Below are 115,343 nucleotides of genomic sequence, written 5' to 3'. Positions count from 1 at the left end.
TATGGGGAAAGCCCCGGCGGCTGCCGGGGCTTTCGAACACGAGACAAGCAGGGGTGGGTGGGAAGACAACGAGGACGGGAGCCCCCGCGGGTTCACCTGTGTCGGCCACCGGGACGCCCTGCGAGGGGACCTGTTCCTCCACGTCGTCGAGATGGGCTGCACCGACCTGTGCCTGATCGGCGTGAGCGGGGGCCGCTCACGGGGCGCTCACGGGCCGCGTCGTCACCGGCAACGCCGAGCGCATCGCCTCGGCGAGCAGCGCGGCCTTTGGGGCGGAAGCGATCTTGGCGAGCCACTTGTCGAACCGCTCGAGGTCGGCTTCGGGCTCCTCGGCCTCGGCTACGGCATGCTCCGGCGCGCGCGGGGCGAGAACGGCAGCGCCGACGTGGCGGCCGGTCCGGCAGGGCGTTCACGCAGGCGCTGCTGACATCGCCGCCGCCGCAGACCCGGGCAACAGCTACGCGGCCGGGTCGCCCAGCGCGGTGAGGATCTCGCCGACCGTGCGCTCGAAGAGCGGCTCCGCATCGGTGAGGGCGAAGTCGAGGTGCCCGAAGACCTCCACCGCGACCGCCGCGTACAGCCGCGCCCAGCAACTGACGAAGACATAGATCACCTCCAGCGGTACGGGCTCGCCGCCCAGGTGCTCGCGCACCTCATCCAACTGCGTGGTCCAGGCCGGATCGAGGTCGGCGGGGGCCTGGATCGTGCCGCGCTGCCAGAGCCGGACCATCAGTCCGAGGATGACCGAGCCGAAACGCCAGCTGGGGTCGTGGGCGGCGGCCCCCGGCGCGGTGTCGGCGTCCGCGACCGGCTTGGCGAACAGCAGGGCGAACTCCTGCGGGTGGGCCAGCGCCCACCAGCGCAACTCACGGCACACTGCGCGCAGCCGCCGACCGGGCTCGTCGGCCGGCTGCCCCTCGCACGCTGTGGCCAGGGCCGCGGCGAGCTCGTCGTACAGGTGCGAGACCAGGGCCTGCACCAGCTCCCGGTGACCTGCGTAGTACCGGTAGAGACCGGGTGCGGTCAGGCCCATCTCCCGGGCCACCGCCCGTACGGTCACCGCGCCCGGTCCTTCCTCGACCAGCAGTCGCCGCGCGATGCGCATCGAGTCGGCCAGCGCCTCCTCGCGGACGCGGTGGCGACGTCGGGCCGCCGTGGTTCCGGGAGTATCCGTCATGGCCGTGGGCCTGCCCTCCACTTGACAAAGTTAACAGGTATCACTTTAGCTTCCCGTCGGAGTTAACGCTGTAAACAATTGCTCTGGGGGGCTCATGAACCACGGGATCGTGCTGACGTACACGCTCACTCCGCGCTGGCTGGCGCTGACGAGGGCGGAGCGCAACGAGATGCGCGCCACGCACATCGAGCCCGTCTTCGCCCGGTACGCGGACCGGATCACGGCCCGGTTCTACGACGCCGAGGCCTTCAACGGCCGGATCTCGGACTTCGCCGTCCTGGAGACCGAGGACCTGGGCTCGTACTACTTCCTCATCGAGGCCCTGCGCGACACCCCGCTCATCACCGACGGCTACCTCGTCCTCGGCGAGATCCTCATCGGTGTCCGGGACGGCTTCCAGGCGTACGAGCGCACGCTCGGCGCCGCGCCGCAGACCGGGGCCGGCGCGTGAGCGGCTACGGCAGCCGCCGACCGCGGTGGTGGCCGGTGCGCCTGATGCGGGCCACGGCCGTGCTGGTGCTCTTGGACACCCTCGCGCAGGCGGCGCTGGCCGGCCTGTTCGTGACGGGCGACCTCGACCTGCTGGCCTGGCACTCGGCCAACGCCGGCATCCTGGCTGCCCTCACCCTTCTCCAGGCGGGAGCCGCCGCGGCGGTGTGGCGACGGCTCGGCGGGCCCGCTTGGCCGCTCGCCGCGAGCATCGCGCTGGCCGCCCTCGTCGGCGCGCAGCAGGCGCTGGGCGAGGCGCGGGTGCTGGCCGCGCACATGCCGCTGGGGATGGCGATCTTCGGCTGCGCCGCCGCGATGGTCTGCTGGGCCTTCACCTACCGCCCCCGCCCCCGCCCGGCGGAGCAGGAACTGCCGGCGCCGGTGGAGGTGGCCCAGTGAACCCCCGCCTCCGCCCGCCCGCTCCCGGCCGGCGCGCCTTCCTCGGGCTGGCCGCCGCCGGGGCTGCGATGACCCTCGGCGCGGCGGGCTTCTCCCGGCTGGCCGGCGCCTCCACCGGGCAGGTACTGGCGAGCACGGCGCCCCTGCCAGCACCCTTCGCGGCGCCACTGCCCATCCCGCCGACCGCCCGCCCCGCGCGCACCGAAGAGGACGCCGACGTCTACGAACTCGAACAACGCGAAGGCCAGGCCCGGATCCTGCCCGGTCTCACCACCACGGTCTGGGGGTACGACGGCATCTTCCCCGGCCCGACCATCAGCGCCCGCACCGGGCGCCGCACCAAGGTGCGCGTCCACAACAACCTGACCGTGCCCACCGTCACCCACCTGCACGGCGGCATCACCCCGCCGGAATCCGACGGCTACCCCACCGACCTGCTCCTGCCCACCCGCTGCGCGCCCGGCCAGACCCGTCCGCATGCGGGGGATGCTCACGGCGGGCAGACCACGGTCGCCCACCGCACGTACGACCACCCGATGCCGCAGCAGGCGGCCACCCTCTGGTACCACGACCACCGCATGGACCACAGCGCCCCGCAGGTCTGGCGCGGCCTGGCCGGCTTCTTCCTCATCACCGACGACGAGGAGGACGAGCTCCCGCTGCCGCGCGGCGACCGTGACATCCCGCTCATGCTCTGCGACCGTTCCTTCAGCGAAGACGGCTCCTTCCGCTACCCCGACCACGCCCACGACACCTTCCCCGACGGCGTCCTCGGCGACGTGCAGCTCGTCAACGGCGCACCCTGGCCCCTGCTGGAGGTCTCAGGCTGCCGATACCGCCTCCGTCTTCTGAACGGCTCCAACGCCCGCCGCTACCAGCTGCGCCTGGACGTCGAAGGCGGCGGACGCGGACGCTTCGTCCAGATCGGCAGCGACGGCGGCCTGCTGCCCGCCCCCCAGCACCTGGACGCCATCGACATCGCGCCCGGAGAACGCTTCGACGTCATCGTCGACTTCGCCGACCAGCCCGTCGGCAGCCGCATCACCCTGTGCAACACCGCCGCCGAGGGCCGTATGCGCGACGTCATGCGCTTCGACGTCGTACGCACAGCCCGGGACTCCACCCGTGTACCGGCCCGGCTCTCCACCCGCTACGAGGTTCTCACGCCCACCCAGGGCATGCCCCTGCGTGCCTTCGACTTCCGGCGCACCAGCAGCGGCGACGACCAGCAGATGTGGACCATCAACGGCAAGCCGTTCCACCCCGACACCGTCCTGGCCCGCCCCCGCCTGGGCAGCGTGGAACGCTGGCGCTTCAGCAGCGACTTCCACCACCCCGTCCACGTCCACCTCGCCCAGTTCCAGGTCATCGCCCGCGGCGGCCACCCAGCCGGCGCCACGGACGCCGGCTGGAAGGACACCGTCGACGTACGCCCCTACGAGACCGTCGAGGCCCTCGTCCGCTTCACCGGCTACAAGGGCCGCTACATGCTCCACTGCCACAACCTCGAACACGAAGACATGGCCATGATGGGCAACTTCCAGGTCACCTGACCCCTGTCTGTTGGCCGGGGAGTTCAATCCCGGCTCAGCGAATTGATCGGCGGCTGCCGGGAGTCCGGCTCGGCCCCGCAGGCCCGAGCCCGCTCGGCTGTCGAGTGGCCAGCAATCGCTGAGCACCATGGCGCCGGCAGACCGACACCGCCCGCACCGAACGCGACCGCGAGCGACGGAACGCGCTGCTGGACGCCATGCTGGACGGTTCCGGGGCGTCGGCACCGGGCTGCTCTCCGAAGCGGCCGAGCACCTGGCCCTCGCCGAACGGGGCCGCTACGCGGTCGCGGTCCTGCACGGCGGCCCAGGCCACCGCTGCGCACGCTGGCAGTGAGGGAAGCCCTCGGGCTCTGCATCGTGGTCGCTCGGCACGGCCGTGACAAGGCCGCCGACCCCGCTGTTGGACGGAACACGGCACGAGGGAGGTCCGACGAGCAGTGATCATCTGCATCAACGGAGCCTTCGGCAGCGGGAAGGCACCCTGGCAGAGGGGCTGCGCCGCACCCTACCGGTCCGGCCCGGCCACAGCCATATACATTGAGTCGACTCTTGTCAAGTTTATTGCAGCGCGCTATATAGGTGGTGTCGCCATGTGTATCTGTGACGAGTCGGGAGAGGAGTGAACGATGATGCTCATGCGAACTGATCCTTTCCGTGAACTGGACCGGCTCACCGAGCAGGTTCTGGGAACCGCGGCCCGGCCGACGGCCATGCCCATGGATGCCTTCCGCGAGGGTGATGCCTTCGTCGTCGAGCTGGACCTGCCTGGCATGGACCCCGGGTCCATCGATCTGGCTGTCGAACAGAACGTGCTCACCATCAGGGCTGAGCGGCGGACCACCGCCTCCGGAGACGACAGCGACGTGCTGATCACGGAGCGCCCATCCGGCACCTTCAGCCGCCAGCTGTTCCTCGGGGAGACGCTGGACACCGAACGGATCGAGGCCTCCTACGAGGGCGGCGTCCTGCGGCTGAGCATTCCGGTCGCAGAGAAGGCGAAGCCCCGGAAGATCGAGATCCGGGCCGCAGACGGCTCACGCAAGCAGATCAACGCCTGACGGACGCGCGGCAGGAATGCGGAGGGCGGCCCGGCCTTCCCCCGGGCCGCCGTCCATCCTCGGTCCCCCGGCTGCCACGTCAGCCGGTGGAGGAAGACCGGTGGAGGAAGAGAGGCACGCGGTCATGTCCGAAACACCACCTCTCGCGGCCACGATCAGGCAGCGCGCCGACGGGCACCTCAAGGTCGCCGTGTCGGGAGAGATCGACATCCTGAGCGCGCCGCAGCTCCGGGTGACCCTGGATGAGGCGTTGTCCGATGGTGCGCGGATGGTGGAGGTCGACTTCAGCGGAGCCGAGTTCTGCGACTGCTACGGACTCGGCGTCCTGCTGGAAGCCCGGCGTCGGGCATCGGAAAGGGGCACCGTTCTGCGCTTGGTGAGCGTCACCTCACCCCTGGTACGACGCCTCCTGCACCAGACCGGTACAGCCGCGGCCCTGCTGGGGACGTCGGCGCATTGACAAGCCGAAAGGTTCACAGATCCGAGAGGAGCCGATGATGGCACGCGCAGTCGGGATCGACCTGGGCACGACCAACTCCGTCGTCGCAGTCCTGGAGGGCGGCGAGCCCACGGTCATCACCAACACCGAAGGAAACAGGACCACCCCTTCCGTGGTGGCCTTCGGCAAGGGCGGAGACGTCCTGGTCGGAGAGATCGCCAAGCGGCAGGCAGTGACGAACGTCGACCGCACCGCACGGTCCGTGAAGCGCCACATCGGCGAGGCGGACTGGCGTTTCCCGGATGCCGGAGACATCGACGGCAAGCGGTACACGGCTCAGGAGATCTCGGCACGCGTCCTGCAGAAACTCAAGCGGGACGCGGAGGCGTATCTCGGCGAGGACGTCACGGACGCCGTGATCACCGTTCCGGCGTACTTCAACGATTCGCAGCGCACCGCGACGAAGGAGGCCGGTGAGATCGCGGGCCTCAAGGTGCTGCGGATCATCAACGAGCCGACGTCCGCCGCGCTGGCGTACGGACTGGACAAGGAAAACAACCAGACGATCCTCGTCTTCGACCTCGGTGGCGGCACCTTCGACGTGTCGCTGCTGGAGATCGGCGAGGGACTGGTGGAAGTCAAGTCCACCAACGGCGACACCCACCTCGGCGGAGACGACTGGGACCAGAAGATCGTCGACCATCTGGTGAAGAAGTTCCAGAACGCCTACGGCATCGACCTGTCCCAGGACAAGATGGCACTCCAGCGTCTGCGTGAGAGCGCGGAGAAGGCGAAGATCGAACTTTCCGCCGCGACGGAGACGACGATCAACCTGCCCTACATCTCCGCATCCGCCGAGGGCCCGCTGCACCTGGACGAGAAGCTCGCCCGCTCGCAGTTCGAGCAGCTGACCGCAGACCTCCTGGAACGCTCCAAGGCGCCCTTCCACAACGCGGTCAAGGACGCGAAGATCAAGGTCTCGGACATCGACCACGTCATCCTGGTCGGCGGGTCCACCCGCATGCCGGCCGTGACGGAGCTGGTCAAGGAGCTGACCGGGAAGGATCCGCACAAGGGCGTCAACCCGGACGAGGTCGTCGCCATCGGCGCGACCCTCCAGGCCGGTGTCCTCAAGGGTGAGGTCAAGGACGTCCTGCTCCTCGACGTGACCCCGCTGTCCCTCGGCATCGAGACCAAGGGCGGCATCATGACCAAGCTCATCGAGCGCAACACCACGATCCCGACCAAGCGGTCGGAGATCTTCACGACGGCCGAGGACAACCAGCCGTCCGTGCAGATCCAGGTCTACCAGGGTGAGCGCGAGATCGCGGCGTACAACAAGAAGCTCGGCATGTTCGAGCTGACCGGCCTGCCGCCGGCCCCGCGCGGCGTCCCGCAGATCGAGGTCTCCTTCGACATCGACGCGAACGGCATCATGCACGTCACGGCCAAGGACCTCGGCACGGGCAAGGAGCAGAAGATGACCGTCACCGGCGGCTCCTCGCTGCCCCGCCAGGACATCGACCGCATGATCCGCGAGGCCGAGCAGCACGCCGAGGAAGACCGCCGCCGCAAGGAGGAGGCCGAGACCCGCAACAGCGCCGAACAGCTCGTCTACCAGACAGAGAAGCTGCTGCGTGACAACGAGTCCAAGATCCCGGCCGACCTCAAGACCGAGACCGAAACCGCCGTCGCGGACCTGAAGGAGAAGCTCAAGGGCCAGGACACGACAGCCATCCGAACGGCGACAGAGCGCGCCGGCACCGTCGCCCAGAAGATCGGCACCGCCCTCTACGACACGCAACGAGCCGCCGCAAGCGGTGACGGGCCGACATCCGACACCGGGTCGTCCAGCACGGACGAAGAAGTCGTCGACGCGGAGATCGTCGACGACGAGAGCCCGAAGGGAGACGCGCGATGAGCCCGACAAAGGCTTCCGACGGGCCGCGCAAGCAGCCACCCGCCATCGTGATCAAGGACAAACGACGCATCGACCCCGTGACTCTCGAGCTCAGAGCAGCAGACAGCGGCATTCCCGAGCACACCGAGAGCGGCGGCGGACACGAAACGCCTGGAGGGCATATCTATCGCCTCCCTTCGGTTGCGGCTTCTCGCCAGTCGAATACCCAATCAGGGTTACGTTGACAACATCCCCGGCGGGCCTTATCACGGATGGGAGAGGCCGGTCATTCCGGAGGTGAGGAAAATGGGCGCCTCGCGCCCGCCGCGCGACCATTACACCGTCCTCGGGCTCCATGCGCAGGCGTCCCCGGAGCAGATCACAAGCGCCTACCGCGCGCTGATCCGCGCCCTGCACCCGGACGCCCGTCCGAGCGGGCCGACGGCTGCTGCGGAACTGGCCGAGGTCATCGACGCCTACCAAACCCTGCACGATCCACTGCGACGGTCCGCCTACGACGCCGAACGCCGTCAAGAGCCGCAGGCCGCCAGCCATCCGGTACGCATACCCGTGCGGGTGAGGTACACGGCAGACACCGCGGAACAGTCGTTTCAACAAACCACGGCGGACCCTCATCCGGTCGTACACCGAGCTGCCCCACAGCCGTACGAAGACCCGCTCGACCGGCTCATAGCGTGGCTGTTTTACGGCATATAACCCCCGCAATTGCTACTGTTTCCTTATCCCTCGAATTTCAGGTGGTTTTGACATGCGTTGCGCCAGCCTGGAGAAACAGGGAACGGTCGTCCGGCAATCCATTGCCTCCCCGGCTCGGCCGCCGCTTTCCGGATGTGCGAAAGGTCTGTGCACGTGGCAGAGGGCCGACGGCCATGCCGGTGGCGGGCACGGCGGCGACTATTCGCCTTCAGCGAAGTGGCGCACGGCGGTGTCGGGGCCCGGATCCATGAGGGTCTCGTTCCATCCTCGAACCGGACCTGGCACAGCGGGCTGCCGTCGGCCGGCCAGGTGGACTCCCCGTTCACGCCCCGACGGGCATCCGCAGCACTGCCGCCCCTCGGACCCTGCCGGCTGCGAGGTCGTCCAGGGCTGTGTCGGCCTGTGCGAAGTCGTACGCGGTGACCGTCGGGCGGAGGCGGTGTTCGGCGGCCGCTGCGAGGAATGCGCGCCCGTCCTCGCGGGTGTTGGCGGTGACGCTGCGGACGGTGTGCTCGCGGAAGAGGTGGAGCTGGTAGTCCAGCGGGGGGATGTCGGAGAGGTGGATCCCCGCGATGCTCAGCGTTCCGCCGCTGTCCAGGGCCTCGAGGGCCACGGGGACGAGGGCGCCGTCGGGGGCGAAGAGGATCGCGGCGTCCAGCGGCTCCGGCGGGCCTGTCCCGGCGTCGCCTGCCGAGGCGGCGCCGAGCTCCCGGGCGAGGGCCTGGGCGGCGGGGGAGCGGGTGAGTACGTGGACGACGGCGCCCTGGGCGATGGCGAGCTGCGCCGTGAGGTGGGCGGAGGCGCCGAACCCGTAGATGCCGAGGCGACCGCGTTCGGGCAGGTCGGCGCGGCGCAGGGCCCGGTAGCCGATGATGCCCGCGCACAGCAGCGGGGCCAGCTCCTCGGCGCGGTAGCCGGCCGGCAGCTCGTACGCGTAGCGCGAGGGCACGGTGGCGTACTCGGCGTAGCCGCCGTGCGCGTCCCAGCCGGTGTAGCGGGAGGCAGGACACAGGTTCTCCCGGCCCCGCGTGCAGTACCGGCACGCACCGCACGTGCTGCGCAGCCACGGGATGCCGACGCGGGTGCCGAGCTGCGGTCCGGTGATCCCGCTGCCGGTCGCGACGACCTCGCCGACGGCCTCGTGGCCGGGTACGACCCGATCCCGGTGGGGCGGCAGGTCGCCGTCGCGGACGTGCAGATCGGTCCGACACACACCGCACGCGTGCACCTGGACCAGCAGCTCCTCGGGCGCCGGGGCGGGTACGGGAAGCTCGGCGCACTCGACCGTCCCCGGGCGGGCGGCGGGTGCCACCCAGGCCCGCATCGTCTTCGGAATTCGGGCATCCACTTCGGCCCTCCTCGGCTCCGCCGTCGGCTTCGGATGCTCCCATCCTTGAAGCCGAGCGCGCCGCGCGCATGCCGACGCGGCCATTGCCAGGGCATCCTCGGAACATGACCGAGAACGAGATCAAGCTCAAGGCCATCGCCGCCCTGACGGGTCTGCGTGCCGGCGTCGACGAGAGCCTCGTCTCGGATCTGCTGGGCGAGGTCATTCCCGACCAGTTCACCGTTCCCGCCGACGCGACGCCCGAAGAGATCGGCCAGGCGATGCTGAGTCAGCTGTCCGAACCGCTGAGCGCCCTGGTCAGCGGATTCATCACCGCCTTCGAGGCGGTCGCGGACGCCTACGAGGAGACGGGCGCCGAGCCGCACACCGAAGGGATCCTCCAGGAAGTGGCACTCCGGCTGGCCGGCGACGATCTGGGATGAGCGGACTGCTCCGGAGGCCCGGCGGTCCCGTCGGCCCGACGGCTCAGCTCCCGGGCGCCGCCTCGGCCGGAGCCGCCCGCCCCGGGGGCTCGGTGACCGAAACCCGGGGCGGGCGGAGCAGCCGCTGCCCCACCCGGTAGCCAGGACGCAGGACGGCCGTGCAGACCGGCGCGTCCACCTCGTCCGAGACCTGGTGATCAACGGCTTCGTGACGGGCCGGGTCGAACGGCTCGCCTTCCGCGCCCACGCGCTCCAGCCCCAGCTCCGCGAGTCGCTCCTCCAAGGCCTCCACGACAGTCCACAGCCCACCGTCGGCCTCACCGAGCCCGCGGGCCCTGTCGATGGCGTCGAGAACGGGCAGGAGGCTGTCGAGGACCTTGGCGATGGTGATCTCCGCCCGGGTCGCCTGGTCCTGCTGGACCTGCTTGCGGTAGTTCTCGTACTCCGCTTCCACCCGCCGCAGGTCGGCGGTGCGTTCGACGAGCTGGTCCTCCAGGGCGCCGGCCCGGTCCACCGGTTCCAGTACGTGTTCGCCCCCTTCCCGCTCGGGCGTCTCCTCGTCGGGCTCCCTGGGCTGAAGGGTCTCGGGGTCGATCCGCCGCCTGTCGCGGATGACCACTGAGGGCTGCTGTTCCTCTGGTCGGGATTGGTTCGGCTGGTTCACCGTTCTCCTCCCTTCGGCTTGCTCTCCCCGCGTGCGGGTGTGTGGGGGGCGCGGGGCCGGACGGGGCGTCGGCCACCTGGCAGCGCATCCGACCCGCAACCCCTGGTGCTCGGGGCGGTCAGGGCGCGACCGGCCAGTGGGCGGCGTACGACTGGTCCAGGGTGAACAGGGCGCCGTCCGGGTCGCTGACGGCGGCCTCTCGGTCGCCGGTCGGCCAGGGGCCGCCCGGGAGGATGGTGCCACCGTGCTTCAGGTCGCGGACCTGGAAGTGCACCAGCCAGCGTGGCCGCAGCTGCGGTGTCGGGGCGGCTTCCTCGACGGGTCCGCTGTTCAGGCGCGCCACCGCCTCGCCCTCGCGCCGCAGGACAACCTGGTCGTGCTCGTAGGAGACCTCACAGCAGCCGGGGCCGCCGTCGGCGGCCCACTGGAGAGCCTCGCCGTAGAAGACGGCGGCGTCGAACGCGTTCTTGGTGTGGAGCTCCAGCCAGGCGGGGGCGGCGGCCCCGTCGCCGAGCTGCCAGTTGGACAGGACTCCGCCTTCCCAGATCCCGAAGGTCGCCCCCTCTCGGTCGGCGGCCAGGGCTGCCCGTCCCCGCGGCGGGTACGGTACGGGGCCGACCGCCACGGTGCCGCCGCGTTCGCGGATCCGGGCCACCGCGTCGTCGGCGTCGTCAACGGCGAAGTACGGCGTCCATGCGACGGGGACGGCGAACTGACCGGCCACAGCAGCGATGCCGGCCACGGGGACGCCGCCGGCTTCGGCGACGGAGTAGGCCCGGCCCAGGGTGCCGCGCCTGAAGGTCCAGCCGAGCACCGCGTTGTAGAAACGCTCGGATCCCTTCAGGTCACGTGCCGTAAGACTGAGCCAGCAGGGCGCACCCACCAGGTCCGCCGTCACCAGAACCACGGTGTCCACCTCTCACTGGGGGCCGCTGATCCCCGCGCCGCTCAGGACTGCTCGTCCGTGGGCTCGTCGCCGCCGGTGATGGGGATCCTGTGATGCTGCTTGGATTCGGCGGTCTTGGGCACGCGCACCGTCAGGATGCCGTTTGTCGAGGTGTGCCTCGACGTGTTCACGCCGAGGCAGGCCCGGCGCGCGCGATCCTTCACCGGGCGCTTGCCCACCGCCGCCGAGTCCATGCACGGGCGGCGGGTCCATGACGTGATGTGCACGGCCTTCCGGCGGCGCACCACCATCCGCGGCCAGCCGGCGTGCGGTTGCACATGACATGGCGCTGACGCGGATCTTCGACGAGGGCGTCCTGACCATGGTTCTGGACCGTCCGGTCGACATCAGTGAGCGCGCCGACGTGATCACGGCCATGGAAGACCTCCGGCGCAGGTTCCGCCCCTGCCACTTGGTCGTAGTCCTCGCTCCGGCCGCCACCACCGCCAGCCGGTCATGTGCGCCGGTCCTGCGGCGGAGGCCGGCCTGGTGTGGTGCGCGCTGTCCAAGATCGGCACCCGCATCACCCTGTGCGGGCAGCCGGTTCCCGCCGTCGCGGAGGAACCTACGACGGAACGGCACTGCCGGCCCTGTTTGGACGTCGTACGACATCTGATGCGGGCCCACGCTGCCACATGACCCTCAGGGTGTGCCCTGGTGCGTAGTGGCGGCTTGCCCGGGTAGCCGGTCGGTGTACGCATCCGGCTCCGGAAAGAGGAGGGGCCATGACCCAGATCCAGGACGTCATGACCGAGCATCCGGTCACAGCCGGCGAGCTGACCTCGCTCGCCGAGGCAGCCCGGGTGATGAGGGATGGTCGACATCGGAGACGTGCTCGTCGTCGACGACGGCGAACCGTGCGGCATCCTGACCGACCGCGACCTCGTCGTCGTGCGATGGCCGAAGACAAGGACCCCGCTGTTCAGGCCGTATGCAGCACCCCGCCCGTCACAGTCCGGCCCGACGACGAACCCGACCAGGCCGCCGACCTGATGCGCGAGCACGCGCTACGGCGACCGCCCGTCACCGACGGCGACCGACTGGTGGGCACTGTGACGCTGGGCGACGTCGCCATCGAGCAGGAACCCCAGTCGCCTCTCGCGGACATCTCCACGGCAGAGGCCAACACCTGACCTCGCTGACTTAAGGACTGCAGCCATGAGCACCAGCAACGAGACCCGGCGTGTGGTCGTCGGTGTCGACGGCTCCCCCGCCTCGCACGAGGCACTGCGTTGGGCGGTACGGTACGCGCGGCTGATCGGAGCCACGGTGGACGCGGTCGCGGCCTACGACCTGCCGGGAGCGGTCGGCTGGTCCGCTCCGGCCGTGGACGCCGACTTCGACGAGAAGGAGGCACAGCAGAACCTGTCCGACGTGATCAAGACCGTACTGCTCCAGGTGGGAGAGGTCCCGCTGGCAGCGCGGGTGCTCCGGGGCAACCCGGCCCAGGTCCTGGCAGAAGCCTCAGTGGGCGCCGAACTGCTCGTGGTGGGCAGCAGAGGCAGGGGAGGGTTCGCCAGCCTCCTTCTGGGCTCCGTTAGTCAGCAGTGCGCCCTCCACGCCGCCTGCCCGGTCGTCATCGTCCGCCCGGGCACCATCGACGAAGCGCATCGGGTAAAGGACAGCCCTTGACCCATCGCCTGTTCACTGGACCCCGGGCTTGGCGGAGGTCCCGAAACCGACGGGAGCGTCCCAGGCGCCGGGCGGCAGCCGCCTCGATCCCGGCCGGCGGCTCAGGTAGGGCCCGGGCCGCCGCAGAGCACGCGTCGCGGGTCGCGAGCTGGCCTATCGCGCGGTCACCGGATAGGCGGAACCTGTGGCCCTCGCGGAGCAGGGAGGTGCTCCGGCGGGTAGTTCCAGGTCACCCCGGCCACGAAGAAATGAGGACGCAGTGCGAGCGAGCGTAGGCGACAAGCTCCTGGTTCACGGCCGGATCGTGGGCCAGCACGACCGGACGGCGGAGATCGTCGAGGTGCTCGGCGCGGACGGGAGCCCGCCTTACCGGGTGCGCTTCGAGGACGGGCACGAGACGCTCATGTCCCCCGGCCCCGACACCGTTGTCCGTCACATCCCGTACAGCGATCAATAGGCCCGCTTGCCCAGCCACTGAGCCCTTGTCTGTGCCTGCCCCCTCGCGCGGGCGGCCGTCGGCGCGCACTGGCCGGCGGGCGGTTCAGCTGCCGGGCAGTTCGTCCGCTTGGCTTCCTTCGATGCCGTAGACCTTGGTCCACGTAATGCCGCACCGGCAGCGATAGGTTTCGACCAGTTCACCGGCCGCTGATACGTCCATGCCGTCCGGCCGGCGGATGTGCACGTGTTCGCCCATGGCGGGACCGCTTTTCTGTGGAGGGCCAGGTCGGCTCAGTGTGTGCGGCCGCAATGCCTCGCCGCAACGCCCTGTCCGATAGGCGGACAGACGGTGTGCCGTGCCGCAGGACCCATGAGCCGCAGGCGCTGAGCCGTTGGGTCAGCCTGTGGGGTTTCGATCCGTCCCCCGGCGCTCGTGGCCTCCAGGAGGACGCGGGCCACCGGCTCGGGAGCGTCGGCCATGGGGACGTGGCCGCATCCCTGGAGCGTGATCAGCCGGGCACCGGGGATGGCGGCCTTGACCCGTTGCAAGCGGGCGCGACCCGGTTCAGCGCCGCGACAAAACACGAAGCCACGGTCGTCATGCCACCCCTCCGTCGACACGCGGCGGCCGCACACGCGGGGACGAGGCCCTTATCGACAGGTTTAGGGGCTGGTGGCGGGGTAGCCGCCCCCATGAACCGGAAGGTATGCCGGTTTCGTTGAATGTGCATGGAGGTGGATGTGATGGCCCTGATCATGCGACGCCGCGGCGGACTTCCCGCACTGGCGGCAGCGGGTATGGACCCGTTCCGGCAGTTCGAAAGCATGTGGGACGAAATGGGCCAGCTCCTGGAGCGGGCTGCCGTTCCGGCTGCGACCGGTGGGGCGTGGCTGCCGATGGCCGAAGAGGAGGAGACCGACGACTCGTACATCGTGAAGGCGGAGCTGCCCGGCTACCCGCCCGAAAACATCAACATCGAAGTCGAGGGCGATGAGCTCGTCATCAGCGGTGAACTGTCCGAGGAACACCAGGGCAAGGTGCTCACCCGGAGGAGCGGGAAGTTCATGTACCGCACCAGCCTGCCGGCAGGCGCGGACAGCGAGCACTGCGACGCCGACCTGGACCACGGCGTCCTCACCGTGACCGTCCCGAAGATGCAGCAGCAACAGCGCCGCAAGATCGAGATCGGCAAGCGGCACGCCGTCGAAGGACGAACCGCAGAAGCGGGCGGCGGCCCGCAGAGCGCCATCTCATTCGGCGCCGAAGGACAGAGCGCCGAAGGACAGACCAGCGAAGGAGAGAGCCGCAGCGAACCCGGCATCTGAACGTGCCGGGGCGGAGAAGCCTCAACGGGCGTTGCTCGTGCCGCGGCGTCCCGAGGAAGGAAACGACACCATGGCCGACCCATCGCTCGACCGCAGTGCGTGGAGGACCACGCTCGACGAGGTCACCGCTGCCCGTGCAGGGCAGCTCGTCACCATCGAAGTGCTGGACCCTTCGATCGGGCATCAGTACGAGGCCGAGCGGCTGCCCTTCTCCTACATGGCCTACGACCCGAAGGACGACGTGGTCGTCGTCGGCGTCGGCGGTCAGGCGCCGCGCTACCCCGTCGTACTGCGGCACATGGTGCCGCGCCCCCAGGAGATCGACGTCTCGACCGAGAACGTCCCGGAGGCAGCCGTCCAGGTCGTGGATCCGGAGGGCACCGCCACTTTGATCACCTTCTTCCCGTCCGAGCCCGGTGAATCCTGACGCCCATGCAGACACGGCCACGCGTCACGGCCACGCCCGGCCATGCCGGGAGTGGCCGCCGGGCCTGCGCGGCGTCTTCCTCGACCTCGACGTAGGAGATCGCCGTGGAGTGGTTCGCGGACACCGACTACTGGCTGGGCCGACTGGTGTTCCAACGAGGTCTGGCCCTCCTGTACCTCGTGGCCTTCCTGAGCTCGATCCACCAGTACCGGGCGCTCATCGGCGAGCACGGGCTGCTTCCGGTGCCGCGCTTCCTGGCGGACACCACGTTCCGGCGGACACCGAGTGTGTTCCACCTCCACTACTCGGACCGGTTCTTCGCCGTGATCGCCTGGACGGGCGTGGCCGTCTCCGCCGCCTTGGCCGCGGGGGCGGCGGACCGGGTGCCCCTGTGGGCCGCGATGCTGATGTGGGGGTGTCCCTGGGTGCTGTACCTCTCCATCGTCAACGTCGGGCAGACGTGGTACGCGTTCATGTGGGAGTCCCTGTTGCTGGAGGCAGGGTTCCTGGCCATCTTCCTCGGCAACGAGCACACGGCGCCGCCCGTACTGATCCTTTTCCTGCTGCGCTGGCTGGTCTTCCGGCTGGAGTTCGGAGCAGGGCTGATCAAACTGCGGGGCGATCCCTGCTGGCGCGACCTGACCTGCCTGTACTACCACCACGAGACCCAGCCGATGCCGGGACCGCTCAGCCGGCTCTTCCACCACCTGCCCCGGCCGCTGCACCGTGCCGAGGTGGCGGGGAACCACGTGGCCCAGCTGGTGGCTCCCGTCCTGCTGTTCGCGCCTCAACCGGTCGCGAGCGTGGCTGCCGGATTCATCGTCGTCACCCAGCTGTGGCTCGTGGCGTCCGGCAACTTCGCCTGGCTCAACTGGCTGGCGATCCTCCTCGCCCTGTCCGCCGTTGACGGCCGACGCGCCGCACAGGTGCTCCACCTGCCGCAGCCCCCGGCCTTCGCCGCCACGCCGGTGTGGTACGAGGCCCTGGTGATCGCCGTCGCCGCCCTGGTGGTGGTGCTCAGCTACTGGCCGGTGCGCAACATGCTCTCGCGACACCAGCTGATGAACTTCTCCTTCAATCCCTTGCACCTGGTCAACACCTACGGGGCCTTCGGCAGCATCAGCAAGGTACGTCTGGAGGTGGTGATCGAGGGAACCGACGAGCCCGAGATCACGGAGGACACGCGCTGGAAAGAGTACGGCTTCAAGGGCAAGCCGGGTGACCTTCGCCGACGGGCGCCCCAGGTGGCCCCGTACCACCTGCGCCTCGACTGGCTGATGTGGTTCGCCGCGCTGTCGCCCGCGTACGCCCGGAACTGGTTGGCACCGCTCCTCGTCAAACTCCTCGACAACGATCCGGACCTGCTCAAGCTGCTGAGGGACAACCCCTTCCCGACCGCTCCCCCCACCTTCCTGCGCGCCCGGCTCTACCGCTACCGCTTCACCAGCCGGCGCGAACGGTGTGACACCGGCGCCTGGTGGCAGCGCACGCTCGTGGCGGACTACGTCCCACCGGTCACCAGGGCGCACTGAGCGGGCTGAGCGCACTGAGCATGCCGAGCGCGCTGAGCATCGCGTCCGGGCCGGTGACAGCGTGTGAGGCACCGCTCGCGGACCTGGATGTGGCGTTCACCGATCCGTGGAACTGACCGTGGCAGGATGCCGCCCGCGACACTGCGAGAGCACCCAGCGAAACGAGAGATCGCCATGATCAACGGCGCCCATGCCATCCTCTACAGCCAGGACGCGGCGGCCGACCGCGCCTTCATCCGTGACGTCCTCGGCTTCCCCGGCGTCGACGCGGGCGGGGGCTGGCTGATCTTCAAGCTGCCCCCGGCCGAGGTCGCCGTACATCCCACCGACGGCGCGCCGCATCACGAGTTCTTCCTGATGTGCGACGACCTCGACGCTCAGCTCGACGAGCTGCGCGCCCAGGGCGTCGAGATCACCCGCCCGGTCAGCGAGCAGCGTTGGGGCAAGTTGACCGCGATGCGTCTTCCCAGCGGCGCCGAACTGCCGCTGTACGAACCGCTCCACCCGGTGGCCCACAGTCTGTGACGCGGAGACGGGCTTGGGACGTCGCCGGCGACGAGATTGTTGAGGTTGACGGCGAAGGCTCGCCGTTGCGCAGGCCGCAGCCGCTCATGAGGTCGGCGATGAGGAGGAACCGGGCGTCGCCGGCGGTGACGCCCAGGACGGGGTTCTCGGTGTGGATGCCGAGGCGGTAGGCGTCCAGGAGGACGGACTTCACCCGTCGCGCAGCGCACCATGGCGACGCCGGTCAGCAGCCTCGAATGAGCCGGCCTGACCCTGACCCCGGTGGGCACCACTTCGATCGGGTGTCGGAACAGCCCGGCTGGGGCCGTCGGCCGAATGCCATGGGGAAAGCTCGGCACCTGGCTGCGCAACTTCCTGCAGGCCTTCGGTGAATACATCCCCGAATACTGCACGGTCACCGCACAACGCCCCTCGGCCTGATATACCGCCTTGAATTCTCCTTGAGTTCTCCTTGAGGTGCTCTGGGGAACGAAGTCAGAGCTACATCAGCAGCGTGGTCGTCAGGTAACGGTCCTGCTAAATTGCCGGATTCATGAACTGTCTTTTGTGATAGACATGAACGAATATGCGAGGGAAAGGGGCTGAGTCGATCCCCATACAGCCGTCGCATGCATGACACGACCGCTCCGACCCTGCCGCACCCGCGTCTCCTCCGGGACCTGGCCGGACATCCCGAGGCCTCCCGTTGACGTGCATACGCCTGCGCAAGCCGCGACCCACCCGCCGACATCATCGACAGTGAGGGAATCACCGTGCCCGCACACCAGAAGCTCTACCTTCGCCCGTCCGTGGTGGCGCAGCCCCTGCTGCACCGCTGGTACGCGTGGCCCTATCTCCTGGCGCCCCACACCGGCGCACTCAACCTGCGGGACCGTCTGCTGCCCATCGTGGACAGCTACTTGAAGGCACCGCACCTCCACGATGCGGTGATCTCGGACCCGCACCGCTACGGCGCGCCCTTCCTCGACCCCCAAGGCGCCACCCACGATGAAGTCCAGGCGGCGCGCGAGACCATGGTCAAGGACGGCCAGGCCAAGCTCCAGCTCGCCGATGACATAGCCGAACTCCGCGCCCTGCTCCGGGAGAAGGCACTCGGCGGCCCGATGGAGCCGCTCTATCCCTTGGTCCCCCACTCCCTCCGCGGGCGGGTCGAGCTCGTCTACGACACCGCCCACCGGCCCAACTTCCGCTTCTTCGAAGCGCTGATGTACAGCTCGCCGGCGTACGAGCGCCACGGTCAGTGCGTCTCTCTCACCGCCGCACCGAGCCCCCAGCCCTTCGTGTACAGCAGCCCCGTCCTCCCGCGCCCCGACCGCCTGGACATCGATCTGCCCTTCGACTCCCCGCTGTGGGACGAACTGTTCGCGGCGCGCCTCGACCCCGTTGACGTCCCGAACCTCGCGCAGCGCCTCGGGGTCGCCGACGCCGACCTCCCGGCCTTCACCGCGCTGTTCCACGACGTGCCGCCGGCGCAGTACACCCCGCCCGTGCCCGGAGACGTCCGGATCCGGTACTTCAATCACGCAACCGTGCTGATCGAGACCGGCACCACGTCCGTCCTCCTCGACCCGCTCATCGGCTACACCGACGACGGCTACGAGCACTACACCCTCGAAGACCTCCCCCGGCACATCGACGCCGTCGTCATCAGCCACTTCCACTCCGACCACTTCTCGCTCGAGACCCTGCTCCAACTCCGCACCCGCATCGGCACGATCCTCGTTCCCCGCGCCTCCGGCGGATCGCTGCCCGATCCCAGCCTCAAGTCCATGCTCCAGGCCCTCGGCTTCTCCAACGTCCAGGAGCTGGCCGAACTCGAAACCCACCGCGTGGCCGACCAGGTCGAAGTCACCGCCCTCCCCTTCGTGGGCGAGCACGCCGACCTCGACATCCGCACCAAGATGGTGCCCCTCGTCCAAGCCGGCGGCCGCAGGTTCCTCTTCGCCACCGACATCACGCCGCTCGAGCCCGCGCTGTTCAACAACATCCCGGGCCTCACCGAGACTCCTCTCGACGCGCTCTTCATCGGCCTCGAGTGCGTCGGAGCCCCTCTGAAGTGGCTGTACGGGCCGATGCTGGAAGGGAAGCTCTCCCGTGAGCACAACACCGGGCGCCGGCTCAAGGGCAGCAACGCCGCCCAGGCCGACGAGCTCGCCCAGCAGCTCAACGCCCGTCACGTCTACGCCTACGCCATGGGCCTCGAACCCTGGCTCAAGCACCTCACCGGCTCCGAATTCGACCCCGAAGCCGAACAGGTACAGCAGGCCGGCGTCCTGACCCGGCTGAGCGCCGAACGCGGCATCACCGCCGAGCTCCTGCGCGACCGGGCCGAGCGCACCTGGCCCGTCGCCGACCCGGCGAAGCCGTAGGTCCGAGCGGTCGTCCGTCCGTGCTGTGTCCGTCGTAGATCCTCATAGGTGGTGCATACATGCAGAACCGTGCCGAGCGCGGGATCGCGCCTCTGCGCCGCTTCGGCCCGCCGAGCACACGTCCGGCTACGCATCAGGGCCCGGGTGATGCAAGCCGCGCCACCCTGGTCTGCTTTCCGTGCGCGGGCGGCGGAGCGACCGGCTTCGCGCCGTGGCGGCGGCTGCTCCCCGAGTGGCTCGATCTGTACGGCCACGTCGGACCCGGGCGTGAGGAGCGCAGCCGGCAGACGCCTCTGAGTTCCGTGGAGGAGCTGGTCGGCGAAGTGCTGCCGTACGTGCTCGCGCTCCCGGACCCGCTGGTCCTGGTCGGGCACAGCTTCGGCGCAGCCCTGGCCTACGAACTGACGCACCGGCTGACCCTGGCCGGCCGCCCACCGATGCGGCTGGTCGTACTCGCGGCGGTCGCTCCGGGGGCGACGGCGTTGGAGCCGCCCAAAGACGATCACGAGATCGAACTGCTCTGGAGGCAGCTCGGCGCCAACAGCGCCGGTCTCAGCCGCCCCGGGTTCCGCGAGTGGCTCTTCCCGGTGCTGCGCGCCGACTTCACCGCGCAGGCGGCCTACCACCCGGCCCGTCCCTCGCACATCACCACGCCGGTCACGGTGATGTACGGAGATCAGGACCCGGTCGTGACGGCCGAGGAGGCGGCGATCTGGCGGACTCTGTGCTCGGGTCCGTTCGAGGTCGTACCCGTGCCAGGTGGTCACTTCTTTCCGCAGACGGAGCGGGCCGCGGCGACCGGCGCCCTCGTCCGTGCGCTCGAGCGGTAATAAAGGGCCACTCGATCGGTGGCGGCTAGGCTATTCGAATCAAGAATTGACAATAATCCGGCAGGGGACGTTTGTTGATGAACAATAGCGATCCGAAGACCCTGACTTTCCTTTTTGAGGAATGCGCCAGAAGATTTTCGGATCATACTGCCCTGGAATTCGAAGGCGAATCTTTGAGCTACGGCGAGCTGAATCGCCGGGCAAACAGACTGGCGCACTATCTCCGGGACACCGGCGGAGTCCGCCCCGACGACCGGGTGGCGATTCTGGTCCGGCATCCGCCGGACGTCATCGTTGCCATGCTGGCCGCCATCAAGGCCGGCGGCGCCTATGTCCCGCTGGACCCCGACAATCCGCCCGGGGTGACCCAGCGGATCGTCGAGGACGTGGCACCCAGGGCCATGGTGATCGAGTCGTCAGCGGCCGCCGGCGCGATGTACTTCGACGGCGAGCTGTTCGTTCTGGACGTCATGGGCGGCGCCCTGGACACCCCGGATTCCGATCCCGAGCCGGTGGCCGCGCCCTCCGACCTCGCCTATGTGATCTACACGTCGGGGTCGACGGGCAGGCCCAAGGGTGTGGCCGTCGAGCACCGCGCGATCGTCAACACGGTGACGTGGCGTAATTCCTATTACGGTTTCGGACCGGCAGATGTGACGCTGGCCATTCCGCGGCCGTCTTTCGACAGTGCTGTGGCGGACACTTTCTGCGCCCTCACCTCCGGTGCGCGTCTGCTCCTGCCACGCCGGGACCGCATCACCGACCGGAATTATCTGACCGGCCTGATGGAACAGCGGAATGTCACCCATTTCCTGATCACGCCGATGCTGTACAAGCGTCTGCTGGACGGCATGGAAGCCGAGCGGCTGAAATCCCTGCGGTGTGTCACGATCGCCGGTGAATGGTTCACGCCGAATCTGACCCTCGAGCATTTCCTGCGCGTCCCGGACGTGGATCTGTACAACGAGTACGGTCCGTCGGAGAATGCGGTCTGTTCCACGGTGCACCGTCTCTCGGCGACCGATGAGCGCGTCCTTATCGGCAGGCCGATCGATCACACTGAGGCGTTCGTCCTGGACGAGGACGGCCTGCCGGTGGGGCCGGGCGGGATCGGGGAGCTCCACCTGGCCGGGGCGGGCCTGGCCCGCGGCTACCTGGGCGATCCGGAGCTGACCGCGCAGCGGTTCTTCACCCCGGCTGTGCCCCCGGCGGCCGGCAAGCGCGTCTACCGCACCGGGGACATCGTCCGACAGCACGCCGACGGTGACCTCGAGTTCATCGAGCGCCGCGACGGCCAGGTCAAGATCCGGGGCCGGCGGGTCGAGCTGGGCCAGGTGGCCCAGGTCCTGGCGCAGGACGCGGCAGTCGGCCACGTCCACGTGCTGCGCCACGCCACCGACACCGAGACACCGCTGTTGATCGCTTTCGTCCAGGGGCCCGCCGCCGGCGACGTCGACCGGCTGCGCGCCATGGCGCAGGAGAACCTCCCGCCGTACATGGTCCCGTCGGCGATCATCCCCATCGACTCCGTGCCGCTGACCGGTCACGGCAAGGTCGACGACAAGGTCCTGCTGGCCCTGTACGAGGGGAGCATCGGCAGGCCTGCGACGGGTCCGCGGCCGGCGACGGAAGCGGAGGCTGTGCTGCTGGGGATCTGGCAGGAGTTGTTCGCGCCTCTGCACATCGGCCTGGACGACGATTTCCTGGATCTCGGCGGTGACTCTTTGAGCGTGATGGACCTGCTGGCCCGTGTGGAGCAGCAGATCGGGGTCCAGCTCGAGGTCTCGGACCCCTACACGGACCGGACCATCCGGAGCCTGGCCCTGGTCATCGAGGACCGACAGAACGACAAGGTGGGAGCAAAGTGAGCAGGCAAAGCGGTACCGACTCCATGTTCGGCGGTGTCGACTACGACGTGGTCATCGCGGGCGGCGGCTTGGCCGGGCTGTGCCTGGCCAAGCAACTCAAGGACGCGCAGCCCGAGCTGTCCGTCCTGGTCTGCGAGCGCGAGCGCTCCCCGATCCCGCTGTCCGCGTTCAAGGTCGGCGAGTCCTCGGTCGAGGTGGGCGCCTACTACTTCTCCCACGTCATCGGCCTGTATGACTACCTGGAGGAACAGCACCTGGAGAAGCTGGGGCTCCGCTATTTCTACGGCGGCGGTACGGGCCTCCAGGAGGAAGCCGAGTTCGGCGTCAACCGGTTCCTGCCGGCCAAGTCCTACCAGCTCAACCGCGGCTCCCTGGAGGAGCACCTGCGCCTGGTCGTCACCGAGGCCGGGGCTGTGCTGACGCAGGGCGTCAAGGTCCTGGACATCGAGCTCGGCGAGCAGGACGCCCCGCACAAGGTCACCTACCAGGCTGTTGACGACGACGGCGCGAACCCCACCAGCGTCACCTGCCGATGGGTCGTCGACGCCACGGGCCGCCACCGGCTGCTGCAGCGCAAGCTCGACCTCACCAAGCGCTACCCCAAGCCCCACAACTCGGTCTGGTTCCGCCTCGAAGGCAAGCTCGACACCGACGGGGCGGTCGGCGCCGAGCACACCGGCTGGCACGACCGCATCACCGAACCGCGCTGGCAGTCCACCAACCACTTCATGTTCGAGGGCGGCTGGGTGTGGGCCATCCCGCTGGCCCCCGACCACACCAGCGTCGGCATCGTCGTGTCCGACGACCTCCACCCGGTCACCAAGTTCAACCGGATCGAGAAGGCCATCGACTTCGTCGTCGAGCGCGTTCCGGGCTTCGACCCCGCCATCCGCGAGCTGCCGGTCCTGGACTTCCGGGTACTGAAGAACTACAGCCACTCCTCGCAGCAGGTCTTCTCGCAGGACCGCTGGGCGTGCGTCGGCGACGCCGCGGTCTTCGCCGACCCCTACTACTCCGTGGGGTCGAACCTGATCGGCTACGCCAACAGCTTCGTGACCGAGATGGTCGGCCGGGACGTGAAGGAGTCCTTCGACGAGGGCTTCGTGCGGTACGCCAACCGCTGGTTCCTCTCGCTCGCCGAGGGGCTCACCATGAACATCCAGGGCTCCTACGCCTTCCACGACAACGCCGTGATCATGTCGTTGAAGACGATCTGGGACTACTACGTCGGATGGTCCTTCTCCGACCCGCAGTTCTACGGGAAGACCTTCCTGGACGAGTCGGCGAGCACAACGCTCAGCGCGCTCGGCGCGCACGCGGTGGCGACCCAGGGCACCATCATGAACCTCTTCCAGGCCTGGGCGCGCAGCTATCGCGGCGTCTTCGCATTCGACTACATCGACTACTACGACGACGTGCCCACGCTCGCCCGGCTCTTCGAGCAGAACCTGCCGGGTGACGAGATACCCGCCTTCGGCACGGTGCTCACGAGCGTGCGCGACGGTCTGGAGCGCATCGAGGAGCTGGCCCACGTCATCTTCTACCTCGCCCTCGAGGACGCCCTTCCCGAGCGCCTCGAGGAGATCCGCTCGAGGGGCTGGCTCAACGTCTCGGCACTGAGCCTGGACCCGGAACGCTGGGAGCAGGACGGGCTGTTCGCGCCCAAGAGCCGGCCGAGGCTGGAGGAGGTCGACGCGCTGGAGAAGGAGCTGCGGGCCCTTTACCGCACCTCGGCGCCCGCCGGACGGTAGATCACCGCCCACTCACCCGGGCTAGCTCCCGGGTGAGTGGGCGAGCACCGCCTCAGACAGCAGACCTCCCTTTCTCGACCTCGAGTTTCAATCGAGCGGAGCCTGAGCGGTGTTGCGGGCCCCTCAGTGCTGTCGTAGCGTCAAGTTCATTGCATGCTCGGGGCATCGGGGCCAGCCGAGGTGGGCGACCCGCATGTCACCACCGCCGTGGCGGCGCCCGAAGAGCAACCCACCCCCTCCGCCCCTTGTCCAGCAGCCGGTGCAACCCGACTTGCGTGCGCCGGCCGGAAACGCCTCCCGAAGGGCTCATCGCGTTGCGTCACTCATCGACATCGGCCGATTCGGTCTATCCGCGGCCACTGGAGGCCTACGGATGGTCCCCAGAGCTCGACGGCCAGTTCACCTCCGTTGCCGACGCCTCGTGGGTGCCCGGCCGCGTCATCCGGGTCGACCGCGGCCGTTGCGACGTCGTGATCGCCGACGGCGACTCCGAGGTGACCGTCGTCCACGCCGACACCGGTCCGGTCGCCGACCCCGATCCCATGAAGATGCCCTGCACGGGCGACTGGGTGGCGGTCCAGGCCGGCGCGGCCGGCACGTACGTCCAGGCCCTGCTGCCGCGTCGTACGGCGATGGTCCGCTCCAGCGCCTCGCAGCGCTCCGAGGGCCAGGTGCTCGCCGCCAACATCGACACGATCGGCGTCGTCGTGGCCCTGGACACGGAGCCGGACCTCGGCCGGATCGAGCGTTTCCTCGCCCTCGCGTGGGAGAGCGGAGCGCAGCCGGTCATGGTCCTCACCAAGTCCGACCTCGCGCAGGACGCGGATGGCGTCCGTGAGACGGTCGAGCAGGCCTCGCCCGGGGTGGACGTCCTGGTCGTCAGCGCCACCACCGACGACGGCATGGACGTCCTCGCGGCCGTTCTGGCGGGGACGAGCGTCCTGGTCGGACAGTCGGGCGCGGGCAAGTCCACCATCGCCAACGTGCTGATGGGCCGCTCCGTGATGGAGACCCAGCAGACCAGGGGCGACGGCAAGGGCCGCCACACCACGACGACCCGCGAGCTGATGCCCCTGCCCGGCGGCGGGGTGCTGATCGACACTCCCGGTATTCGCGGCGTGGGCCTGTACGACGCCGCCGACGGCCTGCAGCAGACGTTCTCGGAGATCGAGCAGCTCGCCGAGGATTGCCGGTTCCGGGACTGCGAGCACGTCGCGGAACCCGGCTGTGCGGTGCGCGAGGCCATCGAGGACGGCATGCTGCAGCAGCGCCGTCTGGACAGCTACCACAAGCTGCTCCGCGAGAACCAGTGGATCGCCTCGCGGAGCGATGCCCGCCTGCGCCAGGATCGCCTCAAGGCGCTGAAGACGCAGGGCAAGGAAGGCATGGCCAACATGATCGCGAAGCGCGGCTGACGCGAGGCTGCGGCCTGGCCGGAGTACCGGGCGCCCGAGTTGCGGGGCGCCCGGCACTCCGGCCCGACAAGTGCATGGGCACCCTGTGGTGTCAGCGGTGACCCGCGTACCGGCTCGGCCACGGCCCGCCGGTGCGCGGTCCGTTCGCGTCCCACCTCAGTGACGGGTGTGCCCGCACGTGCCCGATGCGGTGTTCGAACCCCACGGCGGCTCACGCGCTGTGGAGAACACCGCTTGGCCGACGGGCAGTTGACTTCATTCGTCCTCGAGCAAGGAAATGTGCCCATGACGTCCGACCCTGTTGTGCCCGCCACCACGATCCGCCCCCGACGCACGGGTGCCGCGCAGTCAGCGCGGGCCCAGGCCAGGCTCGCGCTGACCGCGGCGGCCGTCGACGGCCTGGCCGAGGTCTCCGGCGGGCGCCCCCTGGAGGAACTGGTCGCCCTCACCGCGGCGACGGCAGTGGTGGTCGGTGCGGCGGAGCACACCGACGAGCCGGTGGTGGCCGTGTCCGGCCCGGCCGGGCCGGTACTGGCCGGGATCGGGCCCGCCGCCCGGTCCACTGTCGGCGATCTGGTCCGGGCCGCCGACTCGGCACTGCGGTCGGCGCCCGTGGTGGCCGACGAGGAGGCGGCGCTCGCCGGCGCGGTGCTGGTCCGCTCGGCCCGTGTAGGTGCCGGCCTCGCTGCCCGTGCGTCCCGGCAGGACGTCGTCGAGCTGAGTCTGACCGAACCCGGTGCTGACGGCGTACGCGAACTCGTGGCCGAGGCCGGAGCGGAGCGCGCCGAGGCGTGGTTCCTGGAAGTCCTGCTGCGGTCGGTGTCCCGTGTCCTGTCCGGGTTCGTCGATCCGCACGGCCCCGCCGCCGCGCTGCCGGCGGCCGCGGCGGAGGATGCGGAGGCGGCCACCGCGCTCGGCCGACGCGGTTTCGAACCCCAGAGCGTCATCACGACGTTGACGGCGCCGATCGAGGAGACGGTCCGCGCGCACCCGGACCGTACGGCCGTCGTCGCCGGTGCCGAGACCCTGACGTACCGCGCGTTCTGGCAGGCCGCGCAGGCCGTGGCGGCGCGTCTGCACGCAGCGGGCATCGGACGGGGACACCGGGTGGGGGTGCTCACCGGCAAGACGATCCACGCCGTGCCGGCGATCACCGGCACCCTGCTCGCGGGCGCGGCCTACGTGCCGCTCGACCCCAGGTCACCGGCCGCGAGGCTCGCCGAGATCCTCGACGACGCCGAGTGCGGAGCCGTCCTCGCCGCGCCCGACCTGCTCACCGGGCTGCCCGTCGGCCTCACCACCCCGGTGATCGACATCCAGGCCGCGGCCGGCGGTCCCGCCGTCGAGCCCGAGACCGGCTGGTCCGGGCCGCTCCCGGACGACCTCGCGTACGTGGTGTACACCTCGGGGTCGACCGGCAGGCCCAAGGGCGTGGAGATCCGGCACCGTGCCATCGCGAGCTATGTGCACTGGAAGGTGCGCAACCACGGGCTGGACCTCGACACCAGGCTGCTGCAACTGCCGTCGCTGGCCTTCGACAGCTCGGTCGCCGACCTGTTCCCGGTGCTGGCCTCCGGCGGGCGCCTCGTCCTCGCGGACACGCACCAGCTGCTGCCGCGTCAGCTGGCCGAGCTGGCGGAACAGCACCGCATCACCCACCTCACGACCGTCCCGAGCCTCTACCGGGTCCTGCTGGGCGAACTCCCGCGTGCCGCGTCCTCACTGCGCGCCGTCACGGTCGCCGGCGAGGCCACGACGCCCGATCTGGTGCGCCGCCACCACGAGCTGCTGCCCGCGGTCAGGCTGATCAACGAGTACGGCCCGACGGAGAGCTCGGTGGGCGCGACCGCGTTCGACCACGGCACGGCCGCCGGACCCGGCCTCCCGATCGGGTGGCCCATCGCCAACACCGTCGCCACCGTGACCGGTGCCGACGGCCGGGTCCTGCCGATCGGATTCATCGGAGAGCTCAGGCTGGCGGGACACGGCCTCTCGGACGGATACCGCAACCGGCCGGAGCTGACGGCGGCGGCGTTCGTGGCAGATGCCGAGGCGCCCGGGGGGCGGAGCTACCGCACGGGGGACCTCGTCTGGTGGCGTCCGGACGGAATGCTGGAGTTCACCGGGCGGGCCGACGACCAGGTGAAGATACGCGGCCACCGGGTGGAGCCCGGTGAAGTGGAGAGCGTGCTGGGAACGCTGCCGGGAGTCCGGCAGGCGGCGGTCGCCGTGGTGAGCGGCCCCGACGGCGCTCCGGCGCTCGCGGCCTGGCTGGAAGCCGCGGACACCACGGTGGAGGAGGTCAGGGCGCGGGCCAACGCCGCACTGCCGCCCGCGATGGTGCCGACTTCCATCACGCTGATCGACGAGCTGCCCCGGATGGTGAGCGGCAAGATCGACCGGGGTGCCCTGGTGCGTCTCGCCGAGACCGTTGCCGCCCCGGCAGTGGCGTCCTCCCCGTCGGGGACGGGAGCGGGGGGCGACGAGCTGGAGGCGAAGGTCGGGGCCATCTTCGAGGAGGTCCTCGCCTCAGGCCCGATCGGTCCCGACGGGGACTTCTTCGAGGAGGGCGGGCACAGCCTGCTCGCGATCAACGTGATCGACGCCATCGAGAAGGAGCTGGGCGTGAGCATCGACCTGGGTGACTTCTTCGACACCCCCACGGTCCGCGAGGTCTCCGCGCTGATCCGGAAGACCAAGCCGGACCACGGGGCGTAGCCGCGCCGAGACGGCAACGCACTGTGCCCGGGGCGCTCGCGCCCCGGGCACAGTGCGTTGCGTTGCGGTGTGCGGGTCTTCGGCTAGCCGATCAGGCGGGAGCCGACGGACCGGCGCATGGCACGGGACTTGCGGAGGTCGTGGGTGACGTTGACCCGCTTGAGCCAGCGGTCCGTGCCGTCGTAGCGCGCCTGGAAGGCACTACGGCTGTGCACCACCCGGTGGTTGTTCATCAAGACACAGCTGCCGGCCTCGAGCGGGCAGTCGGTCAGGCTGGCGTCGAGCAGCTCCGCCGCCGCCGCGAAGGCCCGTACGGCCTCGGGGTCCTCCTCGGGCGCCGACATGTGCGTCGCGTCGAAGCACAGCAGGGGGTGGGACCGAGAGCCGGTCAGCACGGGCACCAGGCCGAGCCCGTCGATGAGGCGCGCGATGTTCTCGAAGACCAGCCGGTCCTCGTCGGTGCGCACCGTGTTGTTCTCCGGCAGGTGCGACTTGTCGGGAACGATGCGGAACCGGCTCTGGAACAGGACGTCGAGGACGTCCTGCGGCAGTACCGAGAAGTCCGCCTCCGCGACGGTGACCGGCACGGCGTCCGGGTTGCGCAGCGCCGACAGGATGATGTAGTCGGCGCGGTAGGGGTGGAAGGCGTCCTCGGTGTGCAGGGTCAGCGGTGTCTTGCTGCCCGTGCCGAGCAGCTCGCGCTCGTACTGGCGGATCGGGAACACGTCGTTGACCAGGTGCCCGTCCTGCTGGGTGGCCCAGCCGAACGGTTCGCCGAGCAGCGAACCGTAGAGGAGGACGAGGATCTCCTCGGGCAGTTCGTGGTGTATCCGGGTCTCGTCCTTCCAGTGCGCGGGCGTGGGCCCGATGCGCTCGTCGTCCACGAGATGACCGTTGACCACGCAGAAACCGCCTGCCTGGTCGAGGGAGAAGGCGCGCAGAAAGCGCCGGACCCGGACGGGCAGTCCGCCGGTGAGCAACGGCAGTTCCTGGAGCAGCCGTTCGTCGTCGGCCGCGCGGTACTGCTCGGCCAGGCGCAGTGTCAGCTCGGACACCTGCCTGGCCTCCGCCGCGGTCAGCCGCAGCTCTGTCCCGGTCCGGGGCCTGATGGACGTCGTCATGGTTGATCTCCTCATGTGCAAGGGCAACAGGTCGGGTCAGGCGTCGAACCGGAAGCCGCTGAAGGCCGAGGGCGTCGGCGCCGCTTCGGGTCCGGGCTCCGCGGGGTCCCGCAGGAGGCGCGCCACTTCGTCGCCGAGCCGCCGGGCCATCCGCTCGGCGGTGTCCGCGGCATAACGCTCGGTGTCGTACTGGAGCCACAGCCGCATGCCGTCCGCGTGTTCCACGAACTGGAAGGACAGCTCGAACATGCCGACGCGCTGGGGTATCGGCCCGCCGCGCAGGGCGATCCCGCCCGGCGGACACGGTCCGGTGTCGATGCGGGGATACAGGGCCACCCACACGTCGAAGAACGGCAGCCGTCCGGGGGACCGCGGTGGAGCGAGCGCCGCCACGAGCGTGTCGAAGGACACCCCGCTGTGGTCCACCGCGTCCACCGTGCGCTGCGCGACCTGCTGGACGAGGTCGTCCGCCGACATCTCGTCCCGGACGTCCAGCCGCAGCGGGACGGTCGCGACGTGGAAGCCGACCGCGTCGTTCGCGCCGAGTCGGGCCCGCCGGTCCACGGGGGTGCCCAGACAGATGTCCGTGCTGCCCGTGATCCCCGCCAGGGTACGGGCGACGGCGGCGGCCAGCGTCACGAACGAGCCCGCGTGGTGCCGCCTGCCCAGGTGGGTCAGTTGGCGCAGCACGTCCGGGCCGATCTCCCGTACGGCGATGCCGGTGGCGGTGCCGGCCCGCTGCGTCCGCGGACCGCGCACCGGGAGGGGCAGGGGCGCCGGAGGGGGGAGGAGCACACGACGCCAGTGGTCGAGCGCGGCCTCCTGATCGGTCGGGCGGTGAGCGGGCCGGTCCTCGGGCGGCCCGGCGGCAGCCGGGTCCGCGTAGGCCGCCACGAGTTGCGTGGCGAGGATCTCCAGGCTGCGCCCGTCGCACACGAGGTGGTCCGCGAGCAGCAGGAGCGACCACCGGGCGTCGGCGCGCAGGAACAGGGTGGTCCGGGTGAGCGGGCCGGTCGACGGGTCGAAGGGCACTGCGAGGCGCTCGTCCACCAAGGAGTCGAACCGGGCGTCGCCCGGGTCGTCCGCGCGCAGGTCGACGACCTCCAACGGCGGCACGTCGTCGGTGACCACCGCCCGTGGTTCGCCCTTGGCCTCGAGGAAGACGGTCCGCAGCGCCGGGTGGCGCCGCGCCAGGCCGGCCCACGCCGCCACCAGCCTGTCGACGTCCACGACGCCCTCGCCGTCCAGCAGACAGGGCACCGTGTAGGCCCCGGAGTCGCCGTCCCCGCGCTGCCGTTCGAGCCACAGCCAGCGCGTGGCTTCGGCGACTTCGGCTCCGGGCAGCGCGGCGGCGGGCCGTTGGCGCGAGGCGGGCGGCTCGGCGGGTTCCGCGGCTTCGGCGGCGAGGTGGACCAGCTGGGCCGCGAGCAATGCGGGCGAGGCGGCGTCGAAGATGTCCCGCACGCGGACCCGCACGCCGAAGGCGTCTTCCACGGCCACCGCGAGGTCAAGCGCGGACAGGCTGTGTCCGCCGGCGACGAAGAAGTCGGTGTCCGCGGTGACGTCGTCCAGTTCAAGTGCCGCGGCGAACAGCTCGCACAGTCGCTGCGTCAGGTCGGGTCCGGTCAGGGTCGCCCCATCCCTGAGCCTGAGGGCGGTGTCAGAAGTCATAGTGTGTGTCGCTCCAAACAGAGCCGGGTACGGACGGGTGCGGGGTCGGGGGAACGGTCGGTGACGGGGGGCCGGGGGGCGGTGCGGACTGGCCGGTGGCCAGGGTGCGCAGCACCGCGGCGACCTGATCGGCGTAGGCGCCGGCCTCCGCCTCGTCGAGCAGGTTGTCGTCGTAGGTGAGGTCGAGGTGCAGGGCGTCGCCCTTGACGCGGGCGTACAGCCAGAGGTCGCTGGTGGCGGGCAGGTCGTTCACCGGCAGGTCCTCGACCACGTGGCTCTCGGGGCGCAGGCCCGCGTTCTCCCAGCTCACGCCCAGGTCGAGCAGCAGGCTGCGGCCGGGTGCCGCGCGCAGCGCGAGCCGTTCCGCGAGCACGTCGAACGGCAGCCGGGAGTGTTCGTAGGCCTCGAGGATCCCGCTCTGGACCCGGGGCAGCAGCTCGCCTCCGGTCACCGCGTCGTCCAGCGTGACCCGTAGGGGCACCGCGTTGACCAGGTAGCCGATCAGCGCGTCGGCCTCGGGCCGGTGGCGGAGCCCCGCGGCGAAACCGACGACGAGGTCGGTGGCCCGGGTGCGCTGGTGCATGGTGAGGGCGAATGCGGTGACCACCTGCGCGAACGGGGTCGCGGGGGCGCCGCGGAGCACGTCTGCGGGAAGGGAGCGGCGAACCAGCCCGGTGCGGCCCCGGCGGCTGCGGCGGCGGGCCGGGTCCACGGGATCGGGCCCTTCCACGACGCCGCGCAGCCGCTCCCGCCAGAACTCCGTCTCGCGCTCCGCCTCGGCCCCGGCCAGCCACTCCTGCTCCTCGCGGACCCACTCCTGGTAGGTGTAGGGGAGTCGGGGCAGTCGGGGCGGTTCGCCCGCGACGGCCTGCTCGTACGCGGTGAACAGGTCGCGCAGCAGCACGTCGACGCTCGCGCCGTCGTAGATCAGGTGGTGTGCGGTGAGGGTGAGCAGATCACCGCCGACGGGCCCCGCGAGCAGCCGCACTTCGAACAGCGGTGCCTTGTCGAGGGCGAAGCTGACCCGTCGGGCGTCGTGCAGCGCGGCCGCGACCTCCGGCCCCGAGGGGTCCGCGCCGGGCAGATCCACGACGACCAGCGGTGCGCCGTCCGGGAGTTGGTCCAGCACGGTCAGCTCCGCATCCGTTCCCCGGGGCAGGACCTGCGCGCGCAGCATGTCCTGGCGCTCGACGACGGCAGCAAGGGCGCTGCGGAGCGCGCCGGCATCGATCCGGCGGCCCAGCCGTACCAGGTCGGAGATGATGAAGGTGTCCGAGCCCGCCCATCGTGAGGTCAGCCAGACGCGGCGCTGTGCCCGGGACAGCGGCAGGAACCCGCTCTCCGAGGACGCCCCCGCGACCGGGCCCCGCTCCGCTGCGGCCTTCGCCGACTGCCCTTCCAGTGCCTTGGTGAGCGCCGCCACGGTCTGGAAGGTGAAGACGGTGCCCACCTTGACGTGCAGGGCGTGCGCGATGCGCGCGGCGGCCAGACTGTGGCCGCCCAGCTCGAACAGGTTTGCCTCCGGGTCCGTGACGGGACGCTCCAGAACCTGCGTCCACACATCGGCGACGTGCTGCTCGGCCGGGGTGAACGGCCGGGCGGCAGCGGGGGATTCCGCGGCGGCCAGGACCTCGTCGGGCGCGGGCAGCGCCCGGCGGTCGAGTTTGCCGCCCGCGGCCACCGGGAGGGCGGGCAGGCTCACGAAGGCGGCGGGCATCATGTAGGCGGGCAGCCGCTGCGCGAGGTGCCGGCGCAGTGCCACCGGGTCCGCCTCGCCGACCACGTAGGCGACCAGTTGTGGTTCGGCGCCGGTCGTCGGGAGCACGGCGGCGTTGCGCAGACCGGGGGCTTCGGCGAGGACCGCGGCCACCTCGTTCGGCTCGACCCGGTTGCCCCGGATCTTGAGTTGGTCGTCGGCCCGGCCCAGGTACTCCAGGCGTCCGTCGGGCAGCCGGCGGGCCAGGTCGCCGGTGCGGTACATGCGCTCTCCCGGGCGTACCCGGCTGGTCACGAAGCGGGCAGAGGTCAGCTCGGCGTCGCCGAGGTAGCCGCGGGCCAGGCCTGCTCCGCCGATGCACAGTTCGCCCGGAGCTCCCAGCGGCACCAGCCGGCCCCGCTCGTCGAGCAGGTCCACCCACTTGCCGGGCAGCGGGCGGCCGATCGAGGCGTCGCCGGAAGCCGTCCCGGACCGGGTGTCCGGCGTGCCGCAGGCCCCTGTTGTATCCACCAGCTCCACGGTGGTGACCACGCTGTCCTCGGCCGGGCCGTACTCGTTGAACAGCTGGGCGCCGGGGAGGAGTTCGGCATGCCGGGCGGCGAGCGCCCGGGTGACCCGCTCCCCGCCGAGCACGACCTCGCGCACCTCGCGGAACGCCGGGCCGACCTCGTCGAGCAGCATCTGGTAGAGACTCGGCACGAGCATCACATGGCGGATCGGGTGCTGCCGCATCACCGCGGCCACATCCTCCGGCGTGAGCAGCTGCTCCCGGGTGACGATCACCATGGGCGCGCCCGAACCGAGCGCGCCGAACACGTCGGCGATGCCGGCGTCGGCATGGATCGGATCGACCTGGAGGATCGCCCCACCGGCGTCCAGGCCGTAGTGGTCGATCTGGAACCGCACGGAGTTGACTATGCCGCGGTGCTCCACCATGACGCCCTTGGGTGTTCCGGTGGAACCGGAGGTGTACACGACGTATGCGAGGTCGGCGGGGCCGGCGGGGTGGAGCGGTCGTTGCTCGTCCCGGACCGCGGCGGCCTCGGGCGCGTCGCCGACGGTCACCGTGGGCAGGCCCTCGGCGACCGTGGTCTGCGTGAAGTCCGCCGACGTGACGGCGGCGACCGCGCCGCTGTCGCGGAGCACCCGCGCCAGCCGGGCCGGCGACTGCTGCGGATCGAGGGGAAGGAACGCCGAACCGGTCTTGAGGACGGCGAGCAACGCGACCGGCATCCACTCGGAGCGCTCGCACAGCACCGCGACCACGCGGTCGGGGCCGGTCGGCGCCACCGCGGCGATCCGGGCGGCCAGCGCATCGGCCCGGCGGTCCAGTTCCCGGTAGGTCAGGACACGGTCGCCGCAGACGACGGCCCGGCCCTCGGGCGCGCGCTGCACCTGTGCGCGTACGAGGTCGAGGAGGGTGCCCGCGGTGCGCGCGGCAGAGGCGCCCTCCCCGGTACCGGCCGCGATGAGCGCGGCGCGCTGTGCATCGGGCAGCAGGGGGGCCGCGGCGACGGGGGCCTCGGGGGCGTCCGCCAGAGCGGTCAGGAGGTGGTCGAGCTGGCCGGCGAGCCGGTGCGCGGTCCCCGCGTCCAGTACATCCTCGCGGTAGGTGATCGCCACCTCGATCGGACGGTCCGGGCCGGGTTCACTGAAGCTGAAGGCGAGGTCGAACCCCTCCGCGCCGCTGTCCAGGCGGATGTGTTCGGCCGCCGGGTCCTCCTCGGTGCCCAGCGGGTCCGTACCGGAGACGGTGGCTTCGACCAGCACGTCGAAGAGCGGATTGCGCCCCGTGATCCGTTCGCGCCCCATGGCCTCCACGACGTTCTCGAAGGGGTACTCCTCATGGGCGCGGACCTCCCGCGCGTGCGCCGCCACGGCCGCGACCACATCGGTGAAACCGAGCTCCGGACCGACCGCGGTGCGCAGCGCCACGGTGTTGACGAACAGCCCCACCGAGTCGGCCAGTTCGGGACGGTCGCGGCCCGAGACGACCGTGCCGAGCACGATGTCGCCGGCCCCGCTCCAGCGCAGCAGAAGGACACGGACGGCGGCCACCATCGCCGTGTACGAGGTGGTGCCGAGCTGCCGGCACAGGTCCTGCACGGACCGGGTCGTGCCTTCGCCGAGCGTCAGCCGGACCGTGCCCGACGCCGAACTGCGCTCCGTCGGCCGGTGCCGGTCGAACGGCAGGTCAACGCTCGGCGCGCCGTCCAGGGTGCGCCGCCAGAACGCGCTGCTCTGTGCGTCGTCCCGGCAGGCGTGCTGACCGAGCGCGTACGCACCGTACTGCGTGGGCTCCGGTACCTGTTCCCTGCCGTTCAGGAACCGCTGGAGGTCACGCAGGATCACCGCGAACGACCAGCCGTCGCAGACGCTGTGGTGAACGGACAGCAGGAGCGTGCCGCCGGGGCGCCCGTCCTCGACGATCCAGTGAGCCCGCAGCAGCGGACCCTCGGCAGCGTCGAACACGTGGCGCTGCTCCGCATCGGCGATGCGCCGCAGCAGACCGGCGGCGCCCTCGGCGTCCGCCCGGTGGACCCGCAGTCCGGGCCGGGCCCGCTCGGGAGCCAGCACGATCTGGCGCAGGCCGTCGGGGTCGGCGCGGAACACGGTGCGCAGGGCCTGGTGCCTGCGCACCGTCCGCTCCAGCGCGTCCGCCACGTCGGCCGCCTCGTGGGAGCCGGGCAGCCGGAAGGCTTCCACCATGTTGTACGGGCGCACTTCCCCGCCCTCGTACTGTTCGAGGAACCACATGCGGCGCTGGGCGTTGCTCGCGGGGACGGGGTCCGGGGTCTCGGGCCACGGCGTCCGGGGGGCGGGGTCCGCACACCCGTCGGCGGCGGCGCGGCGCAGCAGCGCGCCGAGCCCTTCGGGAGTGCGGGCGGTGAACACGTCGCGGACGGTGATCACGCCGCCGCCGGCAGCCGCGCCGAGGCGGCCCGCGAGGACGGCGGCGGTGAGGCTGTGGCCGCCCGCCGCGAAGAGGTCCTCGTCCCCGGCACGCGGCGCGGAGCCGAGCACATCGGCCCAGATCCGGGCGGCGGTGCGGTCGGCTTCGTCGTCAGGCTGCCAGACCTGCCCGTCCAGGCCCGCCACATGGGCCAGGATGGCCACGCGGTCGATCTTGCCGTGCAGGGTGACGGGCAGCTCGTCGAGTCGCAGGATGCGGCCCGGGACCATGTAGCCGGGCAGCCGGAGTGCCAGCCGGCGGCGCACGTCGGCCGGTTCGAGACGCTGGTCCGAGGTGTAGACGGCCACGACGGTGGGCGGTCCCGAGGGGGCGGTGAAGGGGAGGACCGTGGCGGCGACGACGCCCGCGACGGAGCTGAGGGCCGCCTCCACCTCGCCGAGCTCGACCCGGTTGCCGTGGATCTGGATCTGGTTGTCCCGGCGGCCCAGGAAGACCAGCTCGCCCTGGTGGTTCCAGCGGCCGAAGTCGCCGGTCCGGAACACCCGGACGCCGGGGTGCGCGGGGAGCTCGCAGAACCGCCCTGGGCCGGTCGGTTCGTCATCGGCGTAGCCGCGGGCCACGCCCGGGCCGAGCACGTGGATCTCGCCGGGGATGCCGGGCGGGGCGTGGTCCCCGTGCGGGGTGAGCAGCAGCACGCCGAAGCCCTCGGAGGGCCTGCCGACCGGGACCGTGGTCAACTCGGGGAAGGCCGATCCGGGGCAGGTGAAGGTGGTCGCCTCGATGGTGGCCTCGGTGGGCCCGTACAGGTTGCCGAAGGTGCCCACGCGCAGTCGGTCCGCCAGCCGGGGCAGGAGCCCCGCCGGGATCTCGTCGCCGCCCAGCAGGCAGATGCGGATCTCTTCGGCGGCCCCTGGGGGCAGCCCTTCGGCCATCACGGCGAGCAGGGAGGGGACACAGTTGACGACGTTCACGCGCAGGCGCCGCGTCGCCGCCCAGAACTCCGCGGGCGAGAGCGTCTGGGGAGAGCTCATGACCACCACGCAGCCGCCCGCGGCGAGCGTCGTGAAGATCTGGTACGTCAGGGCGTCGGAGGTCACCGCCGACAGCAGGGCGCACCGGCTCTCCTCGTCGAAACCGAGGAGCCGCCCCGAGGCGAGGGTCTTGTGGGCGAGCTGACGGTGGGTGAGCGCCACCGGGCGGGGGAGGCCGGTCGATCCGGAGGTGAAGAAGAGGATGGCTTCGTCGTCGGGACCCGGTCCGGCCGCAGCCCCGGGGCCTTCGGGCCTTTCGGAGGCCAGCGCCTGCGGGGACACCACGGGGATGGCCACCTGCCCGGGCAGTTCGTCCTCTGCGGAGATGACGCAGACGGCCCCGCTCAGGCGCAGCTGACGGGCGACCCGCTCCGTCGGGTGCGAGGGGTCGAGGGGAACCATCGAGGCGCCCGCCCGCAGTACCGCCATGACCGCCAGCACGAGTTCGGGGCTCTTGGGCAGCAGCAGTGCGACCCGGTCGCCCGGCTTCACGCCGTGGTCGAGGGTGAGAGAGCGCGCGGCGCGCGCCGAGCGAAGCGCCAGCTCCCGGTGGCTCCACACCACGGTGCCGTCGGACACCGCCTCGCGATCCGGGAAGCGGTCCGCGGCGTCGTCGACGATGCCGGTGAGGGTCGCGTCGGCGAAGTCGGTCACGACGGGCAGGCCCGACCACCGCTCCAGCTCGGCGCGCTGTGCGGGACCGAGGACGTCCAGCTCCGTGACCGGCCGCCGAGGTGAGCGGCCGAGTTCCGCGAGGGCGGCCGCCGTGCACCGGAGAAGGGCCGCCGCGGCCACCGGAAGCTCGCCGTCCGCCTCGGCGGTCAGGGTGAGCCGGCCGCCGGCCCGACGCAGGGCCAGGCACAGGCCGACGGGCTGCAGCAGCTTCCCGCCCGCCTCCTCGTACACGACGCCGAGCCGGCCGAGAGCACTGCCCACGGGCACACCGGTGAGCCGCAGACGGGAGGCGATCGCCTCCCGGTCGGGCCAGGCGAGGGGCAGGGCGGATTCGAGTTCGGTGTGCAGCGCCGTCAGGAAGGCCGAGGCCGGTGCCTCGCGGTCGAGGGGAGCGCAGAGCGCGAGCTCGCGTGGCGCCGAGTCCGTGCCGGAGTCCGTCCCGGGCGACGGGGTGGGCTCCGGCACCAGGACCACATGCCGGGGTTCCTCGTCGAGCGCGGCCAGCGCGAGCCGGGTGGCCGCGACGGTCAGCAGCAGGAGGCCGGTCGCGTCGCCGCCGGTCAGGGCGTCCAGCCGCTCGGTGACCGCGGGTTCCAGGACGCACTCGGGAGTGTCTCTTTCGCAGGACACGACATCCAGGAACGGAACTCCGCAGCCGGCCGCCAACCGGGCGAGCCAGGATTCACTCAGGGCATTGTCACTCAGCATTTCGTACGCTCACCCGATACCTTCGATGGTTCTGTGGAACATGACGGCGCCTTAAGATCCTGCGCAAGGAAAATGGGCCTTGTCAATCGCGAATCCGATGCCCGCAGTTGGCCATTGCCCTCTCTTCTCCAGGTCGTTATGATTGCCGATCATCGGCGTCCGGCACCATGGTGCACTCCTCAACCGACGGGATCTCGCATGCTCAAATCACAAAGGCTCGCCACGCTTCCGATCGATTCCTACGACATTGCCGAAGAGCTTTCGATCATCGATTCAAACGATGCCGGAGGCGAGTACGATGCATTCTCCTTCGGCTTCTGGTCCGCGCATGTCCTTGCGAACTCCGGAGGAAGTGGCACGGATACGGCCTTCCGGCCCTACAAGGGCCAACTCACCCTCACTGACCTGGGCAAAAAGCTTCCCGGAATCATGTCGCTCGTCACCGACAACTTCCCTCTCGAGAGGCTTCAGTGGGTCCGCATATTCGGCCTCAGTGACGGAATTCTCGCGCCACACGTCGATTTTCTGGAATTCTCCGAGCCAGGTACCAGGCTTCAGATACCCCTGCGTACGGACGAGGACTCCCTGCATTCCGAGAACGACATCGTCTATCACCTCCGGCGTGGCGAGGTGTGGAAAATCCACACCACGGTCCCGCACTCGGCCCGAAGCGTTTCACCGCTCGCCAGGCTGTCTCTCTGCCTCGATTTCGCGGATGCCGAAACCCCCGTTGAAATAAAGAACGACATCCAGTCGGAGCTCCCCGTCCGAATCATTTCGCGTCCTCCGGTCTCGGACGCCGACGTGGCGGAGCTGCTGTCCTCCGCGGCCGATATGAACGCCACCAACCTGCGCGCCTCCTTCCGGAAGTTCGCTGAGGTCCCCTTCACGCGCCAGGCCGATGCGACGGCGGCGTTCGACTGGTTCGTCGAAGCCGCCGTGCGCACCGGGGACAACGCACTGGTCGAGAAGGCCAGGGCGTTCCGGACGTACTGCATCGAGAAGCGCGGCTACCGCGAGGCGTTCGACTGGTGAGGCACCAGGGACAGGGGCTGCGCCCCGTGGCCGGGCAGGGCCTTGCGGTCCAGCTTGCCGTTGGGTGAGACGGGCAGACCGTCCACCAGCCACCAGCGCACCGGCACCATGTAGTCGGGCAGGACCGCGAGCAGCGCCCGGCGCAGTTCCGGGGCCGGCGGCGGATCACCGGTGAGAGCAGCGTGCAGCTCCACCGCCCCGTCGGCCCGCACCACCGCGAACGCCGCGGCGTCCTTGACCCCGGTGAAGCCGGCGAGGCGCGCCTCGACCTCCCGGGGTTCCACGGCATTGCCCCGGATCTTGATCAGGTCGTCGATCCGGCCCAGCAACTGGAGCGTCTGGTCGGCCCGCCACACCCCCCGGTCCCGGGTGCGGTACAGCCGGGCGCCCGGACGGAACGGATCGGGAACGAACGCGGTGCGGCTCAGCTCGGGATCGGTATACCCCAGGGCCACGCCCACACCGCCGATGTACACCTCCCCGACCTCCCCGTCGGGCACCGGCACGCCGTGCTCGTCCAGCACGTAGACGTAGGTGTTCCACACCAGTGACCCGACCGGCGGCCTCGGTTCGAGATTGCCGGCCGCCCCGCTCATCGAGTGGCTGGCCACCATGTGGTTCTCGGCCGGCCCGTAATGGTTGTGCAGAGTGATCTCCGGCCGGCGCGTCAGCAATCCCTCCAGAGCCTCCGTCACCCGGACCGTCTCGCCCGCGCTGATGATGTGGCGCAGGTCCGCGGCGTGCTCGAAGTTCGTCGGCAGCGTCATGACCACGTCGATGAGCGACTGCGGGAAGTCCACGACTTCGATGCGTTCGTCGATGACGAAGTCGATCAGATCCCGCGGGTCGCGCCGCACATGGGGCTCCGGCACATGCAGGCAACCGCCCGAGGCGAGCGTGTAGAACATCTCCTGCACCGACACGTCGAAGGTCAGCGGTGCCACCTGGAGGACCCGCCGTCCGCGCCCGAGCCCGGAGCCGTCCACCTGCCAGGAGATGAAATTGGCCAGGCAGCGGTGGGTCTGGACGATGCCCTTGGGGTTGCCGGTGGATCCGGAGGAGAAGATGACGTACGCGGGATCCTGCGGCGCCGGCGCCCGGCGGACCGCCGCCGGCGCCGCGCTGCCCGCCGGATCCGGTGCCACCAGACCCGCCAGACCGGTCGCCCGCGTCCCCGAGGCACCGGTGTCCAGCGCCCCTGGATCGGCCAGGACCAGCAGGGCCGCGCTGCTCGCCCGCAGAATCTGCTCGATGCGCTCGGGCGGGTACGTCGTGTCCACCGGCAGATAGGCGGCTCCGACTCGCAGCGTGCCCAGGACCGCCGCGGTGAAGTCGGCTCCCGCCCGCGCGGCGATGAGCACCGTGTCACCGCGCCCGATGCCGAAATCGCGCCCGAGCCGGCTCGCGACGGTGTCCGCGAGACGGTCGAGTTCCGCGTACGTCACCTCCCGGCCCGGCTCGCGCACCGCGGGCGCCCCCGGGTGCGCGGCCACCTCGCGGTCGATCAGCTCCAGGACCGAGGACACGCCGGTGTCCACCACCGGCCCGGCGTGCCCCGGGGGAGGGGCCGCCGCGGTCATCGCCGGGCCCCCGGCTGCCCCTCCCAGGACCGGGTGACCGGCTCCGGCAGGAACGAGTAGGGGTCCTGCGGGTCGTCGGCGGTCGCCTCGACGGCGATGCGGTGACCGACACCGAGGTCGCGTGCGAGCTCCTCGAACACCTCGACCATGACGAGGTCCTGGAGCGCCAGGCCCGTCGAGTCGTACACGGTGGTGACCGGGGACAGCTTCCGGTGGGCCTCCGGGTCCAGGAGGATCTCGGAGAGCGAGGGCCCGATCTCCTCGGGAGCGAGCTGCTGGCAGTCGCCCTCGGCTCGCGCCTGCGCCACGTGATCGGGGACGACGACCGCGTTGCGCAGCAGCTCCAGCGGCAGCTCGGTCTTTCCCGGCATGTCGGAGCCGATGGTGTTGACGTGCACCCAGGGCTTGAGGCTGGTTCCCTTGATGACCGGGCCCGCGTACGGCGCGACCGAGGTGGCGGTGCACAGCACGTCGGCCCGCTCCTCCACCTCCGCCAGCGGCGCGATCCGAACGGCCCCGGCAGGCAGCCGGGACCTGGCCGCGAAGGAGTTCTCCGCCCGCACGTCCTCGTCGCACACCAGGATCTCGGAGAAGGAGAAGACCCGGGACAGGGCGTGCAGTTGTGTCACGGCCTGCGCGCCGCAGCCCACGAGGCCGAGGACCGCGGAGTCCGGACGTGCCAGCACCCGGCTGGCCAGCGCGGACGCTGCGCCCGTACGGATGGCGGTGGCGAAGGTCCCGTCGATGACCGTCCGCAGGTGGCCGCTGTCCGCATCGAAGGCGCACAAGGTGGACAAAATGGTGGGCAGCTGGTTCTTGACCGGATTGTGTGGGTTGTAGCCGACCATCTTCATGGACACGGTGGCGCCGTGCCGGATCGCGGGCATCCACTCCAGCAGGCCCAAATGGGGTGTCTCGATGAGGAATCCGTCCCGCTGCTTCATCTCCACCGGTGCGTCGCGGCCGGTGGCGAGAACGGTTTCCAGACGGGCGATCGTCAGATCGTAGAGTTGCCCCAGCCCCACCTTCGAGACGATGGTGGCGATGGCTTCGGCGTCGACTATCAGCGTGCGCTCGGCATGCAAGGGTCTCTCCTGGCGCTCAGTGTGCGGGCTGGTCCGAAGAAGGTGAAGGAACAGAGGATTTCGAAGAGGCCGAGGGGCCGCGCCCGTGCCAGGACTCCCACAGCCCGGCGTACGCACCCCCCGCCGAGACGAGCTCGTCATGAGCTCCCTGCTCGGTGATGCGGCCGGCCTCCATCACGACGACACGGTCCGCGTCATGGGCGGTGTGCAGCCGGTGGGCGATGGCGATGACGGTGCGCCCGCGCAGCACGCCCGCGAGCGAACGCTCGAGGTCGCGGGCGGCCCGCGGGTCGAGCAGCGAGGTGGCCTCGTCGAGTACCAGGGTGTGCGGATCGGCCAGGACGAGCCGGGCCAGGGCCAGTTGCTGTGCCCGGCCGGGTGACACCGGGTTCTCGTCGGTGCCCAGCTCCGTGTCCAGACCGTTCGGGAGGGCCTGGACCCAGTCCTCGGCGGCCACGGCCGCCAGGGCCGCCGTCACCTGCTCGTCCGTGGCGTCCGGCGCGGCCAGTGCAACGTTCTCGCGCACGGTTCCGAGGAACACGTGGTGTTCCTGCGTGACCAGTGCGACGTGCCGGCGCAGTTCTTCCAACGGCAGTTCGTGGACCGGCACTCCGCCCAGCGTGACCGAACCGGTGCGCGGCTCGTTGATCCCCGCGAGGATACGGCCGAGGGTCGACTTCCCCGCCCCCGAAGGGCCGACGATGGCGATGCGCTCACCGGCTCCGACGCTGAGACTGACGTCCTCGATCACGTCGTGACCGGCTCGGTAGGCATAGGCGATGCCCTCCGCGGCCAGCAGGTCGCCTTCGGGCCGCCGACCGGAGTCGCTCTCCGGGCCGGCCCCGGCCTCGATGCCGATCAGGCGGGCCAGCGAGGCGTCGCCGACCTGCAACTCTTCGAGCCACCCGAGGAGTTCGTCCAGCGGGTCGATCACGGCCCGGGTGTAGAGGGTCGCGGCGGTCACCTCGCCGAGGCTCACCCAGCCCTCGATGTAGAAGAGGCCGCCGAACAGCAGCGTGGCGGCGACCGGCAGCACGTAGCCGAAGTCCATCAGCGGGAACCAGACGCTGCGCAGGAACAGCGTGCGCCGCTCCGCGCCGTTCGCCCGCTCGACGTCCTCGTCCGTGCGACGGATGCGCGAGCCGGAACGGTGCAGCGACTCCACGGTGCGGGCGCCGGTCACCGTCTCGGAGAGGCCCTGGGCGAGGTCGGAGTAGGTGGCCGCCTCGGCCAGGTAGGCCTCCCGCGCACGTGCCAGGTACCAGCGGGTCGAGAAGACGATGAGCGGGACGGCGATGAGGCACGGCAGGACCATGATCGGGCTGGTCACGACCAGCGCCACCAGGGTCAGTACCACAGAGAGGCTCGCCACCAGGATCGACGGCGCCCCCATGCGTACGGCGTTGGACAGCGCATCCACGTCGCGGGTGCTGCGGGTCAGCAGATCGCCGGCCCCGGCCTTCTCCACCGTGTGCAGGGGCAGGGTCAGGACCCGCCGTACGAACCCCTCGCGGATGTCGGCCAGGACCAGCTCACCGAGCCGGGCCCCCTGGAGGCGGGCGGTGCGGGTGAACACGCCCTGGAGCAGGAGGAGTCCGGCGATCACCAGTACGGTGATGTCCACCTGGTCGGTGGTGATGCCCTTCTCCACCTGCCCGACCAGACCGCCCAGCAGGGCGGGTACGACCAGACCGCAGACCGTGGCGAGGACGAACCAGAGCACGGTGCGGGTCAGCAGGCCGGTATGGCTGCGCACCAGGCCCCGTACGTGACGGCGGACCGTCGTCGCGTCGGCTACCGGAAGACTCACTGGGCACTCCTCTGAGGGCGGCTGTCGGAAGGACGGGGGACGGTGACGGTCACGTCTCCTCCCGCATGACGAGGGCGGCGTACTGGGACGCACCGGTGGCGAGTTCACGGTGTGTGCCGGTCGCGACGACCTTGCCGTCCTCCACGTAGGCGACCTCGTCGGCCTGGTCGAGCAACAGCGGGCTGTTGCTCACGACCACGGTCGTGAGCTCCGCTCTGGACCTGTGGAGCCGTTCGGCGATCACCGATTCGGTGTGCGCGTCCACGGCGCTGGTCGGATCCACCAGGACGAGGACCCGGGGCTGCGCTGCCAGCGCGCGCGCCAGCCGGAGCCGCTGCTGCTGGCCGCCCGAGAAGGCGGAGCCCCCTTCGGTGACGACGGAGGCCAGACCGTCCGGCAGGGCCTCGACGATGTCTTCCGCGTTGGCGTCGTGCAGGGCCTGGGCCCGCACCTGGTCCGAACGTCCGCCCAGATCCTCGGCCAGGACACCGGAGAAGAGGGTGTCGTCGTTGCGGGCCACCAGGACGAGGTCGCGCACCTGCTCCAGCGGGAGCGAGTCCAGTGGTACGTCGCCGATGGTCACCTGACCCGGGGCGTAGCGCCCGAGCCGCTCGGCGATCTCGGCGCCCTCCTCCGGAGTGGAGGCGGCGATCGCGGTCATCAGGCCCGGCCGGACCCGCAGTCCCGAGTCCGCGTCGTACAGGTCGGGCGCCTCGGAGAGGTCGGCCCGTGCGAGGTCGGCGCCGGCGTCGGGCTCGAGGGCCAGTACGCGCACGACGCGCTGCGCCGCCACATCGGCGCCGACGAACGACTGCACCGCCGAAGTCGCGGTGCGCATCGGCAGCATGAGGAACGCGGCGTATCCGTAGGCCGCGACGAGTTCACCGGCGGAGAGACTGCCACCGACGGCGAGGCGGGCACCGATCCAGACGACCGCCACCACGAAGATCCCGGGGAGCAGCACCTCGGCCGCGGGCAGCACCGATTCGACCTTCGCCACGTGGACGCCGGCCTCCCGCAGCCGCTGCGAGTCCTTGCGGTAGCGCTCGCCGAACGCGGCCTCGCCGCCGATGCCGCGCAGGACGCGCAGACCGGACACGATGTCGCCGGCCCGGTTCGTCAAGTCGCCCTCCAGGTCACGGTAGCTGCCGATCCGCTTGTGCAGCGGCCTGAGCAGCGGGCCCGTGCCCGCGAGCAGGACGGGGACGCCGATGAGGACGAGCAGGCCGAGGGTGACCGAGGTGGAGAGCAGCACCATGGCGACGAGCACGACGGTGACCGCGCTGCCGATGCCGCGGGCGAGGGCCCCGGGCAGGGCGCCGATGCGGGAGATGTCCGACGTGCCGATGGCCACGACCTCGCCGGTGGAGATCCGCTTGGACAGGGTCGCGCCCAGCCGTGCGGCCTGCGCGGCCACGAGGCGGAACGTCAGGTAGTTGGCCTTGAGCCGGCCGATCGTGTCACAGCGGTGGCGCAGCACGCTGCCGGCCGTGGTCACCAGGGCGAGCCCGACGATGACACCGGTCCAGACCAGCAGCTGGTGGGTGTCCTTCTCCGACATGGCGTCGATGGCCCGGCCGATGGCGAAGGGGGTCAGGCCCATGCTGGCCATCCACAGGCAGCCCCACAACACCCCGAGGAACAGTGTGCTCGACTGCCGGCCGATCAGCCATCGAAGATAGCTCCGGGGCGACCGGAGGTCCGGATCTCCCAGTTCGGGCAGCGGATTATTGCTTGGCAATGCGAATTCCTTCGGGATTGTCCCGTCCCGGATGGCCGGGGCGGTCGGGGGGCTGAGGGGTACTGAGCTGAGCGGTTCTGCCGCCGGGAGAGGCCCGGGAGCGTCCCCGGTCAGCCGTGCGGTGGCAGCAGACCGAGGACGAACGCCCTCAGCTCAGCGGTCACGCGGTGTGGATCGGCCTGGGGGTAGAAGTGGTCTCCGGCGAAGGTCCGGACCGTGCCGGCACCGGCGGACCAGGCAGGCCACTTGCGGATGTGGTCGTCCGTCACGCCTTCGTCGTCCTGCCCCCGCCATGCGCTGATCGGGCAGGGCAGGAGAGTGTCCTCGTCGGGTGGCGTGTAGGAGTCGCAGATCGCGCTGTCGCCGCGCAGGGGCCGAGCCACCGCCGCGGCCAGGCGGCTGTTGGCGCCCAGGGCCGCGGGCACGGCGCCTTCCGCGACCAGTTCGGCGACGAGCTGCTCGTCGGTCAGTCGATATGTGCCGGAGGGCTCACCCTGCTCGTCCGGGGCCCGGCAGGCCGAGGCGACGAATCCGCAGGGCCACCGGCCGTGCTCCCTGCCCAGGACGCGGGCGAGCTCGTACCCCACCAGTGCTCCCATGCTGTGGCCGAACACGACGTAGGGCAGGTCGAGGCGGGCGGCGAGGGCCGGCGCCAGCTCGTCGAGCACCTCCGCCATGCCGGTCGCGGGCTCCTCGCGCCACCGGTTCTCGCGGCCCGGCAGTTGTACGGCCAGCAGCGCGATGTCCGGGCCGAGCCGTTCCTGCCAGGTGCGGAACTGAAAGGCGCCGGAACCCGCGTGGGGCAGGCACACCAGTAGTGCCTTCGCCGTGCGCGGGGGGTCCCACTCCACGAGGGGCCCCGGCTTCACGGCCGCCCCCGCATGTCGTCGGCGGGCGCGCGGGTCGGGTCGGGCAGCATCGGTTCGGCAGTGGCCGGGCTAAGACGGGCACGTGAATATGGCGCTTCTGAATGGAGGCACACTGTTTCCCTCGTCAGTCGAAGGTGGCGTTCAGCGGTCGCGAACGGTCGTCATGTACTGCCCCTCGAGTGAGACTCGATTCGAAATGCACAGCCCCCTGCATCGTCGCCAATATTCCTATCACGGCATGGACTTGGAATGTCAACAGATAAGTAGCACCCCTCCCTGCAATCGTCTTCATGCCGAACAAGTGGGTGCTGTCGTCCGGCGGTTATGTCGGGTCGAGCCCCGTGATCGTGCGAGGTCAAGTGCCAGACAGTCGCATCATGGCAGCCTCTCCACGGGCTTCCCCACGCAACGATTTGTATCGCAAGCCGGTTGAGTCTGCCTTGAGCTCCGCTTCCGATCGGCTGGAATTGAAATGGAAGAGCCCTCATCAGCCCTGAAGCATCAGAAAGTTGTGCTGTACGTTGAGCCCCATCGGCCCGTGAATCACTGGCGAGGAATTCACGGGTAAGAGGTCAGTCGACCTGGAGCCTTGTCGGCGAGGGTGTTTCGACGTAACGAGGCGTACCTCTGGCCGGTCGGCGTGCAAGGAGACCCCAATGCCGCTGAGCAGGTGTCCAGAACCCCGCCCCTGACGGGGGTGTGGGATGAACGTGTGAAGGCTTCGTGGCGATACAGCGCAACGGGGCCGAGGGGGTGTGTGCATGGCGCAGGACAAGCGTGGCGTAGCCGTGGTCTCGGGCGCATCTTCGGGATTCGGCAGGAGAATTGCACAGGTGTTGTGCCGGCGGGGCTACTCCGTGGTGGCTCTGGCTCGTAGAGCGGACCGTCTGAAGATCTTGGCGGATGAGGACTCCACAGGAGCGATTCTGCCGGTGGTAGCCGATGTCCGTGACCGAGAAGGGCTGGCCCGGGCCCTCGACGAGCTGCCTCCGGAATTCCGTGACATCTCGGTGCTCGTCAACAACGCCGGTCTCGCGCGAGGGTTCGGCCCCCTTCAGTCGGGCAGTGACGATTCCTGGCGCGAAATGATCGACACGAATATCTCCGGTCTGCTGAACCTCAGCGGCCTGGTGCTTCCCCGGCTCGTCTCCCGCGGGTCCGGGCACGTGGTGAACATCGGCTCAGTCGCAGCGAGTTACCCGTACATGGGCGGGAACGTCTATGCCGCCACCAAGGCATTCGTCCACCAGCTGTCGCTGAACATGCGCGTCGACCTCCAGGGATCGGGCGTCAGGGTGAGCTGTGTGGCGCCGGGTATGGCGAAGACCGAGTTCGCCAAGGTCCGCTACGACGGGGACGAGGAGCGCGCCGACGCGCTCTACCAGGGAATCGAGCCGCTCACCGCCGACGACGTGGCCGAGGCGGTGGCCTGGTGTCTCTCGCAGCCCGCCCGCGTCAACGTCAACATGATCGAACTCATGCCGGTCGAGCAGCACTTCGGGCTCGGCTTTGCCGGTAGCCCGCCCGCCCCGCCGGGTGGTGCGGAGGATGAGTGAGTCCGTGCTGACCGCCTCCCGGCGTGTGACCGCGCCGGACGTGCTCGTCGCAAGGCCCGCGCACCCCGAGGACGCGGAGCAGATCGCTCTGCTCTCCGCCCCGTTCGTCGAGCAGGGCCTGCTGGTCGCCCGCCCGCTGGCCGAACTCGCCGAAATGTCACGGGACTTCGTGGTCGCCTGCGAAGTGGACCGACTGGTCGGCTGCGCGGGGGTGGCACCCTGCGGGGACAGCCTGGTCGTCTACAACCTGTGCATCGCGCTCGACTGGCAGGGCAGGGGAATCGGTCGGCATTTGGTCGGTGTCGCCGAGGCCATCGGCAGAGAGCGGGGTTGCAGCTCTCTGCTGGCCCTGACCCGGTACGGCGGGGAATGGTTCGGGAAGCTGGGGTTCTCGGAGGTCCCGGCGAGCGAGACCCGTGATGAATGGCGCGCTCTCTTCCGTCCGGGCCGAAGATCAAGCCTCTACCAGTTGAGACTCGCCTCCGAGCAGTCCGGAGACCGAAGCACGCCCATGTGCCGACTCAAGCAGACCAAGGAGTGACACAGTTGATAATCTGCGGGTTGAAACTCACGCATGACGGTGCCGTCGCCCTGCTCGACGACGACCGTCTCGTGTTCAGTGTTGAGATGGAGAAGCTGGGGAACGGTCTGCGCTACAGCACCGTTGCCGACTTCAGCCTGATCCCCGGAGTCCTCGCCGACTTCGGCTACAAGCCGGAGGACGTCGACGAGTGGGTCGTCGACGGCTGGGACGGAGACGTCTCCGGAACGGTTTCCCTCCTCGACCAGGGGACGCCCACAGAGATCGTGGTCGGTCCCTACCGGGAGTCGGCGGCATGCCCGGCGCTCGATTCGCCCAGTGTCTCGGGCACGTTCCCGATGGACGGCCGGACCTACCCGTACACCAGTTACCCGCACGCGGCGGGACACGTGGCGAGCGCCTACGCGTCCAGCCCCTTCGCCCAGCGCGACGAAGGCTCCTTCGTCCTGGTCTGGGACGGCGGACTCTTCCCCCGCCTCTACTGGGCGGACCCGCGCGGCGGCGTGGAGAACCTGGGCGAACTCTTCCCCCTCCTCGGCCATGCGTACGCCATCGCGGGACACCACTTCGGGCCCTTCCGCAAGACCGTCCAGTCACCCACCGTCGACGACCTCTCGATCGCCGGCAAGCTCATGGCGTACATCGCGCTGGGCCGGGTGGACGAGAGCGTCGTCACGGTTCTGCGGGAGGAGTTCCACCGGGTCTTCGAGAGCGATGAGCCGGCCGCCGTGGAGTACCGCGCGACGGTCGGCGGGTACGGCAGTCTCTTCGAGCGCTCCGTGCCTCCCGTGCACGAGTTCTTCTCCGCGGTCCGCGCCCGGGTGTCGGAGAACGGGATCAGCGACGAGGACGTCCTGGCGAGCGTGCACGCCTTCTTCGAGAGCCTCCTCGTCGAACGGATCACCGTCAAGGTCCGCGCCGCCAAGGGCGACGGTCCGTGGAACCTGTGCTTCGCCGGCGGCTGCGCGCTCAACATCAAGTGGAACAGTGCGCTGCGCGAGGCGCCGGACTTCCGTGACGTGTGGGTCCCGCCGTTCCCCAACGACTCGGGTTCCGCCATCGGAGCGGCCGTGCTGGGCCGGGCGCAGCGCGACGGTCTGGCACCGCTCGCGTGGAACCCCCGGCTGGGCCCGGCGCTGACGCCGTCACCCGAGCTGCCCGCCGGCTGGTCGGCGTCAGCGTGTGCTCCGGAGGAACTCGCCGCAATCCTCCACGAGTCCGGAGAGCCCGTGGTGGTCCTGCACGGACGGGCCGAACTCGGCCCTCGCGCGCTCGGCGGCCGCAGTATCCTGGCGGCTCCGGTCAGCGCGTCGATGAAGGACGAGCTGAACCGGGTGAAGGACCGCGAACCCTACCGGCCCGTCGCCCCCATCTGTCTCGAGGCCGATGCACCGGGGATCTTCGCCCCCGGCACGCCGGACCCGCACATGCTCTTCGACCACGAGGTACGGGCGGAATGGGTGGACCGGATCCCCGCGGTCATCCACCTGGACGGCACCGCGCGGCTCCAGACGGTCGGCCCGGCGGACGACGACCTGCTCTTCGCCGTACTGTCCGCCTATCGACGGCTCAGCGGCGTTCCTGTGCTGTGCAACACGAGCGCCAACCTCAACGGGCACGGCTTCTTCCCCGACGTGGCTTCCGCCGCCGAGTGGGGCAGGGTCGCCCGGATCTGGAGCGACGGGACGCTGTATCAGCGGACCGACGGCTGAGCCGAGGCGCGACGCAGGAGCAGGGTGACGAAGCCGAGCGTGCCCCGGTAGCCGTGGAGCCATGCCTCGCGGTGCCCTGCCGCGGCCTCGAGGGCCTGGCCGTGGTCCGGGTGCTCCGGATGGTCGAGGGCCCAGCGGGAGAGCGATCCGGTCCAGGACCACTCGTAGTCGTCCCACTCCTGGAGGGTGCTGACGTGCGCGTGGAGCGGCACCCAGCCGGCGGCCGTGATGCGGTCGACCGTCGTCGCGAGGTTGTCGTAGTCATCGACGGCGAAACCGGCGTCGAGGGTCTTGCGGTCGGGTTCGCGTTCCCAGAAGCACTCGCCGAGGAGAACGCTTCCGCCCGGGGCGAGGTGGCTGTCGGCGGCCTTCAGAGTGGGGAGGAGGCCGCCGAAGGCGTGCGTGGCACCGATGCTGAGAATCAGGCCGTATCGGTGCCGGGAACTGAACTCCGCGGCGTCCTGGGCGTGGAAGGCGATCCGGCCACCGAGCCCCGCTTCGTCGGCGGCGCGACCGGCGGCGGCGATGGCCCCTGCGTCGTTGTCCACACCGTCGGCACGGAGGTCCGGGCGGGCGGCTTGTGCGCGCATCAGCCATGTGCCCGATCCGCACCCTAGGTCGAGCAGCCGGGCGTCGGTGCTCGGCAGGGCCCGGGCGAGGAGCGTGTGCACGGAATCGTCGCTCAGCGGAGCGGCGATGGGGTGGTCGGTGTGGGCGAGGGAGCTGATCTGTCGGCGGTCCATGGCGGCACTCTGCCTCCCCACCCGCCCCACGGCCCGCGAAACGCCCCGATGTGTTCGACCGGGCAACCCGATCGTGTCGAGGGCGTCGGGGATGGGTGACGGCGCCCGGGCCGCCCCCGTTCCTGCGGCGGTGGCGGCCGGCTCCTCCTGCCGCGGGGGTTCCGCGGCAGGAGAAGCCGAAGGGCACCCGTCAGGTGCGGTACGCGTAATAGATCGCGTCCGGGTAGGACGCGATGATGCTCGCGAGCGACTTGCGGTACGTGTTGGTGGAGTGGTACGTGAGGTACGGCATTCCGGCGTTGCTGCGGTACGTCACCATCATGGAGTGGTCCTTGGACCCGTCCCTGTTGAAGTCCACCTGCACGATGTCACCGACGTCCGTCTGGTAGACGTCGGCCAGGTTGGCGGCCCGCTGGTTCGACAGCGTGAACCAGGCCCACTCGTTCGCGCCGACCCAGGAGTCGGTCTGGCGGGTGCCGTCGTACGACCAGTTCCGGTAGTCCGTCGTGGAGCCCGGAACGGTCTTCCAGCCACCCGCCTTGAGCGCCTGGCTGATGAAGTTGGTGCAGTCGCCCCCGGCTCCGGTGAACTTGCGGTACGCCGGGTTGTAGCTGCTCCAGTACTTCTCCGCGTACTTCGCCATGGCCGCGTAGTCGTACGCACCGCCGGTCTTCGCCTTGGGCTTCGCCGGGGCGGGGTACTTGGTGGACGCGGGCGTGCCGTTCGGATACTGGTTGCCGTCGTCCTTGGCGACGTTCGCCTTGGCCGCCACGGGCTCGTTGATCGCGACGGGGCCGTTGTCCTGGGACTTGATCGAGGTCAGCTCCCAGGCACCGCCCCGCTTGCTGGTGAGGGTCAGTTCGTAGCGCGTCTTGAAGCCGGTGGTGGCCGGCTCGTCTCCGCGCAGTTTCTTGTAGGTGAGCGTGGTGTCTTCGGTGACCTGGACGGTCGCCTTCCCGCCCGTGACCGTGGCGCGGTCCACGGCGACGTGGGTGTCGGCGCCCGTGTAGGCCTCGCCGAGCGCCGCCAGGCGCGTCTTGCGGGACTGCAGCGAGGAGATCGCCGCGTCCTCGTCCTTCTTCAGCTGCGCCGACATGCGCGTCTTCCCGGAGGCCGGGCCGGAGCCGCGGTGCCCCGGCTGGTCCTCGACCAGAGCCTGGGTGCGCTGGGAGAGCACGTCGTCGGCTATGCGGGCGAAGGCGTCGACGGTCGGGCGGTCGGCCGCTTCGGGCCCGGAACCCGCACTCGCGGAGTAGGCGAGCAGGGTCGCGGACGACAGGGTCACGGTCAAGGCCGCCCCGACGGCGAGCCTGAACCTTCTTGGTATCACTGCTTTTCCCCTTGTCACCCGGTCCACACGAACCGGGGGACGGAATCTTCGCACAACCAGGCGACTCTTACGGTGCGTTCCGCTTGGTCCACGGCCGCCCGACCGTAGTCGCCTCGCGCACGGGGCGGCCTGCCTCCGCTTTTCACCGGGTGCGGCCGCCGCGCGGCGGGGCCGGATGCCGCCACCACCGCGCCGGTCTCACAGCAAATGCATTTAGGGTATGCAGGAAAGCGCAGCAAGGGGGCATTCCCAGTGGGCAGGCAGGATACGTCCGCAAGAGGGCGATGGTGGGGCAAGCGGGCGGCTCCAGAAGGCAGCGACGGAGCTCCCTCGGGCCGCCGGGGGAAGTCCGGGGCGCGGCGTCGCCCCCGGGCCGGGGCCGGGCGGCTCGATGCCCTCGCACCGGCCGCCGCTGCGGCGCGCACACAGCTGCGGCGCCTGCGGCCCGCCTTCCCGAGGCCGGGCCGCAGCGACTGGCGCCGGTGGATACCCTCCTGGCGTCAGTGGCTGGGTGCCTGCCTGTACGTGTTCACGGGCGTGGCGGGTTTCATCACGTACGCCTACGCGACCACATCCATACCCGAAGATCTCAACTCATTTGCCACACAACAGGACAACGTCTACTACTGGGCCGACGGCACCACGATGGCCCGGGCGGGCTGGGTCAGCCGGCAGGAGATGCCGCTGGACAAGGTCCCTTCCAAGGTCCAGGGAGCCGTCCTGGCCGCCGAGAACGCGAGCTTCTACTCGGATCCCGGAGTCTCGCCGTCGGGCTTCCTGCGCGCCGTGCGCGCCGCGGTGACGGGGGGCGAGACCCAGGGCGGGTCCACCATCACGCAGCAGTACGTGAAGAACGCCTACCTGAACCAGGACCGCACCCTCTCGCGGAAGTTCACCGAGATCCTGCTCGCCGTGAAACTGGACAACCAGAGGGAAAAGAAGCAGATCCTCCAGGACTACCTCAACACCAGCTGGTTCGGGCGCGGCACCTACGGCATCCAGCGCGCGTCCCAGGCCTACTACGGCAAGGACGTCTCGCAGCTCAATGCCAGCGAGGGCGCCTTCCTGGCCTCCCTGCTCAAGGGCGCCGGACTGTACGACCCCGCCCTCGGCAAGGAGAACCACGAGCGGGCCGTCGAGCGGTGGTCGTGGATCCTGGACCGCATGGTCGAGACGGGCCAGCTCACGCGCGCGGAGCGCGCCACGTACACGGCGTTCCCCGAGCCCACGGGCGCCCCGTCGCCCGGCACCGCAGACGCGCAGACCGGCTACCTGGTCGAGCTGGCCAAGGCGTACGCGATCAAGGCCGGCCACATCCCGGACGCGGAGTTCGACCTCGGCGGCTACCAGATCTACACGACCTTCGACCGCACCCGCATGTCGGCCCTGACCACCGCCGTCCAGGAGACCCGGAAAGATTTCGACGCGGAGCGGCGGCCCGACACAGACAAGCACGCGAAGATCGGTGCGGCGAGCGTCGCCCCCGACGGCCGGCTGCTCGCCGTGTACGGCGGTCCCGACTACCTGAAGCAGGGCTTCAACGAGTCGAACGCGACGACGATACCGGCCGGTACGGCGTTCACGCCGATCGTCTACGCCGCCGCCCTCGACGAAGGGGTGCAGCGCACGCGCGGCAAGGCCCGTACGCCCGTCTCGCCCACCAGCACGTACGACGGCAACGACCAGGTCACCGTGCAGACGCCCGAGGGCCCGTACTGGGACCGCAGCGGCAAGGTGGTCAAGGGCCGCAACGACGGCGGCCGAAACTGGGGCCAGGTGACCCTGCACCAAGCCGTCGCCAACTCCGTGAACACGCCCATGCTCCAGCTCGGACTCGACGTGGGCCTCGACGGGGTGCAGTCGTTCGCCCAGCGCGCGGGCCTGCTCGGATCGAGCCTCGGGCCGCGGATCCCCACGTTCGCGCTCGGGGAGAACTCGACGCCCAGCGCGATCCGCATGGCCGGCGCCTACGAGACCTTCGCCGCCGACGGCATGCACACCGACCCCTACTCGGTGCGCTCGGTCACCCGTAACGGCACCGCGGTGCCGCTCGTCACTCCGAAGCCGGCCCGGGCCGTGACGGCCAAGACCGCCCGCGAGGTGACGGACGCCCTGCGGGACGCCGTCACCACGGGATCGGCGAAGACGGCGGGCAAGGCGCACGCCGGGGCGGCGGGCAAGACCGGAACGACGGCCGCGAACACGGCGGGCTGGTTCGTGGCCAGCACCGAGCAGGAGTCCACGGCCGTGGTGGTCTACCGGATGTCGCTGACCGACCTGGTTCCGCTGCCGCTGACGGGGCTGGGCGGCGACGCCCCGGACACGCCCGGCAGCGAGCGGGCGGTGCGCCTGTGGGCCGACTACATCAAAGCGGTGAAGTAGGCCGGGCGGCGCGCGCCGCCCGGCGCCCCGTCGCCCGGCGACCGGCTACTTGATCAGTGAAGTCCAGTCGGGTGCCTGCGCGGGGTCGAGATTGCGCAGCTGGGCCAGGACCTTCGGGTCCTGAGCGTCGAGCCAGTCCGCCAGCTCCCGGAACGACACGCAGCGGACGTCCTGGCGCGGGCAGACGTCCTTGATCACGTCCTCGACGGCTTTCATGTAGATGCCGCCGTTCCAGTCCTCGAAGTGGTTGCCGATGAACATGGGCGCCCGGCTGCCGTTGTAGACACGGTTGAAACCGTTCAGATACGAGCTCTGGGTCTGTGCCTGCCACGCCGCGAACTTCGCCGGGTCGCCCTGTGTGGCGTCGCCCGACTGGTTGAAGAGGAAGTTGAAGTCCATGGAGAGGACCTGCTTCTCTTTGCCCTGAAGTGGCACGAGCTGGAGGGGAAAGTTCCATATGTCGTTCTGCTTGGACGGCCACACCTGGAAGTCTCCCAAGGAGCTCGCGTCATAGCGCCAGCCGTACGGCTTGACCGCGGTCAGGAGGTTCTTCTGCCCCTCCAGGCAGGGCGCCCGGCCTCCGACCACTTCCCGGTCCGGGTCGAAGGGCAGCGGAGCTTCCTTGGTGAAACCGGTGTTGGTCTTCCAGTTCTTCACGAACGAATACGTCTGGTCGATCTCGCTCTTCCATTCGGTGGGGCTCCAGTCCCCGCCGCCCTTGGGCCCGCAGAAGTGCCCGTTGAAGTGCGAACCGATCTCGTCGCCGTCGCCCCAGGCGCCGCGCAGCTGCGCGAGCGTGTCCCTCACGTGCGGGACGGTCGGGTACGAGATGGCGGCCGAACCCTGGCTGTGCTGCGGCGGCCGGTAGAGCATCTTCTTGTTCTCCGGCAGCAGGTAGATGCCCGTGAGGAAGAAGGTCATGTGGGCCTTGTTCTCGCGGGCCACCTCGCGGAAGTGGGAGAAGAGGTGGTCGTCGCCCTCCAGCGCGCCGTCCCAGGAGAACACCACGAACTGCGGCGGCTTCTCCCCGGGCTTCAGCCGCTCGGGCTTGAGCTGTCCCTGCTGTGGCCCGGTGTAGGAGGTGGAGCCGTCTCCCAGCACCTTGACCTTGCCGTCCCAGGCCTCCTCGGAGCCCTTCGCCTTGGCGGCCCCTTCGGCCGCACCGCCCGGGGTCCCGAGCTTCGCATCGCCTTGGGCGGCCCCCGAGGGACCACTCCACGTGAAGGCGAACGCGGCGGTGGCGGCCCCGGCCAGGGCGACCACGGCGATGCCTATGCCCAGGCGCCTGCGGTTCTGCGCCTTCCTCCGTACCTTGCGGGTGCTCCGGGACTCTGCCCGGGTACCCGGAACGGTGTCGGTATCGGCCATCGCAGTCGTCCCCCTGAGATCACCGCAGCCGGGCCGCGCGTGCATGGTTCGTACGAATATAGAACTTGTCGGCACTCATCCCACACCCCGGACTCCTCAATCCGTCGCTTCACAGCCAACTCACAGCCCGCACCGGTAGCCTGCGCCCCGGGGGGACGGCGCCGGGCGGGCCGGTCGGGCGCGATTCTTCGCCATTCTTTGATGGGACGGTCTGCGGGGCTCGCTGCCCCGCAGACCGTCACGGTCCGTGAGTGGAACGTCAGCGCATCTGCTGAACGAGCCGGTCGTCCCAGTCGGGGGTGGCGGAGGCGGTGAGCGCCGCCACGAGCCGCGCCCGGTTCTCCTCCCCGTCCCGGCCGGCCGGACCGGGTCCCCGTGGTGCCGGTGCGGTGGTCCCGGCGATCGCCGCCGCGGCGGCCGCGGCGTTGCGGGCGTAGTCGGCGGGCAGGGGAAAGCGTTCGTGCGCCCATCGTGCGAGCCGGTCGGGGATGGCCGGATCCAGGCCGGACAGCCATGCGTCCCCGGCGGAGCCGCCGGCCCGCTCTCACCGAGCGGCAGGGCGGGGCGCGACGACACCACTCGTCACGCCCCGCCCGTTCCTCGGCAGCCGGGGCACCCTCGGCCCGGGCGGCGAACCGGGGCCCCTCAGCCCCGGTCGTACGTGTGGAACCCACGGCCCGTCTTGCGGCCGAGGAGTCCTGCCTGGACCATCCGTTGGAGGAGCGGCGGCGGGGCGTAAAGGGGTTCCTTGAATTCCCCGTAGAGGGATTCCGCGATGGCGGCGACGGTGTCGAGGCCGATGAGGTCGGCGAGCTTCAGGGGTCCCATGGGGTGGGCGCAGCCGAGCACCATGCCGGCGTCGATGTCGGTGGCCGTGGCGAACCCGGACTCGGCCATCCGGACCGCCGCCAGCACATAGGGGATGAGCAGGGCGTTGACGACGAACCCGGACCGGTCCTGGGAGCGGACGGCGGTCTTGCCGAGCGTGTCGCGAACGAAGCGCTCCGCCGCTTCGGCGGTGTCCGCAGTGGTGTGGAGCGAGGAGACGATCTCGACCAGGGGCAGGACCGGTACTGGGTTGAAGAAGTGCAGCCCCACGACCCGATCGGCGCGGCGCGTGGCCATGCCCAGGCGCATGATCGGGATGGCGGAGGTGTTGGAGGCGAGGATCGCCTCCGGATCCTCCACGATCTTGTCGAGAGCGGTGAAGATCCCGGTCTTCACGTCGGCATCCTCGACGGCGGCCTCGATGACCAGCCGGCGGTCGGCGAGATCGTCGAGGTCCCCGGTGAACAGGAGGCGGGCCAGCGCGTCCTCGGCGGAGATCCGGTCGAGTTTGCCGCGCTGGACGGCTCGTTCCAGGGAGACGGCGACCCGCTCGCGGGCGGCGCGGGCGGCAGTGGCGCCGGCTTCGCAGACGACGGTGTCGAGGCCGGCGCGGACACAGACCTCGGCGATGCCGGCGCCCATCTGTCCGCCGCCGACGATGCCGATGCGGCGGATCGGGGTGCTCATGAGCGGGCGCCTCCGTACGGCGGACGAGGTGACGGGAGTAGGCGTCGGGGGTGAAGAAGCCGGGCAGCTCGCGGGCCCAGCGGTGTGCCCGAGGCCAGGTGGGTGGAACGGCGTTGCCGCTCCTTGAAGAGCTTGAGGCGTCGCTGAGCGAAGGCGGCGTCGAGGCGGCCGATGAAGTCCAGGGCCGCGTGGGTGAGGATCTCCTCGTGGCGCTCGCCCGGCGTTCCGTGGACCTGGACGCGGTGGGTCAGTGCGTGGGTGGACATGGCGGGTCTCCTCCAGGGAGGCGGAGGGCCGGACGGGCCGGTGCGTCCGGCCCTCCGGAACACGGGCCGACAGGACGGGATGGCCGACTGGCGCTGCTCGCCCCTAGGCCGTCTGGAACTGCTCCTCCTCCGTGGAGCCGGCGAGCGCGGTGGTGGACGAGGCCGGGTTGACGGCGGTGGAGACCAGGTCGAAGTAGCCGGTGCCGACCTCGCGCTGGTGCCTGATGGCGGTGAACCCGTGCTCCTGGGCGGCGAATTCGCGTTCCTGGAGGTCGACGTAGGCGGTCATGCCGTGCTCGGCGTAGCCGCGGGCGAGGTCGAACATGCCGTGGTTGAGGGAGTGGAAGCCGGCCAGGGTGATGAACTGGAAGCGGTAGCCCATCGAGCCCAGCTCCCGCTGGAACTTGGCGATCTGGTCGTCGTCCAGGGCGGCCTTCCAGTTGAAGGAGGGCGAGCAGTTGTAGGCGAGCAGCTGGTCCGGGTACCGGGCGTGGACGGCCTCGGCGAACTCGCGGGCCTGGGCGAGGTCCGGGGTGCCGGTCTCCACCCAGATGAGGTCGGCGTACGGGGCGTAGGCCAGGCCGCGGGCGATCACCGGGGCCATGCCGTTCCGTACACGGTAGAAGCCCTCGGCGGTGCGCTCGCCGGTGGTGAACCGGGCGTCGCGCTCGTCGACGTCGCTGGTCAGCAGGTTCGCGGCGAGGGCGTCCGTACGGGCGATGATCAGGGTCGGGGTGTCGGCGATGTCGGCCGCCAGGCGGGCCGCGTTGAGCGTGCGGATGTGCTGGGAGGTGGGGACGAGCACCTTGCCGCCGAGGTGGCCGCACTTCTTCTCGGAGGCGAGCTGGTCCTCGTAGTGGATGCCGGCCGCGCCGGCCGCGATCATGGCCTTGGTGAGCTCGAAGGCGTTCAGAGGTCCGCCGAAGCCGGCCTCGGCGTCGGCGACGATCGGCGCCAGCCAGTCGGTGGTGTCGGAGCCGCCCTCGGCGGTGGCGATCTGGTCGGCGCGCAGCAGCGCGTTGTTGATCCGGCGGACCACCTGGGGAACGGAGTTGACGGGGTAGAGGCTCTGGTCGGGGTAGGTGTGGCCGGCCTGGTTGGCGTCGGCGGCGACCTGCCAGCCCGAGAGGTAGATGGCCTGGAGTCCGGCGCGCACCTGCTGCACGGCCTGGCCGCCGGTGAGGGCGCCGAGCGCGTGGATGTAGTCCTGCTCGTGGAGCCGGCGCCACAGCCGCTCGGCGCCCCGCCGGGCCAGGGTGTGCTCCTCCCGGACGCTTCCGGAGAGCCGGACCACGTCCTCGGCCGTGTAGGTGCGCTCGATGCCCGCCCACCGCGGGTCGTCGGCCCACCGCTGCGCCAGCTGCTCGGCCGCCGCCGTCGTGTTCGTGTCTGCCATGACCGTCACCGTCTCCATGATTCGATCGAGCCGTGCCTGTACGTCAAAGGTGCAAAGACTTGGCACTGTGTGCCGTGCAATGGATCAGGGCCTGCATCGCGCCCGGTGATTCCACGGCGACCACCCAGTTCGGTGGGCCGCAGGACGACTCTCCCAATGACACCAGGTGCCATCAAGGAGGGACGTCTGCCAAGTTCTGCGCATCTTTTCGCGAGGAATTACCAACTCTGCAAAGGCCGGCCGACGGGGATTCCCGACTAGGCTGACGCGGGACGCGAGGGGGCACGGTGAGCAAGACGTATGCGGGTGCGCGGCTGCGGCGGCTGCGCGAGGAGCGGCGGATGAGCCAGGCCGATCTGGCCCGGGTGCTCGCGATCTCGCCCAGCTACCTGAACCAGATGGAGCACGACTCCCGCCCGCTGACCGTGCCCGTGCTGCTGCGGCTGACCGAGGCCTTCGGCGTCGACCCGGGCTTCTTCTCGGAGCGCGACACGAGCCGGCTGGTCGCGGACCTGCGCGAGGCGCTGGCCGGGGAGGTCGCCGAGGCCCGGGTGTCCGCCTCCGACCTCGCCGAGCTGGCCTCCCGGATGCCGGCCGTCGCCCGGGTGCTGCTGGACCTCGGTCGCCGTGGGCAGCGGCTGGCCGAGGGCCTGGCCGGCGTCGCGGACGGCCGGGACGGGGACACCGGCGGCCCCCTCTCCCCGCACGAGGAGATCCGCGAGTTCTTCTACCGCCGGCAGAACTACCTCCACGACACCGACCTCGCCGCCGAGGAACTGGCCCGCGGCATCGGGATCCGGCCCGGCGAGGTCGTCCGCGCCCTCTCCGCCCGGCTGGCGGACCGGCACGGCGTACGGGTCGTCGGCGACTCGCCGGCCTGCTCCGAACGGCTGCACCACTACGCGGAATCCGGACGCGTGCTCCACCTCTCCGCCCGGCTGCGGCCGGGCCAGCAGGCGTTCCGGATGGCCACGCAACTGGCCCTGCTGGAGTACGGGGACGAGCTGGACCGGCTCGCCTCGGAGGACTTCCCGGCCGGTTCCACCCCGCACGGCCTGGCCCGGATCGGCATCGCGAACTACTTCGCCGCCGCGCTGATCCTCCCGTACCGCGCCTTCCACACGACCGCCGAGGGATTCCGCTATGACATCGAGCGGCTCACCGACCACTTCGGCATCGGCTATGAGACGGTCTGCCACCGCCTGAGCACCCTCCAACGCCCCAGGCTGCGCGGGGTTCCCTTCTCCTTCGTCCGCGTCGACCGGGCGGGCAATATGTCCAAGCGGCAGTCCGCCACCGGATTCCACTTCTCCCGCGCGGGCGGCACCTGCCCGCTGTGGAACGTGTACGAGGCCTTCGCCGCGCCCGGCCGCATCCACGTCCAGGTCGCCGCGATGCCGGACGGGCAGCGCTATCTGTGGACGGCCCGCGCCATCACGCGGCACCGGGGCGGCTGGGGCGAACCCGGCAAGACCTTCGCCATCGGGCTCGGCTGCGAGATCCGGCACGCATCACGGCTCGTCTACTCCGACGGACTCGACCTGGACAACACCGCCGCCGACACGCCCATCGGCATGGGCTGCCGGATCTGCGAACGCCTCGACTGCCCGCAGCGCGCCGTCCCACCGCTCGGGCGCCCGCTGGTCGTCGACGAGAACACCAGCACCTTCGTCCCCTACCAGGTCGCCGACCGCGCGGAGTAGGGCCGGGCCGAAGGATCCGAGGGGCGGCCTCCGGGGCGGCCGAGGGTGCAGGGCGTACCTGACTTGCACGAAGCCGGAAATGATGTGGAATGTTCTGGAACTCGAGCCGCGCGGCCGGGTGTGCCGGCCTGTCGTCATGACACGAGGTGGGTTCTGATGCCCCGCAGCACCCCCGATGACGCCGAGCGGCGAGGCCGACGACCGATCGGTACCTGGCCGGCCGTGGGAGTCACGGTGGCCGTCCTCGTCGCCGCCAACCTGGCCCTGCACTACTGGACGGGCCTGCCCGGCCTGGTGACGGCCATCGTGGTCAGCGGTGTGCTGCTCGGCGTGCTGTGGTGGGCCGGCGGTACCCGGGCGGACGCGGGCCTGGCGCCCGGCACGCTGGCCCGCGGTGCCCGTTGGGCGCTGGCCCTGATCGGACTGGTCGGCGTCGTCTACCTGGCCGGGGCCCTGCTGCCGGCCACCAGGACGCTGTTCGAGGACCGGCGGTACGGCGGGATGGACGGGAGCGAGGTCATGCTGCGCGTCCTCGTGCTGGTCCCCGTCGGCACGGTCCTGGTGGAGGAGACCGCCTTTCGCGGCGTGCTCTACGGTCTGGTGCGCCGCGACCGCGGGGCGGTATGGGCGACCGCCGTGTCGAGCCTGCTGTTCGGCCTGTGGCACGTGCTGCCGTCGCTGCACCTGGCGACCGAGAAGCCGGCCCTGACCACGGTCTTCGGCCGCTCCGGGCCCGGGGCCGCCCTGGCGGTTCTGGGAGCCGTGCTGTTCACGGCGGCAGCCGGCGTCCTGTTCTGCGAACTGCGTCGCCGCAGCGGCAGTCTGCTGGCTCCCATGGGCCTGCACTGGGCGCTCAACGCGTTCGGCTACCTCGTCGGGTACCTGCTGCGCTGACCGCGCGCCGGCGCGGGCCCTGCGGCGGTGGGCTCAGCTCGGCGGCGAGACGATCTCCTGCAGCCGGTCCAGGTCCTGCGCGGTGAATGCGGTGGGCCGCATGACGGCGTTCCAGGCGTCGACGTACGCGGCCTTGTACGTGTGGCCGTGGCCGTCCGGTACGCCCGTGGAGAACGGCAGGTCGGCGGTGACCTGCCAGAAGGTCACGAACGGGATCCAGAACATCGAGCCGAGCACGTCCGAGCCGGGCCGCTCGCCGATCCAGTCGGGTTCGGAGAGGGCCAGCTCGGGGCTCCACCAGACGATCGGATCGGACGGGTGCATGAGGTACAGCACCCGCGTACCGTCCCACGGCCGGTCCGCCGGAGGCATCCCGGCGGCCGGGTCGTCGGTGAACCGGACGGTCCGCCCCTCCCGGTAGACGGGCTGGATCTCGGGAGTTCCCGCGTCGCGGTGGTCGCTGAACTCGCGGAAGAGGGTGTTGAAGTTGGGCGGGCCGGCGAACAGGGTGCCGGCGGTGCGGTTGCGCAGGTCGTACTCCCCGCTGAAGGCCGTCTCACCGCCGAACGACCCCAGGCTCTCGCCTGCCACGAACAGGCGCGGACGCTGGTCGTGGGGCAGCTTGGACCAGGTGTCGTAGACCGCGTCGAAGAGTTCGCGGCCGGCCTCGCGCGCCTTCGACTGATCGACCAGGTACGACAGCCACGACGGCAGGTACGAGTACTGCATCGCCACGGTGGCCGAGTCGCCGTTGCCGAGGTACTCGAACGAGTCCACGGCGGCGGGATCCACCCAGCCGCTGCCCGTCGTGGTCATCACGAGCAGGTTCTGGCGTCTGAAGCCGCCCGCCCGTTCGAGGTCCGCGACGGCTCGGGCCGCCCGGGTCTCCGCGTTGTCGGCGGTCGCCAGCCCGGCGTAGGACCGGATGGGCTCCTGCGCCGTACGGTGGGTGAACGCGCCGATGTCCGCGGCGGACGGTCCGCTGCCGGTGAACGCCCGGCCCTGGTAGCCCAGCGAGTCCCACGGCACCAGGGAGCCCGGCCCGCCCGAGCGCAGGACCGACGTGGGCTGGTGCACGCCTTCCGGCGTCTGCGTGTCACGTACCGAGAACGCCTCGTTGGCCACGTTGACGAAGCCGCCCAGCAGCAGCCCGGTGAACGCGGCCCACGCCAGACCCGCCACCAGGAGCCAGCCGACCACCCGCGCCGCCCGCACGCCGATCCAGCGCCGGAGCAGACGGGCGGCCCAGCGGTACAGGCGCCGGATCCCCCGCCCGGCCAGCAGCAGGAGCAGGAAGACGACAGCGGCGACGAACGGGCAGGCGACAGCGGTCAGGGCGTTGTCATCGGTGACCCCCATGAGCCGGCGGATCTCGTGCTGCCAGTACTGCCCGAGCCCGAACGAGACACCGAAGAGCACGACCGCGCTGACGAGCAGGACGAGCCATGACCTGCGCGAGGGGCTGCGCGGATCCCGGTCGGCGAAAGCGCGCCACACGGAGGCCAGGACCACGCCGAGCCCGTACCCGATGGCGGCGCTGATGCCGCAGATCAGTCCTTGGAGTACCCCGCCGCGGGGAAGCAGCGACGGGGTGAAGGACAGGCATGCCAGGACGAGCGCTCCCCAGCAGCCGGGCAGCGTGAGGTGGGGCAGGGGCAGCCGGCGGTGCCTGCGCGGTGCCGGCCCTTCCGAAGGAGGCACCGGCGGGAGAGAGGTCATGGCTTTCCTCCGGGGGCCATGGTCCCAGGGTCCGGCAGGTCGTGCCATCCGGAACGGGTGGCCGCGGTTGACGTGCCGCCCAAGAGCGGTGTTCGTAGCCTGAAGTGGGTGCCCGACTGTCCGGCAGCCGGTGAAGCGGCGGGAGGTTGTCCCATGAGAAGGCGCTGGGCTGCGCGTCTGTCACTGGCCGCAGGCGTGGCGGCGCCTGTGGTGCTGTTGGTTTTCGGCGGCCTCGCAAGCCTCGTGCTCATGGCGGTGGGGTGGGCGGGGCTGGCGCTCACGGCGGCAGGTGTGTGGTGGATGCTCACCCACACCGGCCGGATCAGGGTGCTGGCCGGACTGCTGGTGGTCGCCGTGCCGCTCGCCGTCCTGGTCCTGTACGCGACGGCCGGGCTGCTGTGGGACGTGCTGCTCTCGCTCGGCCTGTGGGCACTGGCCGTTTCCGCAGGCAGGGCCGCACTGGTCGAAGACCCCTCGCCGGCCGTGCCGGAGCGCCCTGCCCAGCGGGCCGAGCGGCCGTTCCTGATCATGAATCCGCGCTCGGGCGGCGGGAAGGTCGGCAAGTTCCGGCTGGCGGAGCGGGCCAGGGCCCTGGGTGCCGAGGTCGTCGTGCTGGACCCGGCCCGGCCGCAGGACGTGGCCGAGCTGGCGTGCCGGGCCGTCCGCGGCGGGGCCGACCTGCTCGGCGTCGCGGGCGGTGACGGCACGCAGGCCCTGGTCGCGGGGGTGGCCGTGGAGCACGGCCTTCCCTTCATGGTGATCAGCGCCGGAACCCGCAACCACTTCGCCTTGGACCTGGGCCTGGACCGGAAGGATCCCGCCACGTGCCTGGAGGCGCTGACCGACGGCGTCGAACTGCGCGTCGACCTCGGCTACATCCGGGCGGGAGGGCCTGCGGAGCGGAGCGCGGAGCGCGTCTTCGTCAACAGCGCCTCGTTCGGCGTGTACGCGGAGGTCGTGCAGAGTCCCGCCTACCGCGACGACAAGGTCCGCACCATTCTGGAGATGCTGCCGGATCTGCTGGCCCACGACAGCGGTGCGCGGCTGAGCGTCCGCGCCGGTGCGTCGGCCCTGGACGGTCCCCAGGCCGTGCTGGTGAGCAACAACCCCTATCAGCGGGGCGACTCGGCGGGGCTCGGGCGCCGGGAGCGGCTGGACTCCGGCGAGCTGGGGGTGCTGAGCATCGAGGTCGCGAACGCCGCCGAAGCGGCGGAGCTCCTGCTGCACGGCGGGCAGGGCCGCGGGCTGACCGCCGTCACCGCCCGCGAGGTCGTCGTCGACGCCGCTGCTCCCGTCATCCCGGTCGGTGTCGACGGCGAGGCCCTGATGCTGTCCACGCCGGTCCGCTGTCGTCTCGCGTCCGGCGCCCTGCGCGTGCGCGTGCCCCGGCACCGGCCCGGCGTACCGCGCGGCACGCCGCCGATGGACTGGCGCCGGGTGCGGCAACTGGCGCTGACCATGGGGCGGGCCGCGGCAGGACACGGAGCCGCGTGAGCCCCGAGCCCCGAGCCCCGAGCAGCGGCCGGTGCCGGCGCCAGCCTCCTCCCGCCCGGCGGGCGGTCACTTCTCGTCGGCCGGCGGAGGAGCAGCGGCCCCGGGTCCGGGCTCGGCCCGCTGCTCGGTGGTGGTGAGGGACGTCCACTCCGCTTCGGCGTGATGCAGGCGGAAGGCGGCGACGGCGGCCCCCACGGTGGGGAAGAAGTGGTCGGGGTCGATGGTGCGGGTGAGCCCGTACCGTTCGATCTTCCGCCGCACGGGGTCCTTGAGCTCGGCGAACACGAGGTGCACGCGGTCCGCGTTGAGCGTCTCGTCGAGCTCCTCCAGGATGTCGGAGGCGGTGGTGTCCACGTCGGTCATGGGCTCCGCCGCGACCACGATCCAGCTCGGCCGCGGGTCCGCGCCGGCCAGTCGCCTGATCTCGTCCCGGAAGGTCGTGGCGTTGGCGAAGATGAGCGGGGCGTCGAACCGGTAGATCACCAGGCCCGGCAGCTGTTCGGCCTGCGGGTAGGAGCGGATGTCGTGGTAGCCCTCGAGGCCCTGCACCCGCCCCAGCACGGTGTCGTACGGCCACCAGGCCCGCCGGAAGACGTTGAGGACGGACAGCGCCACGGCGATGGCGATCCCGGGCAGCACGCCGAGCAGGGCCACGCCGGCGAAGGCCGCGAAGCACAGCAGGAACTCCGTCCGGCGCTGCCGCCACAGCCGTACGGCGCCCGGTACGTCGGCCAGGGACAGCGACGCGGTGATGACCACGGCGGCAAGGGCCGGCTGGGGGAGGTTGCGGAACAGCCCCGGAGCCAGCACGAGCATGAGGACGATGAGCACCGCTCCGACGACCCCGGTGAGCTGGCTCCTGGCCCCCGCGCGCTCCGCCACCGCCGTACGGGACCCGCTGGTGCTGACGGGGAAGCCCTGGAAGAGGGCGGCCGCCAGGTTGGCCGCACCGACCCCCGCCATCTCCTGGTTGCCGTGGACCTCCTGCCCCGTACGGGCGGCGAAGGCCGACGCGTTGGAGATCGTGTCGGCCAGGGACACCAGGGCGATGCCCAGCGCTCCGCCGAGCAGCGGCGCGAGGTCGGCGAGCCGCACGTGGGGGACCGTGAACGGCGGGAAGCCCTCGGGCAGTACCCCGACCAGGCTGACGCCGTGCTCGCCCAGGTCGAAGACGGTGGCCGCGGCGATCGCCAGGACCACCATGACGAGCACCGCGGGGACCTTCGGCAGGAAGCGCTGGAGGACCAGGATGAGTACGATCCCGCCGATGCCGACCGCGGCGGCAGCCGGCACCGCCGCCCCGTCGGCGAGCTTCTCCACGAGGCCGACGCACTCGCCGATCAGGTTGTCCGCCTCGACCTTGAAGCCGAGCAGCTTGGGGAGCTGACCGATCAGAATGGTCAGGGCCAGGCCGTTCATGTAGCCGATCATCGTCGGTTTGGAGACCAGGTCGGCGATGAAGCCGAGCTTCGCCACCGAGGCCAGGATCATGATGGCCGCCACCATGACGGCGAGCATCGACGCCAGCGCGACGGCCCGGCCGGGATCCCCGCCGGCCGCCACCAGGGGCAGCACGGTGGCGGCGATCATCGGTCCCAGCGAGGAATCCGGGCCCAGCACCAGGATCCGGGACGGCCCGAACACCGCGTATCCGAGCAGGCAGAGGATCGTCGTGTACAGGCCGGTGATGGCCGGCAGGCCCGCCAACTCGGCGTACGCCATGCCCTGCGGCACCAGCAGCGTGGTCAGGACGACTCCCGCGACCAGGTCCTTGGCCAGCCACTCGCGCCGGTAGGACGACGCCGCGCGGACCCCGGGAACGGCCCGGAACCGGGAGAGAACCCCGTGGCGCTCGTGCCGGGTGGTCACGGACCGGCCTTCCTCAGGCTGCCCTCGACCGGCGGGCCACGAGCTTGCCCAGTTCCCATACGAGCAGGAGCGCGAGGGCGGCCAGCAGCGCCCAGCCGAACTGCCTCGCGTCGATTTCGGTCGTCCCGAGGACGCGGCGGAAGCCGTCCAGTTGGGTCACCAGCACGGAGAGCACGAACTGGGCCAGGGCGACCCAGTTCATCTGCTTGCTGTCGAACGTGGACGTCGTCAGCACGGATTCCGTCTCGTTGCGGCATTCGAAGGCGGCCACGATCAGACAGAGCGAGAAGGCCGTGAAGGCGATCGACTGGCCGGTCGCGACACTGTCGAAGCGGGTCTGACCGAGCTTGATCAGTCCGAGCAGGATGACGGTGATCGCCAGCCCGCTCAGCCCGACCGTGACCAGCACGGGCCGGGTGAGCACCGATTCTCCGCGTGGCCGCGGCCTGCGTCGCATGAGTCCGGGGCTCTCCCGGTCGAAGCCGAGCGCGAAGCCGAAGGAGGCGTTGACGACGAAGTGGATCCACAGCACCTGCGGCGGGGTGAAGGGCTCACCCGCGGCGATGTTGAAGACGGTGGCCCCGAGGAACGTCAGGACGAAGGTGACCAGCAGGAGCAGGACGAACCGGATGTACTTGGTGAGGTTGTCGTAGATCGTCCGGCCCTGCTCCACGGCGTAGACGATGGTGGCGAAGTTGTCGTCGGAGAGGATCATGCGTCCGGCGTTCTTCGCCACGTCCGTGCCGCTGCCCATGGCGATGCCGATGTCGGCGGCCTTGATGGCCGGCGCGTCGTTGACGCCGTCGCCGGTCATCGCCACGACCTCGCCCTTCTTCTTGAGCGCGTTCGCGAGCAGCACCTTGTGCTCCGGAGCGACCCGCCCCACCACGCCGATCCCTTCGATGCGGGCGAGCTGCTCCTCCTCGCTCATGGCGGCGAAGTCGGCGCCGAGCACGGCCTCCCCGGGGATGCCGATCTGCCGGGCGATCGCCGCCCCGGTGGTGACGTCGTCCCCGGTCACGAGGCGGACCCGGATGTGCGCCGCCTGTGCGTCGGCCACCGCGGCCCTGGCCTCCTCACGGGGCGGATCGACCATGCCGACGAGACTGGTCATCCGCAGATCGGTGACGTACGCGAGCAGGTCGCCGTCCGGATCGAACCCGGCCGGGTCCAGGTCACGGGTGGCCGCGGCCATCACCCGGCGCCCCTCGCCGCCCATCCGCTCGCTCTGCTCCTCGGCACGGCGGAGCAGATCGGCGTCCCACGGGATGGTTTCGCCCGCCGCGAGCGCGGTGGCCGCCCGCGCCATCACCGCCGGAGCCGCGCCTTTGACGAAGCAGCGGACGACCCGGCGCCCGGAGGCGTCGGCCGCCGAGTGGAAGGTGGCCATCAGCTTGTAGCCGGGGTCGAACGGGAGGGTGGCGAGCCGGGGGAGGGCGTCCCTGGTGGCGTCGGTGTCCAGGCCGGCCTTGTGCGCGAGCACGAGCAGCGCGCCCTCGGTGGGATCGCCCACCACCTCGCCGCCCACCAGCTTCGCGTCGCTGGCCACCACGTACGGCAGGATCGCGTCCTCGATCCCCGCAGAGGACCCCGCGGCGTGGTGGATCTTCCCTTCGAGCCCGTAGCCCGTCCCGGAGACGGTGTACCGGTCGGTGGGGCTCAGCACCTCGACGGCGGTCATCTGGTTCATCGTCAGGGTGCCGGTCTTGTCCGAGTTGATCGCCGATGTGAACGCCAGCGTCTCGACCGACGGCAGTTCCTTCACGATGGCGTTCCGCTTCGCCAGATTGAGGCTGCCGACGGACAGGATCGCCTGGGTCACGGTCGGCAGGGCCTCGGGAATGGCGGCGATGGCCAGCGAGACCGCGCTGACGAACAGGACGTCCCAGGCCTGGTCCCGGCTGCGCCCCAGCGCGAACATCACGATCATGGTCAAGCCGGCTGCTCCCGTGATCCACAGGGTCAGCGTGTCGAGCTCCTTGGTGAGCGGCGGCACCTCCTTCTCGGTGGCCGACAGCATCCCGGAGATCTTGCCGAGCTCGGTGTCCGCGCCGGTCGCGGTGACCACGATGACGCCACTGCCGTGGGTGACCGGGGTGTTCATGAACGCCGTATTGGTCTGGTCGCCGGGGGACGGCCGGCCCGCCGGCAGCGTCCCGGTGTCCTTCGCGACGGGAACGCTCTCACCGGTGAGCGCCGACTCGTCGATCTGCAGGGAGCTGGCCTCGATGATGCGTCCGTCAGCAGCCACCTGGTCCCCGGCGGAGATGAGCACGACGTCGCCGACGACGAGCTGTTCGGCGGGGATCTCGGCCTCCGTGCCGTCCCTGCGCACCCGCGCATCCGCCTTCATCATCGACTTCAGCGCGTTCATCGCGCTCTCGGCCTTGCCTTCCTGCCGCAGGCCCACGACCGCGTTCAGCAGCGTCAGGGCGATCAGCAGGATCGCGGTGGTCCACTCTGCGATGACCAGCGAGACGACCGCCGCAGCCACGAGGACGATCTGCATGTAACTGCGGTACTGCGCGAGGAACCGGCGCCAGGCCGGAGTCCGCTGCTCCTCGGGCAGCGCGTTCGGCCCGTGCGCGGTCAGGAGCTCGGCGGCCCGCGCCGCGGACAGACCGACCGCGGGATCGACGCCGAACGCCGCCGCGACCTCCCCGGGAGAGCGCGCGTACCAGCCGTCCCCGGCAGCGCGGGGCCGTTCTCCCACGGAATCCGACCGCACGGTCATGGTTCTGCCTCCGATCCGCGGCCGCGGGTGCATCCGGGCCGGTCGCGCGCCGTCCGGGGGGTGCTAGCCACGCTTCTTCTTCGGTTTTCCCCCGTGCCTGCCGGGCCGGGCCTGTGACGGATGCCGGGTGGCGTACGGATCGGCCGGGGCTCCGGCAGGGGCCTCCTGCTCCAGCCTCCGTTTGGTGACGAGGAGGTCCTTCCGTGCCTGTTCCCCCACTTCGGGGTACTGCGGATCGATCTCCATCAGGGTGTGCGCGAGGACCGCCGCCGCGCAGATCCGCGCGAACCACTTCCGGTCGGCCGGCACGACGTACCACGGCGCCCACTTCGTACTCGTGGCCGACAGCATCTCGGAGAACGCGTGCTGGTAGTCGTCCCAGCGGCGCCGCTCCCGGACGTCGGCCGCGGAGAACTTCCAGTTCTTCTCCGGCAGGTCGATCCGCTTGAGGAAGCGGGTGCGCTGCTCCTCCTTGGACAGGTTCAGGAAGATCTTCACCACCTTGAACCCGTTGTCCGTGAGATAGCGCTCCCAGTGGTTGATCTCCCGGTAGCGCCGGTCCCAGATGCCCGGCCCGAGGACGTGCTCCGGCAGCTTCTGCCGGACGAGGCTCTCGGGGTGGACCCGTACGACGAGGACCTCCTCGTAGTGCGAGCGGTTGAAGATGGCGATCTCGCCGCGCGTGGGCAGCCGCTGGGCGTAGCGCCACAGGTAGTCGTGGTCGAGTTCCTCGGTGGAGGGCACCTTGAAGCTGCTGACCCGTACGCCCTGGGGATTGACGCCGCTCATCACGTGGCGGATCGTGCCGTCCTTGCCGCCGGCGTCGAGTGCCTGGAGGCAGAGCACCACGCCGTACTCGTCCTGGGCGGCCAGCCGTTCCTGGTACTCGGCGAGCAACGACACCCCGGTCCGCAGCAGCTCGGCCGCGTTCCGCTTCTTCAGACCGGCCTTGTAGCGGGGATCGAAGTCCCGGTCCAGGCGCACCGTCGACCCCGGTTCCACCCGGAGCGGCCCGATGAAATCCGCGATGCGCTCGGCTCTCTCGTCCGACATCACCTGTCACTCCTTCTCCGGTCCGGGTGAGGACGGAGCCTCCCGGTGGCCATGGCGGTCACGGTCCGGTCGCCACCACTTCCGGAGCGCTCTCGCCCGCCACACCCGCGTGGGTGACGGTGACGGCGTCCGGCTGTCGGCCGGGAGGGGTGCGGCAGGCGGCACGGAGCGCCGTCCGGGACCGGCGTTCGACCAGGATCGGGACGTAGGCCCTGACCCTGGCCCGGCGGAATGAGTCGTACGCGGCCACCGTCGCCTCGACGGTGGCCGCGTCGATCAGGGGGTAGGCAGCCGTCAGCCGCGCCACCAGATCTTCGAGAACGGGGACGCGTTCGTCCGGTGCCGCGACCTGGAAGGTTTCAGAATCCACGTCCCACGACCTCCAGACCGCGGCACCACACATCCCGACATCACGTGATAAATATCCCTCGCGCTCATTCTGTGCTCGACCAGACAAGATCGCCCCCTGAGGCCGGGGCTGCGTCCTGCCGGGGCGCCGCCCCGGTCGCGGCCCCGCCGTGCCATGGGGGAGGCGGGCTTCGCGCCGCTCGTTTCCGGCCCGGTTCGACTTCTCCCGTGAGCGATCCTCGCAGTCGACAAAAGGGACAAATGGGAATATCTCTCCCATTCAACTCGGTTCGTTTTATATGCCACTTGATGGTGTGTCAGTCGGGAACGTGCGAGGCATAATCGAGCCCGGTCGTCTCCGGAAGCAGTGGAGCCATCGGGACACCGAACTCCCAGGCGGATTTCCGCACCGGACCGACCCTCAAGGCGCTGTAGATGTCCCTGGTCAGCCGCACCCGCCTCGCGGCCGTGCTCGCCGCGGCCTCCGTCACCGTCGCCGGTGTGACGACCTGGGCCTACGGATACGGAACCGAGCAGCCGCCGACGGTCCCCGAGACGGTCGTCAGGCCGAGCGTGACCGAGGGCTCCACCCTCCAGGTCGTCGCACACCCCGACGACGACCTCTTCTTCATGAACCCCGACCTGAGCCGCTCCATATCGACGGGCATCAAGGTCACCACCGTCTACCTGACCTCCGGCGAGGCCGACGGCAGGAACGAGGCCCACAGCCCGCACCTGGAGGACGCCGCGGGGCCCGCCGACCGTGCCGCCTACGCGGAGGCCCGGCAGAACGGCATCCGGGGCGCCTACGCCCAGATGGCCACTGGCGACCGCACCAGTGCCTGGCAGCGGAGGTCCATACCCACCGCCGGCGGAGGCAGTGCCGAAGTGGACGTCCTCGTCGCCAGGCCCGAGGTCAACCTCGTGTGGATGGAGCTCCGCGAGGCCCGCAGCATCTCCGGGGACAACCCGGACAGCCTGCGCGGCCTGTGGGACGGCAGGATCCCCGCCCTGGGCGCCCAGCTGACCTCCGGGACACCGGTCAAGCGCTGGTTCTCGTACACCAAGGACCAGGCCACGGCCGCCATCGCGGACGTGTTCGCGAGGTACAAGCCGACCACGATACGGACGCAGGACCCGACCCCCGGCAGGTCGGTGAGCGGTACCTTCCTCGACCACCAGGACCACATGTACGGCGCCCGCTTCGTCCAGGCCGCCGCCGAACGCTACGCGCAGTCCACGGACCGGCCGCACTTCTCGGTCCAGAACTACGTGAGCTACCCGAACAGCTCGCTGCCCCCGACGCTCGATCCGCAGACGGCCGAGGAGAAGCTCGGCTACCTCAAGACCTACGCCTGGATGGACCACCAGGACTGGTGCGGCAGCCCCGCTGGCTGCGGCGACCGCAAGGCCGCGACCAGGCCAACCGGCGCCGGCTGGAACCAGGCCATCCGTTACAGCCGGGGTGACGGCACCTCCTGGATGGCCGAGGGTGTCTCCGGACGGCTGTGGGCCTTCGCCGTGCTGGACGGCCGCATGGCGTACTGGTCGCGCAGCGGCCCGCAGGCCCCCTGGCAGGGCCCCCGGTTCCTTCCCGGCTCCGGCATCGACGCCGGGGCGACGACGGTCCGGCTCCCCGGCGGCAGGATCGCGGTCTTCGCCACCCGCACCACCCTGGGCGCGACACCCCAGGACTACGGCCGGGACGTCGTGTATGCCGTCCAGACCAGCACCGACGGTGTCTTCGGCCCGTGGCAGTCGCTGGACACCCCGGACACCGTGGACAGGTCCGGCACCTCGGCGATCAGCGGACCGTCGGTCGCCGTGGATCCGGCGGGCCGGATGACGGTGTACGTACGCGATTCCAAGCGGACGCTGCGCGCCCGGGCGCAGGCGGCTCCGAACGGCGCGTTCGGTGCGTGGCAGGACCTGGGCGGCGCCGGTCTCCTGGGCGATCCGGTCACCGCGACCGACGGGTCGGGGCGGCGCCACGTGTACGCGGCGACGGCCGGGTCCGTCGTGGCCTGGGTCCAGCCGACGCCGGGTGCCCCGTTCAGCGGCCCTTTCCCGACCGGGCTGCCGCAGACGACGGGCGTGCTCTCGCTGCGCCCGGAGGGCGACGGGGTCCGCCTGTTCTTCCGCCGGCCCGGCACGGGCTCCGTCGGTACGAGCCTGGCCACCGCAGGCCGGCTCGCGCCGCAGTTCTCCCAGGTCGCCGCGGCCGGCGGGCTGGGCGGCTACGGCGGCGTGGGCGTCGCGGGCCGGCTGCTCGCGGGCCGCGCGGGCGCGGGCACGGTCAGCCTGGCGGGCGCGAACGGTCCGCAGTCCTGGCAGGAGTCCCAGATGCTGTACACGGGCGCCCCGGCGGGCGTGGCCGACCGGGCCGGTACGGCCGTCGCGGCGGCCCTCGGCCTGGACGCCGATCTGCACGTCGTCACGACGGCTCCTGCGGCCGGATCCGAGTCGGCCGGCAGCCAGGCCCCCTCCCCGTGGCACCGGGCGGTCCCGTCCTGGACGCTCGCGCAGGCCGGGCGCGCGGGTTCGGCCGTCTCCGGAGGGCAGCCGCCGCAGTGACCTGCGCCGCAGCGTGCGCCCGCCGGCCCGGGGCCTCCGGGTGGCAGCGCGGATCGGGGCGGGCGAGTATGGCGGGCAGACCGCGTCGCCGGGCGATGGCGGCCGAACTCTGACCCACGGGCGATCGGGGCTCCCATGACCCCTCTTTCCATCTCGTGCAGACGCGTGTGCGGGGGAGCGGGAACGATCCGCGCGATGGCCGCCCTGGCGGCCCTCGCGGCCCTCACGACCGGGTGCAGAAACGACACCGCGCCTGCGTGGGGGTACCCGGAGCTCAGCGCGACCTTGCGATCGCTCTCCCGGCATCTCGACGAGGGCTGTACCGAGACGCCCCCTGCGAGCTGCGCGGACGAACTCGACCGGCTCGGCGTGCTGGCGGAGCAGGCCTTCTCCGAGGTTCTTGACCACAGGCTTCTCGACGGCGGATACCTGGAGGCGATGAACGATCTGGACGGAGCGAGGGAACTCCGCGTCGCCGCCGCGAGGGAGGCCCGGTCACGGCATGATCCGCACTACCTCCCGCTCAGGCGCGCGGTGCTGGCGGAAAGGCTCGCGTACCGGCGCCTCCTCGCCGAGCTGGAGAGCCTGCGCACCGCTCCGCCGCCGGGTGACGGGACGGAGCCCGTCTGAGGCGGCTGGGCCCGCAGCGCGTGGCCCGGCGTGTTTCGGGCCCCGACCGGCACGAGGTCTCGGTTCTGGGCGGTGCTTCAGGCTCAGGAGCGCTGCGTCCAGTCCTGGTCCAGGCGGTCGGCCAGGCCGGCGGCGGTGAAGGCGGCCTCCAGGTCCTCACGGCCCTCGGTGAAGTGGGCCCAGCTGTCGTGGTGGGCCGGGACGACACGGCGGGCGTCGAGGATCCGGGCGGCCTCGGCGGCCTGCGCGCTGTCCAGGACGATCAGCTTGCCGGCGAAACGCATGGGAAAACGAGGTGCGCCGGCGAACCGGCCCGGTGCCCGAAGCGGGGCCGGCCGGGCCGGCGGTGTCAGTGGGTGGCCGCTGCGGCGGCGAAGGGGCCGTCCAGGGCAGCCCATTGCAGGAGCAGGATGGTCTAGCCGTCGGTGATGCGTCCGTCGCGGACCATGGCGAGGGCGTCGGTGAAGGGCACTTCGAGCACTTCGATGTCCTCGCCCTCCTCCTCGAGTCCGCCGCCGTCTCCGGTGCGGTCGGCCGGGGTGTAGGGGGCGGCGTAGAAGTGCAGGCGCTCGGTGACGGAGCCTGGGCTCATGTAGGCGTCGAGGACGTGGGTGAGTGGGCCGAGCGTGACGCCGAGCTCCTCGGCGCTCTCGCGCCGGATGGCGGCGAGCGGGTCGTCGCCGTCGAGCAGCCCGGCCGCGGCCTCGACGAGCATGCCGTCCGGGTGGTCGTTGACGTAGGCCGGGTAGCGGAACTGACGGGTGAGCAGCACACATCCGCGCTCGTCGTCGTACGGCAGGACGACTGCGCCGTTTCCGCGGTCGTAGGTCTCGCGTTGCTGGGTGACCCAGCGTCCATCGCGGCGCCGGTAGTCGAGGGTGGTGCGGCGCAGTACGTGCCAGCCCTGTGAGGTGAGCTCCACGTCGCGGACCACGACGTCGGGGTTGCGGGTCAGGTTGCGTCCGGCGCGGTCGAGGCCGGTGCGGCCGCGGTGGTCCGGGATGTCGGCCCCGGGGCCGCGGGTCACGCGGCTTCCCGCGGGACGCGGCGCGGGAGCTCGTCGACGTCGTGGTAGACGGGCAGGCCGCGCCGGCGGGCGGTGGCGACGTCCTGGTCGGCGCCGGCGGAGTCGCCGGGGAGCCGGAGCACGGCGTCGCAGTGGGCGAGCAGGCGGTCGGCGGTCGGGTAGAGGACCTGGTCGGCGAGGGGGTCGGTGGGGCCCGCACCCGCGGAGCGCAGCACGGGCAGGGCGATCCATTCCCCGATCGCCGGGACGTGGCCGGCGGCGAAGACCGGCCAGGCCACCGCTTCGAGGCGGGCGAGGTTCGCGGCCATGGCCTGCGGGTCGCCGTCGGTTCCGGAGCGGTACGGGCCGGCGATGAGGATGAGCATCGACTTGTCGGTCATGGCGCGCTACGATACATGCAGAAACATGCAGAAACATGCAAGAACAGGAGAAAGTACGGATGCTGGCTGCCGAGAGGCGTGACCACCTGCTGGGCCTGCTCGCCCGCGAGGGCAAGATCGTCGCCAAGGACGTCGCCGCTGACCTGGGCATCTCCGAGGACAGCGTGCGCCGCGACCTGCGCGACCTCGCCGCCGAAGGACTGTGCCAGCGCGTCTACGGCGGGGCCCTGCCCGTCTCCCCTGCCATCGCGGACTACGCAGCCCGGCAATCCGTCACCCCGGACGGCAAGCGGCAGGTCGCCGCGGTCGCCGCCGCGCTCGTACGGCCAGGCAGCGCCCTGATCCTGGACGGCGGCACCACCGCCCTCGCCGTCGCCCACGCCCTCCCACCGGACCTGGCCTGCACCGTGATCACCCACAGCCCGACGATCGCGGCCGCACTGCTCGACCACGCCCAGGCCGAGGTCTTCCTCCTCGGCGGCCGCCTCCTCAAGCACTCGGCGGTCACCTGCGGCGCCGCAGCGGTCGAGGCCGCCCAGAACGTCTCGGCCGACCTATGCCTCCTCGGCGTCACCGGCGTCCACCCCGAGGCCGGACTGACCACCGGTGACGCGGAGGAGGCGGCGATGAAACGCGCCCTGGCCGCACGGGCCGCGGACACCTACATCCTCGCCTCGTCCGAGAAGATCGGCACCGCCTCCCGGTTCCGCGTCCTGCCCTGGGAGGACATCAGCGGACTGATCACCGACGCCGACCCCTGCCACCCGGTTCTCGATCAACTCACGGCGCACGGCGTGGAGATCCTGACAGCCGGCTGAAACACCACCGGCGCGAAGAAGGGCCGGCATCCCTCACCCGCCACCGCCATGCGGATGCGGCGCGAACATGATGAGCAAGCCGCGACAGTGGTGGGCGCGTGATCACACCCCCTGCTTTGCGGCTGATGTCTGGGCTAGGACTCCGGGGCCGCCAAGGGCTGTCCCGCCATCCCCGGCGGGCGCACGCCGCCGGCCACGCCGCCTCGTCCCCCGGCTACCGCCGGGAGGTGCCCCCAGCATTGTCGGGGCACCCGAATGCGCCCGGTACGGGGGGCGCCCCTCCGCCCTGCGATGCATGCATCCGACGCCGCGCACTGATCCACCGGGGATAACGGGACAGCCTCAGGACCGCAAGGGTGGAGTGGGGAGCGTTCTGCCGTCGAGTGCCACCAGGGAGAGGACGGTGATCGAGCCCGTCCAGGCCAGAGGCGCGACCGATGAGGGCCTGCCCGCTCTGTCCACTTTCTCGGGCAGCTCCCCGAGCGAGTTCCTCTTGGAGAGGACCCAGTCCAGTACCTGCCTGGCCTTGGCCGTCTTCCCCGTACCGGCCCAGGCGAGGGCGAAGAACGAGGTACTGGGCGTCCAGGCGTTCCCGCCCCAGGGCGCCGTAGGGTCGTTGCCGGGGGTGAGACCCCCGTTGGGCAGGAGCAGGGCCTTGTGCGTGGCGTCGAGGGCCCGGGGCAGGTCGGCCGGCGCCGCATTGAAGGGCGGCGCCATGAACGCCACCGCGCTGTCCCGTCCGTGCTGTCCGTCGACGGTGCGCTGATATCCGAGGGGGGCGAACTTCCTGGATATCCCGGAGGAGAGCCGCCCGGCGGCACGGGACCAGCGTGCCGCGTCGTCCGGCCGGTTCACCTCTGCGGCGAGGTCCGCGGAGGCGTTGAGCCCGGCGAGCAGGGGCGCGGCCGTACCGATGTTCGCCGTGGTCGTCATCAGCTCCCAGTAGTCCGGGGAGGCCGGGGGCAGCCCGTCCGCCCCCAGGGAGGCCGCCGCGCGGTCGGCCGCCTTGCGGATCATCGGGTAGAGGCCGGCCAGCCGGGCGTGGCGGGTGGTTCGTGGCGCCGTCTGGTACCACTGCCAAGCAGCCCAGGGGACCCAGCCGTTGGCGTCGAGCTGCCACCGCCTGCCGTCCGGCGGGCCGGAGCCGTCGAGTTTCGTCCGCGCGTCCCAGGTGCCGTCCTTCCGCTGGGTCGCGGCGCTGTAGCGGAGGATCCGGTAGGCCTCGGCCTCATGGCCGGTGTGCGCGAACGCGGCGGACGCGAAGCTGGAGTCGCGCGGCCAGGAGTACATCCAGCCGGGAGTCCATCCCGCCGCCATGGCGCCGTTCGGCCGGAGCAGGGCACGCATCGTCAGCAGGGCCCGCTCGGCCGCCGCGCGCTGCGGGGGCGAGCTGCCCGGGACCGTGCCGGCAGCCAGCCAGGCACGGCTCTGCGCGATCTGCTGCCGGGCCGTCGGATCGTCGGGGGTCACCACGGCCGACGCCGTCCTGCCGACGGGGAGGTACTTCCACCGGTCGGTAGGCAACCGCAGTACGCTGCTCCGCTCGACGTACCGTGCGCCCTTGGCCACGGCCGGTGTGATGCCCTCGGTGGCGGTCGTGTTGGAGAGGAGACCGACGGTGGGCGCGGCGAGCATCGACAGGGGCGCGTAGCTGCCCTCGGCATCGCCATGACTCTGGTGTCCCACGGGCCTGACGAAGAACACCGGCCGTGCCTCGTCGGTGGGCCGGCCGGCAGGGCCTCCCGCGACACACACAGGAAGGGCGACACTCGCGAGGGACGCGGTGACGACCGCCCAGCGAACGAGCCGGACAGCCGGCATCACCGCTCCTTCCGTCGGGCTTCCGGGCGCGCGGCCCCGGAATTCCATCGTGGACGAGCTGTGCGGAGCCCGCCACGACACACCCGCCGCCCGGGTGACCGAAGGCCCTCGAGAGGCCTCGCGGCATCGCATGGCGTAACAGCCGTGGCATGGACGAAGGATCCGGCGGCTCCCGGAACGAGGGGCGCACGGGGCCCGTTCCGCCGAGGCCCCGGATTCCGCCGGGCCAAGTGCTGTCCCGCAATCCCCGGCGGGCGCACGACGCGCTGATCCACCGCGGATTACGGGACAGCCCTTGGCCGCGGACCCTGAAATCCACGGCTGCCGCCTCCCGCCCCGGCGGCTCTCGGATGCCGGCGGGCGACGAACCGTGCACATTGGTGTGACCGGGCCCTGCGGTGACCGGAACCGGCAGGCGCACCGGCCGCTGGTCCGGTCGGACGCCGCTGCGAAGGATTGGTGAATGAGCACTGCTTCGACCGAGGGTGAGGGCCGTCGACCGCATTCCGCCGGAGCGGGCCGGGGAAGCGGCCGTCGCCCGTTCATCCGCAGCCTTCTGCTGGGCGCGAGCGGGACCCTTGTGGCGGCGGCCGGGGCCCTGATCGCCGTCGGGTGCTTTCTCGGGCTCTACGTACGGCCCACTTCGGACGACTGGTGCGCCGCCTGGAAATCCCGTGATCTGGGAGTCCTCGGCATCACGTCCGACTTCTACACGACGCAGAACGGCCGGATCGCCAATGCTTTCCTGAGCGGCACCGTCTATGGCGACGGACTGGCCGGAGTCAAGCTCCTGCCGACCGTCATCGCCGTCACCTTCACGGTCGCCCTGGTCCTGCTCGGGTGCCACTTCGTTCGGCTCCTCGGACACACACCCCGGTTGATGATCCTGATCGCCTGCTCCTTGGTCATCCAGGCGCTGCTCTACTACGCCGGAACACGCAGTTATCAAGTACTGCTGTGGGCGCCGGCCACAATTTCACACACCATTCCCAGCGTCATCGGATCGTGGGCGCTCCTGCTGGGCATCTGGACCGTCCGCCAACCCCGTCCGGCCGTACGCGCGGGCGGTTTTGCCGCCGCGTTTCTCATCGGGTTCGCGCTCGGCACCCTGAGCGAACCGTTCGCACTCGTCAGCGGTCTGCTCGCGGCCGGAGCCGGCCTGCTGGCCCTGCCCCGCCTCAAGCTGGCGCGGACCTGGCGTCCGTTCACCTGGTGCGTGCTCTGGTGCTCCGGACTCGTCTGCGGACTGATCGTGCTCTACACGTCCCCCGGCGCCCGGTGGCGCCGCGCCCAGCAGCCGGACAGGAAGTCCGTGCTCTCCGCGAGCGAACTCAGGAGCACCTTCCAGGACTGGCTGCACATGTGGGACTCCGTCACGGGCCAGTGGGTCTACCTCGGAGCCGCCGCCGTCGGTCTCCTCCTCGGCTTGGGCGCAGGTCTCCGCGCGCCTGCGCCCGGGAAGCGGACACGGCGCCGGGCCGTCCCGCGGAAGATGCTGATCGCCGTGCTGCTGCTTCCCGTGCCGGTGGTGGTGCTGGGGTCGTTCGCGGTGGTGCTGGGCCTGCGCAGCGGCTACGGTCCGAGCGGGTGGACGTACGCCCGTACCTGGACGAACTATCTCGTACCGATGGAACTGGCGCTGTGCGTCTACGGCGCACTGCTGGGGGAGTGGGCCGGCCGGTACCTGGCACGCCGACGGGCCGCCACCGGGGGCATGGCGGCCGGAATCGTGGCCGCCGCGGGCGTCCTCGCGCTGGCCGCACTGGCCGTGCTCGTCCCGAATGTCCAGCAGCTCACCACTGCCACGGTCACACGTGCGGCGGCCTGGGACGCCCAGAACTCCCGCATCCGGACCGAGGCCGCGCACGGCGCCACCGACCTCGGATACCGGCCCCTGTACATCGGAAGCCTGGCCGAGCCCTTCTTCACGTCCGCCTACGCGCGGGACTGGGTCGCCGCCTGTGTCTCGAAGTGGTACGGCGTCGACCGGATCCACCGCCTCTGAGCCGTTCCGGATCCGGATCAAGGGGCGCCCGACGCGCCGTCGACCGCGAACTCAGCCTCGAGTACCGGCCCTGCCCGTCCAGGACCGGTTTGAGAACTGGCACCTGACCCGCGGCGTTTGGCGCCGCACCCCGTCCCCCGGCCACCGCTGGGAGGCGCCCCCGGCGGTGTCGGACTCGCCCGAGTACGTCCAGTACGGGCCCGGGCGCTCGCGCTCGCCGCACCAGCCGTGGTTCGGGGCCGCGGGGTGCGGCAACTGCCCGTGGGGCGGCGCCCGTCAGGGCCGGCGCGAGGGCCGGGCACTGCCGGGCGCCGGCGCGGTCATCGCGGTTGTGAGGCCTCGGTGCTCTGCGCCTGGGGCCGGGCCGGCTGGCCCGGGCCGCCCTGCGGGGCGACGAAGTCCTTGCTGCGGATGAGGGCGAACGCCAGGACGCCGCCCACCAGCGCGAGGATGCCGCTGGCGACCAGCAGGTTGTTCATCGACGTCGCGAAGCCGGCGTGGATCGCATGCTCCACCTGTCCACGGAACTCCGCAGGAGCCGAGGCGACCGCCTGCCCGGGAGAGCCCATGCGGATGGAGTCCGCGATCTGGTCGCCCTGTCCTTCCAGTGCCGGGACGCTCGCAAGCCGCTCCCGCAGGGCGTCGTGCAGTGACGAGGTGAAGAGCGAGCCGTACAGGGCGATGCCGACGGCGATGCCGACCTGCCGGAAGGTCTGGTTCACGCCGGAGGCCATTCCGGCGCGCCACACCGGGACGACACCGATCGCGGTCGAGGCCAGCGGCGGATTGACCATGCCGGCGCCGATGCCCGTGACGATGAAGCCCGGGATGAGGTGGGTCCAGTCCGAGTCGGCGGTCACGCCGGTCATGAGCAGGAGCCCGATGCCGACGACGACCAGGCCGGGGCCGATCAGCCACCGGGTCGGGACCTTGCTCATGAGGCGTCCCGCCGCCATGGCTGCGACGAGCGTGCAGCCGGAGCTGACCAGAAGCCGGGCGCCGGTCCCCATCGCGCTGTAGCCGAGGTCGTTCTGCAGGTACAGCACGAGGTAGATGAACATCGCGAACAGCGAGGCGTTCATCGCGAACGCCGCGATCGAACCGCCGAGGAAGGTCGGGGTCCGCAGCAGCTTCAGGTCGAACATCGGATCGGACACGCGCGATTCGATCACCACGAACGCCAGGAGGAACACCGCCGCCAGGCCGAAGCAGATCAGCACGCCCTGCTCGCCCCATGCCGTGTCGCTCGCCCTGATCAGGGCGTACACCAGGCTGAACAGTCCTGCCGTGAGCGGCACGATGCCCAGCCAGTCGATCTTGGAGGCGCGCGGCGGACGGGATTCGTCCACCAGGCGAAGCGTGATGACGATCGCGGCGATGCCGATCGGCAGGTTCACGAGGAAGATGCCGCGCCAGCTGATCCCGCTGGTGATCACGCCGCCGAGCACCGGGCCGAGGGCGGTGGCGACGCCCGCGACGGCGCCCCAGATGCCGAAGGCCGAGCCCCGCTCCCTGCCCTGGAACGTGCCGGCGAGCAGCGCCAGGGAGGTGGCGAACAGGATCGCACCACCGACTCCCTGCACCGCACGGGACAGGATCAGCATCAGCTGGCCCTGCGCGATGCCGCACAGCAGCGATCCCGCAGTGAAGACCACCAGTCCGATGACGAACAGGCGCCGCCTGCCGTACAGGTCGGCCAGGGAGCCCGAGGTGAGCAGGAGCGCGGCCAGGCTTAACGCGTAGGCATCCGTTGTCCATTGCAGGCCGCTGAAGCTGGCGTCCAGCGAGTGCTGGATGTCCGGGAGCGCGACCGCGACGATCGTGACATCCAGCAGCAGCATGAACGTGGCGGCGCAGACCACCATCAGCGTCCACCATTGGCGTTTCATTGTTCGGAGCCCTCCTTTGTTGACAACTCTTGTTCCATCAGCCCTGGTTCAACAAGCGCACGGATGCTAGCATCCTAGTATGCGTGCAGAAGTAAAGCAGTTCAACGTCTACTTGCCGGTGGAACTCATTCGGCAGATCAAGCACCATGCAATCGAGAACGAGCAGTCGCTCTCGGCCCTGGTAGCCGAGGCGTTGCGCACGTATCTCGCCGTCCACGAGCAGGAACCGCGGAAAGGAAAGCAGGCATGAGCACCGAAGGTGTCGAAGGCGTTTACCTCGAGACCCATAACTGGGGCAAGGCGGCCAAGTTCTTCCAGTCGCTGGGCTACAACGTCGAGTTCGCGACCGAGGAAGGCTCGGGGATGCTCCGCAACGGTGACGGCCCCTACCTGCTGCTCGCCGAGATCCCCGAAGACCAGAAGCCCGACTTCCAGGTCGTGCTGCGGGTGGGGGACGCCGGCGAGTTCGCCGTCGACCCGTCCGTCGAGGTGGTCACGCCCTTCGAGGAGACCCACTACGGAACGCAGGAAATGAAGGTGCGCGACCCTGACGGGCGTGTCTGGAGCCTTCAGGCGCCGCTCAAGAAGTGAGTACGGGGCAGCCGCCACGCGCCACTTGGCGTGCGGCTGCCCCCACCGTGACGCGGTGTGCTCCGGTGGCCCGACTGGTTCGGCGAACGCTGCCCTCATGGGCCACATGGTCCGCCTCTTCGGCGCAGCAGTTGACGAAGAGGCGGACTGTTCGTCAAGTCGTGGCAACGCCCGTTGACGTGACACATCCGCGGCACTGTTCTTTGACCGGCTCCACCACGGCTCCTGATGATGCACTCCGTCGGCCACACCACTTCTCGGCACACTCGGCTGTTCGAATTTCGGGCCGACGCGGGCAGGCCACGTTACGGAGATAGCGGATGTCTGAGCAGAAGAGCACGGCGGAATTGCTGGTCATCGGTACCGGGGTGATCGCCATGTCCGTTGCCCACCACTGCGCGGAGGCGGGCGTTGACGTCGTTGTGCTGGGACGGGATCAGCCCGGGGCCACCGCGACGCAGACCGCCGGCGCATTTCGCACCTACTTTCCCGGGCGGGTGTACGACTCTGAACTGGTGGCGCGCAGCCTGGCCGATTTCCGTTCGTTCGGCGCCACCACGGGCGGCGATCTCGGACTGACGGAGACCGGAATGCTCGTGGTGGCGGCCACCTCGGACGAGGCGGCCGAGCTGCTGGCGGAGGTGCCCGTACAGCGCGATGCCGGCGTACAACTGGAGCTGCTGACCGCGGCGCAGGCCGCCCGGCGCAATCCCTGGCTGGATCCGGCAGGTGTCGAAGCAGCCGTCTGGTGCCCGCAGATGATCCGCCTCAGGGCGGACGAGGTGCTCCGGGGCTACACCGAGGGCGCGCAGAAGCACGGTGCGCGCCTGGTCACCGGGGCCACCGTGACCGGGCTGGATGCGTCCACCGGCCATGTCGGCACCACGGTCGGTGATTTCACCGCGGACGCGATCGTCATCGCGGACGAGCAGGGCAGCGGTGACATCGCCGGGATGGCCGGCCTGAACCTGCCGGTGTGGGGCCAGTTCGCCGAACTGTTCCACACCGACCCGGTCGGCGAAGGCGGCGGCGACATCGCGGCACCGTTCACCTTCCACCCCGCGGCCGGACTGAAGACGATGGGGATGGGGCCGTCCTTCCTGGTGGGCCTCGAGCGCTTCTCCCGGGAGCCGGGCATGCGGGACATCTGGCACCAGGCGGCCGTGGAGGAGGTGGCACAGCGCTACCCGCGACTGCGGGACGTCACGCTGCACAGCGCATGGACCGGAACCCTCGACGTCACGCCGTCGAGGAGCGCCCTCATTGGCAGGGCGGGCGGCAGGCACGAACGGATCCTCTTCGCCACCGGCTTCACCGGTCACGAGCTCGGTCAGGCGCCCGCCACCGGCAAGATCATTCGCGACCTCCACCTCGGTCGGCACCCCGGCGTCGACATCACGCCGTTCTCGCTGGCTCGCAACGGGGCGTAACCCGCGAGGGCCCCGCCCCGCCCCGCCCCGTGCCGTTGTCGGCCCGGGACGTGCCCACATGGCCGCCGCACTGTCGACAGTGCGGCGGCCATCTTCTTTTCCGGTGCGACTCCCGCCGGTCATTTCGGCGTCTGCAACGGCGGGCGCCGGAATTCTGCATTCCAGGAATCGGAATTCCGAATTCCTGGAATATGGCAGCGATGTGAAGTGACAGACAACGGGCAATGTGACAAACAAGCCACTCCTGTTGGCCGAGTGAATGCTGTTGTTCATATATTCAATTCACGACGGCATCGTGCCCGTTGTTCGTATTTCACCCCCCTGGAATCCGTCATGCGATTTCGCCAGCGGCAGGGGCCGATCAGAGGTAGGAGCACAATGCGGCAAATCGAGATCGCCTGGGAGCCGATCGGCGCCAAGGTTCGGATCACCCTCGACGAGGGACGCAACGCAGAACTTGTGGAGCCGTTGTGGGCGGCATTGCCGTACCAGACGCTGCAGGGGCATGCGCTCGTGGCCGGCGACTGCATGTACCACGTACCGCCGGCGCACGACTTGCTGCACGCGGTTCCGGATTACAAGGTGAACCGGAAGATTCAGCCCAATGGCACGGTCTTCCTTTCCGCCGTGCAGCACCTGACCATCAAGTACGGCGAGCTGACCGAGCCGATGCCGACGTCGCCGATCGGCTCCGTCGTACCGGAGGACGTCGACTCACTGCCGAAGATCGGCCAGATGATCTGGGAGTCCGTGCACGGCAACGGCGTGCCGGTGATCGCCCACGTACGGCGGGTGGACGGGCCGGCCGGCCAGGGCGTGCGGCGGATCGCCGTCGAGTCCGAGCTGGTCCGCGAGCTGATCGAGAAGATCGCCGCGGAAACCGAGCGGGTGCTGGTCGACCCGACCGACGAACTGGTGGACATCCACGAGGGCAAGTCCCGGGGCACCTCCGGCGCCGGAACGAAGAACTCGGTCCTCACGACCCTGGTCGCCGTGAACGGTGAGACGCGGCCGCTGGGCTACGTGAACTACTCCACCCTGGTGCGGGCCGGGCGGAAGATCGACATGCCGCTCTCGTCGCTGATCGAGCTGGCGAAGATCCTGCTGGTGAAGCCGACCGAGTTCCTCGGCTACTGCGGAATGAACACCCTGTGGGACATCACCAAGGATGTCGTCGCCGCACTCGACGTCATCACCACCAAGGAAGACTTCGTCGCTTTGATGGCGCAGATGGCGACGTACGTCAATGCCCTCGGCGCGTGGAATCTGCAGTTGTTCCCGTGGGATCTCACGGGCGACGACTGGACCTACCGTCCGAACGTTGCGAGGAGCACGAATGTCTGAGCAGAAGAACACGGCGGAAATGCTGGTCATCGGCGGAGGGGTGATCGGCACTTCAATCGCTTACCATGCGGCTAAGGCGGGCATCGATGTCGTCCTCCTGGAAAAGAACCAGTTCGGTGCCGCGACCACGTCCCAGACCGCGCGTGCATTCCGTACCTATTTCCCCCGCAAGCCGCACGACTCCGAGCTGGCGACGCGCAGCCTCGCCGAATTCAAGCAGTTCTCCGAGACCACGGGTGTCGACCTCGGGCTGGAGAACCTGGGGCTGCTGACGGTGCTGACCAGCCCGCAGCAGGTGGCCGAGCTGGAGGCGGACCTGGCGGACCACCGCGAGGCCGGGGCGGCGGTGGAACTGCTCACGGCCGCGCAGGCGGTCGAGCTCAACCCCTGGCTGGACCCCGACACCATCGAGGCCGCGATCTGGAACCCGGCCACGTACCGCATCAAGCCGGAGATGATCGTCCAGGGCTACATCGAGGGCGCGAGGCAGCACGGCGCACGACTGTTCTCCAACGTCGCCGTGACCGGGCTGGACGGCGACAGCGGCGTGGTCAGCACGACGGCGGGCGACTTCACCGCGCAGTCGATCGTCATCGCGGCCGGACCGCTGAGCGGCGACGTCGCCAAGCTGGCCGGCCTGGACCTGCCGGTGTGGGGGCAGTTCGCCGAGCTGCTGCACACCGACGCGATCCGCACCGACCGCGACGTGCACAACCTGCCGTTCACCTTCCACCCCGTGTCCGGGCTGAAGACGATGGGAATGGGCAAGGCCTTCCTCGTCGGCCTGGAGCGCATATCCAAGCAGGACGGACTCCGGGACATCTGGTACCAGGCGGCCGTCGACGAGCTGCCGAAGTGGTACCCGGAGCTGGAGGGCGTCAAGCTCTACAGCGCGTGGACCGGAAGCCTGGACGTCACGCCGACGAAGTCGGCCATCATCGGCAAGGGCAGCGGCAAGCACGAGCGGCTCTTCTTCGCCGCCGGCTTCACCGGCCACGGACTGGCGCAGGCACCCCTCGCCGGCCAGATCATCCGCGACCTCTACCTGGGCCGCAATCCGAACGTCGACCTCACCCCGTACTCCCTGGGCACCAACCTGGCCCGGCTCGAGGCCTTCTGACCAGGTCGTCCCAGGTCATTCGAGGTCATCCCAGGTCATTCGAGCGGCGGGCGGTGCACGCTGGGCCCGCCCGCCGCAATCCTGATAGGGGCACAAGAATGTCGCCGGTACAAACGATGACTGCACCATGGCAAGGCGAGGCCCCCACGCCTCTGAACGCCGACACCGCCTTCAACGGCTTCATCTGCGCGCACGTGCTGCACGCACTGGAGCGCCTCGGGCTGTTCCGAAAACTCCAGGCCGACGGTTCCGTCGAGGTTTCGGCCTTCTGCCGGGAGAACAAGCTGGATCCTGCCGTTGTCACCGCGCTGGTCAGTGCGGCGGAATCCTTCGGGTATCTGGGCTCGCGTGGTGACCGCGTCGAGGCGACCCGGACCGGAGAGGACGTCCGCCAGGCGCTCGGCTTCTTCACCTGGGGCGTCGGCGGCTACCACGACGTCTTCGCGAACGCCGCCGCCGTCGCACGGGGGGACCGCCGATTCGGCGTCGACCTCCACCGCGACGAGGGGATGGTCGCGCTCGGCTCGGCCCAGGCGGACTCCGCGCTCATGCGGAGCATCCTGGACAAGGAGGTGTCCGCGCTCGACTTCAGCACGCTCGTCGACCTCGGGGCCGGCGTCAGCGAGCGGGTCTCCCGGCTGGTCAAGGCACGCCCCGGAAGCCGCGGACTCGGCATCGACATCAGCAAGTCCGCGACCGAACTCGGGGCCGACACCGTCGAACGGTACGGCCTCGCGGGCACCGTCGAGCCCGTGTGCGCGGACGTGCTCGACATCCTGTTCAACGACCACCGGGTCGACGGCGCCGACGAGGCCGACGTCGTCATGAGCTTCATGTTCCTGCACGACCTGCTGGTCGACCCGGAGCGCCGCGACCTGGTGATTCCCCGGATGCGTGAGGCCTTCCCCAAGGCACACACGTTCCTCTTGGGAGACACCACCGTACGGCCGAGGAACGGCGAGAGCACCCTGCCGATCTTCTCCAGCGGTTTCGAACTGGCCCACGCCCTGATGGGCGTCCCCATCCACACCCGTGAGGCGTACGAGGAGCTCTTCGAAAAGGGAGGCATGCGTCTTCGACGCGCGGTGCCCTTCGGCGCGCCGCACACCTATCTCTTCGTGCTGGAGGCAGCGTGAGCCGCACGGCCGCACCCGAAATAGTCTCCGACCTTCCCATCCCGCTCGCGGTGGCAGGGCATCACCAGCCCGCGCCGTTCTACCTCACCGCCGACATGTTCGGGGGCATGCCGGTCCAGATCGCGGGCGGTGAACTCAGCACGCTCGTGGACAAGCCGGTCGCCGCACCGCACACCCACGAGGTCGACGAGATCTACTTCCTCGTTTCCCCGCTCCCGGGCCAGGCACGCATCGAGGTTCATCTCGACGGAGTCCTTCATGAACTGACCTCGCCGGCGGTGATGCGCATCCCCGCGGGCAGCGAGCACTGCTTCGTCACCAAGGAAGCCTCGGTGGGAAGCTACTGCTTCGGCATCCTGCTGGGATCCCAGCTGTGAGTGCGCCCGTACGGCCGGAGCCGAAGGTCTACAACACCAGCGTGCCGGATGCGGACACGATGGTGCGGTTGCACCTGAGCGAGAGCCCTTACGGGGCGAGCCCCGCGGCCGTCGCCGCGGCGACCGGTGCGCTGGAACGGGTCAACCGCTATCCCTCGCCGCAGCGGGAGGGCCTGGTCAAGGCCCTCGCCGGGCACTGGGGCGTCTCCGAGGACCAGATCGTGGTGGCCAACGGCAGCGACGAGCTGGTGCTGGCGACCGCGTTGACGCTCGGTGACCTCTCGCGCCCAGGTCTGGTCGCCGCCGGCACGTTCCCGGGCTACCCGGAAGCCCTTGAACGCATCGGCCGCGGGGCCGTCGCGCTGCCACTGCGGGACGGCGCCCTCGACGTCAAGGAGTTCGCACACGCACTTCCCGAGTACGGCGTCGGCTACGTGTGCAATCCGCACAACCCCTCCGGAACCGCACTTCCAGGGGAGGCGTACGCCGCTCTGATCGCCGCGGCGCAGGTCGCCAGGGTGCCGCTGGTCTTCGACGAGGCCTACCAGGAGTTCAGCGACCCGGGCCTGCCGCAGACCAGGGACTTCCTCGACCGGGACGCTCCGGTGCTGGCGCTGCGCACCTTCTCCAAGGCGTACGGACTGGCGGCCCTGCGGATCGGATATGCCGTCGGCCGGGCCGATCTCATCGCCGGAGTCCGCCGGACGCTGAACGTCCTTCCGTTCAGTGTCAACCGTGTCGCACAGGCCGGAGCACTGGCCGCGCTCGCCGACCAGCAGTTCCTCGGTGAGGTCCGGAAGGGCACCGCGGAACGGCGTGAGTGGTTCACCGCGGAACTCGAGCGGCGCGGATACGGGTACCTCCCGTCGGTGACGAACTTCGTCGCCGTCCGGGTCGATGCCTCCGGAGAGGCGCAGGACGCCCTCGCCAAGGAGCACGGGATTCTCGTACGGGACACCGGCATGTTCGGTTTTCCCGGCCATCTGCGCGTTTCGCTCGGCACGCAGGACGAGTTGCTCACGTTCCTCGACGCACTCGACAAGCTCACCACCGGCCAGTAATCGAACATCACGGAGGTCAAGAATGGTCAAGGCAATTCCGGACGGATACGCGGAGCTGACGGCTTATCTGTCCGTCGACGGGGCGAGCGAGGCGATCGCCTTCTACGCCGAGGCCTTCGGCGCGAAGGAACTGGCCCGTTCCACCGCTCCCAACGGCAAGATCATGCACGCTCAGATCCAGATCGGCGGCACGATCGTCATGCTGTCCGACGAGCTGCGGGAAGCCGGGCTGCTCGGCCCCCTCTCCGTCGGCGGTACCCCGGTCACCCTGTACCTGTTCGTCGAGGACGTCGACGCCACCTTCGCCCGCGCCCTCCGGGCCGGGGCGAAGCAGCAGCGCGAAGTCCAGGACCACTTCTTCGGCGACCGGGCGGGGCAGGTCGTCGACCCGTTCGGTCACCGGTGGACGATAGCCACCCACATCGAGGACGTGTCCCCGGACGAGTTCGACCAGCGCGCCGAGGCACACATGCGCAAGGCGGGTCGTTGACGCAGGGCACGACAGGGCGGCCCGGCCCCGTGCCGAACCGACGGCACAGGGCCGGGCCCCTCAGGCGGAGGTCCGGCCGCGGCCCGCGCGCTCGCCGTTCGTGGGCGGGTACGAGGGTCTCGCCGGTGTCGACATCCGCGCGGGCGGCGCCGGCAGCGGCGGGAGGGACGGCTCGTACAGCCAGGCCGAGAACAGGTCGTCCACCGGCTCGGCCGTGTAACGGGCCACATGCTGGATGAAGGTGGCAGTGGTCACCACGCCGTGGCGGTGCACGGTGGCCCAGTCGCGCAGCATGCGGAAGAACGCGCCGTCACCCAGGGCGCCGCGGATCGCGTGCACGGCGAGGCCTCCGCGCTGGTACAGGCGGTCGTCGAACATCAGCTTGCGGCCCGGGTCGACCAGCCGCAGATCCTGCGGCTGCGAGGCCAGCAGCCGGTGTGCTGCGGCCGCCAGCGCGTGTGCGGTGCGGCCGCCGGAGCGCTCCGACCAGAGCCATTCGGCGTACTTCGCGAAGCCCTCGTTCAGCCAGATGTGCCGCCAGTCGGCGATGCTCACGCTGTTGCCGAACCACTGGTGCGCGAGCTCGTGGGCGATGAGGCGCTCCGAACCGCGTCCGCCGTCCACATGGTTGGCGCCGAACAGGGAGAGGCCCTGGGCCTCCACCGGGACGTCCAGTTCCTCGTCGGCGACGACCACCGCGTACTCGCCGAAGGGATAGGGGCCGAACACTTCCTCGAACAGCTGCATCATGGCGGGCTGCCGGGCGAAGTCGCGCGAGAACTGCGGCAGCAGGTGCGCCGGGACGTGGGCGCTCTGCGGAACACCGCCGAGCCCGGGATCGCCGAGCAGCACCGTCTGGTACACGCCGATGGACAGGCCGACCAGGTAGCTGGAGGTCGGCGCCGACTGCTCGTACACCCAGGTGGTCGTGCTGGCCTTGGTCGTCCGGGTGAGCAGCCGGCCGCCGGCCACCACCGTGTAGGCGGACGGGGTGTTGACCGAGATCTGGTACGAGGCCTTGTCGGCGGGCCGGTCGTTGCACGGGTACCAGGAGGGTGCGCCGACCGGCTGGCTGGCCACCAGCGCGCCGTCGCTCAGTTCCTCCCAGCCGAGGCCGCCCCAGGGGCTGCGGACCGGCTTGGGATTGCCCGCCCAGTGCACCTCCACCGTGAAGGCGGCGCCGGCGGGCAGCTGCTTGGCCGGCCGGATACGGAGCTTTCCGCCCCGGAGGGTGTAGTGCGGCGCCCGGCCGTTCACCAGGACGCGGCCTATTTTGAACTCGGCCAGGTTCAGGTGGAACTCGGTGAGCGGCGCCCGCCCGGCGATCGCACTGAGCCGGGCCGTCCCGGCCAGCCGGTTGGGGCCGGGCCGGTACTCCAGAGCGAGTTCGTACCGGTGCACGCGGTAACGGGGATCGCCGTTGGCCGGAAAGTACGGATCCGATACCGCTGTCTTCTGGCCGTTCATGCCGCTTCCGCTCCCTGCGCTGTGCCCGGGCCTGTCAGGTCCGCCATGCCTCGATCGGGTTGCCCAGCCAACGGGTGTCGGCGGGGACGGATTCCCCGGCCATCACGAGAGAGGCGGGACCCAGTGTGCTGTGGGCGCCGACCGTACTTCCGGGCAGGACGATTCCGCCCGGTCCCAGGGTGGCGCCCTCACGGAGGACCACAGTATCCGTCCTCAAGATCCGGTCGTGGAAGAGGTGTGTCTGCAACACGCAGCCGCGGTTCACGCTGACCGCATCGCCCAGCACCACCAGGTCCGTCTCCGGCAGCCAGTAGCTCTCGCACCACACGCCCCGGCCGATCCGGGCCCCGAGGCCGCGCAGCCACAGGGTCAGCAGCGGCGTGCCGGGCACCGATCCGGCCAGCCACGGCACGGCCAGTACCTCGACGAAGGTGTCGGCCAGCTCGTTGCGCCACACGAAGCTGCTCCACAGCGGGTGCTCCCCGGCCCGGTGCCGGCCCACCAGCAGCCATTTCGCGGTCACGGAGACCGCGCACGCGGCCAGACCCGCAGTGAGCAGGACCGCTCCGGACAGCAGCGCGCTTCCGCCGCTCCCGAGCCCGCTCGTCGTGCTCAGCGCGCACAGCGCCGCCACGGTCAGGACGGCCAGCGCGGCCGAGCAGAACACCGGGACGAGCCGGCACAGCTCCACCAGGCCGCGCGCCCACAGCAGCCGCGCGGGCGGGTCGTACGTCCGGCTCTGGTCGGCGTCGGCGGCGGACCGCGGCAGCCGGACCGGCGGCAGGCCCAGGTACGAACTGCCCTTCTTGGCCTTCTTCGGAGTCGCCGACAGCACGCCGACCAGCCCGTCGTCCGGTACGGTGCGGCCCGGCGCGGTCATGCCGGAGTTGCCGAGGAACGCCCGGCGGCCGATCTCGGAGTGGCCGATCCGCATCCAGCCGCCGCCCAGCTCGTAGGGCGCGGTCAGGGTGTCGTCGGCGAGGAACGCACCTTCGCCCACGGTGGTGAGGCTGGGCAGCGCGAGCACGGTGGACACCTCCGCACCCCGGCCGATCTTCATGCCGAGCAACCGCAGCCACACCGGGGTGATCAGCCCGGCGTACAGCGGGAAGAGCGTCTCCCGGGACAGGTCCATCAGCTGGGTGACCGTCCAGGCCTGCCAGCCGACCCGGCTGTGCGTCGGATGGGTTCCCGTACGCAGCCCGAGGCTGAGCAGACGTACGCAGACCAGCAGCAGCAGCGCGTACGCGAACCCGAAGGCGAGCGCCCCGGGCACCACGGCGAGCAGGGCGCCCCGCAGGGCCTCGGCGAACCCGGCGTCGGCCGGCACGAACCGGCTCACCACGAGCAGGGCGGGCACGGTGGCGAGCACGGGCAGCGCCGTGAGGCCGAAGCCGGCCGCCCCGTACGCGGCCCGCCACGGGAGCCCGCGCGGCGGACGCTCCTTGGGCCAGTTCCGCTTGGCCTTGCCGAGCTTGACGGCGGGCGCTCCGGCCCAGCGCTGGCCGGTCGGAATCTGCCCGACCACGGCGGAGCCGGGGGCCACCTCGGCCCGCTTGCCGACCCGCGCACCGGGGAACAGCATGCTGCGGGTGCCGACCACCGCGCCCGCACCGACCTTGACCGGGCCGATCTCGAGCCGGTCCCCGTCCAGCCAGTGCCCGCAGAGGTCCACCTCGGACTCCACGGCGCAGCCGCGGCCGAGCTTGAGCATGCCCGTCACCGGAGGCAGGGAATGCAGGTCCACCTCGGGGCCGACCTTGGCACCGAGAGCCCGCGCGTAGCGCTCCAGCCAGGAACCGGTGAGTGACGTCGCGCCGACGTACTCGGCCAGCCGCTCGGCCGTCCACAGCCTCAGGTGCACACTGCCGCCGCGCGGGTGGTGTCCCGCCTTCACCCCGCGCAGCAGCAGGCGCGCGCCGCCGGCCGCGATCGCGAGGCGGCCCGGCGGGCTGAAGAGCAGCGCCGCACCGGCGGCGACGAGCCACCAGGAGGCGGTCGGCGCCCACGGGTAGGCCCCGAACCAGTGCAGCACGTTACCCAGGGCCAGCAGCGCCACCGTCCAGCGCACCCCGACCAGGGTGTACAGCGGGACCAGCAGGAGGCACTGCGCCACCTTGGTCCGCAGCGCAACGGGCGCGACGGTCCGTGCCGTGTCGTCGTCCCGGACGGACTTCTCCAGCCGCCGGACCAGCTTGCGCAGGGTGGGCTGCTGATAGATGTCGAGGACGGCCGCCCTCGGGTAGCGGGTGCGCAGGCGGGTGGTGAGCCGGGCGGCGGCGAGGCTGCTGCCGCCGATCGCGAAGAAGTCGTCGGCGGCGCCGGTGACGGCCACCCCGAGGGTCTCGCTCCACTGCTCGGCGAGCCAGGCCTCGGTGCCGTACAGCTGCTCCGTGGGGCCCTTGGTCTCCAGCTCGGGCAGCGGCCAGGGCAGCGCGTCCCGGTCCACCTTGCCGGAGGTGCGGGTCGGCAGCTCGTCGACCGGCGCGAGCAGCGGCACGAGCGCCGCGGGCAGCTCGGCGCGCAGCCGCTCCACGGCCGCCGTGTGGTCCCAGCCCTCCTGGGCGACCAGGTAGCCGACGAGCAACTCGTTGCCGCTGCGCGCCGTGCGGACGGCCGCGGCCGCGCCGGCGACGCCGGGCAGGGCCTGGAGCGCGGCGTCCACCTCGCCCAGCTCGATCCGGCGGCCGCCGAGCTTGATCTGCTCGTCGCCGCGGCCGAGGAAGACCAGCCCCTCGGGTTCCGCCCGGACGAGGTCGCCGCTGCGATAGGCGCGCTGCCAGGCGAGGGACTCCAGCGGGGCGTACTTCTCGGCGTCCTTGTCCGGATCGAGGTAGCGGGCCAGGCCGACGCCGCCGATGACGAGCTGCCCGCTGCCGCCCATCGGCACCGGCTCGCCGGACTCGTCGACCACGGCCAGTTCCCAGCCGTTCAGCGGGAGGCCGATCCGGATCGGCTCCTCACCGGTCAGGAGCGAGGCGCAGGCGACGACGGTGGCCTCGGTGGGGCCGTACGTGTTCCAGACCTCGCGGCCCTCGGTGACCAGGCGCTGGGTCAGCTCGGGCGGGCAGGCCTCGCCGCCGAAGATCAGCAGCCGGACCTCGTCGAGGGTCTCGGGTTCCCACAGCGCGGCCAGGGTCGGCACCGTGGAGACCACGGTGATCTCCTGTTCCACCAGCCAGGGACCGAGGTCGGCGCCGCTGCGCACCTGGGAGCGGGGGACGGGCACGAGGCAGGCGCCGTAGCGCCAGGCCAGCCACATCTCCTCGCAGGAGGCGTCGAACGCGACGGACAGTCCGGCCATGACCCGGTCGCCGGGCCCGATCGGCTCCTCGGTGAGGAACAGCGCGGCCTCGGCGTCCACGAAGGCGGCGGCGCTGCGGTGGGTGACGGCGACGCCCTTGGGCTTGCCGGTGGAACCGGAGGTGAAGATGATCCACGCGTCGTGCTCCGGGCCGGGCCGCCCGGCAGGCACGGGAGCATCCGCCGGGGCGGTGACGTCGATGCGCTGTCCTGCGCCCAGCACCGCCCGCACGCCGGCCTCGCCGAAGACCAGCTCGGCCCGCTCGTCCGGGTCCTCGGCATCGACGGGCACGTAGGCGGCGCCCGCGGCGAGCACGGCGAGGATGGCCACGTACAGCTCGTTGGTCCCGGACGGCACCCGTACGCCGACCCGGTCACCGCGGCCCACCCCGACGGCCTCGAGGGCGCGCCTTCGGCGTTCGACCTCGCCGGCCAGCGCCCGGTAGGTCAGCCGGGCGGTGCCGTCGTCCAGGGCGAGCTCGTCGGGGCAGGTCCGTACGGAGGCCTCGAGGATGTCGACGAGGGTGCGTGTCGGGGCGGCGGGCCCCGCGGAGAACCGGGCGGACTTGCCGGACTCCTCGTGCGCGTCCTCGGCGTCGAGCAGGGTCATGTCACCGCGCTCAGGTGTGGCTGCCATCGGCCCTCGCGTCTCGGTCCCGGAAAACATCCGGGTCGCCGGCGGAGCCCAGGTTTGCCCGGGTTGTTCCGGTCCAGCACCAAACAACCGGCCAGTCTAGTGCGTCATCAAGAATCTTCCCGCTGAAGCCTTGCGGGTGGCGCAGAACCAACGGTATGAAGCCGGCGCCCGCCACGGATGCGCCGGGTGACCGAGCGGTCACGCCCGGGAGACCACCGGCGGGCAAGCTGACGTCGGGGCGCTGACGGGTCGGGCAGACGGACGACGAACGCAGTGGCCGGGACGCGTCCGAGGACTGCGCCGACGCGGGCAACGACCCCGGGGCGTCGGCGACCTCACCGCGGACACCCCCGGGCAACTCTCCGAGCTGCAGCGGCGCGTGTCCGACGAGGTCGTCCGCCGGCTGGAGGGCGGCCAGGGCGGATGGGGCGGATGAGGCGGACAAGATGGAAAAGGCCGGGCTGACCAGGGAAGACCACCCGCGGAAGGTGATCCGAAAGGTGCCGTGCCGAGGGGCGACGTACCCTCATGACGGAAGGGACCGACACACTCCGCAGACCGCTCGCACCCGCGCTACCTCCCGGTGATGGCCATGGGTCAAACAGCAGTCCCCCGCTCCGGGCCCCGCCCCGCTGCACGTGGGTCCCGCGGAGCGCGGTCCGTTCCGCCCGCGCACGCGCCGGCCCCGTTCGGCCTCCCCGTCCTGCCCACGCGCTTCACGATCCCCTCGGTCCCGCCGACCTTCGTCCGCAGGCCTCGCCTCATGGAGCGGCTGGCCGAAGGTGTTCACCGGCCCCTGGTGCTGGTGAACGGCCCGGCGGGGGCGGGCAAGACCCTGCTGGTCGCCGACTGGCTCGCGCAGGACCCCCTCCCGTGGACCGTCGCCTGGCTGACCGCCGAATCCGACGACGACGCACCGGGCCTGTTCTGGGCCGACGTCCAGCAGGCCCTGCGCCACCACGGGCTGCCGCTGCCCCACGACGTCGGCACCCCGGCCCGCGCCGAGGAGGTCGACCGCTCGCTCCTCGTACGCTTCGCCGCGCATCTGAACGGCCTCACCGACCCGGTGCTCCTCGTACTGGACGAGTTCGACCGGGTGACCTCCCCGGTGATCGCGGACCAGCTCGAGTTCGTCCTCCACCACGCGGGTCCCGCGCTGCGCCTCGTCGTCATCAGCCGTACGGAGCCGCTGCTGCCGCTCCACCGGCACCGCGCCGCCGACGAGATGACCGACGTCCGCGGCGCCGACCTGGCCTTCACCGAGGAGGAGACGGCCGCCCTGCTGGCCCGGCACGGCCTGGAACGCGGCGCGGAGACGGCGCGGCTGCTGACCGGGCGGACGGAGGGCTGGGCGGCCGGGGTGCGGCTGTGCGCCTTGGCGATGCGTCAGGCGGACGACCCCGACCGCTTCCTGAAGGAGTTCGAGGCGGGCCACAGCACGATCGCCGACTTCCTGCTCGGCGAGGTACTGGACATGCAGCCCTTCGAGACCCAGGACCTGCTGCTGCGGACCAGCATCCTGGAGCAGGTCCACCCCGACCTCGCGAACGCGCTGACCGGCCGCGACGACGGCGAGGGGATCCTGGCCTCCCTGGAGCGGTCGAACGCCTTCGTCACGGCGGCCGGTCACGGGTGGTACCGGCACCACCCGCTGTTCGCGGAGATCCTGCGGGTCCACCTGCGGTCCCGGTATCCGGGGCTCGAGCGGCAGCTGCACCGTACGGCGGCCCGGCGGCTCTGCGATGCCGGGCAGCTCCTGAGCGCCCTGCGGCACGCCGCCGCGGCGGAGGACTGGGAGTTCGCCGCCACGCAGTTCGTCAGCCGCCTCGGCATCGGGCGGCTGTTCACCGGGCTCGACGCCGACGGGCTGGGCGAACTCTTCTCCGCGATGGCCCCCGGCACGCCGGGCGCCGCCGCCGAGCTGGTGCGTGCCGCGTGCGCCCTCGCCCGGTACGACGCAACGGGCGGTCTCGCGCACCTGAGCGAAGCCGAGGCGCGACTCGCGGCGGCCTCGGCGGACCCGGCGGAAGCGGCGCAGGCCGCACACCCGGCGGCCCTCTCCGCGATGCACCTGAGCTGCGCGTTCCTGCGCGTGGTGGCGGGCAGGCTGCTCGGCTCCGCCGACATGGCCGAGGCCGCGGCCGCGGCCGCCGAGCGGCCGGCACGCCAGGTGCCCTCCGTCTACCTCGCGCAGCATCCCGAACTGCCCGCCCTGCTGCTGACCGACCTCGGGTCCGCCCGGCTCTCCGCCGGGCATCTCGATGCCGCCGAAGCAGCACTGGCCGCAGCGGTCGAGGCGTCCGCGTCCGACACTCCCGGCACGGCGTTCTCCTGCCACGAGGCACTGGGCGGGCTCGCTCTGATCGACTTCCTGCGCGGGTGGCCCGGAAAGGCCGAAGTCCGGGCCCGCGAGGCGGTCGCAGAGGCGCTGCGGGCCGGGCTGTCGCCCGCCCGCAGCAACGGCATCGCCCATCTGGTGCTGGCCGCCGTCGCCGTCGAGCACGACGACCTCGCGGTCGCGCGGGCCGAGCTGGAGCGGGCGTCCGCGTCCTGCGGCGCGCTCGACGACCCCGTCGTCGCCGCCGGGGCCGCCGTCCTGGGCTCCCGGCTCCTGCCGGCCGCGGGAGACCCGCAGGCATCCCCGCACGCGCTGACCGGAGCCGGAGCCGGAGCCGGAGCCCGCCCGGGGCCGGGCGGGCCCCCGCCATGGGCGCACTTCCACCTGGCGCCGGCGGAGGCCTCCGCGCACCTGGCACGGGGAGCTGCGGAAGCCGCGCGGGAAGCCCTCGAAGGGCTCGGGCAGGCGCCGGACTGCGTCGCGGAACGCGCCGTCGCCGTGGCACGCGCCTGGATCGCGGGCGGTGAGAGCCGGAAAGCGATCGAGGTCCTGGACTCCCTCCCCACCGGGGCCGGCACCGGTCCGGCCATCACCGTACGAGCCCTGTTGGCGCGGGCGGAGGCAGCGGACCGGCTGGGAGACGCGGCGGCGGCCCGGCGCCTGGTCATGCGCGCCCTGGGGCTGGCCCGCCCCGACCATCTGCGCCGCCCGTTCCTGGACGCCGGACCGTGGCTGCGCCGGGCCCTGCACGGCCGGCGGCTTCCCGCCCACGACTGGCTCCCTCCCGAACGCGTCGGGGCCCGGCCCGCGGAACCCGCGGGAACCGCGCAGGCCTTCGTCGTCGAGCCGCTCAGCCCACGCGAACACGAGGTACTGGAGTGTGCGGCGCAGCTGATGTCGACCGAGGAGATCGCCGCCCACCTCTGCCTCTCCGTCAACACGGTCAAGACCCACCTCAAGAGCATCTACCGCAAGCTCTCCGCCAGCCGTCGTGGTGAAGCGGTACGGCGGGCCCGGGAACTCCAGCTGCTCTGAGCCGCCCGACGGTCACCTTCACCGGGTGATGCCCCCACACCTGCTCGCGCACAGCATGGGGGTGACGAGTCCTTGCGGCCGGGAGAAGAGTGCGCTCATGCGATACGAGATCCGCATCGACGGGCAGATGTCGGAGACGCTCGGCGGAGCATTCCCCGAGCTGAAGAGCTTCGTCATCACCGACGAGACCGTCCTGTTCGGGGCGATCACCGACGAGGCCCACCTGTACGGCCTGCTGGCGCGCTTCCAGTCCCTCGGACTGCACGTCGTCGAGCTGCGCAGGCTCCCTGAGTGAGCGGAGTGCGCAGCCCGGTTCGGCGGCACGATGTCAGACGGCGAGCAGCTTCTTCTTGGCCTGCTGGAACTCCTCTTCGCTGATGTCACCGTGGTTCTTCAGCTCCGCGAGCTTGACCAGCTCGTCGGTGCCGGAGGCGGGGCGGGCGGGTGCGCCCTGCGGAGCGGTGGCCGCCACGTCCCGGATGTAGGAGCGCATGGCGTCCTCCTGGGCCTTCTGCTCCTGCGCCGCGCGCGCTCCCATGCCCCGGCCCCGTGCGATGAGGTACACGAAGACTCCGAGGAACGGCAGGACGCAGGCGAAGATCATCCAGCCCGCCTTGCCCCATCCGCTCAGGTCGTCGTCGCGGAAGATGTCGGTGATGACCCGGAAGAGGATCATGAACCACATGATCCACAAGAAGACCCACATGATGGTGAGGAACGTGTTGAGCAGCGGATAGTCGTTCATCGTGGCCTCCGATGGGCTGATCGCCGAGCGCCCGGTGGGCGCCGGATCAGCCGTTGTACTCACAGGCTGCGGCGGTTCCGCCTCCGTCGCACCACCCGGGGCGGGTGAGGGCGGGCGGGGGGCGGGTGCGCGGGTGCCGGGTCATGCGGCCGAACCCACGAGGGCAGGCGCCTCGGCATCCGTCAGGAGCTCCATGAGAGAGGTGCGGGCGCGGGCCACGCGGGAGCGGATCGTGCCGATCGGGCAGCCGAGGGCGGTCGCCGCCTCGGCATAGGGGAGCCCCAGGATCTGGGTGAGGACGAAGACGTCCCGGCGTTCGGCGGGGATCGTTCCCAGGAGCTCGGCGAGGGCGATTCCGTCCTCGAAGCCCGGCAGGCCGCGCGGCTGGGTCTGTTCGGCGGCGGTCTGCCAGTCGTCCCGGTCCGAGATCCTGGGACGGGCCGCCTTGTGGCGGAGGCTGTCGATGACGGTGCGCCGGGCGATGGACAGCAGCCAGGTGCGGGCGGAGGAGCGGCCTTCGAAGCGGTGCAGGCTGCCGAGGGCGCGCAGGAAGGTCTCCTGGGTCAGGTCGTCGGCCGCCTGGGGATCGGCACTGAGGTAGGCCACGTAGCGCCGGACGTCTCGGTGCAGGGCGCGTACGAAGAGGTCCACCGCGTCGGGGTCGCCGTCGCGGGCGGCGAGCGCCAGCAGGGTGGTCGATTCGTCCGGGCCGCCCGTATGGCGTGCGGGTGCCGTCTCGGAGGTGGTCGGGCGGGGATGCAGGGCAGGGGTCATCGCCTGATGTCCTTCTGGGAATCCGGGATCCGGAGCCGCTTCGGCATGGCGAGGCGGACCCGGTGAGCGGTACGGCCTGCCGGACGGCATGGCCGATGACCGAGGCGCACGGCGGCGGTGTGGGTGTGCCGGTGTGCTTCGGTGAGCCGGCTGTCAGATGACAGCGATCCCGTGGGGCGGCCCCCGTGAGGTGATGGCGTGGACGAGGAGGAGCCCGCGCGGGCGGCGGGTCCCGCCGTCCCGGCGGGCGCGCAGGCGCGGCCGGTCAGGCGGCGCGGGGAGGCGGAAGACCGGCCGCAGCGGTACGAGGAGCAGGCCGGCCACGGCGCGCAGGACGCGGAAGGCGCCCCGCTCCCCGTACGCGAGCCAGAGCCCGCAGAGCAGGGCGGCGAGCAGGTGCGCGGCCAGCATGCCGGCCGACGACACGGAGCCCCTCTGTACGGGCATCGGCATCGGCATCGGCATCGCCATGGGCGTGCCGCTGCCGGTCACCATCGGCACGGCGTGGTGGACGTGGCCGGCTGCGCCAGGTGGCGGCCGGCCCGAGGAGGGGCCGGCCGATGCGGCCGGACGGGCTGCCGCCTGGGCCAGCGAGAACCCGGTGTGCAGGACGGCCTGGACGGCGACGGTTGCCGAAGCGACGGCCAGGAGGCCGCGTTCGTGCTCGGCGAGGAACCATGCGAGCGCGCCGGTGGCGACCGACGCCGCCGCCATCACCCACCAGGGCACGGCCGTCCCCGTCATGAGGACGTGGGCGAGGGAGGCGAGCAGCACGCAGGTGGCCGCGAACACCGCAGCCCGTACCGCGCGACAACATCGTCCCTGGTTCATGGCGGGCTCATCGTCGCATCCCTCTGGAGGCGGCCACAGAGGGGCGTCGAGAATTGGCAGCACCGGACAAAACCGCATGTGTCGTACACCACAACAGGTCCTGGGAACCCGGCTGTTCACCGCTGCGACTCCTGCCGTGGACCGAAACGGCATGGACGGGAACGGAGTCGGCAGTGGAGGAGCGGACGACCTCGGCGGAGGCGGCCCCGGCGACGGCGGCCGACCCAGGAGCAGAAGGCCTGTTGACCGCGCTGCTCACCAGTGCCATGGCTTTCTCGATGCTGCAGCTGTTCCTGCTCGGCGCGCTCGGTCCGCGGCTCGTGGGCGAACTGGGTGTCTCGCCCACCGTCCTCGGCCTGACGACGACGATCGGCTTCGGGACGGCGGCCGTTCTGTCGCCGGTCGGCGGGCGCGTGGTGGACCGGACGGGTCCGCGCCGCTCCCTCGTCGCCCTGCTGCTGGTGTCCGCGGCGGCGCTCGCGCTGATCGGCGCCGCGCCCGGGCCGGGGCTCCTCCTCGCCGCGGTCGCGTTGGGCGGACTGCCGCAGGCGCTCGCCAATCCCGCGACGAACAAGGCGATCCTGTCCGCCGTTCCGCCCGCCCGGCGCGGGTCGGTGACCGGGATGAAGCAGTCCGGTGTGCAACTCGGCGCGTTCGCCGCCGGGTTGCCCCTGGCGGCGCTGGCCGGTGGCGTGGGCTGGCGCGGGGCCGTGTGGACGGCCTCCGCCGCGGCGGCGCTGGCCGCGCTCTGGGCACATCGCGCCCTGCCCGCCGATCGGCCGGCGAAGGCGGCGCCGCCGCGCTCGTCGCCGATGCCGCGTGGCGCCATCGCCTGGCTCGCGGTCTTCTCCCTCTTCCTGGGCTGCGGAATCGCCTCGGTCAACACGTACGTGGCACTCTTCGGCGCCCAGAAGCTCGGCATGGGCCCGACGGCGGCCGCAGCCCTGGTGGCGGTGCTCGGTGTCGCGGGCATCGCCGGGCGGGTGGGCTGGTCGAAGGCGGCCCGGCCGGGGCGCGCCGAGTGGCTGCCCGGCCGGCTGGCGGCCGGGGCGGTACTGGCGGCCGGCCTGCTGGCCGCCGCGCTGTACGTGCATCCCCTGGTCTGGGTGGCCGCCGTCGCCGTCGGGGTGTTCGCCGTCTCCGGCAATGCCGTTTCGATGGTGCTGGTCATGCAGCGGGCCGCCCCGGGCCGGGCCGGCCAGGGCTCCGCGCTCGTGGCCGCCGGGTTCTTCGCCGGGTTCGCCGTCGGGCCGCCGCTCTTCGGACCGCTGGCGGAATCGGGCCGGTACGGGCCGGGCTGGCTGCTGGTCGCCGGCGAGTTCGCCGTGGCGGGCGCCGTCGCCACCGCCTGGGCCGTACGCGAACGGCGGCGCCCGCGTACGGAGGTGCCGGCGTGACCCCGATGGACTGGGCCGGGCGGGCACTGGCCGACGTCCTCGAACGGGCTGCCGTCACGCGCGCCGAGACCGGCGACCGGTTCCCGCTGTACGCCGACCCCGACACGGGCCGCTGGACGACCACCGGCCGCGGTACATGGACCGGCGGCTTCTGGGCGGGGCTGCTGTGGCTGCGGGCCCGGCACACCGGGGACGCGGACGACCGGGCGGCCGCTGCCGCGTGCACCGCACGGCTCGCCGACTGGGTGGAGGCCGACACCGCCACGCGCGGGCTGATCCTCTGGTACGGGACGGCGCTCGCCGGCGGTGACACCGGGGCGCGGGAGCTGCGGACCCGGGCGGCCCGGGCCGCTCTGGCCGCGCTGGACACCGAACTCGGGCTGGTGCCCTGGGGGTCGGCCTTCGGCGGCCCCCGGCTGCAGGCCCGGGTGGACGGTGTACCCGGCATGGTGGCGCTGCTCGCCGCCGGGGGCCCGGAGGGCGGGCAGGCCGCCGCGTCCCACCTCCACCGGCACCTCGACCTGTGCCTCGACGGGGGCGGACGCGTCGTACCGGCCTGGGAGTTCGCAGCGGAGACGGGCTGGCAGGCGTGCGGGGAGCCACCGGCCGGCTGGAGCCGGGGCAGCGCGTGGCTGCTGCTGGCAGTGGCCGACGCCCTGCACCGCCCCGAGGTCTCCCGCAGCGCCCCGGACCGGCTGGAAGCCGTGGCGGAGCGGCTCGCCGATGCGTGGACGCGGCCCTGCGCCCCGCTCGTTCCCCCGGCGGACGAAACGCGGCCCGCGGGCCCGCTGGACACCTCCGCCGCCGCCATCGCGGCTGTGGCGCTGCTGAAACTCGCCCGCGTGCCGGGCCGCCGGGCCGCGCAGTACGCGTACCGGGCGGCGGCGGTCCTGGAGCGCCTGGTGGGCGAGCACCTGACCCGGGGCATGCTGCTGGACGGCTGCTACGACGCCGGGAAGGGCATCGCCGTGCGGCACGAACTGGTGTGGGGCGACTTCTTCCTGGCACTCGGGCTGGCCGCGCTGACCGGGCTGGTCGAGATCCGGGACGTCTAGCAGCCCGCGTGCGTCTTGCGCGTCTCGTACCTACGGAGCACCCGGCGGGCCACCGAGGTGATGTGGAGCTCGTCCGGGCCGTCGAGGATGCGGGCCGCACGTCCGGTGCGCAGCAGCGCGGGCAGCGGGGTGTCGGGGCCGAGCCCGGCCGCGCCGTGGACCTGGATGGCCGCGTCCGCGACCTGCTGGAGCATGCGGGCCGCGGCGACCTTGGCCAGCCCCACCTCCACGTGCGCGTCCTCGCCCGCGCTGATCTTCGCCGCGGCCTCGTGGACCAGCGGGCGGGTGGTGCGCAGTGCGAGCAGCGCATCGAAGACGTGCTGCTGCACGAGCTGGTGGCCGGCGAGCGGACCGCGGGATCCGGTGCGGGAGCCGGCGCGCTCGCACATGAGGTCGAAGGCGCGCTGGGCCTGGCCGAGCCAGCGCAGGCAGCGCAGGGTGCGGCCCAGCTGGAGGCGTTCCGCGGCGATGGCCAGGGCCTGCCCGCGCTCGCCGAGGACGTGGTCGGCGGGCACGGCGACCCGGTCGAACTCGATCTCCCACTGGCCGGTGGCCCCGAACACGGGCAGTTCGCGTACGACGCGGAAGCCGGGGGAGCCGGTGGGGACCACCAGGAGGGAGAGGCCTTCGCGGTCGCCGGGCTCCCCGTCGGTGCGTGCGAGGACCGTGACCAGATCGGCGCCGGCCGCCCCCGAGATGAACCACTTGCGGCCGCTGACGCGCCAGCTGCCGTCCGGCTGTTCCTCGGCGCGGGTCGCCGTACCGAACGGGTCGGTTCCCGCAGTGCCCGGTTCGGTCATGGCGTAGCAGGCGCGCAGTTCCCCGGCGGCCAGTCGCCCGGGGTACAGGCCGGCGATCCGGTCGCTGCCGTGCTTGCGCAGCATGGTCGCATCGAGCAGGGATGCGGAGCCGAGAGCCGTCGGTCCGTGGTCGCTGGCCCCTTCGGCCTCGGCGATCCGGGCGTACTGCGCAAGGGGGAGCCCCTGGCCGCCGAGTTCGGCGCCGAGCGGCAGCGCCCACAGGCCCTCGTCCTTCGCCTGGGCCTGCACCTCCCGCAGGACCGCGGCAGCCTGCAGGCCACCCGCGTCGAGTACGGGCTCGCAGGGCATGACCCTGCTCCGGACGAACTCCGCCACCCGGTCCCGCAACTCGGCATCCCCGGTATGCGGTTCGGGACGGGTGCGACCCGTGTCTCCTTGGCTCTGCACCACTTTCCTCCAGTCTGCCGGGAACCCGTGGGAACGACAGTCCGACTGTCTCCCCGAGGAACTGGTCGGGTGCGCACCCACCCTGGTTCCCGCGTTGCGCACATCCGGGGCGCCGGTCACCGCCGCGCGCCAGGAGAAGAGGAGAGGCATGGCGTCACCAGCCGTCACTCGAACGGTCCGGCCACTGGAAGGACTGCACCTCGCCGCCTCGGGACCGCCCGGGCTGACCGGCCTGGTCGTGGAGCACCTGGGGCTCCTCGGCGCGGGCACGAGAGTCCACGGGGGAGTGGGTGCGAGAGCGGAGCTGCCCGGGCCGAGTGACGGCCGTACGGCGCACATCGCCCTGTCCGGAAGGGGGTTCGGCCGGCAGGACGCGTCCGTGGGCTGGGCAGCGGATCCGGCGAGCGGCATGAGGGACGAGGCCACCGTTCAGGCGGCCACCGGCATCATGGCCGTGCACGGGCGACGCGACGGCGCGCCGCGCGGCCTTGCCGTCGACTACGCCGCCACCGCCATGGGCGTACTCGCCGTGCAGGGTCTGCTCGCCGGTCTGCTGGCCCAGGCCAGGGGCGGCCCGGCAGGCAGGGTGGACACGAGCGCCGACCGGGCCGGGCTGCTGGCGGTCTCCCAGTACCTCGCCGCGGCCGGGGCCGATGAGGGCGAGGCCGCCGAACTCGCCCCGGGCGGGCCGCCGTTCACATCCGCCGACGGCTGCCCCTTCGAGCTGGAGACACTGGACCCGGGTGCCTGGGCCGCGTTCTGGCGGGCCCTGGACGCCCCCGCCGACGCCATCCGGGCGGGATGGCGGCCGTTCCAGTTCCGGTACGCCACGGCGTGCGCCCCCTTCCCGCCGGCCCTGCACACCACGACGCGCTCGCACCCCTGGCAGCGGATCGAGGCGGCGGCCGCGACCTCGGGCGCCGAAGTCTGCCGACTGCGGACGCTCGCCGAGCGTGCCGCCGAGCACGACGGCGCCGCGCCCTGGTCCTTCGCCCCGTACGGATCCGGCCACCGCCCCCTGGCCGCACCCCCCGCCGCCCGGCCACTGGCCGGGCTGACCGTGCTCGAAGCGGGCCGCCGGATCCAGGCCCCTCTCGCCGCCCACCTGCTGGGCCGGCTCGGCGCCGATGTCGTCCGGATCGAGCCGCCGGGCGGCGACCCGCTTCGCGGCATGCCGCCCGCGTGCTCCGGGATCTCCGCCCGCTGGCTCGCCCTGAACCGGGGCAAGCAGGCCGTGGAGGTGGACATCAAGTCCGCGGCCGGCCGGCGCCGGCTGCGCGAAATGACCGCCGAGGCCGACGTGTTCCTGCACAACTGGGCCCCCGGCAAGGCGGCCGGACTGGGACTCGACTCGGGCGATCTGGCCGCCGTGAACCCCGCCCTCGTCTACGCGTACACGGGCGGCTGGGCGGACCGGATACCGGATCCCCCGATGGGTACGGACTTCATGGTCCAGGCCCGTACCGGCGTCGGCGAAGCCGTACGTCCGCAGGACGAGGCACCCGCGCCGTCCCTGATGACCCTGCTCGACGTACTGGGCGGGCTCATGGGCGCCGAGGCCGTGCTGGCCGGACTGCTCCTGCGCGAGCGCACCGGAGCGGGCGTCCGCGTCGACTCCTCGCTGCTCGGCGCCGCCGACGCACTCACCGCCCCCGCCCTGCGCCGCGCGCACCGCGGGGGAGCCCCCCGCCGGCCCGCCGGATTCCGCCGCCCGCTGCGCACCGCCGACGGCTGGATCGCCCCCACCGACACCTGTGCGGCCGCGGCCGCCGCGTACGACCTGCGCGCACTGCCCACCGGCGAGGCCTTGGCACAGCTGCGCGACCACGGCCTGCCCGCGACCGCGGTCACCACCGATCCGGCCGACCTGCACCACGACCCGCGCTTCACCGGCTCGATCAGCCGCGACGCGCACGGTGCCCCTGCCGTTCCCGACCCCTGGAGCTTCGCATGACCGTCGCACTGCACGACCTGCTGCCCGCCGGCCTCCGCCGCACCTGGGCGGTCGACGGGGCCTGCCCCGACCTCGACCTCTACAGCCTGTTCCGGGCGAGGCAGATCGCCGACCTGCACGCCACGGCCGTCATCGACGCCAAGGGCACGCTCTGCTACACCGCCCTGGACCGCAAGGTGCGGTGTCTGGCCACCGGGCTCGGGGACCTCGGCGTACGGCCCGGCGACGTGGTCGGCGTCCAGCTCCCCAACGGCCGGGGCTCGGTCATCGCCGAACTGGCCCTCGCCGCCCTCGGTGCGGTGGCGCTGCCCTTCCCGGTCGGCCGGAGCATCCGGGAGGCCGCGTCCCTGCTGCACAAGGCGGAGGCCGTCGCGGTCATCGCGGCCACCGAGCACCGCGGAAGCCACCATGCCGCCGGCCTCCGGGCCCTGGTCCCGGCCCTGCCGGCCCTGCGCCACGTCATCGCCGCAGGGCGGGTCGGCACCACACCTGAAGGAACGATTCCGCTGTCCGCGCTGCTGCGCTCCGACCCGGCCGCGTTCGTTCCCGCCCGGCCCGACCCGGACAGCGCCGCCCGCATCCTGGTGTCCTCCGGCTCGGAGGCGGAGCCGAAGATGGTGGCGTACTCCCACAACGCGCTCGCCGGAGGCCGAGGCAACGTCCTCGCCTCGCTCATGCCCGACGGAATCCCGCCGCGCTGCCTGTTCCTCGTACCGCTCGGGTCCGCGTTCGGGTCCAGCGGCACCGCCGTCACGCTCGCCCGGCACGGCGGAACGCTGATCCTGCTCGACCACTTCACGCCCGAGGCCGCCCTCGCCGCCGTGCGCGAGCACCGGCCCACACACATCCTGGGCGTCCCCACGATGGTCCGCATGATGCTGGACCGGCTGGATCACACCGAAGCCGAGGGGGGTGAACTTCCCCCGCCCACCGCCCTGGTCCTCGGCGGCTCCGCCCTGGACGAGACCACGGCCGAGAACGCCGCCCGGGCCTTCGGCTGCCCGGTCGTCAACCTCTACGGCTCGGCCGACGGCGTCAACTGCCACACCGGACTCCGCGCCGGGGTCCCGGAGGCCGATGGTACGGGGATCGTGGCCGGCCGCCCCGACCCCCGCGTCGCGGACATCCACATCACCGACCCGGACACGCACGAACGGCTCCCCGACGGCGAGATCGGCGAGATCATCGCCCGCGGTCCCATGACCCCCATGTGCTACGTCGCCTCCCCGGACCTGGACGTCCGCTACCGCACGCCCGAGGGCTGGGTCCGTACCGGAGACCTCGGCCTGATCGACGAGGACGGCGTCCTGCACATCGTCGGCCGCCTCAAGGACATCGTCATCCGCGGCGGGGCCAACATCAGCCCCGCGGAGGTCGAGCGGGAGCTCGCATCGCATCCCCGGGTACGGGACGTGGTGTGCTTCGGCATCCCGGACGAGCTGATGGGCGAACGCCTCGCGGCCTGCGTCGTGCCGCGCGACGCGGCGGAGGCTCCCACGCTCGACTCGCTGGCTCGGCACCTCACCCGCCGGGGGCTCGAACAGCGCAAGCACCCCGAGCGACTGCTGGTGCTGGCAGAGCTTCCGCTGACGCCGGCGGGCAAGCCCGACCGTACGGCCCTGCGCGCGCGGCTGGCCGGGGCCACGCCCTCCGGCCCCACGGCGGCCATGGCATCTCCGCTCGCCCACGCGGGCTGACCGGACCGACCGGGGCGGGCCATCGGATGAACCGCTGGGACCTGCTCCGAGCCCCGACCGCGCTCGGCACCGAGGCCACGGCGGCGGGCGCCGCCACGGCGCCGGCCGCCGCCGAGGCGGCGACGAGCGTGGAGGCCATGCCTGGACACGAGGCGCGCGGCACCGTGCGGACTCCGCCGGCAGCCCAGCGCCGGCAGCCCAGCGCCGGCAGCCCAGCGCCGGCAGCCCAGCGCCGGCAGGCGCACGAAGGCGGGGGAGCACACTCGGTGCCCCCCCGCCCTTCGTGCGTCAGGAACCGCCCATGGCCTTCTTCAGCTCGGCCGCCGCGTTGCGGTAGACCGGCAGCAGATCGAGGTCCGCGCCCGGGTAGTTGACGATCTCGACCTGCTTGGCGCCCGCGTCGGGCAGGACGGTCCCGGTCGACATGTGGGCGTTGTCCAGGACCAGGGCCGGCTTCTTCCCCGAGAGCTCGGCGAGCTGCGCGGGAGTGACCGCCTCGGGACCGTACGTGCCGACCGCGGTGGCGCCGGCCAGCTTCACGGACCAGGTGGTGAACACCTGGCTGACGACAGCCGGGCTCTTCCCGCCCGGCCAGGAACCCTGGACGTCCTTCGACAGCTTCGCGTACTCGGTGTCGAACGACGCCGTCCACTGCGCGGCGGCTGCCTCGGTCCCGAACAGCTTGCCCAGACGGGCCACTTCGCCCTTGACCTTGTCGGAGTCGTTGTCGAGGTTCACCTCGACCAGCTCGGCCTTCGAGCCGGCGGCGTCCTTGATCTTCGCCGCGTACGGCTCGAAGGGCGCGTAGAGCACGAAGTCGGCCTTGCCGACGGCGGCGAGGTCGGAGGGCTTGGGGTCGTAGTCCGGGGCATGGTGCACCGATTGGGGCACGATCACCTTGACGTCCTCGGCCCCGGCGGCCTTGGCGAAGGCGCCCTCCCAGGTGGTGGTGACCACGACGACCGGCTTTCCGCCGTGGTGGCCGGGCTTGCCGTCCTTCGACGCGGTGTCGTTGCCGGATCCGTTGCCGGTGTCGTTGCCGCAGCCGGTGACCAGGGCCAGGGCCGCGCTCAGTGCGAGGAGGGAAGCGAATCGGACGCGGGTGCGCGCCATGTGTCGATGCTCCGTTCGGGGACGAGATGGACCGCGAGGACGAGCGTCCCCGCGGTGAGGACGAGGACCGGCCCGGGCGGCCAGTCGAGCCGGAGGGCGATGAGGAACCCGGTCAGGTTCACGGCCACCCCGATGCCGACCGCCCACAAGGTGATGGACCGCAGCGAGGTGCCCAGGCGGCGCGCGGCGAGGGCCGGAAGCAGAGTGAGGGCGTCGACCAGCAGCGCGCCGGTGAGCTTGATCGCCCCGGCGACCGCCACCGCGACCAGGACCAGCAGCACCGCGGTCAGCGCCTGGACCGGGACGCCGGAACACTGGGCGAGCTCACGGTCGTACAGCAGCAGGGCCACATCCCGGCGCCGCCACCAGAACAGGCCCGGTACGAGGGCCGCCAGCACCCCGAGCACCACGAGATCGGCGGTGTCCACGGACAGGATCGAGCCCCACAGCAGCGCGAACGCACCGGACGCGTTGACCCCCGACACGGCCAGGACGAGCAGCGCGGCGGCGATGGCCAGGCTCATCAGCAGGCCCATGGCACCGGACAGCCCGTCCGGGGTACGGGCCAGCGGAGCCACCCCCGCACCGGCCAGGGCGCAGGCCACCAGCGCGCACAGCATCGGGTCCAGCCCGCTCAGCAGCCCGACCGCGATGCCCAGCAGGGCGACGTGCATCATCGCGAAGCGCACCGGCATGATGTCGAGGCCGACGATGACCACCCCGATCACCGGCAGGCCGACCGCCGCCAGCAGCAGGGCGGCTCCCGCCCGCTGCACCGGTACCAACTGCATCAGCTCGCCGAGACCGGCGCTCGCGAGGATCACGCGATCTCCCGCAGCCGGCCCGCGGCCATCTCCAGTACGCGGTCACAGCGCTCCGCGAGCGCCCGGTCGTGCGTCACCACGACGAGCGTCACCGGCAGCGCGGCCAGCACGTCGGCCGCCTCCTCCTGGCCGCCGAAATCCAGTGCGGCGGTCGGCTCGTCGGCCAGCAGCACCTCGGCCCCCGCAGCCACCGAGCCGATCGCCCGGGCCAGGTACATCCGCTGGAGCTGGCCGCCGGACAGGGTGTGCAGCGGCCGTCCGAGCAGCGCGCCGACACCCAGTTTCCGTGCCGCCTCGGCCGCCTCGGCCGGTGCGCCGCCGCTGGCCAGCAGCTCGTCCCCGAGGAGCGGGAACCGGCCGGCCGCCGGCTTCTGCGGGATCCAGGCGCAGGACCGCCGCCGCCAGGCCCACTCGGCGGCCGAACCGGTACCGCGGCCGCCGACCAGGATGCTCCCGGACACCTGGCGGTGCAGCCCGAGGACCGCACGCAGCAGCGTGGTCTTGCCCGAACCGTTGGTCCCGGTCAGCGCGACGCGCTCGCCCGCCGCGATCTCCAGATCCACTTCGGCGACCGCCTCCACCCGGCCGTGGCGGCAGGCGACCCCCCGCATGCGTACGTCCAGCCCGCCCATCCGTAGCCCTCCCGTATTCCGTTGCCGGATGCCACGTACGGGGAGCGGGTGGCCCGCTCCCTGCACGCGGAGTTGGTCGGACGGAGGGTCCTTCCGGTTCCGGCGGGCGGCGGATCCGGTTCAGGGCGATGCGGCCGGGGCCGGGGCCGGGTCGTCGCCGCCCAGGTCGAGACGGAACGGCGGGTACTCGTCCGTCATGAGCGTGGCGTACGCGGCGACGCGCAGCACCCACCGGTTCAGCCCCACGACCAGGTCGAACAGGTCACGCGGGTACTTCTCGGTGAAGGCCAGCGTCACCGCCGCGATGACGGCCAGCAGAGTGATCAGACCGATACCTCCGAAGCACGAGCCGCGGCCGCCGCCGCCGGTGAAGAGGCTGATGACCAGGTAGTGCGGGATCGCCAGCAGCCACCACTTCACCAGGACCAGAGGTCGCGACAGGCGTTGCGGGTAGGCGATCTCGAGGCGTGCCGGGTATCCGGGCTCCGGGCCGAGGCTGAACGGCGGGTACCGGTCGGTGCCAAGGGCGCCGTACGCGTAGTACGAGACCCGCCACGACCAGCGGAGCACGCCGACGTTGAAGTCGAACAGGCCGCGCGGGTAGCGCTCGGTGAACAGGATCGCGAAGAAGGCGATCACGCTGACCGCGACGAAGGCGATCCACAGGAAGAGCAGCACGATGTAGTGCGGGATCGCCAGGATCCACTTGACCAGCCACAGCCAGCGCGACAGCGGGCTGTCCAGATCGGCGTTCACCCTGACCGGGCGGTACGAAGAAGCGTTCGCGGACATGATTCCGTCACCGTCCTGTGTCCGGCTTCGTGAGCCCCCCCGGACGTCGTGCTCCTCCATCATCCGCGCCGCGCGGACCATGCTCCAGTCGGGAATCCGTCCGTACCGCCCTGCCGCCCTGCCGCCGCTGTTCCGGAAACGGGTGTCCGGATGTGACAGACAACCGTCATTGCGGACATGTGGCCGCCCGGCCAGGATGGACGCATGCCCACGCCCCACCGCGTCGTGATCGCGGTCTCTCCCGATGTCGACCTGCTCTGCGTCACCGGCCCCGCCGAGGTGTTCGCCCTCGCGAGCCGGGAGGCCGGGCGCCGGCTGTACGGCGTACGCCTGGCGGGGCCGGACGGCGGCCACGTCACGGTGGCGCCCACGGTCGAAGCCCTCAGGGTGTGACGGTCGTTCGCGCGGGTGGCCGCCGACGTCCCGCCACGGGCAGGCGCTCGTGGCGGGACGTCGGCGCAAGCGCGGCCGGGCGGATCAGTGGACGACGCTGAAGCTGCGCCACGGCAGGCTGACCGGGGCCGTCACGTTCGAGAGCGTGGTGCCGACGTAGATGCCGTCCTTCCCGTCGGCCTTCTGGCAGTTCTCCGTCCGGTACAGGATCACGTCGATGAGGGTGTTGTTGTAGACGTGGGTGGCGCCCTTCGGGAGGACGATCTTGTGGCATCCCGTCACCGGGCTGTTGGAGTAGTTCAACACGGCCGCCGAGTCTTCGCTGCGGAAGCTGAGCACGCCGACGGTGCTCCGGCCCATGGCCGAGCAGGCGGTGGCGGTCAGCAGCAGTGCTGCGGCCGCGGTGATGACGCCGATACGCCGGCTGTGGGACATGGCGCGGTCCTCGTCTGTGCGGTGGTGGCTGGCCTTGCCCACAGCCTGCCCCGGCGGGACACAGGCGGCATCCGGTGCTCGGCCGGGCGGATGAACGCGGCGGCGACGGGAAGGGAGTCGACCATGACTGACCTTCGCATCGGCGTCCTCGGATTCGGGCTGCGCGGCAGCATCGCGCGGACGGCGCACCGGCCCGGCCGCGGTTCAGCGGTCACCGCGGTCGCGGACCCCGATCCGCGGGCCCGGGCGGATGCCGCCGCGGCCTTCCCGGGCGCGTCCGTCACCGCCGACCACCGGGCGGTGATCGAGAACCCCGAGGTCGACGCCGTCCTCGTGCTGACCCCCGACCACACCCACGCCGACCTGGCCTGCCACACGCTCGTCGCCCGCAAGCCCGTCTTCGTCGAGAAGCCGCTCGACATCCGCCTCGAACGCTGCGACGACATCCTGCGCACCGCCCGCGAAACGGGTACCCGGCTCTACGTCGGGCACAACATGCGGCACATGCCCGTGGTGCGGATGATGCGCGAGCTGATCGCGGCCGGCGAGATCGGCCGGGTCAGGACGGTCTGGGTCCGGCACTTCGTGGGCTACGGCGGCGACTGGTACTTCAAGGACTGGCACGCCGAGCGCCGGTACACCACGGGCCTGCTGCTCCAGAAGGCCGCGCACGACATCGACGTCCTGCACTGGCTGGCCGGCGCCTACACCGAGGACGTCCAGGCGATGGGCGACCTGATGGTCTACGGAGCCAACCCGCACCGCCGCGCCCACGGCGAACCCAAGAGCGACGACTGGTACACCGCCGACGGCCATTGGCCCCCGCACACCCAGCGCGGCCTCAACCCGGTCATCGACGTCGAGGACGTCTCGCTGCTCAACCTCCGCCTCGCGGGCGGCGTGCTCGCCGCCTACCAGCAGTGCCATTTCACCCCCGACTACTGGCGCAACTACACCGTCATCGGGGACGCCGGCCGCCTGGAGAACTTCGGTGACGGCCCCGGCGCCGAGATCAGGGTCTGGAACGCCCGGCGCTCCGGATACCGCTCCGTCCCGGACGCGGCCCACACCGTCCCGGACGCGGCGACCGAGGGCGGGCACGGCGGCGCCGACCCGCTCCTGATCGACGAGTTCCTGCGCTTCGTACGCCACGGGGGAGCGACGGACACCTCCCCGGTCGCCGCCCGCATGGCGGTCGCGGTGGGCTGCCTGGCGACGGAATCCCTGCGCGACGGGGGCACGCCCCGACGGGTGCCGCCGCTCGATCCGGACCTGGTGGCCTACTTCGACCGGGGCCAGACGCCCGCCGAGCGCCGGTGAACGGCCCCGGCGGCCGGCCCGTGGCTGCAGAATCCGCCCCAGGCCGCGGACGTGGCGTACCCCGGTGCCCACCGGCCCCGCTTTGTCCAAGAGTTTCCCAAGGGTGGGCCTGCCTCCGGCTCCCGGGCCCGCGGGGCCCTACCTTGGGCCCGCATGAGCGTCCAAGCTGAGCGTCACCGGGCCGACGGGACTCCTGGGCGGCGCGGACTCGTGCGGGGCGCCCTGACCGGTGCCGTGGCCCTGTGCGCCGGGCTGGCGTCCGGGGCCGGCTCCACGGCGGGCGGCGCCCGTACCGGCCTGCACGGCCCGCGGCCCGCCACGCCCGAGGCGGCGCTGCGGGAGCTGTCGGCCGGCAACGTCCGCTGGCGGACCTTCCACGAGCGGCATCCCGACGCCACCCAGCTGGTACGGCAGGCCCTGGTCGGGGGACAGCATCCGTTCGCCGTCATCCTGGGCTGCGTCGACTCCCGCGTCCCGCCGGAGCTGGTCTTCGACCAGGGGCTCGGCGATCTGATGACCGTACGGTCGGCCGGTGAGGTCCTGGACAACGCGGTGCTCGGAAGCATCGCGTTCGGGGTCGTGGAGCTGGCGATTCCGCTGGTCGTGGTGCTGGGGCACCAGTCCTGCGGGGCCGTGACCGCCGCGGTCCGCGCCGCCGAGGGGCTGGAGCAGCTGCCCGGACACCTGCGCTACCTGGCGCAGCAGATCCGTCCGGCCGTCGACCGGTCGCTGCGCAGGGAGGCCCGCGTCGATGCGGCGGTCACCGAGAACGTACGGCTCGTGCGCTCGAGGCTGGCGGCGGAACCCGAACTGGCGGACCGGATCACGGCCGGCAAGCTGGCCGTGATCGGCGCCCGGTACGAACTCACCAGCCAGCGGGTGCGTCGGATCCGCTGAGCGGACCTCCCAGGTCCACAGGTCCGGACGTCTTGTTCGCCCGGACGGCAGCGCCGGGATCCGTCCGGTCAGCGAGGAGCGCGGATCCGGCGGTTTCCACGAGCGGCTCCCGGACCTCGCCCGAGGTCACGTTTCACCGGGTTCCGGCAGGGGCTGTTCGGACCAGATGACCTTGCCCTCCGGGGTGTACCGGGCTCCCCAGCGGCGGCTGAGCTGGGCCACCAGGAAGAGGCCGCGGCCACCCTCGTCCGTGGTGGTGGCGTAGTGCAGCCGCGGCGAGCTGCTGCTGCCGTCGAAGACCTCGCAGGTCAGCACCCGGTCGTGCAGGAGCCGCACGCGAACCGGTTCGGAGCCGTGCCGGATCGCGTTGGTGATGAGCTCGCTCAGCACCAGCTCCGTGCCGAAGGCGAGCTCCGACAGGCCCCACTCCTCCAGCTTCGCCATGGCGACGGCCCGCATGGCCCCGACCGCGCTCGGTTCGAACGGGACCTCCCATTCGGCGATGCGGTCCGCGGGCAGCGCCGCGGTCCGCGCGACCAGCAGGGCCACGTCGTCGCGCGGGCGCACCGGCAGCAGCTCGGCGAGGACCGCCCGGCAGGTGTCCTCGGGACTGCGGTCCGCGTGGGCCAGGGCCGAGCGGAGCAGCGCGAGCCCCTCGTCGATGTCGCGGGTGCGGTCCTCGATCAGCCCGTCGGTGTACAGCACCAGCTGGGTGCCCTCGCTCAGGTCCAGCTCCGCCGACTCGAAGGGGAACCCGCCGAGGCCCAGCGGGGCCCCTGCGGGCAGCTCCGGGATCTCCACCGTGCCGTCCGGGCGCACCAGCGCCGGCGGCATGTGGCCCGCCCGTGCCACCGTGCAGCGCTGCGTCACCGCGTCGTACACGGCGTACAGGCAGGTGGCCCCGATCAGGCCGCCTTCACCGCCGCCCTCCACGCTCTGGTCGATGTACTGGACGAGGTCGTCGAGGCGGGCGAGGAGCTCGTCGGGGGGCAGGTCCAGGGACGAGAAGTTCAGTACGGCCGTGCGCAGCCGGCCCATGGCCGCGGCGGCGTGCAGACCGTGCCCGACGACGTCGCCGACGACGAGGGCGACGCGGCTGCCCGGGAGCGGGATCACGTCGAACCAGTCGCCGCCCACCCCGGACTGCGCGGGCAGGTAGTAGTGCGCGACCTCCACGGCGGTCTGCTCGGGCAGATCGCGCGGCAGGAGGCTGCGCTGGAGGGTCACGGCCAGGGCGTGCTCACGGGTGTAGCGGCGCGCGTTGTCGATGCTGACCCCGG

91 protein-coding genes and 4 pseudogenes (1 of these 95 cut by a window edge) are annotated in these 115,343 nt (G+C 71.3%); 52 read left to right on the top strand and 43 right to left on the bottom strand.

The features are described from left to right. Positions 1 to 457: 457 nt before the first annotated feature. Complete coding sequence (locus tag AB0I68_RS13100) at positions 458 to 1,177, bottom strand: TetR/AcrR family transcriptional regulator (protein WP_363177324.1); 720 nt, start codon at positions 1,175 to 1,177, stop codon at positions 458 to 460. Between the two features lie 94 nt (positions 1,178 to 1,271). Between AB0I68_RS13100 and AB0I68_RS13095 the strand changes: the two genes are divergently transcribed. The 8 genes from AB0I68_RS13095 (at position 1,272) to AB0I68_RS13060 (ending at position 7,732) form a co-directional block, all read left to right on the top strand. Beyond that, positions 1,272 to 1,628, top strand: a complete 357-nt coding sequence (locus tag AB0I68_RS13095) for a darcynin family protein (protein ID WP_363177323.1) — start codon at positions 1,272 to 1,274, stop codon at positions 1,626 to 1,628. Between the two features lie 44 nt (positions 1,629 to 1,672). Then, positions 1,673 to 2,065, top strand: a complete 393-nt coding sequence (locus tag AB0I68_RS13090) for a hypothetical protein (protein ID WP_363177322.1) — start codon at positions 1,673 to 1,675, stop codon at positions 2,063 to 2,065. Beyond that, on the top strand, positions 2,062 to 3,618 hold the full coding sequence (locus AB0I68_RS13085; protein WP_363177321.1) for a multicopper oxidase family protein: 1,557 nt from the start codon (positions 2,062 to 2,064) through the stop codon (positions 3,616 to 3,618). The genes AB0I68_RS13090 and AB0I68_RS13085 overlap by 4 nt, the downstream gene beginning before the upstream one ends. Before the next feature lie 626 nt (positions 3,619 to 4,244). Beyond that, on the top strand, positions 4,245 to 4,676 hold the full coding sequence (locus AB0I68_RS13080; RefSeq protein WP_363177320.1) for an Hsp20/alpha crystallin family protein: 432 nt from the start codon (positions 4,245 to 4,247) through the stop codon (positions 4,674 to 4,676). A 100-nt stretch (positions 4,677 to 4,776) separates the two neighbouring features. Beyond that, positions 4,777 to 5,136 carry an STAS domain-containing protein gene (locus AB0I68_RS13075; protein WP_363177319.1) on the top strand — a complete coding sequence of 120 codons (360 nt, stop codon included), beginning with the start codon at positions 4,777 to 4,779 and terminating at the stop codon, positions 5,134 to 5,136. Between the two features lie 37 nt (positions 5,137 to 5,173). Next, positions 5,174 to 7,036 carry a molecular chaperone DnaK gene (dnaK, locus tag AB0I68_RS13070; RefSeq protein ID WP_363177405.1) on the top strand — a complete coding sequence of 621 codons (1,863 nt, stop codon included), beginning with the start codon at positions 5,174 to 5,176 and terminating at the stop codon, positions 7,034 to 7,036. Continuing rightward, on the top strand, positions 7,033 to 7,260 hold the full coding sequence (locus AB0I68_RS13065; RefSeq protein WP_363177318.1) for a hypothetical protein: 228 nt from the start codon (positions 7,033 to 7,035) through the stop codon (positions 7,258 to 7,260). The genes dnaK and AB0I68_RS13065 overlap by 4 nt, the downstream gene beginning before the upstream one ends. A gap of 61 nt (positions 7,261 to 7,321) precedes the next feature. Further along, positions 7,322 to 7,732, top strand: a complete 411-nt coding sequence (locus AB0I68_RS13060) for a DnaJ domain-containing protein (protein WP_363177317.1) — start codon at positions 7,322 to 7,324, stop codon at positions 7,730 to 7,732. 322 nt (positions 7,733 to 8,054) lie between these two features. Here the strand turns inward: AB0I68_RS13060 and AB0I68_RS13055 are convergent, their stop codons facing one another. Beyond that, positions 8,055 to 9,056, bottom strand: a complete 1,002-nt coding sequence (locus AB0I68_RS13055) for a zinc-dependent alcohol dehydrogenase family protein (RefSeq protein WP_363177404.1) — start codon at positions 9,054 to 9,056, stop codon at positions 8,055 to 8,057. Between the two features lie 128 nt (positions 9,057 to 9,184). Between AB0I68_RS13055 and AB0I68_RS13050 the strand changes: the two genes are divergently transcribed. Further along, a complete protein-coding gene (locus tag AB0I68_RS13050) occupies positions 9,185 to 9,502 on the top strand; it encodes a hypothetical protein (protein WP_363177316.1) in 318 nt (105 codons plus the stop codon). 43 nt (positions 9,503 to 9,545) lie between these two features. Here the strand turns inward: AB0I68_RS13050 and grpE are convergent, their stop codons facing one another. The 3 genes from grpE to AB0I68_RS13035 all read right to left on the bottom strand — a co-directional run bounded on the left by grpE (position 9,546) and on the right by AB0I68_RS13035 (position 11,363). Then, on the bottom strand, positions 9,546 to 10,166 hold the full coding sequence (gene grpE / locus AB0I68_RS13045; RefSeq protein WP_363177315.1) for a nucleotide exchange factor GrpE: 621 nt from the start codon (positions 10,164 to 10,166) through the stop codon (positions 9,546 to 9,548). 118 nt (positions 10,167 to 10,284) lie between these two features. After that, positions 10,285 to 11,073, bottom strand: a complete 789-nt coding sequence (locus tag AB0I68_RS13040; RefSeq protein WP_363177313.1) for a VOC family protein — start codon at positions 11,071 to 11,073, stop codon at positions 10,285 to 10,287. 41 nt (positions 11,074 to 11,114) lie between these two features. Continuing rightward, on the bottom strand, positions 11,115 to 11,363 hold the full coding sequence (locus AB0I68_RS13035) for a hypothetical protein (RefSeq protein ID WP_363177312.1): 249 nt from the start codon (positions 11,361 to 11,363) through the stop codon (positions 11,115 to 11,117). A 474-nt stretch (positions 11,364 to 11,837) separates the two neighbouring features. Between AB0I68_RS13035 and AB0I68_RS13030 the strand changes: the two genes are divergently transcribed. From AB0I68_RS13030 to AB0I68_RS13020, 3 genes are all read left to right on the top strand, one after another. Then, entirely contained in the window at positions 11,838 to 12,245 is a 408-nt protein-coding gene (locus tag AB0I68_RS13030) for a CBS domain-containing protein (protein WP_363177311.1), read from the top strand. Positions 12,246 to 12,270: 25 nt separating this feature from the next. Continuing rightward, the gene (locus tag AB0I68_RS13025) at positions 12,271 to 12,744 is read left to right on the top strand and encodes a universal stress protein (RefSeq protein WP_363177310.1); all 474 of its coding nucleotides are present in this window, start codon (positions 12,271 to 12,273) and stop codon (positions 12,742 to 12,744) included. Between the two features lie 259 nt (positions 12,745 to 13,003). Next, positions 13,004 to 13,201, top strand: coding sequence for a DUF1918 domain-containing protein (locus AB0I68_RS13020; RefSeq protein WP_363177309.1), 198 nt, complete (start codon positions 13,004 to 13,006; stop codon positions 13,199 to 13,201). Positions 13,202 to 13,285: 84 nt separating this feature from the next. On the opposite strand, the gene AB0I68_RS13015 is transcribed toward AB0I68_RS13020, so the two are convergent. Together AB0I68_RS13015 and AB0I68_RS13010 are read right to left on the bottom strand one after the other, a co-directional pair. Further along, positions 13,286 to 13,438: a hypothetical protein gene (locus AB0I68_RS13015; protein ID WP_363177308.1), complete on the bottom strand. Its 153-nt coding sequence runs from the start codon at positions 13,436 to 13,438 to the stop codon at positions 13,286 to 13,288. 176 nt (positions 13,439 to 13,614) lie between these two features. Continuing rightward, positions 13,615 to 13,710 (bottom strand): annotated as a pseudogene (locus AB0I68_RS13010) (alpha/beta hydrolase); the annotation flags it as partial. Positions 13,711 to 13,926: 216 nt separating this feature from the next. Here AB0I68_RS13010 and AB0I68_RS13005 point away from each other — a divergent pair. The 10 genes from AB0I68_RS13005 to AB0I68_RS12960 all read left to right on the top strand — a co-directional run bounded on the left by AB0I68_RS13005 (position 13,927) and on the right by AB0I68_RS12960 (position 27,943). Then, positions 13,927 to 14,508 (top strand): Hsp20/alpha crystallin family protein, encoded by a 582-nt coding sequence (locus AB0I68_RS13005; protein WP_363177307.1) that lies wholly within the window; start codon positions 13,927 to 13,929, stop codon positions 14,506 to 14,508. A 70-nt stretch (positions 14,509 to 14,578) separates the two neighbouring features. Further along, positions 14,579 to 14,935 (top strand): DUF5335 family protein, encoded by a 357-nt coding sequence (locus AB0I68_RS13000; RefSeq protein WP_363177306.1) that lies wholly within the window; start codon positions 14,579 to 14,581, stop codon positions 14,933 to 14,935. 104 nt (positions 14,936 to 15,039) lie between these two features. Then, the gene (locus tag AB0I68_RS12995) at positions 15,040 to 16,467 is read left to right on the top strand and encodes a lipase maturation factor family protein (RefSeq protein ID WP_363177305.1); all 1,428 of its coding nucleotides are present in this window, start codon (positions 15,040 to 15,042) and stop codon (positions 16,465 to 16,467) included. A 174-nt stretch (positions 16,468 to 16,641) separates the two neighbouring features. Beyond that, positions 16,642 to 16,992 carry a VOC family protein gene (locus tag AB0I68_RS12990; RefSeq protein WP_363177303.1) on the top strand — a complete coding sequence of 117 codons (351 nt, stop codon included), beginning with the start codon at positions 16,642 to 16,644 and terminating at the stop codon, positions 16,990 to 16,992. A 752-nt stretch (positions 16,993 to 17,744) separates the two neighbouring features. Further along, on the top strand, positions 17,745 to 19,361 hold the full coding sequence (locus AB0I68_RS12985) for an MBL fold metallo-hydrolase (protein ID WP_363177302.1): 1,617 nt from the start codon (positions 17,745 to 17,747) through the stop codon (positions 19,359 to 19,361). Positions 19,362 to 19,420: 59 nt separating this feature from the next. Next, the gene (locus AB0I68_RS12980) at positions 19,421 to 20,191 is read left to right on the top strand and encodes an alpha/beta fold hydrolase (RefSeq protein ID WP_363177300.1); all 771 of its coding nucleotides are present in this window, start codon (positions 19,421 to 19,423) and stop codon (positions 20,189 to 20,191) included. Between the two features lie 77 nt (positions 20,192 to 20,268). Next, on the top strand, positions 20,269 to 22,059 hold the full coding sequence (locus tag AB0I68_RS12975; protein ID WP_363177299.1) for an amino acid adenylation domain-containing protein: 1,791 nt from the start codon (positions 20,269 to 20,271) through the stop codon (positions 22,057 to 22,059). Continuing rightward, positions 22,056 to 23,810, top strand: coding sequence for a tryptophan 7-halogenase (locus AB0I68_RS12970; RefSeq protein WP_363177298.1), 1,755 nt, complete (start codon positions 22,056 to 22,058; stop codon positions 23,808 to 23,810). The genes AB0I68_RS12975 and AB0I68_RS12970 overlap by 4 nt, the downstream gene beginning before the upstream one ends. Before the next feature lie 314 nt (positions 23,811 to 24,124). Beyond that, a complete protein-coding gene (gene rsgA, locus AB0I68_RS12965; RefSeq protein WP_363177297.1) occupies positions 24,125 to 25,225 on the top strand; it encodes a ribosome small subunit-dependent GTPase A in 1,101 nt (366 codons plus the stop codon). 285 nt (positions 25,226 to 25,510) lie between these two features. After that, the gene (locus AB0I68_RS12960) at positions 25,511 to 27,943 is read left to right on the top strand and encodes a non-ribosomal peptide synthetase (protein ID WP_363177296.1); all 2,433 of its coding nucleotides are present in this window, start codon (positions 25,511 to 25,513) and stop codon (positions 27,941 to 27,943) included. 83 nt (positions 27,944 to 28,026) lie between these two features. On the opposite strand, the gene gntD is transcribed toward AB0I68_RS12960, so the two are convergent. From gntD to AB0I68_RS12945, 3 genes are read right to left on the bottom strand one after another with little or no spacing between them, the layout of a single operon-like run. After that, on the bottom strand, positions 28,027 to 29,064 hold the full coding sequence (gene gntD / locus AB0I68_RS12955) for a guanitoxin biosynthesis L-enduracididine beta-hydroxylase GntD (RefSeq protein ID WP_363177295.1): 1,038 nt from the start codon (positions 29,062 to 29,064) through the stop codon (positions 28,027 to 28,029). A 36-nt stretch (positions 29,065 to 29,100) separates the two neighbouring features. Further along, entirely contained in the window at positions 29,101 to 30,735 is a 1,635-nt protein-coding gene (locus AB0I68_RS12950) for a condensation domain-containing protein (protein ID WP_363177294.1), read from the bottom strand. Further along, positions 30,725 to 37,702 (bottom strand): amino acid adenylation domain-containing protein, encoded by a 6,978-nt coding sequence (locus AB0I68_RS12945; protein ID WP_363177293.1) that lies wholly within the window; start codon positions 37,700 to 37,702, stop codon positions 30,725 to 30,727. The genes AB0I68_RS12950 and AB0I68_RS12945 overlap by 11 nt, the downstream gene beginning before the upstream one ends. 276 nt (positions 37,703 to 37,978) lie before the next feature. Between AB0I68_RS12945 and AB0I68_RS12940 the strand changes: the two genes are divergently transcribed. Next, complete coding sequence (locus AB0I68_RS12940; RefSeq protein WP_363177292.1) at positions 37,979 to 38,815, top strand: putative nonproteinogenic amino acid hydroxylase; 837 nt, start codon at positions 37,979 to 37,981, stop codon at positions 38,813 to 38,815. Here AB0I68_RS12940 and AB0I68_RS12935 read toward each other — a convergent pair. From AB0I68_RS12935 to AB0I68_RS12915, 5 genes are all read right to left on the bottom strand, one after another. Further along, complete coding sequence (locus AB0I68_RS12935) at positions 38,791 to 40,395, bottom strand: amino acid adenylation domain-containing protein (RefSeq protein WP_363177291.1); 1,605 nt, start codon at positions 40,393 to 40,395, stop codon at positions 38,791 to 38,793. The genes AB0I68_RS12940 and AB0I68_RS12935 overlap by 25 nt on opposite strands. Further along, on the bottom strand, positions 40,392 to 41,480 hold the full coding sequence (locus AB0I68_RS12930) for an ornithine cyclodeaminase family protein (protein WP_363177290.1): 1,089 nt from the start codon (positions 41,478 to 41,480) through the stop codon (positions 40,392 to 40,394). Before AB0I68_RS12930 ends, AB0I68_RS12935 begins: the two co-directional genes overlap by 4 nt. 16 nt (positions 41,481 to 41,496) lie before the next feature. After that, positions 41,497 to 43,290, bottom strand: coding sequence for an ABC transporter ATP-binding protein (locus tag AB0I68_RS12925; RefSeq protein ID WP_363177288.1), 1,794 nt, complete (start codon positions 43,288 to 43,290; stop codon positions 41,497 to 41,499). A gap of 49 nt (positions 43,291 to 43,339) precedes the next feature. Continuing rightward, positions 43,340 to 45,031, bottom strand: a complete 1,692-nt coding sequence (locus tag AB0I68_RS12920; protein ID WP_363177287.1) for an ABC transporter ATP-binding protein — start codon at positions 45,029 to 45,031, stop codon at positions 43,340 to 43,342. A gap of 110 nt (positions 45,032 to 45,141) precedes the next feature. Next, a complete protein-coding gene (locus AB0I68_RS12915; protein WP_363177286.1) occupies positions 45,142 to 45,882 on the bottom strand; it encodes an alpha/beta fold hydrolase in 741 nt (246 codons plus the stop codon). 779 nt (positions 45,883 to 46,661) lie between these two features. Here AB0I68_RS12915 and AB0I68_RS12910 point away from each other — a divergent pair. From AB0I68_RS12910 to AB0I68_RS12900, 3 genes are read left to right on the top strand one after another with little or no spacing between them, the layout of a single operon-like run. After that, positions 46,662 to 47,456, top strand: coding sequence for an SDR family NAD(P)-dependent oxidoreductase (locus AB0I68_RS12910; RefSeq protein ID WP_363177285.1), 795 nt, complete (start codon positions 46,662 to 46,664; stop codon positions 47,454 to 47,456). Continuing rightward, on the top strand, positions 47,449 to 47,997 hold the full coding sequence (locus tag AB0I68_RS12905; protein ID WP_363177284.1) for a GNAT family N-acetyltransferase: 549 nt from the start codon (positions 47,449 to 47,451) through the stop codon (positions 47,995 to 47,997). The genes AB0I68_RS12910 and AB0I68_RS12905 overlap by 8 nt, the downstream gene beginning before the upstream one ends. A gap of 20 nt (positions 47,998 to 48,017) precedes the next feature. After that, the gene (locus tag AB0I68_RS12900) at positions 48,018 to 49,709 is read left to right on the top strand and encodes a carbamoyltransferase N-terminal domain-containing protein (RefSeq protein WP_363177283.1); all 1,692 of its coding nucleotides are present in this window, start codon (positions 48,018 to 48,020) and stop codon (positions 49,707 to 49,709) included. On the opposite strand, the gene AB0I68_RS12895 is transcribed toward AB0I68_RS12900, so the two are convergent. Together AB0I68_RS12895 and AB0I68_RS12890 are read right to left on the bottom strand one after the other, a co-directional pair. Then, positions 49,691 to 50,452 carry a methyltransferase domain-containing protein gene (locus AB0I68_RS12895; protein ID WP_363177282.1) on the bottom strand — a complete coding sequence of 254 codons (762 nt, stop codon included), beginning with the start codon at positions 50,450 to 50,452 and terminating at the stop codon, positions 49,691 to 49,693. The genes AB0I68_RS12900 and AB0I68_RS12895 overlap by 19 nt on opposite strands. 190 nt (positions 50,453 to 50,642) lie before the next feature. Further along, a complete protein-coding gene (locus AB0I68_RS12890) occupies positions 50,643 to 51,737 on the bottom strand; it encodes an amidase domain-containing protein (RefSeq protein WP_363177281.1) in 1,095 nt (364 codons plus the stop codon). 252 nt (positions 51,738 to 51,989) lie between these two features. Between AB0I68_RS12890 and AB0I68_RS12885 the strand changes: the two genes are divergently transcribed. Beyond that, positions 51,990 to 54,164, top strand: coding sequence for a transglycosylase domain-containing protein (locus tag AB0I68_RS12885; protein WP_363177280.1), 2,175 nt, complete (start codon positions 51,990 to 51,992; stop codon positions 54,162 to 54,164). 45 nt (positions 54,165 to 54,209) lie between these two features. Here the strand turns inward: AB0I68_RS12885 and AB0I68_RS12880 are convergent, their stop codons facing one another. From AB0I68_RS12880 to aceA, 4 genes and pseudogenes are all read right to left on the bottom strand, one after another. Further along, a complete protein-coding gene (locus tag AB0I68_RS12880; protein ID WP_363177279.1) occupies positions 54,210 to 55,532 on the bottom strand; it encodes a hypothetical protein in 1,323 nt (440 codons plus the stop codon). Positions 55,533 to 56,177: 645 nt separating this feature from the next. Beyond that, complete coding sequence (locus AB0I68_RS12875) at positions 56,178 to 57,047, bottom strand: 3-hydroxybutyryl-CoA dehydrogenase (RefSeq protein ID WP_363177278.1); 870 nt, start codon at positions 57,045 to 57,047, stop codon at positions 56,178 to 56,180. Between the two features lie 77 nt (positions 57,048 to 57,124). Next, a pseudogene (locus tag AB0I68_RS12870) lies at positions 57,125 to 57,313 on the bottom strand (malate synthase A); the annotation flags it as partial. Positions 57,314 to 57,416: 103 nt separating this feature from the next. Then, positions 57,417 to 58,709 carry an isocitrate lyase gene (gene aceA, locus AB0I68_RS12865; protein ID WP_363177277.1) on the bottom strand — a complete coding sequence of 431 codons (1,293 nt, stop codon included), beginning with the start codon at positions 58,707 to 58,709 and terminating at the stop codon, positions 57,417 to 57,419. 287 nt (positions 58,710 to 58,996) lie between these two features. On the opposite strand from aceA, the gene AB0I68_RS12860 reads away from it, so the two are divergent. Both AB0I68_RS12860 and AB0I68_RS12855 read left to right on the top strand, forming a co-directional pair. Next, positions 58,997 to 60,412, top strand: coding sequence for a short-chain fatty acyl-CoA regulator family protein (locus AB0I68_RS12860; protein ID WP_363177276.1), 1,416 nt, complete (start codon positions 58,997 to 58,999; stop codon positions 60,410 to 60,412). Between the two features lie 156 nt (positions 60,413 to 60,568). After that, positions 60,569 to 61,306 carry a type II CAAX endopeptidase family protein gene (locus AB0I68_RS12855; RefSeq protein ID WP_363177275.1) on the top strand — a complete coding sequence of 246 codons (738 nt, stop codon included), beginning with the start codon at positions 60,569 to 60,571 and terminating at the stop codon, positions 61,304 to 61,306. Positions 61,307 to 61,339: 33 nt separating this feature from the next. On the opposite strand, the gene AB0I68_RS12850 is transcribed toward AB0I68_RS12855, so the two are convergent. Continuing rightward, the gene (locus AB0I68_RS12850; RefSeq protein ID WP_363177274.1) at positions 61,340 to 63,025 is read right to left on the bottom strand and encodes an alpha/beta-hydrolase family protein; all 1,686 of its coding nucleotides are present in this window, start codon (positions 63,023 to 63,025) and stop codon (positions 61,340 to 61,342) included. A gap of 153 nt (positions 63,026 to 63,178) precedes the next feature. On the opposite strand from AB0I68_RS12850, the gene AB0I68_RS12845 reads away from it, so the two are divergent. Beyond that, on the top strand, positions 63,179 to 64,519 hold the full coding sequence (locus AB0I68_RS12845; RefSeq protein ID WP_363177273.1) for a diacylglycerol kinase family protein: 1,341 nt from the start codon (positions 63,179 to 63,181) through the stop codon (positions 64,517 to 64,519). Between the two features lie 66 nt (positions 64,520 to 64,585). Here AB0I68_RS12845 and sulP read toward each other — a convergent pair whose 3' ends face one another. From sulP to AB0I68_RS12825, 4 genes are all read right to left on the bottom strand, one after another. Further along, positions 64,586 to 66,388 carry a sulfate permease gene (gene sulP, locus AB0I68_RS12840; RefSeq protein ID WP_363177272.1) on the bottom strand — a complete coding sequence of 601 codons (1,803 nt, stop codon included), beginning with the start codon at positions 66,386 to 66,388 and terminating at the stop codon, positions 64,586 to 64,588. Between the two features lie 13 nt (positions 66,389 to 66,401). Continuing rightward, positions 66,402 to 69,122 (bottom strand): HAD-IC family P-type ATPase, encoded by a 2,721-nt coding sequence (locus AB0I68_RS12835; protein ID WP_363177271.1) that lies wholly within the window; start codon positions 69,120 to 69,122, stop codon positions 66,402 to 66,404. A 63-nt stretch (positions 69,123 to 69,185) separates the two neighbouring features. Then, positions 69,186 to 70,175, bottom strand: coding sequence for a polyphosphate kinase 2 family protein (locus AB0I68_RS12830; RefSeq protein WP_363177270.1), 990 nt, complete (start codon positions 70,173 to 70,175; stop codon positions 69,186 to 69,188). A gap of 58 nt (positions 70,176 to 70,233) precedes the next feature. Beyond that, a complete protein-coding gene (locus AB0I68_RS12825; RefSeq protein ID WP_363177269.1) occupies positions 70,234 to 70,545 on the bottom strand; it encodes a three-helix bundle dimerization domain-containing protein in 312 nt (103 codons plus the stop codon). 413 nt (positions 70,546 to 70,958) lie between these two features. On the opposite strand from AB0I68_RS12825, the gene AB0I68_RS12820 reads away from it, so the two are divergent. Together AB0I68_RS12820 and AB0I68_RS12815 are read left to right on the top strand one after the other, a co-directional pair. Next, positions 70,959 to 73,097: a PIG-L family deacetylase gene (locus tag AB0I68_RS12820; RefSeq protein ID WP_363177268.1), complete on the top strand. Its 2,139-nt coding sequence runs from the start codon at positions 70,959 to 70,961 to the stop codon at positions 73,095 to 73,097. Between the two features lie 195 nt (positions 73,098 to 73,292). Continuing rightward, positions 73,293 to 73,727, top strand: a complete 435-nt coding sequence (locus AB0I68_RS12815) for a hypothetical protein (RefSeq protein ID WP_363177267.1) — start codon at positions 73,293 to 73,295, stop codon at positions 73,725 to 73,727. Positions 73,728 to 73,810: 83 nt separating this feature from the next. Here the strand turns inward: AB0I68_RS12815 and AB0I68_RS12810 are convergent. From AB0I68_RS12810 to AB0I68_RS12800, 3 genes and pseudogenes are all read right to left on the bottom strand, one after another. Then, a pseudogene (locus AB0I68_RS12810) lies at positions 73,811 to 74,035 on the bottom strand (MBL fold metallo-hydrolase); the annotation flags it as partial. Positions 74,036 to 74,142: 107 nt separating this feature from the next. Continuing rightward, positions 74,143 to 74,754, bottom strand: coding sequence for an NUDIX domain-containing protein (locus tag AB0I68_RS12805; protein ID WP_363177266.1), 612 nt, complete (start codon positions 74,752 to 74,754; stop codon positions 74,143 to 74,145). After that, positions 74,751 to 75,134, bottom strand: coding sequence for a DUF4406 domain-containing protein (locus tag AB0I68_RS12800; RefSeq protein WP_363177265.1), 384 nt, complete (start codon positions 75,132 to 75,134; stop codon positions 74,751 to 74,753). The genes AB0I68_RS12805 and AB0I68_RS12800 overlap by 4 nt, the downstream gene beginning before the upstream one ends. 59 nt (positions 75,135 to 75,193) lie before the next feature. Here AB0I68_RS12800 and AB0I68_RS12795 point away from each other — a divergent pair, with 59 nt between their 5' ends. Then, complete coding sequence (locus AB0I68_RS12795) at positions 75,194 to 75,952, top strand: DeoR/GlpR family DNA-binding transcription regulator (RefSeq protein WP_363177264.1); 759 nt, start codon at positions 75,194 to 75,196, stop codon at positions 75,950 to 75,952. Between the two features lie 342 nt (positions 75,953 to 76,294). Here AB0I68_RS12795 and AB0I68_RS12790 read toward each other — a convergent pair whose 3' ends face one another. After that, complete coding sequence (locus AB0I68_RS12790) at positions 76,295 to 77,638, bottom strand: hypothetical protein (RefSeq protein WP_363177263.1); 1,344 nt, start codon at positions 77,636 to 77,638, stop codon at positions 76,295 to 76,297. Positions 77,639 to 78,236: 598 nt separating this feature from the next. Between AB0I68_RS12790 and AB0I68_RS12785 the strand changes: the two genes are divergently transcribed. Further along, entirely contained in the window at positions 78,237 to 79,778 is a 1,542-nt protein-coding gene (locus AB0I68_RS12785) for a hypothetical protein (RefSeq protein WP_363177262.1), read from the top strand. Positions 79,779 to 80,098: 320 nt separating this feature from the next. Here the strand turns inward: AB0I68_RS12785 and AB0I68_RS12780 are convergent, their stop codons facing one another. Then, positions 80,099 to 81,667, bottom strand: coding sequence for an MFS transporter (locus AB0I68_RS12780; RefSeq protein WP_363177261.1), 1,569 nt, complete (start codon positions 81,665 to 81,667; stop codon positions 80,099 to 80,101). 79 nt (positions 81,668 to 81,746) lie between these two features. On the opposite strand from AB0I68_RS12780, the gene AB0I68_RS12775 reads away from it, so the two are divergent. The 9 genes from AB0I68_RS12775 (at position 81,747) to AB0I68_RS12735 (ending at position 89,216) form a co-directional block, all read left to right on the top strand. Next, complete coding sequence (locus AB0I68_RS12775; protein ID WP_363177260.1) at positions 81,747 to 81,917, top strand: ribbon-helix-helix domain-containing protein; 171 nt, start codon at positions 81,747 to 81,749, stop codon at positions 81,915 to 81,917. Then, a complete protein-coding gene (locus AB0I68_RS12770) occupies positions 81,914 to 82,258 on the top strand; it encodes a glyoxalase/bleomycin resistance/dioxygenase family protein (RefSeq protein ID WP_053788046.1) in 345 nt (114 codons plus the stop codon). Before AB0I68_RS12775 ends, AB0I68_RS12770 begins: the two co-directional genes overlap by 4 nt. Positions 82,259 to 82,578: 320 nt before the next feature. Beyond that, positions 82,579 to 83,688: an FAD-binding oxidoreductase gene (locus tag AB0I68_RS12765; RefSeq protein WP_363177259.1), complete on the top strand. Its 1,110-nt coding sequence runs from the start codon at positions 82,579 to 82,581 to the stop codon at positions 83,686 to 83,688. 378 nt (positions 83,689 to 84,066) lie between these two features. Further along, the gene (locus AB0I68_RS12760) at positions 84,067 to 85,032 is read left to right on the top strand and encodes a hypothetical protein (protein WP_363177258.1); all 966 of its coding nucleotides are present in this window, start codon (positions 84,067 to 84,069) and stop codon (positions 85,030 to 85,032) included. Further along, positions 85,025 to 86,152, top strand: coding sequence for an FAD-binding oxidoreductase (locus AB0I68_RS12755; protein ID WP_363177257.1), 1,128 nt, complete (start codon positions 85,025 to 85,027; stop codon positions 86,150 to 86,152). Before AB0I68_RS12760 ends, AB0I68_RS12755 begins: the two co-directional genes overlap by 8 nt. Positions 86,153 to 86,268: 116 nt before the next feature. Then, on the top strand, positions 86,269 to 87,288 hold the full coding sequence (locus tag AB0I68_RS12750) for a class I SAM-dependent methyltransferase (protein WP_363177256.1): 1,020 nt from the start codon (positions 86,269 to 86,271) through the stop codon (positions 87,286 to 87,288). Continuing rightward, on the top strand, positions 87,285 to 87,665 hold the full coding sequence (locus tag AB0I68_RS12745) for a cupin domain-containing protein (protein WP_363177255.1): 381 nt from the start codon (positions 87,285 to 87,287) through the stop codon (positions 87,663 to 87,665). Before AB0I68_RS12750 ends, AB0I68_RS12745 begins: the two co-directional genes overlap by 4 nt. Then, positions 87,662 to 88,726 carry a histidinol-phosphate transaminase gene (locus AB0I68_RS12740; protein ID WP_363177254.1) on the top strand — a complete coding sequence of 355 codons (1,065 nt, stop codon included), beginning with the start codon at positions 87,662 to 87,664 and terminating at the stop codon, positions 88,724 to 88,726. Before AB0I68_RS12745 ends, AB0I68_RS12740 begins: the two co-directional genes overlap by 4 nt. Before the next feature lie 22 nt (positions 88,727 to 88,748). Next, positions 88,749 to 89,216 (top strand): VOC family protein, encoded by a 468-nt coding sequence (locus AB0I68_RS12735; protein ID WP_363177253.1) that lies wholly within the window; start codon positions 88,749 to 88,751, stop codon positions 89,214 to 89,216. Between the two features lie 60 nt (positions 89,217 to 89,276). Here AB0I68_RS12735 and AB0I68_RS12730 read toward each other — a convergent pair whose 3' ends face one another. Then, positions 89,277 to 90,683 (bottom strand): M1 family metallopeptidase, encoded by a 1,407-nt coding sequence (locus AB0I68_RS12730; protein ID WP_363177252.1) that lies wholly within the window; start codon positions 90,681 to 90,683, stop codon positions 89,277 to 89,279. 34 nt (positions 90,684 to 90,717) lie between these two features. Further along, complete coding sequence (locus tag AB0I68_RS12725; protein WP_363177251.1) at positions 90,718 to 94,623, bottom strand: Pls/PosA family non-ribosomal peptide synthetase; 3,906 nt, start codon at positions 94,621 to 94,623, stop codon at positions 90,718 to 90,720. Positions 94,624 to 95,386: 763 nt separating this feature from the next. On the opposite strand from AB0I68_RS12725, the gene AB0I68_RS12720 reads away from it, so the two are divergent. Further along, complete coding sequence (locus AB0I68_RS12720; RefSeq protein ID WP_363177250.1) at positions 95,387 to 97,996, top strand: LuxR C-terminal-related transcriptional regulator; 2,610 nt, start codon at positions 95,387 to 95,389, stop codon at positions 97,994 to 97,996. A gap of 97 nt (positions 97,997 to 98,093) precedes the next feature. Then, positions 98,094 to 98,291, top strand: a complete 198-nt coding sequence (locus tag AB0I68_RS12715; RefSeq protein WP_363177249.1) for a hypothetical protein — start codon at positions 98,094 to 98,096, stop codon at positions 98,289 to 98,291. 33 nt (positions 98,292 to 98,324) lie between these two features. Here the strand turns inward: AB0I68_RS12715 and AB0I68_RS12710 are convergent, their stop codons facing one another. The 3 genes from AB0I68_RS12710 to AB0I68_RS12700 all read right to left on the bottom strand — a co-directional run bounded on the left by AB0I68_RS12710 (position 98,325) and on the right by AB0I68_RS12700 (position 100,346). Next, a complete protein-coding gene (locus AB0I68_RS12710) occupies positions 98,325 to 98,741 on the bottom strand; it encodes an SHOCT domain-containing protein (RefSeq protein WP_363177248.1) in 417 nt (138 codons plus the stop codon). 141 nt (positions 98,742 to 98,882) lie between these two features. Next, entirely contained in the window at positions 98,883 to 99,515 is a 633-nt protein-coding gene (locus AB0I68_RS12705; protein ID WP_363177247.1) for a sigma-70 family RNA polymerase sigma factor, read from the bottom strand. Positions 99,516 to 99,668: 153 nt separating this feature from the next. After that, entirely contained in the window at positions 99,669 to 100,346 is a 678-nt protein-coding gene (locus AB0I68_RS12700) for a hypothetical protein (RefSeq protein ID WP_363177246.1), read from the bottom strand. A 266-nt stretch (positions 100,347 to 100,612) separates the two neighbouring features. On the opposite strand from AB0I68_RS12700, the gene AB0I68_RS12695 reads away from it, so the two are divergent. Both AB0I68_RS12695 and AB0I68_RS12690 read left to right on the top strand, forming a co-directional pair. Next, positions 100,613 to 101,743, top strand: a complete 1,131-nt coding sequence (locus AB0I68_RS12695) for an MFS transporter (protein ID WP_363177403.1) — start codon at positions 100,613 to 100,615, stop codon at positions 101,741 to 101,743. Between the two features lie 5 nt (positions 101,744 to 101,748). After that, on the top strand, positions 101,749 to 102,798 hold the full coding sequence (locus AB0I68_RS12690; protein WP_363177402.1) for a sugar ABC transporter permease: 1,050 nt from the start codon (positions 101,749 to 101,751) through the stop codon (positions 102,796 to 102,798). On the opposite strand, the gene AB0I68_RS12685 is transcribed toward AB0I68_RS12690, so the two are convergent. Next, positions 102,795 to 103,946 carry an acyl-CoA dehydrogenase family protein gene (locus AB0I68_RS12685; protein ID WP_363177401.1) on the bottom strand — a complete coding sequence of 384 codons (1,152 nt, stop codon included), beginning with the start codon at positions 103,944 to 103,946 and terminating at the stop codon, positions 102,795 to 102,797. The two genes, AB0I68_RS12690 and AB0I68_RS12685, sit on opposite strands and share 4 nt — an antisense overlap. A 208-nt stretch (positions 103,947 to 104,154) precedes the next feature. On the opposite strand from AB0I68_RS12685, the gene AB0I68_RS12680 reads away from it, so the two are divergent. Beyond that, positions 104,155 to 105,960, top strand: coding sequence for a CoA transferase (locus AB0I68_RS12680; protein WP_363177245.1), 1,806 nt, complete (start codon positions 104,155 to 104,157; stop codon positions 105,958 to 105,960). Continuing rightward, positions 105,957 to 107,657: a class I adenylate-forming enzyme family protein gene (locus AB0I68_RS12675; RefSeq protein WP_363177244.1), complete on the top strand. Its 1,701-nt coding sequence runs from the start codon at positions 105,957 to 105,959 to the stop codon at positions 107,655 to 107,657. The genes AB0I68_RS12680 and AB0I68_RS12675 overlap by 4 nt, the downstream gene beginning before the upstream one ends. A gap of 288 nt (positions 107,658 to 107,945) precedes the next feature. Here AB0I68_RS12675 and AB0I68_RS12670 read toward each other — a convergent pair whose 3' ends face one another. The 4 genes from AB0I68_RS12670 to AB0I68_RS12655 form a co-directional block, all read right to left on the bottom strand. Then, the gene (locus tag AB0I68_RS12670; RefSeq protein ID WP_363177243.1) at positions 107,946 to 108,770 is read right to left on the bottom strand and encodes a zinc ABC transporter substrate-binding protein; all 825 of its coding nucleotides are present in this window, start codon (positions 108,768 to 108,770) and stop codon (positions 107,946 to 107,948) included. After that, positions 108,728 to 109,561 (bottom strand): metal ABC transporter permease, encoded by an 834-nt coding sequence (locus AB0I68_RS12665; protein WP_363177400.1) that lies wholly within the window; start codon positions 109,559 to 109,561, stop codon positions 108,728 to 108,730. The genes AB0I68_RS12670 and AB0I68_RS12665 overlap by 43 nt, the downstream gene beginning before the upstream one ends. 29 nt (positions 109,562 to 109,590) lie before the next feature. Further along, a complete protein-coding gene (locus AB0I68_RS12660) occupies positions 109,591 to 110,226 on the bottom strand; it encodes an ATP-binding cassette domain-containing protein (protein ID WP_363177241.1) in 636 nt (211 codons plus the stop codon). Positions 110,227 to 110,346: 120 nt separating this feature from the next. Next, positions 110,347 to 111,018, bottom strand: coding sequence for a DUF4389 domain-containing protein (locus tag AB0I68_RS12655; protein ID WP_363177240.1), 672 nt, complete (start codon positions 111,016 to 111,018; stop codon positions 110,347 to 110,349). A 204-nt stretch (positions 111,019 to 111,222) separates the two neighbouring features. Between AB0I68_RS12655 and AB0I68_RS12650 the strand changes: the two are divergent. Further along, a pseudogene (locus tag AB0I68_RS12650) lies at positions 111,223 to 111,363 on the top strand (AraC family transcriptional regulator); the annotation flags it as partial. Between the two features lie 132 nt (positions 111,364 to 111,495). Here the strand turns inward: AB0I68_RS12650 and AB0I68_RS12645 are convergent. Further along, positions 111,496 to 111,846: a hypothetical protein gene (locus AB0I68_RS12645; protein WP_363177238.1), complete on the bottom strand. Its 351-nt coding sequence runs from the start codon at positions 111,844 to 111,846 to the stop codon at positions 111,496 to 111,498. A 123-nt stretch (positions 111,847 to 111,969) separates the two neighbouring features. On the opposite strand from AB0I68_RS12645, the gene AB0I68_RS12640 reads away from it, so the two are divergent. Together AB0I68_RS12640 and AB0I68_RS12635 are read left to right on the top strand one after the other, a co-directional pair. Beyond that, positions 111,970 to 113,166 carry a Gfo/Idh/MocA family oxidoreductase gene (locus tag AB0I68_RS12640; RefSeq protein ID WP_363177237.1) on the top strand — a complete coding sequence of 399 codons (1,197 nt, stop codon included), beginning with the start codon at positions 111,970 to 111,972 and terminating at the stop codon, positions 113,164 to 113,166. 153 nt (positions 113,167 to 113,319) lie between these two features. Then, positions 113,320 to 114,063 (top strand): carbonic anhydrase, encoded by a 744-nt coding sequence (locus AB0I68_RS12635; protein ID WP_363177236.1) that lies wholly within the window; start codon positions 113,320 to 113,322, stop codon positions 114,061 to 114,063. Between the two features lie 126 nt (positions 114,064 to 114,189). On the opposite strand, the gene AB0I68_RS12630 is transcribed toward AB0I68_RS12635, so the two are convergent. Continuing rightward, positions 114,190 to 115,343, bottom strand: partial view of a SpoIIE family protein phosphatase gene (locus AB0I68_RS12630; protein ID WP_363177235.1) — the 3' portion only. It continues 1,546 nt past the right edge of the window; 1,154 of the gene's 2,700 nt are visible here — the last part of the coding sequence; its start codon lies off the right edge, out of view; its stop codon occupies positions 114,190 to 114,192.

Origin of the sequence: Streptomyces sp. NPDC050448, assembly GCF_040655295.1 — a bacterium.
Classification (GTDB): domain Bacteria; phylum Actinomycetota; class Actinomycetes; order Streptomycetales; family Streptomycetaceae; genus Streptomyces.
Note: the sequence above shows the minus strand (reverse complement) of the source record. Positions and strands in the feature narration are given on the sequence as shown.

Bases quoted from the DNA above. Each gene is read 5' to 3' on its own strand.
- AB0I68_RS13100 (WP_363177324.1), bottom strand. From the start codon at position 1,177: ATGACGGATACTCCCGGAACCACGGCGGCCCGACGTCGCCACCGCGTC.
- AB0I68_RS13095 (WP_363177323.1), top strand. From the start codon at position 1,272: ATGAACCACGGGATCGTGCTGACGTACACGCTCACTCCGCGCTGGCTG.
- AB0I68_RS13090 (WP_363177322.1), top strand. From the start codon at position 1,673: ATGCGGGCCACGGCCGTGCTGGTGCTCTTGGACACCCTCGCGCAGGCG.
- AB0I68_RS13080 (WP_363177320.1), top strand. From the start codon at position 4,245: ATGATGCTCATGCGAACTGATCCTTTCCGTGAACTGGACCGGCTCACC.
- dnaK (WP_363177405.1), top strand. From the start codon at position 5,174: ATGGCACGCGCAGTCGGGATCGACCTGGGCACGACCAACTCCGTCGTC.
- AB0I68_RS13065 (WP_363177318.1), top strand. From the start codon at position 7,033: ATGAGCCCGACAAAGGCTTCCGACGGGCCGCGCAAGCAGCCACCCGCC.
- AB0I68_RS13060 (WP_363177317.1), top strand. From the start codon at position 7,322: ATGGGCGCCTCGCGCCCGCCGCGCGACCATTACACCGTCCTCGGGCTC.
- AB0I68_RS13055 (WP_363177404.1), bottom strand. From the start codon at position 9,056: ATGCGGGCCTGGGTGGCACCCGCCGCCCGCCCGGGGACGGTCGAGTGC.
- AB0I68_RS13050 (WP_363177316.1), top strand. From the start codon at position 9,185: ATGACCGAGAACGAGATCAAGCTCAAGGCCATCGCCGCCCTGACGGGT.
- AB0I68_RS13035 (WP_363177312.1), bottom strand. From the start codon at position 11,363: ATGGTGGTGCGCCGCCGGAAGGCCGTGCACATCACGTCATGGACCCGC.
- AB0I68_RS13030 (WP_363177311.1), top strand. From the start codon at position 11,838: ATGACCCAGATCCAGGACGTCATGACCGAGCATCCGGTCACAGCCGGC.
- AB0I68_RS13025 (WP_363177310.1), top strand. From the start codon at position 12,271: ATGAGCACCAGCAACGAGACCCGGCGTGTGGTCGTCGGTGTCGACGGC.
- AB0I68_RS13015 (WP_363177308.1), bottom strand. From the start codon at position 13,438: ATGGGCGAACACGTGCACATCCGCCGGCCGGACGGCATGGACGTATCA.
- AB0I68_RS13005 (WP_363177307.1), top strand. From the start codon at position 13,927: ATGGCCCTGATCATGCGACGCCGCGGCGGACTTCCCGCACTGGCGGCA.
- AB0I68_RS13000 (WP_363177306.1), top strand. From the start codon at position 14,579: ATGGCCGACCCATCGCTCGACCGCAGTGCGTGGAGGACCACGCTCGAC.
- AB0I68_RS12990 (WP_363177303.1), top strand. From the start codon at position 16,642: ATGATCAACGGCGCCCATGCCATCCTCTACAGCCAGGACGCGGCGGCC.
- AB0I68_RS12980 (WP_363177300.1), top strand. From the start codon at position 19,421: ATGCAGAACCGTGCCGAGCGCGGGATCGCGCCTCTGCGCCGCTTCGGC.
- AB0I68_RS12975 (WP_363177299.1), top strand. From the start codon at position 20,269: ATGAACAATAGCGATCCGAAGACCCTGACTTTCCTTTTTGAGGAATGC.
- AB0I68_RS12960 (WP_363177296.1), top strand. From the start codon at position 25,511: ATGACGTCCGACCCTGTTGTGCCCGCCACCACGATCCGCCCCCGACGC.
- gntD (WP_363177295.1), bottom strand. From the start codon at position 29,064: ATGACGACGTCCATCAGGCCCCGGACCGGGACAGAGCTGCGGCTGACC.
- AB0I68_RS12950 (WP_363177294.1), bottom strand. From the start codon at position 30,735: ATGACTTCTGACACCGCCCTCAGGCTCAGGGATGGGGCGACCCTGACC.
- AB0I68_RS12940 (WP_363177292.1), top strand. From the start codon at position 37,979: ATGCTCAAATCACAAAGGCTCGCCACGCTTCCGATCGATTCCTACGAC.
- AB0I68_RS12935 (WP_363177291.1), bottom strand. From the start codon at position 40,395: ATGACCGCGGCGGCCCCTCCCCCGGGGCACGCCGGGCCGGTGGTGGAC.
- AB0I68_RS12910 (WP_363177285.1), top strand. From the start codon at position 46,662: ATGGCGCAGGACAAGCGTGGCGTAGCCGTGGTCTCGGGCGCATCTTCG.
- AB0I68_RS12905 (WP_363177284.1), top strand. From the start codon at position 47,449: ATGAGTGAGTCCGTGCTGACCGCCTCCCGGCGTGTGACCGCGCCGGAC.
- AB0I68_RS12895 (WP_363177282.1), bottom strand. From the start codon at position 50,452: ATGGACCGCCGACAGATCAGCTCCCTCGCCCACACCGACCACCCCATC.
- AB0I68_RS12885 (WP_363177280.1), top strand. From the start codon at position 51,990: ATGCATTTAGGGTATGCAGGAAAGCGCAGCAAGGGGGCATTCCCAGTG.
- AB0I68_RS12880 (WP_363177279.1), bottom strand. From the start codon at position 55,532: ATGGCCGATACCGACACCGTTCCGGGTACCCGGGCAGAGTCCCGGAGC.
- AB0I68_RS12875 (WP_363177278.1), bottom strand. From the start codon at position 57,047: ATGAGCACCCCGATCCGCCGCATCGGCATCGTCGGCGGCGGACAGATG.
- aceA (WP_363177277.1), bottom strand. From the start codon at position 58,709: ATGGCAGACACGAACACGACGGCGGCGGCCGAGCAGCTGGCGCAGCGG.
- AB0I68_RS12855 (WP_363177275.1), top strand. From the start codon at position 60,569: ATGCCCCGCAGCACCCCCGATGACGCCGAGCGGCGAGGCCGACGACCG.
- AB0I68_RS12850 (WP_363177274.1), bottom strand. From the start codon at position 63,025: ATGACCTCTCTCCCGCCGGTGCCTCCTTCGGAAGGGCCGGCACCGCGC.
- AB0I68_RS12845 (WP_363177273.1), top strand. From the start codon at position 63,179: ATGAGAAGGCGCTGGGCTGCGCGTCTGTCACTGGCCGCAGGCGTGGCG.
- AB0I68_RS12835 (WP_363177271.1), bottom strand. From the start codon at position 69,122: ATGACCGTGCGGTCGGATTCCGTGGGAGAACGGCCCCGCGCTGCCGGG.
- AB0I68_RS12830 (WP_363177270.1), bottom strand. From the start codon at position 70,175: ATGTCGGACGAGAGAGCCGAGCGCATCGCGGATTTCATCGGGCCGCTC.
- AB0I68_RS12820 (WP_363177268.1), top strand. From the start codon at position 70,959: ATGTCCCTGGTCAGCCGCACCCGCCTCGCGGCCGTGCTCGCCGCGGCC.
- AB0I68_RS12815 (WP_363177267.1), top strand. From the start codon at position 73,293: ATGGCCGCCCTGGCGGCCCTCGCGGCCCTCACGACCGGGTGCAGAAAC.
- AB0I68_RS12800 (WP_363177265.1), bottom strand. From the start codon at position 75,134: ATGACCGACAAGTCGATGCTCATCCTCATCGCCGGCCCGTACCGCTCC.
- AB0I68_RS12795 (WP_363177264.1), top strand. From the start codon at position 75,194: ATGCTGGCTGCCGAGAGGCGTGACCACCTGCTGGGCCTGCTCGCCCGC.
- AB0I68_RS12785 (WP_363177262.1), top strand. From the start codon at position 78,237: ATGAGCACTGCTTCGACCGAGGGTGAGGGCCGTCGACCGCATTCCGCC.
- AB0I68_RS12780 (WP_363177261.1), bottom strand. From the start codon at position 81,667: ATGAAACGCCAATGGTGGACGCTGATGGTGGTCTGCGCCGCCACGTTC.
- AB0I68_RS12775 (WP_363177260.1), top strand. From the start codon at position 81,747: ATGCGTGCAGAAGTAAAGCAGTTCAACGTCTACTTGCCGGTGGAACTC.
- AB0I68_RS12770 (WP_053788046.1), top strand. From the start codon at position 81,914: ATGAGCACCGAAGGTGTCGAAGGCGTTTACCTCGAGACCCATAACTGG.
- AB0I68_RS12765 (WP_363177259.1), top strand. From the start codon at position 82,579: ATGTCTGAGCAGAAGAGCACGGCGGAATTGCTGGTCATCGGTACCGGG.
- AB0I68_RS12760 (WP_363177258.1), top strand. From the start codon at position 84,067: ATGCGGCAAATCGAGATCGCCTGGGAGCCGATCGGCGCCAAGGTTCGG.
- AB0I68_RS12755 (WP_363177257.1), top strand. From the start codon at position 85,025: ATGTCTGAGCAGAAGAACACGGCGGAAATGCTGGTCATCGGCGGAGGG.
- AB0I68_RS12750 (WP_363177256.1), top strand. From the start codon at position 86,269: ATGACTGCACCATGGCAAGGCGAGGCCCCCACGCCTCTGAACGCCGAC.
- AB0I68_RS12735 (WP_363177253.1), top strand. From the start codon at position 88,749: ATGGTCAAGGCAATTCCGGACGGATACGCGGAGCTGACGGCTTATCTG.
- AB0I68_RS12730 (WP_363177252.1), bottom strand. From the start codon at position 90,683: ATGAACGGCCAGAAGACAGCGGTATCGGATCCGTACTTTCCGGCCAAC.
- AB0I68_RS12725 (WP_363177251.1), bottom strand. From the start codon at position 94,623: ATGGCAGCCACACCTGAGCGCGGTGACATGACCCTGCTCGACGCCGAG.
- AB0I68_RS12720 (WP_363177250.1), top strand. From the start codon at position 95,387: ATGGAGCGGCTGGCCGAAGGTGTTCACCGGCCCCTGGTGCTGGTGAAC.
- AB0I68_RS12715 (WP_363177249.1), top strand. From the start codon at position 98,094: ATGCGATACGAGATCCGCATCGACGGGCAGATGTCGGAGACGCTCGGC.
- AB0I68_RS12710 (WP_363177248.1), bottom strand. From the start codon at position 98,741: ATGAACGACTATCCGCTGCTCAACACGTTCCTCACCATCATGTGGGTC.
- AB0I68_RS12705 (WP_363177247.1), bottom strand. From the start codon at position 99,515: ATGACCCCTGCCCTGCATCCCCGCCCGACCACCTCCGAGACGGCACCC.
- AB0I68_RS12700 (WP_363177246.1), bottom strand. From the start codon at position 100,346: ATGAACCAGGGACGATGTTGTCGCGCGGTACGGGCTGCGGTGTTCGCG.
- AB0I68_RS12695 (WP_363177403.1), top strand. From the start codon at position 100,613: ATGGCTTTCTCGATGCTGCAGCTGTTCCTGCTCGGCGCGCTCGGTCCG.
- AB0I68_RS12690 (WP_363177402.1), top strand. From the start codon at position 101,749: ATGGACTGGGCCGGGCGGGCACTGGCCGACGTCCTCGAACGGGCTGCC.
- AB0I68_RS12680 (WP_363177245.1), top strand. From the start codon at position 104,155: ATGGCGTCACCAGCCGTCACTCGAACGGTCCGGCCACTGGAAGGACTG.
- AB0I68_RS12675 (WP_363177244.1), top strand. From the start codon at position 105,957: ATGACCGTCGCACTGCACGACCTGCTGCCCGCCGGCCTCCGCCGCACC.
- AB0I68_RS12670 (WP_363177243.1), bottom strand. From the start codon at position 108,770: ATGGCGCGCACCCGCGTCCGATTCGCTTCCCTCCTCGCACTGAGCGCG.
- AB0I68_RS12665 (WP_363177400.1), bottom strand. From the start codon at position 109,561: ATGCAGTTGGTACCGGTGCAGCGGGCGGGAGCCGCCCTGCTGCTGGCG.
- AB0I68_RS12660 (WP_363177241.1), bottom strand. From the start codon at position 110,226: ATGGGCGGGCTGGACGTACGCATGCGGGGGGTCGCCTGCCGCCACGGC.
- AB0I68_RS12655 (WP_363177240.1), bottom strand. From the start codon at position 111,018: ATGTCCGCGAACGCTTCTTCGTACCGCCCGGTCAGGGTGAACGCCGAT.
- AB0I68_RS12645 (WP_363177238.1), bottom strand. From the start codon at position 111,846: ATGTCCCACAGCCGGCGTATCGGCGTCATCACCGCGGCCGCAGCACTG.
- AB0I68_RS12640 (WP_363177237.1), top strand. From the start codon at position 111,970: ATGACTGACCTTCGCATCGGCGTCCTCGGATTCGGGCTGCGCGGCAGC.
- AB0I68_RS12635 (WP_363177236.1), top strand. From the start codon at position 113,320: ATGAGCGTCCAAGCTGAGCGTCACCGGGCCGACGGGACTCCTGGGCGG.